The following is a 115,343-nucleotide window of genomic DNA, read 5'->3' as shown; positions in this document are numbered from 1 at the left end:
GTGTTAATATGACTATAATTTCTCTTCATCGTCGTCGTCTTTATCGGCTACTTTATCGAAATATTTTTTAATGAACAAGTTCACTAAAAGCTTCTCAATATATTTATCCTTTGTTAAATAAACAATAACAGATATGAACAAATAAATGAGGGCAGTACATCCAAAACCTTTAGCGTAACTACCTAAAACTTCAGATAAATAAAGAGCTAAGGTTAATGACGCAAATAAAAATGCCAATATAAATGAAACAACCACCGCAGCGTTGGTAATCAAATCTGCGAAAATTTTTGAACCTTTTTCTACAGCGGATAACTTTGCATACTCAATTCTAGTATCAATATATTCTTTAGCATCTAAAAAAATATCTTCTAAATCTTTCTCTTTATTTTCTTCCATTACTTAAATATTTGTTGGCACTAAATAGCTCAAACGTTTTCAACTTCTGAAGAATATTCTTCTTCTACGCTACGTAATTTACTTTTAATAGAATCTACAACTTTGTCTTTTAGTCCAGATAAATTGTTGATCTCATCTGCCGCTCTATCTTTGATAGAATCACCAAAATCTTTTAAAGATTGACCTAATTTATCTCTCGTTTCGCTACCTTTTTCAGGCGCAAATAATAAACCTAATGCCGCTCCTGCAGCTAAACCAGCTAATAATGCTACAACTACTTTTGAATTATCATTCATGATACTAAATTTTTATTGTTTAACAATCTTATTTTTTAATATAGGATTGAGCTCTTGTGCTTTCGTTAATTTATAACTCCTCATGTTCATGAATTGTTTTAATTCTTTCTAATCTTTCTGTAGCCTTTGAACTTGTTTCGTAAATTCTAATCAGCAAGAAAAAGTAAGACAATAACAACGGCCCAAACACCAACCCTAATATACCAAATAAAGGTATACCAATAACTACGCCAATTACGGTAATAATAGGGTGAATATTTCCAACTTTTTTGGCAATCATAAAACGCAGCACATTATCTATATTGATAATTACCACAAAACCAAAAATCAACATACCCCATGCTGCAAAATTATTACCATCTGCAAATTGCAAAAGTGCAGCGGGCACAAATACTACAGGTGGGCCTAATAATGGTACTAATGAAATAAATGTAGTTATCACCCCCCAAAACAAAGGATCTTTGTAACCTAATACATAAAAAGCCAAACTAACTAAAGAACCTTGTACCAAAGCAATAAAGCCTTGTCCAACCACATTTGCATAAGTTGTGTTTCGCATTTCCTCTGCAAAGCGATGTGCATTTTGTTCTCTAAAAGGTGCATATTTTACCAAAGCATTTTCGAAATGCTCTCGTTCTACTAACATAAAGTAGAGTAAAAAATACATTAGTAGTAATCCTAAAACTATATTAAAAACACCAGAGATAAGCGAGGGAAATAGACCCGTAGCCCACGTGCCTACACTATTTAATCCATCCTCTATATATTGTTGTACCCTTCCTTCTAGTGGTAAAAGATGCTGAAGTTTATATAACAAGTTTTTAAAATAAATTTGGTCGTTCTTAAGTTCAGTAATTTTCTCAATTACCATACTACTAAGTGCGTAAAAAGGAAGTATAAGTATGATAATTGATAGCAGCAAGAGTAGAATAGCTGCAAACCTTCTATTCCAATTTTTAACTTCGGTAAGGTAAATATAACCCGGACGAAGAATAGTGTATAATACTAGAGTACTTAATAAGGACCCAAAAATCCCCATCAACGAATATGCAATCAAACAGCCCAAAGCAATAATGATCACGAGGTTAATATTGTTTCGCTGTTTATAAGTAAAAATAGACATACAGAGCTTTAAGTTGTATCTATTAAATAACAAAAGCCTCTAAAATGTTTTAAGAAGCTTTTGTTTTATTACAAATTTTTAATGCACACTAATTATCTAAATCAATTGCTTTCATTTTATTATAAAGCGTTTTACGATCTATATTTAAAATTTTAGCTGCTTTTGTTTTGTTAAAATTAACTTCCCTCAAAACATTTAAAATTGCATCATACTCTGCCTCTAAAGCAGCGTTTTTTAGGTCTCTAGGTTTACTTGTTGTTGCAGAGCGAACAATTGCATTTTCTACAGCATTTTCTACAGCTGTAGCTTTTGCATATGTACTTATTTCTAGAGGCAAAGCTTTTAATTGAATTTGTTCAGTTTCTGTTAAAAGTGTTGCTCTTCTTACTACATTTTTTAACTCACGAACGTTACCTGGCCAATTATAGGTAAGAAAACATTCTTCCACCTCTTCAGAGAAACCTAGAACATTTTTATTTAATTCTTCATTAGCAAAGGATAAAAACGTGTTGGCAAAAACCATAATGTCTCTACCTCTATTGCTTATTGGGGGTAAGTGGATAGAAAACTCATTAAATCTGTGGAACAGATCTTCTCTAAACCTCCCCTTTTGAATTGAGTCGGCTAGATTTTCATTAGTTGCTACTATAATACGTACATCTAAATCAATTTCTTTAGTGCTACCAATTCTTTTGATCTTTCTTTCTTGTACTGTTCTTAATAATGCAGCTTGTATATCATAAGATAAATTACCAACCTCATCTAAAAACAATGTACCTCCATTAGCCATTTCAAAGTGACCAATCTTAGTATATAGCGCACCTGTAAATGATCCCTTTTCATGTCCAAAAAATTCACTTCCTGCCAATTCCTTTGTTAAAGACCCGCAATCCATTGCTACAAACGGCTTATCACTTCGTGAACTATTTAAATGGATGGTTTTTGCTACAGACTCCTTACCTGTTCCACTTTCGCCAGTTAAAATTACGCTGTAAGAAGTAGGGGCAACAAGCATAATTTGCTTCATTAAATCTTTAGATGCCGAGCTTTGACCAACCACAAATTCACCGGTTTCTGGCTTAGCTTGCTTATTAACTTTGTTTTTTCGTTCTGCGCTTTCTATTTTGTCGTTAGATAAGTTTAAAGCAATTTGCATATCAATTGCCTTATTTATGGTGTTTAAAATTTCATCAGGATATAATGGTTTGGTAATATAATCGTAAGCACCAAGTTTTATCAGTTCTACAGCTAACTTAATATCAGAATATCCGGTGATTATTATTACCCCAGTGCTTGGGTAATTCTCCTTAATTTTAATCAGCATCTCTTTACCATCCGTATCTTCTAAACGGTAATCACACAACACCAAATCAAAACTCTCTCTAGCAAGATAATCCATTGCCGCACTACCATTAGTTGTAGTTTCTACCTCAAAAGAATTTCTTGTTAAAAATTTTGATAACAGTAGACCGATATTCACCTCGTCATCAATAATTAAAATTTTCTTCATATAAAGCTATTTGCTTGTTAATTAATGGCTAAGATAAAGAAATATTTAGTTTGGGAAATATTTTCTACACACATTTTATGGTTTTTTCTGAGATAAATTTGATTAAAGAAAATATCTAGCCTTATAATTAAAATCATTTCTTTTGAAGAAAATTTTGTGCCTTATAATTAATTTTTAAACATCTTTTTTGTGGCATGATTAAATTGCTAAGCATAAAAAAACCCACTGAGTTTTTTATCAATGGGTTTTAAAAAATTTTCTATAAATATTTTCACTTCCCCTTAAATACGGCTTTTCTTTTTTCTAAAAATGCAGCTACACCTTCTTTAAAATCTTCGGTTTGAAAACAGTTGGCAAACTCATCAATTTCTACCTCAAATCCATTCAATTTTTTATCAGCTGATGCATTTACGGCTTTAATGGCACTAGCCATGGCCAAAGGCGCTCTCAATTTTATTCTATTCAAAATTTCTTCAGCTTTGCCAATTAATTCTCCTTGCGCAACAACATAATTAACTAAGCCAATTTGCGCAGCTTTTTCTGCAGTAATCATATCAGCAGTAGTAATCATTTCTATTGCTCTACCTTTACCAACCAATTGAGTTAAGCGCTGGGTGCCCCCGTAACCGGGTATCAATCCTAAAGTAACTTCTGGTAAACCTAATTTTGCGCTTTCACTCGCAACGCGGATATGACATGCCATGGCTAATTCTAATCCTCCGCCAAGGGCGAAACCATTTATAGCCGCTACAAAAGGTTTAGGGCAATTTTCTATAGCATTGAAAACATTGGCATGCCCATTTCTTGCTAATTCTTTCCCTTCTGCCAGATTATAATTCTGAAACTCAGAAATATCAGCGCCAGCTACAAACGCCTTATCGCCCGCTCCTGTTAGTAGAACCCCTTTAACTTCATCGTTATTTGTAGCAAAAGCAATTACATCGGCCAATTCTGCCAATACTTCTTTATTTAACGCATTTAGTTTTTGTTCTCTATTAATAGTGATGTAAAGTACATTTTCTTTTACTTCAGCTAAGATTTGATTGTAAGTCATGGCTTAAAAATTTCTATTTTCTGTAACCCAGTTTGTTATATACGCAACAATATGTGCCATAGGCGTTCCTGGCGGGAATAAGCCTCCTACACCCATTTCTTGTAGCTTTTCTATATCCGCATCCGGAATAATTCCTCCTCCAGTTAACAAAACATCAGTTAGTTGTTTCTCTTTCATGATATTGATGATTTTTGGGAAAACAGTCATGTGTGCGCCAGATAAAATAGACACACCAATGGCATCAACATCTTCTTGCAGAGCCGTGTTTACTACCATTTCTGGCGTTTGGCGCAAACCAGTATAAATTACTTCCATACCGGCATCTCTAAGTGAGGTTGCAATTACTTTTGCACCGCGATCATGCCCATCTAAACCCACTTTTGCCACTAAAACCCTAATAGGTCTGTTCAATGTTTTGTTCATATTTGATACTAAAGTAGCAGTAAATGTAAAATAATTTAGTCGTTTTATTAATCAAACCTTTAAAAACAACCTTAAAATGGCTGCAAATTATTAACTTTGATGCTCAAAATCTACAATTTATTATGAGCGAAGAAAAATCATTAAACTTTATTGAAGAGTTAATAGAGAATGATTTAAGTACTGGGAAATACGAAACTTTAGTTACACGATTTCCGCCAGAACCTAATGGATATTTACACATCGGCCATGCCAAAGCAATTTGCTTAAATTTTGGGTTAACTCAAAAATATGGTGGTTATACTAACTTACGTTTTGATGATACCAACCCGGTAACCGAAAAAACTGAATATGTAAATAGCCAGCAAGAAGATATACAATGGTTAGGTTTTGAATGGAAAAACGAGTTATATGCGTCAGATTATTTTGACCAATTGTATGCCTTTGCCGTAAAACTGATTGAAGATGGTTTGGCATATGTAGACCATAGCACAGCTGATGAAATTGCAGAGCAAAAAGGTACTCCAACTGAACCAGGTAAACCAAGTGCTTACAGAGATCGCAGCATAGCTGAGAACTTGGAATTGTTTGCTCAAATGAAAAGCGGTGTTTTGCCTGATGGTGCTTGTACTTTACGTGCAAAAATTGATTTGGCAAGCTCAAATATGTTAATGCGTGACCCGATTATTTATCGCATAAAACATGCTCATCATCACCGCACTGGCGATGCTTGGTGTATTTACCCAATGTATGATTTTGCACACGGACAAAGTGATAGCATCGAAAACATAACTCACTCTATTTGTACTTTAGAATATGTTTCGCACCGCGAATTGTACGATTGGTTTATTGAAAAATTAGGTATTTTTCCTTCTAAACAATACGAATTTGCACGTTTAAATCTTACTTACACGGTAATGAGTAAACGTAAATTAATGCAATTGGTAAACGATGGTTTAGTGAGTGGTTGGGACGATCCGAGGATGCCTACTATTTCTGGCTTGCGCAGAAGAGGTTACACACCAGAAAGTATCAGAGAGTTTTGCGAGCGCATCGGCATTGCCAAAAGAGAAAATTTAATTGAGTTAAGTTTATTAGAATTCTGTATTCGCGAAGATTTAAATAAAAGAGCCAATAGAGTGATGGCTGTGCTTGATCCGATTAAGTTAATCATTACCAATTATACCAAAGGTGAAGAAATTTTAATTGGCGAAAACAACCCTGAAGCCGAAGATAAAGGCGGTACTCGTGAAATTCCTTTCAGCAACGAATTGTGGATTGAACGTGAAGATTTTATGGAAGAACCTGCTAAAAAATGGTTCAGATTAGCTCCTGGAGCAACCGTAAGATTAAAATTTGCCTACATTGTACAATGTACAGATTACAAAAAGGATGAAAATGGAAATGTAACAGAAGTTTATTGTACTTACATTCCAGAATCGAAAAGTGGTGAAGATACCAGCGGAATTAACGTTAAAGGTACGATCCATTGGGTAAGTGCAGAACATGCCAAAACTGCCGAAGTACGTTTATATGATCGTTTATTTTCTGTAGAATCTCCAGATAGTGAAGAAGGTGATTTTAAGGATTACCTAAATCCGGATAGTATGCAAGTGATTGAAAAGGCTTACATCGAACCTTATTTAGCTAATGCTGAGCAAGGTGTAGGTTATCAGTTTATTCGTAAAGGATATTTCTCGGTAGATAAAGACTCTACTGCTAACAACTTAATATTTAACAGAACAGTTGGTTTAAAAGAAGCTTGGAAGCCTAAGCAAGGTTAAAAAATGCAGAGGTTTGGAAGGTTGAAGGTAGATACCAACGCTTAAACCTGCCTCTCGACAGGAACTAAAGTGAATATTAAAGCCTCAAATTTTTAGTTGTTATCTCGCATTGCGAAGGATCTCTAAAAATTTGAGGCTTTTCTTATCAATGTTGGGGTAAACAACTAATTTATCCTCATAGCTTCTTCAAAATATAAATCCCACTTCTTTTGATTTTCAAAGTCTTTGCTGTGGTTGGTTTCTGAATCGTATTTTAATTGTTCGGCGGTCATCTCTGCATAAAGTTTAGTCCATATATCTTTGATTTCTGCCTGATAACTCCTTTTCGAAAAATTAGTTGATTCAAAAAGTTTTTTCAGCTTCATTGCATAAATAAAGCAAATGTCGGCATGCCCCTGTTCATGTTTCAAAAGTCTTACATTATTTGATTTAACTAACTTGCTTTCAAAATAAGACTTTCCAGTATCTGGTTTATTGGTTACTGTAAATTCTATTTTCATCTGATCTTCTTCAACTTTAATCACCTTATATCTATAGGCTATAATACTCCAAGTAAAGGCTTGATGTTCAGCATTTGCCGGGCGATCATTTTTAAAAAAACTCCAATCTAATATTGCTCTTTCTTGTGCAAAAGTGAAGCAAGGAAAAGCTAATAACAAGTAAAGCAGCAAAAAACCTATTCGTTTTTTCATCCTACATATACTTCTTATACAAATTATACAAAATCAACTTATCTGGCTCTGTTAATTTTGGTGTTAAATCTGTACCTACAAAATGGCGTTTAAAAGCAGTAACTGCAGCTCCTAAATTTTTTACATCGTAGCCAATAATCCGCAAAGCAGTTGTAGTATCAAAATTTGCTGGTGGCATTTGCAAAACATCATCGTACCATAAGCCATAACCCTTTTTCGCTAAAGTTCTCCAAGGAAAATTATTAGGATCTGGTTTACGAGACGGCGCATAATCTGCATGACCAATAAAATTAGCTGTAGGGATATTGTATTTCTTTTTTAACGTACCTAATAAAGCACATAAGCTATTAATTTGTGCGTCTGTCCACACATCGGTTGTACCATTGTTATCCATTTCTATGCCAATGGAAGCAGAATTCATATCAGTTTCATTGCCCCATTTACCAGCTCCGGCATGTTGTGCTCTTAAATAATCGTTTACCATTTGCACCACTTTTCCGTCTCTACTTACTACATAATGAGAACTTACACTAGTTCTTTTAATGGTAAAAGTTCTTAAAGTTTGTTCTAAAGAATCTTGAGCAGTATGATGGATCATCACAAAATTTGGCTTTCTGATACCCATATTTACAGTACCTACAAAATATTGCTCGTTATTAAGCGAGTCTATAGTTTGCCCCACTGGCGGTGTAGCCTGAATAGTTTTGGCGAAATCTTTCGCCATGTTCTTATAAACTTTGTCTGTAGCGGAATACTTATTTGTACTGCAGTTGCTCAATAGCAAACCGCACATCACTATGGCTGAACTTTTAAATAATAACTTTTTCAATTTTATTGGATTTGAGATGATGCAGCGAATATAAAATTACGCTTGCTTATATTTTTTACTAATTTAGTGCATTGTAACTAATAGAAAAACAATTTCGAACACTAATGAAGAAATTAAATACAACTAGTCTGCTAATTTTAGGCTTATCGTTAACTGCAACTATGCTCTCATGTACTGGTAGCAGTCAAAAAACAGAAGAAACCACTAAAAAAAATGGAACAGACAGTTTGTTAGATTATGTAGATAACAGACTAAAAATATACGAGAAAGTAAAATTAACCACTAATTTAAATGCACTTAGTGTAAGCGAGAGAAAAGTGTTACCGCTACTTATCGAAGCTGCAAAAATTATGGATGATTTGTTTTGGAAACAAGCATATCCGCAACGCGATAGCCTTTTGAACACAATAAAAGATGAAAAAACCAAGCAGTTTGTAATGATTAACTATGGGCCTTGGGATAGATTAAATGGCGACAAACCTTTTGTTGCAGGCATTGGTACTAAAACTTTAAACGGTACATTTTATCCTGCCGGGATGACTAAAGAAGCCTTAGAGAAATCTGATGTTAAAGACAAATTTGGATTATATTCGGTAATTAGAACTGAGCAAGAAAAATTGATTTCGGTTCCATACCATGTAATTTATGCTACAGAATTGCAAAGAGCGAGTAGCTTATTAAAACAGGCCGCATTGCTAACAGATGATGCTGGATTTAAAAAATATTTGAACTTGCGTGCTGATGCTTTGGTTACTGATAATTACAAAGCAAGTGATTTGGCTTGGTTAGATATGAAAACTAATGGTTTAGATATTATCATTGGTCCGATAGAAAACTATGAAGACAAATTGTTTAATGCTCGTGCGGCTTACGAATCTTATGTATTAGTAAAGGACAAAGAATGGAGCAAACGTTTAGCGAAATATGTAGCCATGTTACCCGAATTGCAAAGGGGTTTACCTGTTGATGCAAAATACAAAAAAGAAGTTCCGGGTACTGATTCAGAACTAAATGCCTATGATGTGGTTTATTACGCCGGCGATTGCAATGCAGGATCTAAAACCATTGCCGTTAACTTACCAAACGACGAAGAAATTCAGCAGCAAAAAGGGACAAGAAGATCTCAGTTAAAAAATGCCATGCAGGCTAAATTTGATAAGATCTTAGTTCCAATTGCAAGAGAATTAATAGATGCAGATCAACAGAAATTCATCAAGTTTGATGCTTTTTTTGCCAATGTAATGTTTCATGAAGTGGCACATGGTTTGGGTATAAAAAACACAATTACCGGTAAAGGCACTGTTCGCTCTGCGCTAAAAGAACAATATTCGTGGTTAGAAGAAGGCAAAGCCGATATTTTGGGCTTGTACATGGTTACAGGTTTGCTAAAAAAAGGAGAGTTAACTGGAGATATAAAAGAATATTATACCACATTTATGGCTGGGCTTTTACGCTCTGTACGTTTTGGTGCATCAAGCGCACACGGTAAAGCAAATATGCAGTGCTTTAATTATTTTAAAGAACAAGGCGCTTTCCAAAGAACAGCAAAAGGAACCTACAAAGTAGATTTTGATAAGTTTGCCACTGCAATGAATGGCTTAGGCAATTTAATTATCACATTACAAGGAAACGGCGACAGATTAGCCGTAGAAAATGCACAAAAAGCAAAAGGAATTATTGCCGCAGAATTGCAAGCAGATTTAGATCGTTTAAGCAAGAAAGGTATCCCTGTTGATATTATTTTTGACCAAGGCGTTGATGTTTTAGGAATGAAATAAAACTAAAAAGAAAATGCTAAAAGCCTGTATGATAAATTTATATAGGCTTTTTTTATGCAGTTATTTTTAAGTTTCCTAAAAAAACTGAAAATTTCTTGTAACCTTTTGCATCTTCTTATCGTCTACTCAATACAAACTAAGCAAAAAGGCTTTCGGTCTTTTTAAACTAAAACAAAATTTACAGGTGTTAAAAAAAATTGGCGTGCAAACGCTGTGGAATTTTATTGCCTAAATTTTTAAACCAAACAAACACACAATATGAAATCTTTTTACATCATTTTACTAAGCATTTTTACAGCCACCACCAGCTTGGCAAGCCCACCAAAACAAAGCACTGTTAGCGGTATTATATTAGATGAACAAAATAAGCCAGTAGATTATGTTACAGTTGGGCTCTTTAAAACTTCAGACTCTGCTTTGGTTAAAACTGCATTAACCAATCCGGATGGTAAATTCGAATTTGTAAACATAACCAGTGGTAATTATTTTGTAAGAGCCAACATGATGGGTTATAGTAAATTTAAAAGCAATCCATTTAATTTAACCGAAAGCAATTTAGTTTTAGATAAAATTATCCTTAAAGCAGAAGGAAAAACATTAAATGCAGTTAGCATTACCGCTACAAAACCACTAATAGAACGTAAAGTTGATAAACTGGTAATGAATGTAGAGAATAGTAGCGTTGCTATTGGTTCTACCGCTTTAGAGGTTTTGCAAAAAGCACCAGGTGTTACTGTAGACCAAAATGATAATATTTCTATGCAGGGTAAACAAGGTGTTTTAGTAATGCTTGATGGTAAACAAACCTACATGAGCAACGCTGATGTAGCTAATTTGCTTAGAAACATGCAAAGTTCTGAGTTAGAAACCATCGAGCTCATTACAAATCCATCTTCAAAATATCCAGCTGCTGGTAACTCAGGGATTATCAACATTAAAACCAAAAAGAATAAAAATGGTGGTACTAATGGAAGCGTTACATTAACCGCAGCACAAGGCAAAAATTTTAGGGGTAATGCTGGTCTAAACCTAAACCATCGTACTAATAAAATTAATGTGTTTGGTAATTACAATTACGGAAATTTTAGAAATAGCAATATTTTGGAGATAGATCGTATCTCAAATGGCACACCAGATACTTACTTTAGTCAGATTGGTAATAGCTACAGAAAACGCCAAAACAATAATTTTAAAGCAGGTTTAGATTATTTCTTAAATAAGAAAAACACCTTGGGTTTTTTAGTAACTGGTTATTTAAACAATGGAAAAGAGAATACTGACAATAATACTTTAATCGGGCCATCATTTAGCCAGATAGATTCTACACTTATATCTAATTCTATATCTAGTAATAAGTATAACAACCTATCATATAACTTAAATTATAAATCAATTTTAGATACGGCTGGTTCAGAAATCTCAGCAGATGTAGACTATTCTCGTTTTAATGGAAAAGACATTGCCGATTATGAAAATGATTATCGCTTTGCAAACGGCAATAGAATTAGACCTTTAAATTTAATTAGAAACACTACGCCAACCATTATTGATATTAAAGCATTTAAAGTTGATTACAACACCTCGCTAAGCAAAACTGTAAAGTTAGAAGCTGGCGTAAAAAGCAGTTGGGTTAAAACAGACAACGATTTAAGGGCCGAAGAATTGATAAATAATGTTTGGCAAAACGATGTTAGAAGAAGTAACCAGTTTGTATATGATGAAAATGTAAACGCGGTTTATACCAATATAAATAAGCAGTTTAAAAGCACGAGTGTACAACTAGGATTAAGAGTAGAGCAAACCAACTCTACAGGAAATTTAATTACCAATAATGAAGTGGTTAAACGAAGCTATTTAGATTTTTTCCCAACGCTTTTTGTACAACAAACCTTATCAAAAAATAACCAAGTTGGCTTTTCTTACAGCCGCCGAATTGATAGACCAAGTTATGACGCTTTAAATCCTTTTGTTTATTATTTAGATGAATTTACATATAATAAAGGTAATCCGTTTTTAAACCCTCAATACACTAATAATTTTGAAGTATCATATACATTGATGCAAAAATACCTACTATCGGTTAATTATAGCCAAGTTAATGATGTAATTACAGAGGTTTTACTACCAGATGAAGAGAGAAAAGCTTTGTATCAAACAAATGCTAACTTGGCAAAAAATGTAAGTTATGGTGCCAATTTAAACATACCTATAAAGCCTTTTAAATGGTGGGATATGAACAATAATTTAAATGTATTCCACTTGATTTTTGAATCTGATAATTTAGCCGGACAAGATTTAAAAACCGGTAAAACATCTTTTCAGTTTAAAATGCAAAACACCTTCATTATTGTGCCCGGGCTAACTGCAGAATTGAGTGGAAGTTACGAATCGCCATTAGATTATGGAACCTTAAGCATTGGAAGCAGATATTTTGTAGATATGGGTTTAAGCAAATCGTTATTTAACAAAAAAGCCAGTTTAAAATTAGCCATGAGCGATGTATTTAATACTAACGAGAGTAATATTACCAGTGCATATCCGGGTTTAAAGTATGATTTGTATCAAAAGAACGATACACAATTGGGAAGAATTAGCTTTAGTTATCGCTTCGGTAAAAACGAAATTAAACCAGCACGCCGACGCTCTGTGGGTACAGAAAGCGAACAAGGAAGAATGAAAAATTAGGGTGATTTAGGCAGCTTTGTTAATTTAAAGACCAATATGCTGAACGCTCGTCATTCTCGTGAAACGGGGATAGTAATACTGTAGAAAAGATAAATTTGTTGCAGATTATGAATTACGATGCCCAGTTTAGCTGAGCATAAAGAAAAGTGAATGTATTAAATAAGTCATTCGATGAATATATACGGATCTACTAATATTCATCGGATGACTAAATAGTCAAACAAGTAAGTATTTTTGTTCAATCAGGTTTAATTAACTTGGTTTATACAGATTTGAGGGGTTTTTGTGCACAAGCTTAAGTTAAATAGCCCAAATTGCAGCGGTATACTTTTTGGCCTTTTTTTTAAGGCTAAAAAGATTTAGCGGAAAGTTGGACTAACGGTAACAGAAGCAGAAATTTGCGCTACAAAAATTTAAAGTTTTAGATACTAACCAATATAACTTTTTACCATGTCTTCTAGCGCATGGATATCAAAGGGTTTAGGTAAATAGCTATCAGCACCTGCTTTTTTTGCTAAAGCTTTAACATCATTGTTTGCCGAAAAATAGATTACGGGTATATGTTTTAAATCTGGATGATTTTTTAATTCTTGAGTGGCTTCTATACCGCCAACATCTGGCAGCCAATTGTCCATAAAAATAATATCTGGCATGTAAGCAGCAACCTGACCTGTTATATCATTAGATGTTGCTGATGTTTTAATATCATAGCCAGCATCTTCCAGTATTAAGGTACATAAATCCAAAATATCTGTATTGTCATCAAAAATAAATACTTTTTTATTCATTACTATGGTATGCGTTAACCTATAATTTATTTATGTATTCGGCCATTTCGTCTATAGCCAACACGTTATCAATTTTTGCTCTTAAAATTGCCTGAGCTGGCATATAATCTACTTGGGCGGTAAGCGGGTCTTGTACTAATGCTTTCCCTCCAAACTTTTTTACAGTTATTAATCCGTTTACACCATCGGCATTTGAGCCAGATAACAATAAACAAACTAATTTATCTTGATAAACTTCTGCGGCAGACTGAAAAGTTACATCAATTGATGGCCTAGAATAGTTTACCTTTTCTGAATAATCTAACGAAAAAGTTTTGTCTTTTTCTATTAACGAATGATAATCCGAGGGTACAATATAAACACTTCCTGCCAATACTTTTTCCTTTTCTTCAATTTCTTTAACTTTTAGTAAAGTTTTAGTAGCTAGAAGGTTAGATAAAAGTGAATCTGTGCCCTGCTTACGGTGCACTACTATGATGATTGGAAAATCAATAGTTGTATTGATAGCTGGAAGAATTTTAAAAAGCACATCTAAACTTCCTGCAGAACCTCCGATAATTAGTGCATCACAATTTTTCATTAGCTAATCTTTCTCCAAATTTTTTCGGTGTCTAATCTTTTATAACGTTTACTAATTGGCGAAAAGTCTGTAGTTTCTTTTGTACCTAATGCTAAATAACCCAAATTATCTAAGCTGCTATCAAACAGTTGTAGCACTTTAAATTGTAAATCTCTATCGAAATAAATTAAAACATTACGACATAAGATCAATTGAAATTCATTAAAAGAATGATCTGACACTAAATTATGTGTTGAAAAAATCATTTTCTCTTTAAGATCTTCATTAAATTTAGCTAGAGAATAATTTGCGTTATAATAGGTAGAAAACTCTTGGGTGCCACCAGATGCGATATAATTTTCTGAGTATTGTTTCATTTGGCTTAATGGAAAAATACCTTGACCAGCCTTTTCTAAAACCGTAGGATTAATATCTGTTGCATATATTAATGATTTGTGCAGCAAATTGAGTTCTTTTAAAACGATTGCAATAGAAAAAGCTTCCTCTCCGGTAGAACAACCAGCTAACCAAATTCTGATGAATGGATATGTACCTAAATTTGGCAATACTTTTTCTCTTAAAGCCTTATAAAAAGTAGGGTCTCGAAACATTTCGGTAACATTAACCGTAATTTGCTCTACAAATCTTTTAAAATAAATAGAATCGTTTGCAACTTTATACCTAAACTCTGCAAAACTTACCTGTCTGTCAAGACCATATAACCTTAGTAACCGTCGTTTTAATGATGCTCTAGAATATCCTGTAAAATCGTATCCATACTGCTCCAAAACATCGTTTATCAATATTTCTACCTGCTCGTCATTAATCCCGTCTACGTGTGGCACTATAAAAAATTATTAATTTGAATAAGTAATTCGTCAACATTTACAGGTTTAGATACATAACCTACTGCACCAGCAGCTAAACACCGTTCCTTATCTCCTACCATAGCTTGGGCTGTAACCGCAATAACTGGAATAGTTGCCATGTGAGGATGATTTTTCATTTTATGAATAGCTTCATATCCATCCATATCAGGCATCATCATATCCATTAACACAACGCCAATTTCTGCATCATTTTTTAAGATATCAAACCCTTGCTGAGCACTTATAGCAGATAAACAGTTGAATTTTTTTGCTTTTAAAACCGCAGTTAATGCAAAAATATTTCTGCTGTCATCATCTATAATCAATATTTTTTTTGTTTTAACTTCCATATTTTAAAACAATATTAAACTTTATCATACAACCAAACCCTTAACAAAGAAACCAACTGATCTACATCTACCGGTTTAGAAATATAGTCTGAAGCACCTGCAGCAATACATTTTTCTCTATCTCCCATCATTGCCTTTGCAGTAACAGCCAAAATTGGCAATTGTTTGTACATCGGGATTTTTCTTATTTCTTGTGTGGTTTGATAGCCATCTAACTCAGGCATCATCATATCCATCAACACAACATCAACTTTTGGATTTTCGGCTAATACCTTTAAAGCATCTTTACCATCAACAGCTGGCAAAATTTTCATTTGGTGTTGTTCTAATGCTTTGGTAAGCGAAAATATGTTCCTCACATCATCATCTGCAATAAGCACAACTTTATCTTTTAAAACATCATTTAAACCAGCCAGTGTTTTACGGATACTTGGCTTTTCTTGCTTTTCATTTTCTTCAATTAGGTGCAAAAACAAGCCTGCTTCATCTAAAATGCGTTGGTAGGAGTGTGCTGTTTTTAAAACAATAGAATCTGCATACTGCTTAATACGGCTCTCTTCTCCTTTTGATAAACTTTTGCCCGTAAAGATGATGATTGGTAGGTTTTCTAACCCGTCTTTTTTCTTGATGATTTCTAAAGTTTCGTATGCATTTTTATCTGGTACGCCCATATCTAAAATAACACAATCAACTTCTTTTTTACTTAATGCTTCAATACTTTCATTCACGTTTTTTACAACCCGTGTTTGAATATTTGAAGTTTCTAAAAAGTAGCTTAAAGCTTTGGCATGTTGTTCATTTTCTTCTACAATTAGCACTTGCTTAGGCGATCTGGTTAAGGCAACTTCTAGTTTCTCAAATATCTGTTTCATGTGCTCTAAAGCAACCGGCTTATCAATAAAGTCTACCGCACCTTTAAGTAAACTTTCTCTTTTTACTGAAAGTGACGACATAATATGGACAGGTATTGGCCTTGTTTTTGGATTACTTTTAAGTTCCTCCATCACCTGCCAACCATCTTTAATTGGCAATTGAATATCTAATAAAATAGCTAAAGGATTGTATTGGTTTGCCATTTCAATACCTACATCTCCACGTACAGCAACAATACCTTTGTAATTACGCTTACGGGTAAAATCTAAGAGCATTTTTGCGAATGCAGTATCATCTTCGATAATTAAAATTACCTTATCATTTTTTGTGATGCTTTCTCTATCGTCGGCCACATCTCCAGGAATATGTGTAACTGTAAACCTTTCTATTGCTTCTTGGAGTGCAACAAAATGTTGCTTTTCTTGAGTTTCGGCAAGTTGTTTTTGCTCTGCTAAAAATGCCTCTTTATCATGGTAATTTAAAGGAACTGTAAGCGTAAACTCGCTACCAACATTTTCTTCACTCTCTAGTTTAATATCGCCACCTAAAAGTTTAGCTAGCTCTCTACTTATAGATAAGCCCAAGCCTGTTCCACCAAATTTTCTTCTAGTTGAACCATCTGCTTGTTGAAAGGCTTCGAAAACCAATCCCATTTTCGATTTAGGAATACCAATACCCGTATCTTTTACTTTAAATGATATTGTTTTCTGCTTATTATTAATGGCCAAAATTAAACTAACAGTGCCTTCATTGGTAAACTTAAACGCATTTGACAATAGATTTTTCAAGATCTGCTCTAATCTCATTTTATCGGTTGCAATAAGATCAGGCAATTCGTCAGTTAATGAAACCTCTAAAGTTAATTTCTTGTCTTGAGCAATAGGCTTAAACAACGACTTCATATCGGTTAAAACTTCCTCAACCTTAACTTCATGAATTTCTAAATCCATTTTACCAGCTTCAATTTTAGAAAGATCTAAAATTTCGTCTATTAAACTCAGTAAACCTTGACCAGAGCTTTGAATAACCGCGGCATACTCCGTATATTCCTTATCTAAATCTTCATTATCAGCCATTAGTTTTGAAAGCAATAAGATTGAATTTAGTGGGGTTCTTAATTCATGAGACATATTGGCTAAAAACTCTGACTTGTATTTAGTGCTTTGCTCTAGTTGTTCTGCCTTTTGCTGGATATCAATATTTCGCTCTTGGATGAGTTGATTTTTTTCTTCTAATAAGCTTGTTCTCTCTTCTAACTCCTGATTGCTTTGCAACAACTCTTCTTGCTGCACTCTTAATTCTTCTTCAGAAGCCTGTATTTTTTGGGTTTGTGCTTCGAGCTCTGCGTTTAAACCTTCTAACTCGCTATGTTGTGCTTGTAATTCTTCAGCTTGTGCCTGTGTTTCTTCTAAAAACTCCTGTATGCGTTTTCGGCTTTGTGAAGTATAAATCGCAATACCAATGTTGGCTGATATGTTATTGAAAAATTCTATTTTCCTTGGGGTATAATGATTTAACGAAGCTAATTCTATAACGCCAATAACAACGCCGTTACGCCTAACCGGAAATGCCACCACATTTACAGGTTTGGTTTGGCCAGTTGCATAACTTATGGTGATATCCGTTTCTGGTATTTGATCTAATAAAATTAGTTTCTGAGATTTGAGACATTGCCCTACCAAGCCTTCGCCAATAGCTAGTTTAAAGCTTTTTTCGTTAGGCGTTAAAGCATATGCTCCAGTTAAATATAAATTTTTATCATCTTCTAAAATATAAAGCGCTGCAACATTACTTTTGGTATGTTCTACAATATGAATCAACATATCATTCGCCAAGGTTTTAACATCCTTTTCGCCCACCATCTGATCGTTTAACTTGGCGATACCGCTTTGCATCCACTCTTTATCTTCTAATAAACCGAAAGAATATTGTAATGATTCGGCCATTGCATTTAAAGATCCGGCCAAATTGCCCAAAGCATCTTTGGCAATATCATCTAACCTTATTTTATAATTTCCACTAGATATTTCAGAAGCTATACTTTGTATGGTTTGAATTCGTTTAGTAGTTACCTCATTTAGTTGCTCTAGTTTCTCTTGCAACACAACTCTCGCATTATAATCAGTTGATACCTTTCTGTAGAAAAATATAGTAATAATTAAAGCTAATAATGAAGCAAAAACAATTAGAATTGGCGTGTATTTAGAAAACGAATTTAGCTCTTCAGTACGAATAGATAATAGCCTTTTCTCTTCGCTTTGCATATCTCTGATGATCTGCCTAATCTTATCCATGTAAATTTTGCCTTCTAGCAAATCGGTCTCAGTAACCATGCCACCTCTACCCTTAGTGGTTATGGTTCTATCAATTACTTTAAATCTAGAATCTAAAATTTCTTTCAATTCTTCCAACTTTCTTTGTTGGTAAGGATTATCTGTTGTTTCTCTTTTTACCTCGTTGTACAGCGCATTTATTTTTTCGTTGGCGCCAACATATGGTTCTAAAAAAACTTTGTTGTTGGTAAGAATATATCCTCTCTGACCTGTCTCTGCATCTTTTAAGGTAGATATCACATTATCTAATCCATTCATTATACTGTTGCTATGAGCAACTAAGTCTGAACTTTTTATTAAATTATTGATACTAATGTAAGAAGCAAGTGAACTTAAAATTAAGATAATTAATGATAAGCCAAGGCCAAGGCGTAGGTTTGTTTTAAGCGATAATTTCATTAAATGGTAATGTTATAGTTCATCAAAATCTTGGTTATGTCTAAATGGGATAGAGAAATAAAATTCAGAACCTTCTCCATAAATGCTATTCACACCTATTTTGCCGCCATGTCTTTTTATAATTTCTGAAGCGATATAAAGTCCTATACCCAAGCCTTGGAAGCGCTGAGAAGTTTCTTCTACACGATAGAATTTTTCGAAAACGTTTTGCAGCTGATCTTCAGACATTCCGATACCGTAATCTTTCACACTCAAAAACACAGTATCGCCTTGTAAATTGCAGGTTAGCTTTATTTCTGAAGTACCTGGAGAATATTTGATTGCATTTGTTAAAAAATTGATCACAACTTGTTCAATGCGCATTTCATCGCCATAAACCTTACATCTAGTGCTTCCCTCTTTAATTATCTTAAACTCCGGATTAGATTGATGCATTACATCGATAACGTTATCGATCAACTCATCAATACAAAATTCTTGTTTATTAAACTTTAATTTTCCGCTTTCAATTTTTGATATATCTAGCAAATCGGCAATTAAACTGTTCAGTTTTTCTAGTTGCACTTGAGCTTTGCCTAAGTGCTTTTTAACCGTTATGTTGTCACCTTTATCAATACTTCTTTCCAGCAACTGTACATAACCTTTTACGCTTGTTAAAGGAGTTTTAAGTTCGTGACTAGCAATACTTATAAATTCATCTTTTTTTCGCTCTGCTTCCTTCCTAAATTCGATTTCTTCGAGCAGGCTTTTTTGCATTTCGTTAAGCTTTCTATTTTGCTCATATATGCGATAAAAAGTTTGCACTTTTAAAAGCAAAATATTCATATCAACTGGCTTAGTTATATAATCTAAACCACCAGAAGAATATCCTTTAGCAATAAATCTGAATTCGGTATTTGCGGCAGAAAGAAAAATGATGGCAGTCTCTTTAGCCTTGCTGTACCCAGAAATAGCTTCAGCAACTTCAAAGCCATCCATGCCTGGCATCTGTACGTCTAAAATGATTAAAACGTAAGAGTTTTTTAAAACCTTTTTAAGAGCTTCTTCGCCAGATGAGGCTGTATCGACCTCAAAATTATGTTTCTCGAGAACCTTTTTTAAAGAAATTAGGTTCTCGGGCGTGTCATCTACAATAAGGATCATTCAATAGTAATTACAGCTGTTTGTTTGGTTTAGCAATTGAAATATCATTGCAATAATCTAATCAAACAAATGTATCCCTATTTTGTTTTAAAAATTTAATTAAAAATTAATTTTTTTAATGAAATGCTTTTAATTTAAAAACCAGAGGCATTAAAAGTATCGCCTTTTTGAAAATCACCACTCTCATAACCTTTTTTAAACCAGAACATTCGTTGAGCCGATGTTCCATGTGTGAAAGCATCTGGCACCACTTCACCTTGAGCTTGCTTCTGCAATTTATCGTCGCCAATAGCGTTTGCAGCATTTAAGGCTTCATCAATATCGCCTGCATCTAACTTAAAATCTTTCAAGTTTTGAGCATGATGAGCCCACAAGCCAGCATAAAAATCTGCTTGTAATTCTAACTTAACTGATAGTTTATTATATTCTACTTCGCTTAATCTGCCACGGGCGGCTTGCACTTTAGCAGATGTACCTAAAAGGTTTTGAACGTGATGCCCAACTTCGTGTGCAATAACGTAGGCTTGAGCAAAATCTCCAGCTGCACCGAAGCGGTTTTTCAATTCATCATAAAATGATAAATCGATATAAACTTTATTATCTCCTGGACAGTAAAAAGGACCAACCGCTGAGCTTGCGCTACCGCATGCAGATTGAACACCATCGGTAAATAGTCTAAGTGTTGGATATTCATATTGCATGCCCATTTCGGCAAACTGTTTATCCCAAACTTGTTCTGTTGATTCTAAAACACCTGATATAAATTGAGCCTGAGGATCATTTTCTGGAACACCTTCTTTTACAGTCCCCTGTTCTGTAGTTGGAATTAAATTAGCAACGCCAGATAAATCTTTACCAAAAAACAAACCAACTAATACAATGATTATCCCAATACCACCGCCAAAAGCGACTTTGCCACCTCCGCCACCTCTACCGTCTTCTACATTGTTACTACCTTTACCAAACCACTGCATATTATAAAATTTAAGTTTAGAAACTGAGGGACAATTCTTATACCAATTTAATAATTATTTAAGAGTTAAATGCAGAAACTGCTTTTTCAATTCTAGATTTAGTTTCGTTTTCGCCTAACATTACTGCAATATCAAAAACACCTGGCCCAAATTTACCACCAACTAACATTATTCTAAATGGCAACATTAACTCTCCTGGCTTAAAACCTTTAGTTTCTGCTAATGCTTTAAATTGCTCTTCTAATTGCATAGCCGATGATTGATCATTAATTAAGGCTGCAAAATCTTTAAAAAATTCAGCCTTTTCAGCCGTCCATTTTGGTTTAACAGCAGCTTCATCATAACTAGTTGGAGAAGCAAAAAAGTATGCACTTTGACCAACAAAATCGCCTAATAAATTGCAACGATCCTTAACTGCACCAATAACTTGCAATAAATACGCTTCGCTCTTAACTTCAATATTTGCTTCGGTTAAAATGTTACTAACAGCTAACTGTAAATTGCTAGCCGACGATTGTTTAATCCACTCGTGGTTATACCATTTAGCTTTTTCAAAATCGAATTTTGCTCCTGCTTTGCTTATGCGATCAATAGAGAAAGATTCTATCAGCTCTGCTAAAGTAAAAATCTCTTTGTCTGTACCATCATTCCAACCTAACATGGCTAAAAGATTTACGAAAGCCTCAGGCATAAATCCTAATTCTTTAAATCCTTTGGTTAAGTCTCCAGTTTTTGGGTCAGTCCAGTTCATGGCATATACAGGAAAACCTAAACGATCACCATCACGTTTGCTTAATTTTCCGTTTCCATCTGGTTTTAAAATTAATGGCAGATGCGCCCATTGTGGCATCGAATCTTCCCATCCTAAATATTTCCAAAGCAAAATATGGATTGGAGCAGATGGTAGCCACTCTTCGCCTCTAAAAGCATGGCTAATTTCCATCGCTTTGTCATCTGCTACCACAGCCAAATGATATGTTGGCATTCCATCGGCTTTAAGCAAAACCTTATCATCAACTAAATTAGTATCAAAACTTACAATACCTCTAATCATATCGTTAAAAGAAACCTGCTCATCTTCTGGCATTTTAATTCTAACTACATAAGGAGTTTGGCCAGCTAATAATTCATCAACTTCGCTTTGCAATAGCGTTAATGAATTACGCATTTCCATACGCGTTTGCTGACCGTATAAAAAGTTAGGTTGTTCTGTTCTTTTGGCTGTTAATTCTTCTGGAGTATCAAAAGCATAATAAGCAAATCCATCTGCAATTAATTGCTCTGCATATTGCTTGTATCTCGCTTTGCGTTCACTTTGGCGGTATGGCCCAAAAGTGCCAGGCTGTTGCGGACTTTCATCGGGTGTAATTCCACACCAATTTAAACAGTCTACAATATATTCTTCGGCTCCTGCTACAAAACGCGTTTGATCTGTATCTTCAACACGTAAAATAAAGGTTCCTTTATGTTTTTTTGCAAATAAATAATTAAATAAAGCGGTACGTACGCCACCTAAGTGTAAGCCACCTGTTGGGCTTGGTGCAAATCTTACTCTAACTTTCTTTTCCATGAGGTTACAAAGATATAATTTAGACGGAAGATGTGAGGTGGAAAATGGAAGGAATACTTATTTGGGTTTTGTTGTGACACATTTTACATTTTTTCGTAATTTGCCATCATCTATTATGAACCCCTATCAAAAAAAGCGCCGCTGGAAGGTATTTTTACTGGTTTTTGCCATAGTAATTGGTACGGCATCGGTATTTTACTCAGACTTTTTCGTAAAAAAGATGGAGCGAGAAGAAGCTGCTCAATTTAAACTTTGGGTTACTGTTGCCGAACAACAAATGAAAATGTACGACAATGAGCAACTAACAGGTATTTACGATTTGCTTAAGAAAAATACGAAAGTGGATGTAATTGTAACTAAACCAGATGGTAGCATTTACCTTTGGGATGGATTAGACACTACAAAAACACTGTATCCAACAGACGAATCTAAAACTTACGATTCCCTCTATTTTGTGAGGCAATTGGATAAAATGAAAAAGCAGCACAAGCCCGCAAAAATGACTGGTAGTGAGGGTGAACCTTTAATTGCCTATTATAAAGATTCGTTTATTTTAACACAGTTGAGGTTTTTCCCTTACATACAATTAGGTGTAATTGGGCTTTTTATTTTGGCAGCTTATGTTGCATTTAGTTCGGCTCGTAGAGCAGAGCAAGACCAAGTTTGGGTTGGTATGGCAAAAGAAACTGCACACCAATTGGGTACTCCTATTTCATCATTAATGGCTTGGGTAGAGCTCATGAAATCGAAATTTGATGCAGAAGAAGACCCATTGATTGCCGAAATGCAAAACGACATTCACCGTTTAGAAATTATAACAGATCGTTTTTCTAAAATAGGCTCTAAACCAATACTCGAAGACCATGTGGTATTTTTAGTGGTTAAAAATTTTATCGATTATTTTAAAATAAGAACATCAGATAAAATCAACTTTGTGATAACTGGCGATAACCAAGTGAGGGCAATGTTAAGCATCCCTTTATTTGATTGGGTTATTGAAAATTTATTAAAAAACGCAGCTAATGCGATTGAAAATGAAGGCACTATTACAGTTAATATTATCGAGAATTTGACAAAAGAAGAGGTTTTTATAGACGTTAGTGATACTGGAAGAGGAATACCTAGATCTAAATTCGATACTGTTTTTCAACCAGGCTATACCACACGTAAACGCGGTTGGGGTTTAGGTTTATCTTTAACCAAAAGGATAATTGAAAATTACCACAGCGGGCAAATCTTCGTAAAGGAATCGGAATTGGGCAGCGGCACAACATTTAGAATTATCTTAAAGAGTAGCATAACTTATGAACCGACCACAAATACAGGAATACCCAGAGGCGTTTAGCAATTATATTAATTTGGTTGAAGGAGATGTGATAGAGATATTAACAAACCAAATTTCTGATTTCAGCAATTTTTTGAACAACTTGGTAGAAAAAGCAGATTACGCTTATGAACCCGGAAAATGGACCATAAAAGAATTAGTTGGCCATATGATTGATACCGAACGTATTATGATTTATCGTTTAACTTGTTTTGCTCGCAATGAAAAATCTCCATTGCCCGGTTTTGAAGAAGATGATTACGTAGCCAACGCAAATTTTGCCGCTAGAAGTTTATTTAGCTTATCAGAAGAATTTGCTCAACTGAGGAAATCGAATTTGTTTTTAATTAAATCGCTTAACGAAGAAGAATTAGGCAGAATAGGCACCGCTAGCAATAGACCAATGTCTGTAAGAGCCATTGTATTTATGATTGCTGGGCATGTGATCCATCATACTAAAATTATTAAGGAAAGATATTTATGATTTGGTTTAAAGAATTTACACCAGCAGTGCTTAATGATAGACCAAAAAACCATATTGGGGCAGTTTTGGGTATTGAATTTACAGAAATTGGTGAAGATTATATTTGTGCAACCATGCCTGTTGATGAACGCACACACCAACCCGCTGGCATTTTGCACGGCGGTGCATCGGTAGTGTTGGCCGAAACTTTAGGCAGCATTGCAAGCTACATGTGCATTAATCCTGATAAGTATATAGCTGTAGGCTTAGAGGTTAATGCCAATCATATAAGACCAGTAAGTTCTGGTTTGGTAAAAGGTATTTGTAAGCCATTACATATTGGTGGAAAAACACAGATTTGGGAAATTAAAATGTACAACGAAAAAGGAAAAATGAATTGCATTAGTAGATTAACCGTTGCCATTTTACCTAAGCCGTTGTAGCCCGAAGTGAGAATCAAAAAGTCCGATAGCCATGATGACTTCGGACTTCCTGACTTTACTGTCTTGCGGACTTCCCCAACTTTCTGACTTCTCTACCCCTGCTTATCCAACCATTTTTTCTCGATGATGTAAGAAACAATCAAACCTAAGCCTCCAAAAATACCAAGGCAACCGAAGTAAATTGCTACAGATTGACCTTCTTCCATATCAGTCATTTCTCGTCCGAAAACGCCTCTAACTGTAAATAACGCTACCATTAATCCAACGCCCAAACCAACTAAGAGCAAGCCAAATTTTAAGCTTAAAAACGGTTTTGGAGTAGATTTATGTAAGCCTGGATCTATACCACGCTCAATCATCGCCATTTTTTCTTTGTTAGATAAGTATCTTAAACCGAACACCATTGCGAACGTACAGATGAAAAATGTAATTGGTACTAATATTCCTTGCATGATTTCTATTTTTTTATGTTAAACATTCATTGTTTTTAGAACCGCAGTTCTGAATACTATGACAACAGCAAAAAAATTTAGGTTACAGTAGCAAGTTAAAAAAATCTTAAAATTTGAAGGTTTATTTTTTTCATATCCTTAAACTCAGATTGAATAGGTCAAAAGCCATTAGTAAGCTGATATTTATTTTTGAATATCAATGGTAGTTCCTGAAGCAATATATTTAAACAAAGTATCCATATCTCTATTTTGCAAAGCGATGCATCCTGCAGTCCAATCTTTTGCATTAACTTTTGAATAGGTTGTACCATGAATAGAAACACCAAATCCCACTTTTACACCCTTCTGCTTTGCGATGAGTTTATCATGTGCATTTGGGTAGGAAATTAAAAAACTCTTGTAAAATTTATCACTTCTAACATATTTTCTATCAATGTGATAAATTCCCTCTGGTGTTTTGCCATCACCCTCTTTAACTTTATTTCCCACAGGATTAAAACCTAAGTCAATATAGAAAGTTTTGATTACGCTATCTTTTCGAAAAATCATCATCTTCCGTTTTCCTTTTAAAACAGTAATCCTATCAGCTTGATTTAATGTATTTGCAATGTTATCTAACTTTATCTTCCAGTTTTGTATGGTATCTGGATTTCTCCAAGCGTCCCATCTTTCGCTACTGGCAACTGCGTAATCATCTCTTTTTAAAGAATCTTGTGACTCTTGAGTTAATCTATGTAACCTCCAAACATTTCTATCTCTAAAAATAAGGGCTTCGTGATTAAAAACCACTTTAATATACTGGGAGAAATGAAGGGATTTACCCTTACTATCATTAACTATAATAGTGGTATCGATGTCTTTTGGCAAATGTCTAAAAAGCGAATCATGCCATTTAATTGCAGTTGTTACTCTTGTATTAGCGATTTTATCAGTTTCTCTAACTTCCTTATTAGGTTTACTATTTTCCCATAATAAATACCCAGTGAAACCTAAGATCAAGAAAATTATAAAAATACTTTTCATATTAATGTTTTAACTAAAAATACAGTTATATATTTTGATATCAAAATTTACTACGCCTAGATTTAGAAGAAAATGAGTTTAAAACAAAAAAGACCGTCTCTTTCAAGACAGTCTTTCCATATAAGTTAATTGTTTACTTAAAACTTAACACCTAAACCAATTTGAAAAACTTGGTTTTTAAATTCAGGTGTAGTTCTAGATCCGTTTTCATTATTTTTCTGGAAATCTAATGCATAACGACCGTTGATACCAACTTGATTGTTAAAATCGTATCTAAAACCAATTACACCCCCTACTAAGCTCTTTTTAAAACGATCTGATTCGTCTTCAACAATTTGTTGCTCTACTGTACCAAATCCATTTTCGAATTTGTTATTGGTAGATAATAAAAATGAAACTTGTGGCCCAGCTACCAAATTTAAACCTTGAGCTAACTGGATACTTGCTAAAATTGGCACATCAATAAATGATGTTTTTTGCGTAAACTCACCAAAAGTAGATTGTAATTTGTAACCTTTAGTAGAGTAAAGTAATTCTGGTGTAAAAGCTAAATTTTCTAACAGTTTAATATCTAATGTTAAACCTGCATGAAAACCAGCTAAATAATCAGTTTCAAAGTCGTTGTTACCATCATCTTTAATAATGTTTGAATAGTTAAGACCCGCTTTTGCGCCAAGTCTAATTGCTTTGTCTGTACTTTGTGCATTTGCAACACCTGTAATGAACAAGCCCATTGCTAGGATAAGTATTTTTTTCATAATAAAATTTATTAAACAATATTGATTTGAAACCCTCATGGAATAAATGTGCCAAATGACTTTGTATATTTCGATATAGTTAAGAATTGTGCTTTTAAGAATTGATTTTTAATGTTTTAGAGATAAGTTTTAAGTAAGGAAAAATTCTAATGATTTAGTCAATTTGATGAAATGTGTATCAAATTTAATACAAAATGTGTTTAAAACGCTTTAAACACTATAGTTTACCCCAGTAAGCTTTGTTTTGATTTGTAAATCTAAACTTTTACTTAAATTCACCGTTTCATACAAATTGATATTTATACCATTCATGAAAAAATTCCTTTTTTGTAGCATAGCTGCAATAATTGGCTTCGGGGCTACATCGTTAAAAGCACAACAAGCATCATATACCGATTTATTAAAAAACGAACCTCTTTGGGTTGATTCTGTTTTTAGAAAATTAAGTAAAAAGCAGAAAATTGCACAAATGTTTTTTATTAGAGCTCAAACCAATACGAGCAAAAAACTTCAAGATTCGATTGGTAAAGTAATCAAAAAGGAAAAAATTGGAGGATTAGTGTTTTTTCAAGGTGGGCCCGGCCGACAAGCAATTTTAACTAACCAATATCAAAAATTAGCTAAAGTGCCATTATTAATTACCAGCGATGGAGAATGGGGCTTAGGTATGCGTTTAGACAGCACCATTTCTTATCCTTATCAAATGGCTTTGGGTGCAATACAAGACAAAGAACTGATTTATAAAATGGGATTAGAAGTTGCTAAAGATTATAAACGCCTGGGCATGCACATGAATTTAGCACCAGTTGTTGATGTAAATAACAATGCTAAAAACCCTGTTATTAATTATCGCTCTTTCGGAGAAAATAAATACAACGTTGCTCAAAAAGCTGCCGCCTATTTAAAAGGCATGCAAGATGGTGGTTTATTGGTAAGCATTAAACATTTTCCTGGCCATGGTGATACTGATGTAGATTCTCACTATGATTTACCACAGTTAAATTTCACTAAAGAACGTTTAGATAGTTTAGAGATTTATCCTTTTAAAGAGTTAATTGATAATGGCGCAGCAGGCGTTATGATTGCCCACATGAATATTCCATCATTAGATGCAACTCCAAATATGCCTTCTACATTATCAAAACCAATTGTTACTGGCCTGCTTAAGGAAAAATTGGGCTTTAAAGGCATTATTATTTCTGATGCCATGGAGATGAAAGGCGTAGTAAAATATTTTAAAGATGGCGAGGCCGATGTGATGGGCGTAATTGCTGGTAACGATATTTTAGAGTTATCAGAAAACAGTAAAAGAGCCGTTAAAATGGTTGCTCAAGCTATAAAAGATCAAAGGTTAACAATAGAAAGAATTGATGAAAGCGTTAAGAAAATATTAACTGCTAAATATTGGGCAGGTTTAAACATTAAAAAGCAAGTTAGCGAAACTAATGTTGCAGCAGAAGTAAACAGACCAGAAAGTTTGGTGCTACTACAACAGTTGGCCAACGCAAGTATGACCATGTTACGCGGCGCTGATTACATTAAAACTTTCGACCCTACTAAAAGAACAGTGATTATCAATTTAGGTACTAAAGATGTAACCACTTTTCAAAAAGAGTTAGAAGCTAGCTATAAAAACTCAGTGTATTATAGTTTAGATAAAAATGCCAATGCAAATGCAATTGCTCAAGTTGTAAACCAGCTTAAGCCAGAAGATCAATTAATTGTATCAATTGTTGATACCCGTTTAAGACCATCAAACAACATTCCACTAAGTGCTGATGTAAAAAATCTTATCGCAAGTTTAACCAACAGAAACGCTGTTTTTGCTTTATTTGCCAACCCATATAATTTAGCGAGTTTAGCAGGTTTGGAAAATGCTAAAGCATTATTAGTAGCGTATCAAAAAGAAGATTATATGCAAAAAGCTGCTGCTGCTGTATTTAAAAATCAATTGATTCCAACTGGCAAATTGCCTGTAACGGCTAATCAATATTTTAAATCTGGAGACGGGCTGTAATTATTGCCACACAGACGAAGGAAGAGTTTTATGATGAGACTCTTCCTTCGCTCTGAATTTAAAATTTACTTCTTAGCAGGATGTAATGCTCCATAATTCCAATTTTTTAAAAAATCGGTAATTTTCTTCACACTGTGACCTTGTCCATCTTCTAAATAAGCTGAGTTTTGTGTGTGCAACAATTTTCCATTTCCATCTAAAATTAAAAACACAGGAAATCCAAAGCGACCAGGGTTGCTCAATTTCTTAAGTACTTCCTCATTTTTGTTTTCTGGACTATAATTTACCAACACTGTTTCATAATTATTGGCTAGGTAATCCTTTAACGCCGGTGTTTCTTTAACCAAATCGTGGAAACGAATACACCAAACACACCAATTACCACCCACTTGTATAAAAACATGCTTATTTGCTTTCTTAGCTTTTGCAACAGCTGCATTTATATCTGCCTGAGCGTTAGCCTTGGGATTATAAATAGAAACTATTGATTTTTCTTGGGCGAAGCCAGTTGCGCTCAACAACAACAAAGCAACAACAACTATATATTTTTTCATAATTTTAATAGTGATTTCGGCAAAGATAATTAAACACTACCAGTCTTATAGACTATTTTAAATTATTTACAGAACAGCAACAATCATCAAAATCTTATCTTTGTTTTATAATGGATTTCTTAGATCTACATACACATAAAACTTCCGTCAAAACAGGAGAATTAACTATCCAAAGCCTGTCGTTAACCGAAGATGTTTTTTTGGCTATGCCTAAGAAAAAACTCATTTCTATTGGCCTTCATCCATGGTATGCAAGTATTGAAAAATTAGAATTGCACATGAAATACTTAACCGTTTTGGCCAAGCAAGAAAATGTTAAAATGATAGGAGAATGTGGCTTGGATAAGATTAAAGGAGAGAATTTTGAAAACCAAACAATTATTTTATGCCAACAAATCGCTTTGGCAGAACAGTTAAATAAACCAATAATTTTACATTGTGTTAAAAGTTTTGGAGAATTAATCACGATAAAAGAAAAGTTAAAAGTTAAAGTGCCGATGATTATCCATGGCTTTAATAAAGATGAAATATTAGGCAAGCAGTTGTTGCAAAAAGGATTTTTTCTTTCTTTTGGGGCAGCAATTTTAAACGACACCTCTTCTGCAGCAAAGCTGATTAAAGAATTAGATTTTTTCTTTTTAGAAACTGATGAATCACAAACCAATATAGAAGAAGTTTATCACGCCGCTGCAAAAATCAAAAACATTGGCATTGATGAACTTAAACAAGTTATTTTTGCCAACTGGAAAAAACTGAATTTAACCCCAAACCCATAGTGGGCTAAATGGGTTAAATATTAAATAATTTTTTAAACTTAAAATCTCCCCTTTCGGGATTGGGTGTAAATATGTCTGATATTAATTGGCTCTCTCGCTCTGCCTTAATTTTAGGAAATGATGGAATAGAAAAACTACAGCATAAACATGTTTTAGTGGTTGGTTTAGGCGGTGTTGGCTCTTTTGCTGCCGAATTTATTTGTCGCTCGGGCATTGGCGAGATGACAATAGTTGATGGCGACGTTGTAGACCCAACAAACCGAAATAGGCAATTACCTGCTTTAGCAACAAACCATGGTGTTAGCAAAGCAGAAATTATGAAAGAGCGTTTATTGGCTATAAATCCCAAACTAAAACTACATGTAATTGGCTCTTTTTTAACACCGGAAAAATGTGAAGAATTGCTTGAACAACATTTTGATTATGTAATGGATTGCATAGATAGCGTTAAACCAAAAATTACGCTGCTAAGTGCAGCCTTAAGAAAAAATATGCCAATTGTTAGTTCAATGGGCGCAGGTGGTAAACTTGATCCTACTTGCTTAAAAATCACTTATCTGCCTGATACCTACCAATGTGTTTTAGCAAGTTACATTCGTAAAAGGCTAAATAAAACCACTAATGCGAGCAAAATTAAGGCTGTTTTTTCTACAGAGGAAGTAAAAAAGGAATCGCTGATTTTAACCGATGGCAGCAATTTTAAAAAATCTGCATATGGTACAGTTTCTTATTTGCCGGCTGCTTTTGGCGGAGTTTGCGCATCTGTTGTAATTAGAGATTTGTTAGGTTATCCAATGGAAATGGCAGAACGACCAACTCGAATAAGCCACAAAACCCTAGCAAAGAAGAAAAGCAAAAAATCTTAAAATTTCCTTCACTTATTGTTGATATCTTGATTTTAGATGGGGTTTAAATTTTGTAAGTTTAAATTTCTGAAATGAAATCATTTTATGCCAATTAAACCACTCAAAATACTACAAGCTTCTGCCGGTTCGGGTAAAACTTTTAGCCTAGCCGCACATTATCTCACTTTGTTATTTAGTGGCGAAAATAAATATCGCGAAATATTAGCTGTAACTTTTACCAATAAGGCAACCGAGGAAATGAAAACACGTATTCTCGAAGTACTTAAAGGCTTTGCCATGGGCGATGATTCAAAGAAAATTGACGATTACCGTAAATTGGTCTTAGTCGCTCACCCAGATTTAAATGAAGAAACATTAAAATTAAAAGCCGATAAAATTTACCGTAAAATTTTACACGATTATAGTCGTTTTTCGGTTAGCACCATTGACGGTTTTGTACAGAAAGTAATTCGTGGTTTCGCTTTTGAGCTAGGTTTAGATAGTGGCTACAGTTTAGAAATGAACACCGAAAAGGTAAAAAAGGAGCTGACTACCAAATTAGAAAAATTGCTGGATGAAAAGGATAATCTTTTACAATGGGTGGTAGAGTTGGCATTAGATCGCATTAGCAACAATAAATCATGGAACTACAATGCCGAACTACTGAAATTGGTAGGTGAAGTTTTTAAAGATCAGTTTAAAGACTTTGAGCTAGCTATTGCTAGTTTCGGAACAGAAAATACAGATGAGGTATTTAAAAGATATATCGATTTCTCTAAAAACTACATCAAAAAGTTTGAGACAGATTTAATTGAACATGCAGAAAATGCTTTTGGCATTATAGAGGTAAGCGGTTTTAGTGCAGATGATTTTAAAGGTAAAAGTAGATCGCCATTACTGAAATTTAAAGGGATTATAAATGGCAATTTTGCTGATGTAGAAAAGGTGCTAAAGCTAATAGACGATGAAGAAAATTGGTTTCCGAAAGGAAAACCGAATGAGCTTTACGATGATATTAATCCTATTTTACATCAGCTTGCAAATGTTTACAACAATGGCATTGCCGATTATATTCTAGCTAAAGCATTCATTAAAAACGGTTATTTTTTAAGATTAATGCAAGAAATAGCCATTTTATTGGCTGAATATAGAGATGAAAATGAAACTTTACTCATCAGCGATGCGCAAAAGTTATTAAACGGAATTGCTGAAGATGCCGGAGAAAATCCCAGTTTTATCTGGGAGAAAATGGGCAATAAATACAGAAATTTTCTCTTTGATGAATTTCAAGATACATCGGCAAATCAATGGAATAGTTTTAAGGCTTTGGTAAGCAATGCAATTGCCACACATGATGGAAAATTACACGATCATTTAATAGTTGGAGATGCCAAACAATCTATTTATCGTTGGCGAGATGGAGATTATAAACTTTTACATCAAAAAGCCAAAGCTGATTTAGAAACTCACAATGTTTTTGATGATCAATTGGAAGAAAACTATCGCAGTACGGCGCAAGTAATAAACTTTAACAACAATTTATATCCTAAATTGGCTACACTACTGCAGCATAAAATCAATGGAGAAATCCCTGTTGATGATGACCAACTCAACGGATTTTGGAACGATCCACGCAATCAGTATGCTGATATCATTACCAAAATTTATGATGGCGTTACGCAAAATACCCATGCAAAAACCTTGCAAGGTGGCATAATCAAAATCAAGAAAATAGAGTTTGAAAAGCCAAAAAGTGTTGATGGTTTAGTAGAAAATATAGCTACTGATACTGAGCCTGAAAACAAAAAAGAGGCAACACTTAAAGAAATGCTGAAGGAAGTTAATTTATTGCTTAATGAAAAAGGGTATCAGCAACGCGAAATTGCAGTTTTAGTACGTTCTAACGCCGAAGCAACTGAAGTGGTTAATGCGCTAATGGAAGCTGGTTTGGATGTGATATCTGGCGAAGCCTTAAAAATTGCAAGCAGTACCGCTATAAAATTGATTGTGAATGTGCTTAAATTGTTGGTAGTTAGTCCGGCTAATTCGGCTTTGTACAAGGCAAATTGCATTGCATTATATGCACAATTGCACGAAAAAGCAATTAACGGCGATCATTATTTTGCGTTAAAAGAAACTCCAATAGAAAAATTAAGCCATGTTTTGCCAGCCGATTTTTGCAACAACTACAGAGCATGGTTAGGTTTGCCAGTATCAACTTTAATTGAAAATATCATTAGCGCTTTTGGTTTAGATAATTATAAAAAAAATAATATCAACCCATTTTTGCCCTATCTTTTAGCTTTTAGAGATTTAACCAATAAAGCATCCCGACAGGGCGAGAAAGGCATTTCATCTTTTCTAAATTGGTGGGAAGAAGAAGGACACAATAAAAATTTGCCATCGCCAGAAACGGCTAATGCTATACAAGTAATGACTATCCATAAATCTAAAGGTTTGGCATTTAGAGCTGTTTTTATTCCTTTTTGCGATTGGCCTTTGGGCGGCCGTGCAAACAGTACTTTTTGGGTGCCAATGGGGAATACTCCATATACAGATTTACAAAGCATTCCATTGCAATTCACCAGTCAGCTAAAAGGCTCTAGCGTAACCAAATATTACCTAGAAGAGTTATTAATGAACTATATGGATGCTCTAAATAGTTTGTACGTGGCAACCACAAGAGCTAAAGATTATATCTACATTTCTTTTCCTGGCAAGAAAAAACCATCATTAACACACGCTGGAGATGCCGTTTTTGATGCATTTGCAGAAGACTTTGAAAACGCAGACGAAATACAAATTGGCAGTTTTTCGGCGAAAGGCGATGGCTTAGAAAATTTTGACACCTTAAATTTAGCGGCTTATCCAACAACCAATCGTTTAGAAGAAGTTTACGAAGAAACCGAAAATAGACCTCAAAAATATATTGATAATATTGCTAAATCTGGTTTAAAAGGCAGTAATTTACATGCTGTTTTAGCAGAGGTAAACAAAGTTGACGAAGTAGATGGAGTGCTTGATCGTTTAATTTTAGAGGGACTAATTTTAGAAGAAGAACGAGCAGATTATTTGCAACAAGTTTCGGAAGTTTTATCACATCCAGAACTAAGCAAACTGCTTGATCAGAACGCCGACCAAATCAATGAAAAATCGATTATTGGTATTGATGGAAAAACCTACCGGCCAGATAAATTGGTTTTAAATGGTAAGCAAGTTTCTATCATCGACTATAAATTTACCTCCGAAGAAAGCCAAAATCATGTAGCTCAAATAGTGAATTACAAAAATTTGATAGAAGCCATGGGTTATGAAAATGTAAAACCCTATTTGTTTTACGCTTCTTTGAAGAAATTAAAAGCTGTATAAAGATTAATCCGTCATGCTGAACTCGTTTCAGCATCTGTTAGCAGACCCTGAAATAAACAGCGAAGCTCTCTTGAAGTCAAAAATCAATAAGAGCGGCTGAAAAATTCAGGGTGACGTTACAAAAAGATAATGAACCCATTTTTAAAAGACGTAGCCGAAGATTTAGTTGCCAAGTTTGATCAAAACTTGCAAGATTGCGCCATTGTGTTTAACAATAAACGGCCTGTTGCGTATTTACAAAAGCATTTGGCCAACATTTACCAAAAACCATTTTGGAGCCCAGCATTTTTTACCGTTCAAGAGTTTTTTGCTGAGGCAACTAGTTTGAAAATCGCCGACCATTATACCCAGTTTTTTACGCTCTACGATTGTTATATCGAACTGTTAAAAAACGAGGGTGTAGAGAAATTGCCATCTATTGCCAAGTTCCATAATATTGCTAAAATTATTTTGGGCGATTTTAGCCAAATTGACAATGATTTAGTTGATGCCGATCGACTTTTTACAGAGCTAGAAGATATTGCGGTTATCAATCAACAATTTGATTTCTTAACAGCAGAGCAAAAAGAATTTCTGTCGCAGTTTTGGCAATCATATTCAGAAGGCAAGTATAAAAAACAACAGGAACTTTTTATCAAAATGTGGCATCGGATGCCTGTATTGTATCATAACTTTCATGCAAAGTTAGCTGATAACGGTTTTACAACCATGGCAAGGCTGTATAAAAACATCGCCGATGGCAAAAACGATATCGATTTTACCTCAAAATATACCGGCGGAAAATTAATATTTATAGGTTTTAACGCTTTAAGCAAAGCCGAAGCAAAAGCTTTTAAACGTTGGCAAGAAGAAGAAAAAGCAATCTTCTATTTCGATACAGATAGTTATTATCTGGAAGATGAAATGCAAGAGGCAGGACTTTTTCTGCGCAGAAATTTGAAGCAAATTGGATTAAAAAATCAATTGCCTGCTGAATTAAGTGACATTAAATCTTCGCAACGCGATGTAAATGTTTATAAAGTGCAAGGGCAAACTGCGCAGGCCAAAATTGTAAACGAACTTTTAGCAAACGAAAAAAACCAAATTTTAGCAGAACAACCGGTAAATACCGCTATCATTTTGGCAGATGAAAGTTTGCTAATTCCGGTTTTACAAACCATCCCCTCAAAAATTGAGAATAAAAAACTAGAAGTTAATATTACGATGGGTTTTGGCTTAACCAATTCATCGTTATACGGATTGGCAGATTTATGGTTAACTGTGCAAGGTGAGGTTAATGCTAAAAAAACCGTTCAGCACCAAACAGCAGTTGCGTTTTTATCGCATCCTTTAATTGGTGTAAGCGATGTGATGAGGCCAAAAATCATAGATGCTTTAATTAAAGAACAACTGATAGAAATTCCTTATGGTCGTTTAACGAGACAAGGTGGTTTATTTGCCAGTTTTTTCGAGCCTATCACTTCATCCGCCGATGCGGTAAAAACATTAATTACACTTTTAGATTATGTTTTGCAGCGTGAATTAGCAGCCAGAAAGTTAAAAAAAATAGATGCAGAATTGTTTGGCAAAACCATGCAAGAGCTTAACAGATTGCAAGATACGCTCCAACACCATATTGATAAATACCAAAAAGATATTGAGTTAAGCTTTGTATTGTCTCTCATCCAGAAATCTCTTGGGGCAATTGCGGTTCCATTAGAAGGCGATCCGTTAAATGGCATCCAAATTATGGGTTTACTAGAAAGCAGAAATCTGAATTTTGATCGAATAATTATTCTTGGCCTAAATGAAGGTATTGTTCCGCAGGCATCAACTGGAACTACTTTTATTCCAGATAGCTTAAGACGGGCTTATGGTTTACCAGTACTCGAAAATCAAGATGCGATTTCTGCCTACATGTTTTACAGATTGATACAAAGATCAAAAAATATAGATTTTGTCTATAACTCTTTAACCGATGAGAGTAATAGTGGCGAACCTTCTCGCTTTATTAAGCAGCTTGAATATGAAAGTAGCTTTAATTTCCATCATAAAGAATTGCAGTTAACAGTTAAAACGGAATTAAAACGAGATGAAGTTGTTGTGAAATCTGAAAAAGTGCAGCAAGTTTTAAATCGATATTTAAGCGGTCAAAAATACCTTTCGGCTTCGGCATTAACAACTTACATCGCAAATCCGATAGACTTTTTTTACAAATACATTGCCGGAATAGAGGAACCAAAAGAAGTTGAAGAAACGGTTGAAGCTTACAAAGTTGGTTTGATATTGCATGATGTAATGGAGCAGTTTTATGCACAATTAAAAGCAATTGATCCAGAAATTACCGCAGAGCGGATTAAGGATAAAAGAGTTGATATCCCGAAATTAATTATGCAAGGTTTTGCTCAGGTAATGTATGAGAATAGAAACGCTCATGTGCAATTAAACGGAATGCAAAAAGTAATTTATGCAATAGTGCTTGAGTATGTAAATATTATTTTAAAGCAAGATGCTGAAGATGCACCTTTTACTTTGATTGGTTTAGAGCAGAAGGGAAATGTGAGTTTTAGCTTTGAGGCAAATGGGGCAACACAACAAATCAAACTTTTTGGTATTATAGACAGGGTTGATTTAAAAAACGGCATTTACAGAATTGTTGATTATAAAACTGGCGGCGATAAGTTAAAATATTCATCTATTGAAGAATGTTTTGATACCGATTGCGGCAACATCAATAAAGCTTTAGTTCAAACACTTTTTTACACTTACGTTTATGAACAAATCTCAAAAAATGAAAATGTAGAGCCTAATTTATACATCGTTAAAACCATGAGTAAAGAAGGAATTACATTTGCTGGCAAAAATGGAATATTAAAAGATGAGTTTTTGGCATCGGAAAAATTGGTTTTTTTAAATGCTTTAAGGCTAAAATTGAAAGAATTATTTGATTTTAATATTCCTTTTAGAGCTAGCCAACAACCTGGCAATTATGTGTATTCTATTTATACAACATTGTTTGGGAGGTAAGGAACAGCTTCGCCTCATCGTCATTGCGAGGAACGAAGCAATCTTAAAGCTTAATTCATGAAGGAGATTGCTTCGTGCCTCGCAATGACGAAACTTTTATAATTTATTTATTTTATGCCAACTCTAAACTTCACCACCTTCCCAACTCTAGAAACCGAAAGATTAATACTTAGGGCACATATAATTGCGGATGCCAAAGCTTTATTCGCTTTACGTTATAACGAAAAGGTAATGCGCTATATCGATAAAGAAAACCCAAAAAATATAGAAGAAACGGAAGCTAAAATTAAATTGACGCAAGACGGCTTCGAGAACAAAACCTCAATAGCTTGGGTAATTGCATTAAAAGAAAATGCTAATGAAATGATTGGCGAAATTGGTTATTACAGAACAGATTTTGCAAATTACAGAGCAGAGATTGGTTACATGTTACACCCAAACTTATGGCGAAAGGGATTAATTTCTGAAGCGTTAAAAGAGGTAATTAATTTTGGTTTTAAGGAGATAAAACTCCATAGTATTTCTGCCAATATTAATCCTGGTAATAATGCCTCTAGACAAATTTTGTTGAAACACGGTTTCGTAAAAGAAGCTTACTTTAAAGAAGACTATTATTTTAGAGGTAAATTTTTAGATAGCGAGATATATGGTTTGTTAGCTGAACAAAGTATAACCTAAAATCGTCTCTCTATCAATAACAATTATTATCTTTACATAATGTATCGTTTAGATAGAACCGCATTTAAAGCACAAACAGCAGAGCAAGCAACTAAATCTCATGCCGAGTATTACCGTACATTAACTTGGCAGGAAAGGCTACGCATATCAAATTATTTAAATAGTATTGCTTTTAATTTTCCAGAAAACAATCCTCCAAAACTTGATAGAACTAAATTTAGTGTTAGAGCCAGAAAATAATGGGAAACATTTTCAATGAAGATTTCAGAGATTTTATACAAGCGCTAAATCAAAGTAAGGTTAAGTATATTTTAGTCGGAGGTTTTTCTGTAATACTACACGGTTATTCTCGCACAACTGGTGATATAGATATTTGGGTAGAACGAACATTAGAAAACTATCAAAAAATTAAGTTAGCTTTTTTACATTTTGGAATGCCCGTTTTTGATATGACAGAGGAAAATTTCCTCAGACATAAGAACTGGGATGTATTTACTTTTGGAGTTCCCCCTTCTGCAATTGATTTAATGTTAGCTGTAAAAGGATTGGATTTTAACGAAAGTTATAAAAAAGCAGTAAAATTTGAAGATGATGGCCTAATGATAATTACAATTCATAAAGATGATTTAATTAATGCAAAGAAGGCAGCAGGCAGACCTAAAGATCTAGACGATTTAGAAAATTTATAACTATGCTTAAAACCGCCACACCCATCCTCGCATCTTTAGATGCAGAAGAAACCATAAAATTTTACACCGAAAAATTAGGCTTCACATTTCATAAAAACTGGGATGGCTATATTATTTTTAGTAAAGATGAAATTTCTATACACCATTGGCCCACAACAGATCCAGAAATACCAAAAGCAACCGGCTGCTATATTTATGTAACTGAAGTTGATGAATTATATAGCGCATATAAAGCACAGGGAGTTGTGCACCCAAATGGTGAGCTAAAAAATATGCCATGGGGCATGAGGCAATTTTCTATTTTAGATAATAATGGGAATATTATCCATTTTGGCGAAGATATTTCTGAAAAAACAACGTAGAAAGCACTGGTTTTTTGCGTTAACGATGTCAGCGGCATCCTTTTTGGTTTGAAAAACCCGAAAAGATACAGCGAACAGCGTGTTAAAACGCCCAAAAACTAAAATTTTATTTGGCAATAACTTGCTTTCTCCATATTGTAAAAACATTTGATATTGTAATTAAAACACTACTTTAAAATTACGATACAATAGTTATATTTGCCCTTGGTAATTTTTGAATAAACAATGAGAGAGATCCAATTTAGAGAAGCACTACGCGAAGCATTAAGTGAAGAAATGCGTAAAAACGAGAACATTTTTTTAATGGGCGAAGAAGTTGCGCAATACAACGGTGCATATAAGGTTAGTCAGGGTATGTTAGATGAGTTTGGCGACAAACGCGTTATCGACACACCAATTGCTGAATTAGGCTTTGCTGGTATCGGTATCGGTGCAGCAATGAATGGTTTAATTCCGGTAATTGAATTCATGACTTTCAACTTCTCATTAGTAGCTATTGATCAAATTATTAACGCTGCTGCAAAAATTTTATCAATGAGTGGCGGTCAGTTTTCGGTGCCAATCGTTTTCCGTGGCCCAACTGGTAATGCTGGTCAATTAGGTGCACAACACTCTCAAAATTTCGAGAACTGGTTTGCTAACTGTCCGGGTTTAAAAGTAGTTATTCCATCAACTCCTTACAACGCAAAGGGCTTATTAAAAGCTGCTATTAACGATCCAGATCCTGTAATTTTTATGGAATCTGAAGTAATGTACGGCGATAAAGGCGAAGTGCCAGAAGAAGAATATACTTTAGAAATTGGCAAAGCAAACGTAGTTAAAGAAGGTTCTGATGTAACTATCGTAACTTTTGGTAAAATGTTAACTCGCGTTGTTAATCCGGCGGTAGAAGAATTAACTAAAGAAGGAATTAACGTAGAAGTTGTAGATTTATTGACGGTTCGCCCGATTGATTATGCAACTATCATCAACTCTGTTAAAAAAACAAACCGTTTGGTAATTGTAGAAGAAGCTTGGCCATTGGCTTCAATTTCTTCAGAAATTACATTTAACGTTCAGAAAAATGCATTTGATCATTTAGATGCACCAATTTTACGTATCACTTGTGCAGATGTTCCACTTCCATACGCACCAACTTTAATTGCTGCTAGCTTACCAAACGCAGAAAAAGTTGTTAAAGCGGTTAAAGAAGTAATGTATGTTGCCAAATAACTGAAAAACTTTGTCATCCTGAGCTTGTCGAAGGATCTCAACTGCAAAATACAAATCCTCTAAGTTTACTTAGGGGATTTTTTATGTGATATTTTTTTGAAGCGCAGAGCTTGTGCATATCATCAAATTTGTTCCTTTGTTTCGCTTGTACGCCTCGCTGCGTCGTTGCTCTCCTTGCTACGGGGTACCACTTCACCAAGGGCTATAATTTAAGCCATAGCTATTTTGGAGCTCTGCTCTCGGCCTACAGCGCATTGTTATTAAACCCGGTGGCAGCGGCATCCCCCGATTTTTCATCGGGGATAAAGCGAACAACGAGACTCTTTATTACCATTGTATTCTGGCTTTCATTTTCTAATGTTTCTTTGAAATTATAAGGCATAAGCAATACAAAAGAATACTTACTGATAATGAGCGACAAACTAGCTCAATGTCATAAAGTTGAGATTATTAATTCGTTAGAGAGGAAGCCAACGCTAGAAATATCTGCAATTGGCCTGCCGCCAACGCTTTGCCTAAAAGGGCCCAAAGGCGAATAAATTAAAAAGCTCTACTCTTTTAAAAGAATACAGGTTCAAAAAAACAGACATAATGTTTTATTATCTTAAACCCAAAGTAAATGCTGTAACAGCAACATCCATGTCGCGGTATATTGTTGAACTACCAGTTGCCAAATCAATTCTATATATGCCGTTTTTGCTTGCTACAGTAAAAATACCATAAGCAATATTTGTGGTTGCGTTACTCATAACATCAAACCCATTTGCACTTTCTACATTTACTTTTAAATCGCCTATGGCAGTTAAAATACCTGTAGTAGGCACTAGACTGTATAATTTATCATCAGTATAGTCTATTGCATAAAATGCGGTTGCAGTTGCTCCTTTAAAGTTGTTGGTGTATGCTACAGCGCTTAATGTTGAAGTTGTAGTTGTAATATTTGCATCAATTGTTACCGCAGCGGTAGTTGGATTAACACTTAAATTTTGTCTGGTGTTGCTTACCACCCTAATTAAATCTGAAACAGGGTTGAAATCGAAACCGAAACTTGTACCAGCTATTGGCGTGGTTAACAAGCCAACTTCTGTAAATGCTCCAGTGCCAATATTCACAGTATATAACCTATTTGTACTTCCTAAAGCATACAATTGTCCGTTTGCTGGTCGCATGTCCATTCCCAAAATAGTTTCGCTACTTTGCAGGCCTGTAATGGTCTTATTTAGGGTATTAGGTTGGGTTAAATTTATAATTAAAAGGTTGTTTCCCGAAACAGCATAAGCCATTTGATTTACTGGCATTGCAATGCCTTGTATATTTAAATTACTCGGAAACCTGCCTACCAACTCGGCTGCACCAGTTGCTAAATTAATGGTGTATAAATTATGCTGAGTTGCAGTTTTGCCCACAGCTAATGCATTTTTTCCATCAGCAGAAATATCAAAACTTACATTTGTGCCCAAATCTAATTGCAAATCGCCAACTTTTACAAGTGTGCCATTATTTGGTGGATCTTGTTTGTATAATACTTTAGCTGCAAAATCTATATCGTATAAAGTGGTTGTTTCTGCACCTGCAAAATTATTGTTGTAAGCGATCCCGTTTATATTTGTATTAGTTATAGCACCATCTGTAGCTACAACTAGTCCGGTTTCGGGGTTTAAACGTAAATTTTGGCCCGTATTGGTAACTATTCTAATTCTATCAACCACCGGATTAAAATCTAAACTTACTACAGTACCAGTTAATGCAGGCGTAAATGCAGTGTTTGTTACTGCTCTGGCTTTTCCTGTTGTTGCATCGATTATGTAAATGATGCTTGCATTGCTTACCGCATAAAGTTCGCCTGTTGCTGGTCTAAAATCTATACTTAATAATTTTTCAGTTGAAGTATTTAAACCTGTAACTGCAACTTGAGAAACAGCTGTTTTAATGCTACCGGCGTTAAATTTTAACAGATTATTATCGGCCAAAGCATAAAAATCTTGGTTCGGACCAAACAATGGCAAGTTGAGTATTGGCTCTCCCTTTTTACAAGATGAAATTGTAAAAATTGCAACTATCAGTAAAATTAGAAATTTATATTTATGCATATTTTCTGTTACAGCCTACAAGATAAGTTAAATTTTAAAATTTTATGAATGCTTTCTGGGTTTGGCTCTCTCATATTGTGAAGGCCATTTTACCTCATCACCTAAATTAAGTGCCGCATCAATCGGGAAGTAAGGATTTCTTAATAATTCTCTTGCCATAAAGATTAAATCTGCCTCGCCCCTTTGCAAAATTTCTTCAGCTTGGTTTTCATCAGTTATAAGGCCAACTGCACCTGTTTTTATTTCTGCTTCTTTTTTAATTGCCGCAGCAAACTCAACCTGATAACCTGGTTTTAAAAGAATTTGTTGTGCTAAAGTTAAACCTCCACTAGAAGCGTCAATTAAATCAACACCTTTTTCTTTTAGCAAAGCTGATAAACGAATAGATTCTTCTAAATTCCAACCACCTTCTGCCCAATCGGTAGCAGATATTCTAACAAACAATGGATTTTCTGCTGGCCAAACATCTTGCACAGCAGCCACAGTTTCCATCAGTAAACGAATTCTATTTTCAAAGCTTCCACCATATTCGTCGGTTCTTTTATTACTAATTGGCGATAAAAATTGATGTTGCAAATAACCGTGAGCCGCATGAATTTCAACCACTTTAAAACCGGCTTTGATTGCTCTAACTGTGGCTGCTTTAAAATCAGCTTTCACTTTCTCTATCCCTGCTGTATCTAATGCAATTGGTGTTTTATCTGTCGGATTAAAAATTTCATTACTCGCAGAAACCGTATCCCAACCACCGTTTGCTGCATCTAGCTGTAAAGGGTTTTCCCATGGGATATCAAAACTAGCTTTTCTACCTGCATGCGCCAATTGGATACCTGCAATTGAGCCATTTGCATGAATAAAATCTACAATTTCTTTAAATTTTTCTATTTGTTCATCTTTCCATAAGCCTAAATCGCCTACAGAAATTCGAGCTTCGGGCGAAACGCCAGTTGCCTCCATGATAATTAAACCAGCACCACCAATTGCTCTGCTGCCTAAATGTACCAAATGCCAATTGTTAGGGAAACCATCTATAGCAGAATATTGGCACATTGGCGAAACCGCAATTCTATTTTTTAGTTCTATGTTTTTTATTTTGAGTGGAGAAAAAAGTAATGACATGATTTTGAATTTTTTCTCAAAGTAACATCAATGAAATTGAAATGTTTGTGCGTGGTAAATAACGCTACAATAGCATGACAAGTAAGCTCAATCGTCATCCTGAGCAAAGTCGAAGGGTATGCAAAAAGTCTTAGCCGAACTCAGATTGGCTTCCCATTCTTAATTCATCAAACTTTTGTCAAAACCTACAAATAACTAAAACAAATTCTCGTAAACTGTAAAAATCTCCGTCATCAGACGGAGATTTTTCTAATTGTTGCTAGTTTAAAGGATTGTTTAAATTATGATAATGACGCTAAGTATCACACAAAAGATAGTTTTAGCAACATGTTACTTTGCCGAAACAATATCTTTTACAATCTGCTTGCCATAAAAGGCTGCTTCTGCTGGGAGCCATTGCCCATTACTTTCATTATATAAATCAGTTACATCTGTATATATGGATACTGGTGTTTCAAATGCAATATACATTGTTTTGACCCTAATCTGTTTTTCCCATTTAGAATTAATGGATGCTTTATTTTCAAAATAAATTGATATGCCCTTAATTTCACCTAATTTTTTCCCTCTAATAGGAGTGTAGGACTTTACGCTTAATTTTAGCTTTGCTAGTAGGTGTTTTAGTTGTTTGTGCTGAAATTTTGCTTTATTGTTAACAAAATTATCTTTTAAGTATTTTGTTGTATCTTGAGTAGTTTGGTAGTTACTTTCGAGGTTGGATGAACCGTTTAGGCCTAAGCTGATGTAGATGCTAAGTATAGCAATAATAATAATTTTTGTCATGATTTTAATTACAATGTGTACATAATAATGGGTTATAGTATGCTAACTTTAGCTTGTAATTGGAAATTCTTATTGCATATTTGTATTTTAAACTTGAATTAAATTTCGTGACTTGAATTTTTAATAAAGGAGAAAGGTCGCTATTTTAATATTAACACCAAAACTTTTATCTCATGTGGTAATAAAACATTTAGTATTGATCAAGAACTCTTTCCAATAAAATGTTATTATGGAGAAAAAATCTAATTAATCTAAGTAAAAGAAAAAGGCTGTATCATTTTGACACAGCCTCTTAATTAGTTGATTTTTTCTAATTTTTATTATTCTTTACCGGGACCTTTAACTATTTAGTGGGTTTAATTAGCCTTCTATGTTGCTCAATAAAATTCTCAAATAACTTTTTCAGCACATCTGTATCTTCAAAATTTGACTTTTCAAACATCCAAAAAGATTCGCGTCTTTTTTTATCAGGAGCTTGTATTTTACTTTTTGGCGTTGAATACTGGATTATACCAATTTTGTATAACTTACTATTAGCTACTGAATCTAGTTTGCGATTGAAAGAAAAATCAACATCAAAAAGGTTTTTATCATAATATCGGTATAAAGAATCTGGTTCGCCTTTTCCTATTAATTTATTTTTAAACTTCTCAATTTTAACTCCTTTTTTTTGCATATTTATTTCCAATCGGTCTGGTTTTCCTAACTTTAAATCGAAGAAATCATAATTGCCAAAATCTAAACCTTGCATCTTCAAAAAATTTAAATAATTAAAATCCTTCCATTTATTTGATGGGGTGAGCATTAAACCTTTCTTCTCTCCTTTTTTTATAAAATAGTAGCTATATAATTTAGTTCCAGTTGTATCATTAAGATAAATATTTGTATTTTCAGAGATACCTTCTGCCTTGCTCATTAGAGTAATTGTTCTATATAAAACATAGTCTTTATAATAAGCAATTCCAATTGTATTTTTTACCTCAAATAATTTCCCCATTTCAAAAGAAAAGCTTTGCGAGGTAAAAATTATCTTGGAAACGTCATCAATATTAGTTGGGTGTATTTTTATACAGCCAACTAATATTAAAGATAAAATTAAGAGTTGTTTAATTTTCACTTTGATTTGGGCTAAAAGATCTTTCTTTTTGAAAGTCACTAGAGTAATATGGTATTGTTGTTCCGAAGCCAGTGCCAATTCTGTGGATTTTGTACCATAAGTTTACTGTACCACTACCTGGGCTAAAGTAAACATCTGAATCTATCATAACTATCTCTATTTCTCTACCTGCTACCATGCCTACGGGAGCTTGGGTTAAGTGCTGAAACGACCAAAATTGCCAAGAGCCTGCAGTACCTTGTTTTTTTACTCTTCCTTTTTCGTAGCTCTTAAGCCAAAAACCTTCATTTATTGCTCTATGAAAAGTCCATGAATATTTTCGTTTTTCGTACCTATATTCACTAGCGTCTTCTCCTGGAAAAGTACCACTGTTTAGATATTCAGTTTCACTTTCTATAGAGATATCTTCGTCAGTTGGATTACCCCAATCCATTTGTTCATTATTAGGAGGATTGCCATTACCACCACCTCCTGGCTCTTCTCCATTTCCGCCATCACCCCCACATTCAACTAGATAAGCATTTTGAGGGTCATTACAAGGGTCCGTTTCCCAACACATTTCATATTCACCAACCTGTTCTTTATATGGTGGATCACAAAAGTAGGGAACTTCATTGTCTCCTTCATAATAACAAACTTGAAACCACTCCCATAAAATAACGGTTTCACATTCTTGTTGTAAATATGATGTTTTTTTCACTTGCATTTTAGGCTTTTGCAAAGCTACTTTTTTTAACGTTTTGCCATCCTTTAAATATAGAGCAAAAAGAAAATTGCCATCCCATTTTCTATATACTAGAAGTCCCTCAAAATCTTTGTCAAGTTTGGTTGTACTATTGTGGCTAATGTCTCCCTTATGTCTGTCGAGATATGTTCGGGATGGAACAAAACTAACAATTCTTTGATCTACTTTTCCTTTTTTGTTTTTATATATAACCAATCGGTCAAAGCTTGCTTTTAAAATAGCATTGTCGGGCTGTGAAGAAAAATTGTCTTCTTTATTTACAGATATCATCGGTGTTACCTTTGTTGTATACTTTAAAGGAACTTCAACAATATCAAAAAGAGGTGTTTTTGCCTCTATAGCTCTTTGCCATATTGGAATTTTTAGATTATCCTTCCTGTTGGACATACGATTGGCCTGAACGAGATCTTGTATATACGCCCGCGGGTCAATAATATTACCTTCATCTGGCAGTAGTGTTTGGGTAAAATAGTCTTTTGCCCATGAAACTTTAGGGTTAAATTCTTCTGCAGGCATAAATTCCTTTCGGCAGGAATATATGAACAATGAGAGCATAAAGATTGCAACAGTTGCAATATAGGGGTTTTTAATTTTCATAGATTTTTTTTTTAAAAGGTTAATATTGATTATTGTTTTTTACGATTTGTTTAATATTTTCTACTCTTTTAGAATTTACTTTAATGGGCATTGAAAGGATGATTTTACGATAGTGAGCTGCTTTTTTGTACTGTTTATTCCTTAAATAAAAATTAAACAAGGCTTCTTTAGGAATAAACCTGTTTGGCACAATGTGAACGGATTTTAAATAGTTAAATTCTGCCTCATTATACATCCCGATTTCTTCGTAGATATAAGCGATTTTCAGATATGAAATGTTATCAGTATATCTGCTCATAATCTGTTTTAATAGAAAGATCTTTTTTCTATTGTTGTTATGGCCTGCAAGCGCATCATTGTAATTTTTAAGAAAACCAATATCATTTTTGAGTTTTGGGTAGAGTTCTGCAAAAATCTTTTGGCTTTGAATAACGTAACCTGTTGCAGAATGGTTATTTGCTAGTTCTAAGTTTCTATAATTACTGTAGTTCTTTATGTCAAAATAATAATGATACAAAATTGCTGCAATGGTAATTATAGTTAATGATATAGCTCTAAAATAACTGGAGGTAACTATCGGAATCTGTTGCAGGAAAATGTAGGAAATAGCAAAAACAATTATTATCCTTATTGCCTTATGCTCCATTACATGAGTGAATAAGGCAGTTGTACCAATAACAATTATTAGAGTAGTGAGCAATTTTAAAAAATGGTCTTCTGGATTATTGCTTATTGCCTTTAGAGTAATTCTGACAATAAAAAATATGAATAACAATAAACAGCTCGCTCCAATAATTCCTGTTTCAACCATGAACTGCCAGTAATCATTAAAAGCATAAAAAGTATTGCCCGCAAGTAGAAATTCTTTATCAGTGTAATTACCAGTCTCAAAAAAGAGTGCCTGTTGTAGCCCATAATCCCTTTGAAAATTGCCCCAACCAATGCCAATTAAAGGATGCTCAATAAACATATTCCAAGAAATTTTATAGATAAGCAACCTTCCCAAACTGGAGTCACTTTTAACAAATAGCGTGAGGAAAATAATCACTAAAAGCAGAGATAATCCACAAAAAATTAATACATTATTCCTCAGCTTAATTTTGCTATAAGAGAATAAAAGGTATAAAATCCCCACCAATGAGCCTATCATCAAAGCTCTATTTAATAACATAGTGGCAACAAAAAGAATGATACAGGCTATGCCAATATTAATAGTAAATGCTGAAGGTTTTTGAAGCGGCAGTACCATCTATTTTGTTTTGAGAGATTTTACAGGATCGAGATAGAACATTTTCATCCACCCAAGTAATTGTATGCTACTATAATTTTTTATGATAGGGAAAAGTGAAAAAATGGAGAAATGGAGATGGTAAGGCTTTCCAATAGCGTTACCAGAATTGCCAACTGAACCTAATCGCTGACCTTTTTTAATAAAAGAGAGGGACGCTTTCTCTTGTCTATTTAAATGTGCAAAATAATATGTTCGTAATTTTGGTCCAAGAATATATAAATAATTCCCACCATTTTCGCTGTAACCTGCGGAAAGTATAATACCACTAACAGGGCTTATTATTGGAGTTTTATGAGGGGCGAATATATCGATACCTTTGTGAACTTTAGATTTACCCCAAGGAGAATGCCAATAACTCTTGCTGTCCCAGTGGTTTTGGCTTGCACCCACTACAGGAATCAACAGTTCACTCTTTTCTCCAGAAAGGTTTGCATAAATACTACCAATAACCGAGAGTGCCAATAGATAACTTATTAAAGTTTTTGAAAATTTTTTAATTTTTTGAAGAGAATATGCTTTTCTGTACATAATCCTTAGATTGTGGATTTAGTAGATGATAATGCCCTTAAAAGGCTTGATTGTAGGATTTGTAGGAAAGCTAAGCGAATACTCCTGATTCAATCAGGTTCATTTTCTATATATTGGAGAGAGAGGTATAAACTGTTATTTATATCAGGGTTCGTTAATTTTTTTATCATATTTCTTAGGCTTTAAACTAAGATATATGATGAATATGAACATCTAAAATAAAATCGTGAAGAGCTTAAAAAGATACGTGAATGTCTATTTTAAGAACGTTAAATTAATTCGAACTAATAGTTTTGTGCTGAATTCTTTCTAGCATTGGTTTTTTGTAAACCTCGCCAATAGGTACTTTTGAATTATTTTTAAGGATGATCTGATTTGCATGTATTGATTGTATCATATCAAGGTTGATGATGAACGATCTATGAACTCTTGCGAATTTTGATTTGGGTAGCTTGGACAGTATTTCTGTGAGTTTGACCTTAGTTACAAACCTTTCTGCCATCAAATTTATGCATACAGAATGGTCAAGAGCTTCAATGTACAAGATCTTGGCTAGCGAAAGTTGCACCATTTCACCCTTAGTTCCGGGATTAATAAATATGCTTTGTATTTCATCTTTCTTAGTCGGTTTTTCAATTTTTTCAAATACTTTCATAACAGACTTGAAAAACATCGAATAGCTGTAAGGTTTTAAAAGGAAGTCAAGTGCGTCGAGTTGAAAAGCCTGTAACGCAAATTTGGAATGTGCCGTAGTGAAGATAATGGCGATGCCTTTTGGAAGAAGTTCAGCGACCTCAATTCCTGAAAGTTCAGGCATATCGACATCTAAGAAAACTATATCTGGTTTTGTGCCCTTTCGAACCTCTTCGAGTGCTACAAGAGGATTTGTATAACTTTCTATCAGTGTTAGCTCATGCATATTTTTTATGTATTCTTTTAGAGAGCTAATAGAACTTATTTCATCATCAATGATAATACATGAATGCATAGGTGCTAAATTAAATATTTGCGGACTACTAGGTGAAGATTCAGTAGACTTATTTTTATCATATCAAAACTTTATCTAAAATTTATTGCTTCTATAGTTTCAAGTTTTGTAATTATTCACTCAAAATACTATTTTCTGGACAAATCAAGTAATTGCTTCTAAAATAATTAGCTGGAATATAAATTCATTTACTAATTCATCAAAGCGTTATTAAAACCCACAAATAGTTTGAACAAATTCTCGTAAACTGTAAACGGCAAGGTTTCTGGCTTGTCAAAAACATCATGATATGCCGAAACTCCACCTTGGGTATACATAAAAAAAGCAGGCACTCCTTTCTCTGTAAAAAAATAATGGTCGCTATTTGCAGCTTTACCTCGAGGATTAATTTTGACTAAAAATTTTCCTGTTTCATTAAGCTCGGTTAACAATTTAAATTCTTTAGGGTATTGCGTTGCATTTACAACTGTTGCCCCTATTTCTCCAGTTCCAACCATATCTACATTAATCAAAAACCTAATTTTTTCTAATGGAATGAGCGGGTTCTCGGTAAAATATTTAGAACCTAAAATACCTGCCTCTTCTCCTGCAAAGCAGATAAATGCAATGGTATATTTTGGTGGATTTTTTGTGTAATACTTGGCTAAACTCAATAAAAATGAAACTCCACTCCCATTGTCATTTGCTCCCGGAAAAAACGTTTCATTTCCCATTCCACCTAAATGATCATAATGAGCTGTAATTGCGATAACTGAATCTGGTTTTGTAGTTCCTTTAACAAATCCGGCAACATTAGCCGCTCTAAAATCTGGGATAAATTGATTTTCAATATCAACCTCTATATCTTTTGGAACGGAGTTTAATGCAGATTTTTTTACCAAAATTTGCGTGTAATCTTCTACTTTTTGTGATACAGACCATGTTAATTTATCTTCAAGCGTAACTAATATCCTGCTTGATGCAGCTAAAAAATTAACGCTATCTTTTTGCTGTAAATCTGCCTTAGCTTTTACGCCAATACTTGCTTGCTGTACAATAAAATCTTTCCCAGGAATTAACTTTCTGCCATCAATTACAACCTCCATTTTACCCGGAAAGGTATTCACGGCAAACATAAAATCTTGTTTAAAGCTTTGCCCATTCATCGGCTGTAAGCCAAAAGATTTCAACTCCGATTGAATGAAATCTGCTGTTTTAGCCATGCCATTTTTGGTATAACCTCTGCCCCAAAAATCTTTTGATGTTAAGGTGTTTAAAGTTTTACGAGCATATTTTAAATCTTGAGCAAAACAGTTTGCAGTTATAAAAAACAAACAAATGATTAAAAGCTTTCTCATAGTAGATAATTTTGGTAAGCAAGTTAGTAAATGCTCCAAAAAGAAAGCCAAAGATTTAAGTATTTATTGGAAGAAACTCTTCAGCTTTTGATTGGTAAAATCACCCACTGAAAGCTACTTATTTTTCGGTCGGTGAGACACCGACCGATAGGACAATCGTTAGGCCAAATAATAGCTAACCTTGTAAATTTCTAATTTTACACTTAACTTTTTGGATGTAACAAGTTTTTCTTCTTTTTTCTGCCCAACCAAATAATTACACCAGTTACGGGCATGCTTGCGGCGATTAAGCTGGCAACAAATGCAATGATTTTTCCAGGCAAACCCGCAATTGCACCAATATGTATATCATAATTCATTCTTATAATTTTATCTGCAACTGTGGCGTTAGCAAATTTGCCAAACATATGTTTAACTTCAATTTCCTTCAGCGTATGCTGATCAAAATAGCGGTAATCAGCTTTCCAATAGGTTTTTGGATCTGGATTTTTGGCAACCTCTACTGCACCCTTTTCATCTTCGGGTACATGCACATCAATACTACCTTTAAAAGTTGGATCTTGTTTTAAAAATTTTGCCCATAAAACATCTGCTGCTTTAGCGTTTGGGTAAAGTTTAGTTACCGATGTAGTATCTGAATAAGTTTCTTCAAAAACGTTCATACTTTTACCCGCAGAACTTACCCAATAAACAGATTTCGCAAACCATTGAAAGCCCATAATCATACCAGTTAAGCCAACAAAAACCCCGATAAACATCATGTAAAACCCCAATACATTATGTAAATCGTAATTTAACCTGCGCCATTTAGATTTTATTTTTACGCTAAACCTTTGCTTACGGGCTGCCTTGCTTTTTGGCCACCAAAGTACTAAACCAGAGATGAGGAGAACTACAAACATCATGGTTGCGGTAGTTAAAATAGGTTGCCCAATTTCTGGAGGTAGCCATAAATAATAATGGCCCATGATGATGATCCTGAAGAAATCATCATCCATATTTTTAACCTTTAAAACCTCACCTGTGTATTGATTTACAAATACAATGTAATAGTAATCTGCCAGCAGATCATAATAAACTACTTGTGTGCTTCTTCCCGGTTGATAGGTTACACTGTGAGCGTGTTTGTTGGGCAATGCTTTATCGGCAATGGCTTTTAATTGGGTCGGCGCCAATAATGGTTTTTGCTGTACCTCTGTAAAACGATAGGTTTGTACAGCATCTTCAATTTCTCTTTCAAATGCTAAAATACATCCGGTAATACCTAAGAAGCATACAAAAATACCCGAAATTAAACCCAGCCAAAGATGTAATCTGCCGATCCAATATTTAAACTTGTTTTTCTTTTTTATTGGTTTTGTTAAACCCATTTGACGTTATTTAAAAATCAAAAACCAAGCAACCTTGCATTGCTTGGTTAAAAAAACTTGACTAATTAAAACTTATATGCTACGCTTAATCTGTAATTTCTTGGTGCTTCTGCTTGCCATGAGTAAACACCTAAATTGTAATCTGGTGCGTTCCAGTAACCCGTGTAATATGCTCCTGTATAAAGATATTTGTCTAGCAAGTTAAATGCGTTGGCTGTAATTCTTAGGTTTTTGTTCTCCCAAAATAAGCCTCCATCTAATTTAAAATAATTAGGAAGGTTTCGCTCTTCGTTTGTACCACTAAAAGTGCCCATAGCTCTTCCAGCCAAATGTGTAAAACCTGCGGAAATACCTGTTCCTTTTAAAAATCCCTCTTGTAAAGTATAACTTAACCAAGCATTAGAAACATGCTTAGCAAAACCAGGCACAACCTGACCAACAAATGTGCTGGTAACACCATCTGCAACTTCGGTAACTTTACCATCCGTATAAGCATAGTTGGCAATTAATTTTAAACCCGCTGTAATTTCTCCTCTTAAATCAAACTCAATACCTTGTGCTCTTTTTTCTCCTACAACAATGCTAAAGCTTTCGCCAGCTTGATTAAATGGATCGGCAGCTAACTCATTTTGTTTTACAATTCTATACGCAGCCAATGTTGTATTCCATTTGCCGCCAAACCAATCTTTTTTAATCCCTACTTCATAGTTTGTACCCGTAATCGGATCAACTTTGTTTCCATTGCGTAAAAAACCAGTTTGAGGGGTAAATGCTTCGTCGTAAACCGCATAAATAGATGTATTCTTATCAACAGAATAACTTAAACCAACACGAGGAGTAAGTCTTTTTGCCACATCTGCATTACCACCATATGCAGATTGGTTAACATAGGTATATCTTCCTGCTAAGGTTAATCTAAACTTGTTATTAAAAAATCCAAGCTCGTCTTGTAAGTAAGCGCTTAAATATTTTTGATCAATTAATCCGCCAGCAGCAATTGCTCTATCATTTAAACTTGTTTCTCTGTTAAAATTCGGGTTTCCATTTGATGGAAAACCATAATTTGGATTATTTACATTAAAGGGTGACGATTGTAAATCTAAATTATGAGACTGACCCCAATCTGCCATATAGTTTTTCTTACCTCCATCAAAACCTGCTAAAATTCTGTGTACTATACCTCCTGTATTTGCTTGCCCGTTGATAAAAAACTGAGCTAATTTCATAGTACTTTCTGCATCCCAAATCCCTACATTTCTAATGATGGTATTATTGGTAAAAACTGCCGATGGCCATGAACTTGTACCGGTTTGTAGGTATTTTGAATAAGCAACTTGAGCAGTAGCTTTCCATCTTTCATTAAAATTGTGTTGTATATTGATAAAAGCACTGTGGTCGTTAATCCTTGTAGGTTCTACGCCTGGTTGGGTAAATGTAAAATCTCTTGGCAGGGTTGCGTAACCATTCGGACTAAAGATATAAAATGAACCAACTTCAGTCATTTTTGCATTTTGCAAAGCATACTCTGCTGTAATTTTTGTTTTATTGGTAAGCTGATAACTTAAAGATGGCGCAAAAGTATATCGATCATTATTTTCATATGGTCTAAATGAGCCTTTTGTTTGTGCAGCAGCATTTAATCTGAAAAGCAATTTACCGTCGCTAGTTATTTTGTGATCAAAATCTACCGCCGTTCTATATAAGTCGTAACTGCCAACCGTAACAGATACTTCTCCTCTGTTTATCCCGGTAGGTTTTTTTGTTACTACGTTGTACAAACCACTCGGATCGCCATTGCCTAACATAAAACCAGCCGGCCCTTTTACAAACTCTACATGGTCTACAATACTCATGTCTTCTGTTAATGGACCCCAATAAGAAGAAACAAAGTTGAAACCATTGCGCATTGCTTGAATTTGAGAGCCACGCATTTTAATGTTGGTGTATAAATCTCCCCAATGTTCAGATCGGGCAGCTCCACTCACATTTCTAATCAAACCGTCACTCATACTTATAATTTGTTGATCTTTAATTACCTGATCACTCACAATCTGTATATTTTGAGGCGCTTCTAAAAGTGGTTCATTTAGTCTTAGCGAAGCTGATGGTAGACTTACTTTATACTTGTTTTTTTTACCTGCAATAGTTACTTCTTTTAATGCTTGATTATCTTCTTTTAAGGTAAAGTTTACGGTTATATTCTCTCCGTTTTTGATATTGATTTCTTTTTCTTGCGAGATAATGCCTACTGCACTCACTCTCAAGGTATAAATTCCGGCTTTAACTCTATTAATTATATAGTTTCCATTATCATCAGTTGTAGTGCTCTGATTTTTATCCTTTAAACCAACGCTAACATAGATGGCTGGCTGTCCATCAGAAGTGGTGATTTTACCTTTTATCGAACTTGGTTGTTGTGCCAATGAAGAGAAACTTATCAGTAGGGCTGTGATTAGTAATTGTATTCGCATCTTGCTATTCTTATTTAGATTAATTATAAACAGATGCAAATTAACAACAGAAATTATTAACATCCAAATTATTTTGAATAATTCTAAATAAGAAAATTTGGCATAAAAAAAGGGCTTAGTTAAACACTAAACCCCAATTAAAAAAAGATGTTATTTATTTGGTAATTATCAGTTGTGCTGCCAAAGGCAAATCTGATCCACTAATTGGAGTAACCAAGCCTCTTGCAATAACAGTGTAATAACCATTTGCAACTAAGTTTACGCCAGCAAGCGTAGCTTTAACTACCGAAGAATTATCTTTAAGCTCAAATGTTTGTGTACCTGGGGCAACTTGTACGAAAGCGCCAACACTTTTAAAAGCCTGACTAGTGCCAACAGCTGCTCCACCTGTAATACCCAAAGTTAATGCTGGTGCATCTGGCGAAAGGTTAACAAATCTAACAAAAGCTTGGGTTGTTGAAGTCGCTGTCAAATTATCAACTGCAAAAATACCATCAAAAGAATTAGTTGAACCCACTAAGAAAAAGGTATGGTAGTTATTTTGGCTAAGGTTTACAGATTTGGTATAAACACTTTCCCCTCTACCTGCAATCGTGAATTTTACATCGTAATTGCCAGCAATTTGTTGTGTGTAAGCAACGCCGCCACCCAAAGGCAAGGCTGCAGAGTTTAGTTTAGTGCTTCCTAAATATACATCGTAAGTTGCAGCAGTAGGCGATGAATTAACTACTGCTATAGCGCTATAAGCTGTGGTATCTACTTCTTGCTTCTTACAAGAGAAGAGAGTTATTATGGTTGCAAAAAATAAAATTGAGGTGTAAACTTTTCTCATTACTTTAGGAAATTAAATTTATAAATATTAGGCAAATATTGTTTTTTAAAATAAAAGGGCAATGTTAAACTTTGTTAAAAGACCTTTCGGAACGTAAATAACGTTAAAATGGGTCAGATTAGTTCAATAAAATAGTGTAAATCATAAAAAAAATATGATTCTTATTGCACAACTCATTTTTTATTTAAACCTTTGCGCCTCAAGTAATTTAACACAGTTAGACAAACTCATAATGAGCAAACAAATTATACATAAACTTTCTATTTTAGAAGCAAAAAATATTGCTGCTAATAGCTTGTTTATTGAGCGTTTGCATCCTGTATTTTACATCACTACAAGTCGGCAAAATTATACGCCGCGTATTTAGTACATCTTACTAATACCAACGAGGAATTGATCCTCTCTAAAAACCCAATTAACAAGAATACCTTAATTTTTCGTTAGAGAAACGAATGAATATTAACGAATTTATAGTACAAGTCGCTATCGCAGAGCATCATGTTTTTGCCGAAGAGATTGTAACAGAAATGGCTGAGTCTGCAAAAGCTAGAGGAACTGGTATTGCAAAACGCTCACCAGAATACATTGCCGGCAAAATGAAAGAAGGCAAAGCAGTAATTGCTTTTCATAAAGATGGCAGTTGGGCGGGCTTTTGCTACATTGAAACATGGAGCCATGGCCAATTTGTGGCTAACTCTGGTTTAATTGTTAGTCCGAAGTACCGTAAAGGTGGTTTGGCACACGCCATAAAGCAAGAAATTTTTAACCTGTCTAGAAAATTATATCCAAAAGCTAAAATATTTGGTTTAACTACCGGATTAGCAGTGATGAAAATCAATTCTGACTTAGGTTACGAACCTGTAACTTATTCTGAACTAACCCAAGATGAAGATTTCTGGAAAGGATGCCAAAGCTGTGTAAACTTTGAAATTTTGAAGATGAAGGAGCGGAAAAATTGCATGTGTACCGCAATGTTATATGATCCGGCAGAGAAAAAGCACGAAGAAGCAAAAAAGTTTGCCGAAGAGTTACAGAAAAAACCGGGCTTATATGAGCGCTTTATGCGCATAAAGCAGCGCTTAGTAGAAAAAAACAAAGGCAATAATGATCTTAAATCAGTGTTAATGTTTTTAACCTTATTAAATAAATAAAAACTAGAAATCGCCCAGAGAGCGCCCCTATAGGGGTTTGGGGTTAATAAAATATAAGATGAAAAAGAAAGTTGTTTTAGCATTTAGCGGAGGTTTAGATACCTCATTTTGTTGCATCCATTTAACTAAAGATAGAGGTTTAGAAGTGCATTCTGTTGTTGTAAATACAGGTGGATTTTCTGATGAGGAATTGAAAGAGATTGAAGCACGTGCTTATGCTTTGGGTGTAACATCGCATGCTGCGGTAGATGAAACCGAAAATTATTACAACGATAGCATCAAGTATTTAATTTATGGCAACGTTTTAAAAAACTCAACATATCCATTATCGGTAAGCGCAGAACGTGTTTGCCAAGCTACGGCAATTGCAAATTATGTTAAAAAAATTGGCGCAGATTATGTAGCTCACGGTAGTACAGGTGCAGGAAATGATCAAGTTCGTTTCGATATGATTTTCAACATCCTAATTCCTGGAGTAGAGATTATTACGCCAATAAGAGATTTGAAATTATCCCGCGAAGCGGAAATTGAATATTTAGCGAAAAATGGTGTTGAATATACTGCTGAGAAAGCAAAATACTCTATCAACAAGGGGTTATGGGGTACATCAGTAGGTGGTGCTGAAACTTTAACTAGCAACCAAACTTTACCAGAAAGCGCTTGGCCAACACAAGTAACCGAAACGGAGAGCAAAAAAGTAGAGTTAACTTTTGAAAAGGGTGAATTGGTTGCTGTAGATGGCGAAAGATTATCTCCGGTGAGAGCAATCCAAAAACTACAAGCAATAGCTGCTCCTTTTGGTGTAGGTAGGGATATTCACGTAGGCGATACCATTATTGGCATTAAAGGTCGTGTAGGTTTTGAGGCGGCAGGGCCGATGGTAATTATTAAAGCACACCATGCTTTAGAGAAGCATACTTTAACCAAATGGCAGTTGAGCTGGAAAGAAAACTTAGCTTCTTTTTATGGTAACTGGCTGCATGAAGGTCAATTTCACGATCCAATTATGAGAGACATGGAAGCTTTCTTGAATTCTACACAAAGCACCGTAAATGGTAAAGTATTTGTAGAGTTATTGCCTTATCGTTTCCATATTATTGGTATTGAAAGTGCTAATGATTTAATGAGCAACAAATTTGGCAGCTATGGCGAAATGAACAATGCTTGGAGCGGCGAAGATGTAAAAGGTTTCTCAAAAATTTTCGGTAACCAGGTAATGATTTGGCATAAAGTTAATAGCGAGGTAGAGGGTTAAAAGGTTTTTAGACCCATCGTTATTGAGAGGAAAGAAGCAATCATCTCAAAATTGTCATCCTGAACTTGTTTAAGGATAAAAAAGAGAAAAATGAATAAATTAGAGATAAAACGTATCGATTCAAAAGAAACTAACCTTGTTGTTAGCTTGTTCGATCAATACAGAATATTTTACGGAAAACTCTCGGATTTAGGGATGGCTAAAGCATTTATTGATGCCAGATTAGAAAACAACGAGTCTGTTATTTTTGTCGCATTAGCTGATGATAAATCTGTTGGATTTACGCAACTTTACCCTAAATATTCATCTGCTAGATTAACCAAGAGTTGGATTTTGAACGATTTGTTTGTCGATTTAGATTATCGTAAGCAAGGTATAGGAGAAATACTGATTAAAACAGCAATAGATTTTGCTAAAAACCAAGGTGCTGCTTTTGTGCAATTAGAAACAGCAATTGACAATTATAATGCGCAAAGTTTATATGAAACAATCGGTTTTAAGAAGCAAGAACCAGATAATAAGTTTTTTCTTTATAAGATTGATATAATTTAAAAAAATGAGCAAGATTAAAGCAGGAATTATTGGCGGAGCAGGTTATACAGGTGGTGAGATGTTACGTATCCTGATTAACCACCCGAACGTTGAGATTGCTTTCGTAAACAGTACGAGTAACGCTGGCAATTTAATTTCTGATGTACACACCGATTTAATTGGTGATACCGATTTAAAATTCACAAGTGAAGTCTCTCAGGATGTTGAAGTATTGTTTTTATGCGTGGGCCACGGCGATGCGAAGAAATTTTTGGAAGCTAATCCTATTGATGAGCGAGTAAAAATTGTTGATTTATCTCAGGACTTTAGATTAAATCGTAATTCTTCAATCGAAAATCGTCAATTCGTTTACGGCTTGCCAGAATTAAATAAAACGGAAATACATGCTGCAAACAACATCGCTAATCCTGGTTGTTTTGCAACTTGTATTCAGCTTGGATTATTGCCATTGGCTGCAAAAGGTTTGTTGCAAAGCGAAGTTCATATCAATGCCACAACAGGCTCAACCGGCGCCGGACAAAGTTTAGCTACAACTTCACATTTTAGCTGGAGAAATAATAATCTATCCATTTATAAAGCTTTCGAGCATCAACACCTAAATGAAATTGGCGAAAGTTTAGTTCAAGCAGGTTCTGTTTTAGGGGCGGAAGGATTAAATTTTATCCCACAACGTGGAGATTTTACTAGAGGTATTTTGGCAGCCATGTACACGGAAAGTGATTTAACGGAAGAGGAGGCCTATACATTATACGAGAATTATTATTCTGGTCATCCGTTTACACACGTAAGTCGGAAAAACATAGATTTAAAGCAGGTGGTAAATACAAATAAATGTCTTGTTCATTTAGAAAAACATGGCAATAAATTATTTATCATCAGCATTATTGACAACCTCTTAAAAGGAGCCAGCGGACAAGCGGTTCAGAATATGAATTTGATGTTTGGCTTGGAAGAAAATAGTGGTTTGCGCTTAAAAGCAGCCTATTTTTAAGACCAAAGCTGAAAGACTAAAGACCAAAGCGAAGGTAGCGAACTGCAAAAAAAACCGATTAGAGACAATTTTAAAAAATGAGAGATTATCAGAAACTAGATGTTTGGAAGAAATCACATTTGATGGTTTTGCATATTTATAGGGCTGTTTTACCGTGTTTTCCGGCTCACGAAAAGTATGATTTGCATAGTCAAGCCAAAAGAGCTGCTTATTCCGTTCCACTAAATATTGTTGAGGGAGCAGGGCGGCGGACTGAAAAGGATTTTGCTCATTTTTTGGATAATGCGTTAGGTTCGGTTCAAGAAATGGAATACGCTTGTTTGCTAGCGAAAGATTTAGAATATATCGATGAAAGCAAATATTTAGAAATATGTAAAATGGCTGGTGAAGTTAAAGCTATGTTGATAGGTTTAATTAAACATTTACGACCATAATTATGAATTGATTAAACGCTTTAGGTTTGGCCCTGCTATATAAAATATTACAGGAGCTTTGGTCTTTAGTCTTTGGTCTTTAACCTTTAAAAAATGAATTTATTCGACGTTTACCCTCTTAACGATATAGAAATAACAAAAGCATCGGGCAGCAATGTTTGGGATGCAAACAATCAAAAATATTTGGATTTATATGGTGGTCATGCGGTAATCAGTATTGGTCATACCAATCCGCATTATGTAACTCGTTTAACCGATCAGTTAAACAAAGTTGGATTTTACTCTAACTCTGTTAAAATTCCTTTACAAGTTCAATTGGCAGAGAAATTAGGAAAAGTATCTGGCAAAGCCGATTATCAGTTATTTCTGGTTAATTCTGGTGCTGAAGCAAACGAAAATGCTTTAAAATTGGCCTCTTTTTACAATGGCAGAAAAAAAGTTATCGCTTTTAGCGGAGCTTTCCATGGCCGTACTTCTTTAGCAGTAGCAGTTACTGATAATCCTAAAATTGTAGCGCCTGTAAATCAAACCGAAAATGTAATTTTCTTGCCTTTCAACAATGAAGTTGCTTTAGAAGAAACTTTTAAATCGCAGGGCGATGAAATTTCGGCAGTAATTATAGAAGGTATTCAAGGTGTTGGAGGCATTAAAGAAGCTTCAAAAAGTTTCTTGCAAAAAATACGTTCACTTTGTGATGAATACAATGCAGTTTACATCGCCGATAGTGTGCAGTGCGGTTATGGCAGAACAGGTTTGTTTTATGCACATGATTATGCAGGTGTAGAAGCCGATGTGTATACAATGGCCAAAGGAATGGGCAATGGATTTCCGGTTGCAGGTATTTCAATTTCGCCCAAATTTAAACCTTGGCATGGAGAATTAGGAACAACCTTCGGTGGCAATCACTTGGCTTGTGCTGCAGCTTTAGCTGTATTAGAAGTGATGGAAAGAGATAATTTAATGAAGAATGCCGAAGAAGTTGGAGCTTATTTAATCGAAAAACTCAAGCCATTTGAGCAAGTAAAAGAAGTGCGTGGAAGAGGCTTGATGATCGGAATAGAATTACCAGAAGAACTAGCTCACGTTAAAAAGGATTTGCTCTTTAAGCATTTTATTTTTACTGGCGAGGCAAAACCAAACGTAATTCGTTTATTGCCAGCGCTAAACTTAACCAAAGAGCACGTTGATGAGTTTTTAGCCGCATTTAGTAAACTAGTAAAATAATAATTTTGTAATCCTGACAAAGGAAGGATCTCATAATAAGATGCTTCGACAAGCTCAGCATGACAAACAAAAACATATAGACATGAAGTTATTCTCTTCTGTACACGATGTACCAAGCATTAAACAATTTGTAAATGATGCGTTGGCATTAAAGGCAAATCCTTATGCACACCAAAATTTGGGCAAAAACAAAACTTTAGGTTTAGTTTTTATGAACCCCAGTTTGCGTACCCGTTTAAGCACCCAAAAGGCGGCTTTAAATTTGGGCATGAATGTAATGGTGATGAATTTAGACAAAGAAGGTTGGGCTTTAGAAACTCAAGATGGTGTAGTAATGAATGGCACAACTGTAGAGCATATCCGTGAAGCTGCAGCTGTAATGGGTGAATACTGCGATATCTTAGGCTTACGTTCTTTTCCTAAATTGCAAAACAGAGATGAAGATTATAGTGAAGATTTCTTCAATAAATTTGTGAAATATTGTGCGGTTCCGGTGGTAAGTTTAGAGAGTGCTACTCGCCACCCATTACAAAGCTTTGCAGATTTAGTAACCATTCACGAAACATGGAATCAGCTCCACCCTAACCCTCCCCAGAAGGGAGGGAATGCAAAGCTGGCTACCATTGCGGAGGGGCAAACTCCTCACCCTCTGGGGGAGGCTGGGAGGGGGCTTCCAAAAGTTGTTTTAGCATGGGCTCCTCATATTAAACCATTGCCACAAGCAGTACCAAACTCTTTTGCCGAATGGATGTGTAAAGCACAAAGCGAAAGAATGTTAGATTTTACCATTGCACAGCCGGCAGGTTTTGAATTGGAGGAAAGCTTTACCACTGGTGCTAAAATTTCTCATAACTTGGATGAAGCAATTGCCAATGCCGATTATGTTTACGTAAAAAACTGGAGCAGTTACAAGGATTACGGTAAGTTGCTAGATTTCCCAGAGGGATGGATGATGAACAATGATAAGTTAAAGCTAACCAATGATGCGAAAGTAATGCATTGTTTACCTGTTCGCCGCGATTTAGAGCTTTCTTCAGAGATTTTAGACGGACCAAATTCATTGGTTATTCATGAAGCTGGCAACCGTTTATGGGCCGCACAGGCTGTAATCAAAGCAATGTTGGAGAAGTTGTAAGCCCTTTCGTCATTGCGAGGTAAGAAACACTCTAACAACGGCGGGTGGTTCCGCATCGGCTAGTGTGTTAACGAAAAGAAAGTTTGTAAATTGCTAACTGGTTCTTGGGGACACGAATCAAGGCATAGTAAATAACAATATGAAACAACTAACCATTATAAAAATAGGCGGAAATGTAATTGATAATTCCGAAAACCTACATCAATTTTTGTTAGATTTTACAGCCTTGCCAGGCGATAAAATTTTAGTTCATGGTGGCGGAAAAATTGCAACAGAACTGGGAGAAAGCTTGGGGGTTGAAGCAAAAATGGTTGATGGAAGAAGGATAACTGATATCCAAACGTTGCGAATTGTAACTATGGTTTATGCTGGATTGATTAATAAAAACATGGTTGCGCAGTTGCAGGCAAAAGGCAACAATGCTATTGGCTTAACCGGTGCAGATGGAAATATTATCAAAGCTAAAAAGCGGCCCCTTATAAAAGTCTCCCCAACTGGGGGAGATTTAGAGGGGGCTACTATCGATTACGGCTTTGTTGGTGATTTAGATGAAAATTCTGTTTCTTCAACTACGTTGGATAACTTATTAAAAGCTGGATTAACACCCGTTTTATGTGCCATTACGCATGATGGAGAAACGCAACTATTAAACACAAATGCTGATACCATTGCCTCGGCAGTTGCTGTTGCTATGTCATCGTTATATGAAACTCGTTTGGTATATTGCTTCGAGAAAAAAGGTGTGCTAAAAGATGTAAATGATGATGCTACGGTTGTTCGTGAAATTAGAGCAAATGAGTTTGAAGGTTTAACAGCTGATGGAACAGTAGCAGGTGGAATGATACCAAAACTACATAATGCTTTTGAGGCAATTAATAAAGGGGTATTAGCAGTTTATATTGGCAAAGCCGATGAGTTAACCGAAATTGAGAAAGGTAATTTCGGAACAAAGTTATTGAGCTAGCAGAATCTTAGCTTTGTCTTTCAAACACTTCTAATGGTAAATATATGATTGATAAATAATCCTATGAAATTATTTAAAAAACAAGAACCAGAAAACATTGAAGTAAGAGGAAATCAGTTGATTTGCCCTATTTGCTCAAATAATTATTTTTGGACACGTAGAGCTCAACTTAATACATCAGTTGCTACTTTTTTTAACCTCGATTGGGCGAATAGGTCAGCAACGTGTTTTGTTTGCTCGGAGTGTACACATATTACTTGGTTTTTAGGTTAACAACGTTTTGATAGCGGGCATTAGGGCAATAAGAATACAGGTTTTAATGGATTTACAAGGTTTAAGTACGATTTCATTGCCTTTCGTTTCTAAACCTGATAGCAGCGAAAATACTTTTTGTTGCGTCATTTAGAAGGAGGCACGACTGAGAAATCTGTTTGATAGAAGAATCACAAAATAAGATTTCTCTAGCGTTCGAGATGGAAACACAGAGCAAAAAGATTGAAGCGAATAGCAGGACGAACATTAAAAAGAGCTTCTGCAATTGCTTTTCAAATATTATTTAATTCGGTGAAATCACTCCAATCGGTGAAATCACTTTATCGGTGAAATCATTTAAAAATGAATAAAAAAATAACAATTATAGGCTCTGGAAACATTGGACTTTCTTTGGCAAAAGGTTTGGTTAAAAAGGCTTATTGCAAGGCAGATGATATTACCTTAACTCGCAGAAACGTTAAATTGATGAGCGAAGAAGTTACTGCTGGGTTTAAGGTAAGCGATGATAATTTGACGGCTATTGATGGTGCTTCAATTGTGGTTTTGGCAGTACTACCTCAACAATTGAAAAAGGTTTTAACGCAGTTGGCTCCGGCTGTAAACCCAGAAAAACAATTGTTCGTTTCTGTGATTTCGGGCGTGAGTTGTGCCGATGTAAGAAAGGAACTTGGCGAAAATGTACAGGTAATCAGGGCAATGCCTAACACTGCAATTTCTATTGGCCAAAGCATGACTTGTGTAGCCAGCGATAATGCAACCGATGAAAATTTAAACGAAGTTGTTACTTTATTTGAAACTGTTGGAGCAGTGGTAAATATTCAGGAAGATTTAATGACTTCGGCTACGGCTCTGTGTGCATGTGGTATCGCATTCTTTTTACGCAGTATAAGAGCAGCTAGCCAAGGCGGTGTAGAAATAGGTTTCCACGCTCATGATGCATTGAAAATGGCTGTGCAAACAGCAAAAGGTGCAGCAGATTTATTGTTGCTTAACCAAACACACCCAGAAACTGAAATTGATAAAGTTACTTCGCCAAAGGGTTGTACCATTGCCGGATTAAACGAAATGGAGCATAACGGTTTCAGCTCATCCCTAATTAAAGGAATTAAACTTTCGGCTTTAAAAGCTGGCGGATTATACACGAAGGAGAGCTAAAAGACTAAAGCTGAAAGACCAAAGCGAAAAGATTAAAGGATTGAAGGAGAAAGGTTTAAAGCGAAAACATAAAATATTAAAAAACTTTGCAAAGCCCTCCCTTCTGGGGAGGGTTGGGAGGGGCTTATGATTGAAAAACTAATACAAGAAAGCACTGAATTACTGCGTGATTTAATTCGCATACAGTCTTTTAGTAAAGAAGAAGATAGAACAGCGAACTTAATTGCGCAGTTTTTGGGTGAACATGGTATAAAAACGCAGCGCAAATTGAACAATGTTTGGGCTTATAATAAACATTTCGATTCCAGTAAACCTACAGTTTTGCTTAATTCTCATCACGACACGGTGAAACCGAATTCTGGTTATACCCGTGATCCTTATGATGCAGCAATTGAAGATAGCAAACTGTTTGGCCTGGGCAGCAATGACGCTGGAGGTTGTTTAGTATCGTTAATTGCTACCTTTTTATATTTCTACGAAGCAAAAAATTTAAAATACAATTTTTGTTTGGCGGCAACGGCCGAAGAAGAAATTTCTGGAAATAATGGCTTGGAATTTGTAATACCTGATTTGGGAGCCTTAGAATTTGCCATTGTGGGTGAACCAACTGAAATGCACTTGGCCATTGCAGAAAAAGGATTGTTAGTTATCGATTGCATTGCTCATGGAAAAGCTGGTCATGCGGCTAGAGAAGAAGGAGAAAATGCCATTTATAAAGCTTTGGCAGATATAGAATGGTTCCGTAGCTATCAATTCCCGAAAGTATCGGATGTTTTTGGACCAGTTAAAATGACTGTAACCATTATCAACGCAGGTTCGCAACATAATGTGGTGCCAGCTAATTGTACATTTACGGTTGATGTTCGCGTAACCGATGCTTACACCAATGAAGAAGTGGTTGAAATTATTAAGCAACATGTAAGCTGCGAAGTTAAACCTCGTTCGGTAAGGTTAAAACCATCATCAATTGATAAAAACCATCCAATCGTGGTTTCTGGTGTTGCTTTAGGCAAAAATACGTATGGCTCTCCTACAACCTCAGATCAGGCTTTATTGTCTATTCCTTCGTTAAAATGTGGGCCAGGTTTTTCTGGTCGTTCGCACATGGCCGATGAATTTTTATATGTAGACGAAATTAAACAAGGCATTGAAGGTTATATTGCGATGTTGAAACCAGTGGTTCAATTTTAGATTGACGAATTACGATTTAAGCTGAACAAACAATAGAAATTATAATCGCCTAAATGCAAAATCTATCACCAACCTTACAAAACCAAAAAGTAATCCTCCGTGCCTTGCAGCAAAGCGATGAAGAATTGCTTTGGCCTATAGCTCAAGAAAAAGAATTGTGGATTTACGGTTTGAAAGACCTCAGCATTAGAGAAAATTTAAATCAATACATTAACGCGGCTTTAGCAGATAGAGCCGATGGAAATTGTGCTGTTTGGACTATCATTGATCCAGCTTTTGGAAAAATAGCTGGCTGTACTCGCTTAGCTGAAATTAGTTGGAAAGACGAACGTGGGCAAATTGGCTGGACTTGGATTGGTAAAGAATTTCAAGGTTCTGGATTAAATAAATCTATGAAATATGAGGTTTTAAAATACGGCTTTGAAACTTTGGGTTTAAATAGAATTGAGCTCAAAGCAGATGAACGAAATATTCAATCTCGCAAAGCGATTTTAAAACTCGGCGCAACCGAAGAAGGAACATTAAGGCAACACCTAAAAATTGCTGATGGCTTTATTCGCAATACGGTATTTTATAGTATTTTGAAAAGCGAATGGCCAGAAATAAAACTTAAATTAGCGGCAGATTTATAGAATGGCTTTGGTCTTTCGTCATGCTGATCACGAAGTAGCTGCAAAGCAAATTTTTTTCAGGGTCTGTTTAGCTGATGCTGATATAAATTCAGCATGACGGAGGAGCACAATCGTAAATCGTAATTCTAAAATCGTAATTGTTATGAAGATTTGGCAAAAAAATATTGATGTAAACCAATTTGTAGAAAACTTTACCGTTGGTAAAGACCGAGAACTGGATTTACAAATGGCAAAGTTTGATGTTTTGGGCTCTTTAGCGCATACCCAAATGTTACAAACCATCAATTTACTAACTCCAGAAGAGTTAAAAACTGTTCAAGCAGAGCTTAAAAATATCTATAGAGCTATCGAGGCCGGCAATTTTACCATCGAAGATAGTGTAGAAGATGTACACTCGCAGGTAGAATGGTTACTTACTCAACGTGTTGGCGAAGCCGGCAAAAAAATACACAGCGGTCGCTCACGTAACGACCAAGTTTTGGTTGATTTAAAACTATATTTCCGTAGTTGTATTGAAGAAATGGTGGGCAATACCGAAATCTTGTTTAAACAACTCATTACATTAAGCGAACAACATAAAGACAAACTTTTACCTGGTTATACCCATTTACAAATCGCAATGCCTTCTTCTTTTGGTTTATGGTTTGGCGCTTATGCCGAAAGTTTGGCAGATGATATGGAACTAATGTTAGCCGCATGGAAAATCACCAACAAAAACCCATTGGGTTCGGCTGCAGGTTATGGTTCATCTTTTCCACTAAATAGAACTTTAACCGCACAATTGTTAGGCTTCGAAGGCTTAAATCATAATGTGGTTTATGCCCAAATGGGCCGTGGAAAAACCGAGCGTATTTTGGCACAAGCCATGTCGTCGGTAGCTGCAACTTTAGCCAAAATGGCCATGGATGTTTGTTTATTTATCAGTCAGAATTTTGGGTTTATCAGTTTCCCATCAGAACTTACAACCGGAAGCAGTATAATGCCGCACAAAAAAAATCCAGATGTTTTTGAATTAATTCGTTCTCGTTGCAATAAAATACAGGCTTTGCCAAATGAAATTGCAATGATGACTACCAATTTGCCATCTGGTTACCACAGAGATTTACAGTTGCTAAAAGAAAACCTTTTCCCAGCTTTTATCTCACTTAACGAATGCTTAGAAATTGCAACTTTCATGCTCCAAAACATTAGCATAAAAGATAATATTTTAAAAGATAAAATGTACGATTACCTTTTTAGCGTAGAAGTTGTAAACGAACTAGCGCTAAACGGAATGCCATTTAGAGATGCCTACAAAGTAGTTGGTGAGCAAATAGAGACAGGAACTTTTAAACCTCAATACGATTTAAAACACACTCACGAAGGTAGTATAGGCAATTTAATGAACCAAGAAATTACAGCCTCAATGGAGTTAACTTTAAATCAATTTGGCTTCGAAAAAGTAAATAAAGCTATTGCTAATTTAATCGCTTAAATAAATATGAAATCCCTTTTTGCTTTATTAATTCTACTAAATATTACTGCTTTTGGTCAAAAAACAGACACCCTGACTATCGTATGTTACAATATTCACCACGGTAATCCACCAGCAAAACCAGATGTAATAGATTTAGATGCAATTGCAAATGTAATAGCTAAGCAAAATCCAGATTTAGTTGCTTTACAAGAAGTTGATGTAAACATTAAACGATCTGGAAACGTAAATCAAGCGGCGTATTTGGCTAAAAAATTAAATATGTACTATTTCTTTGCGAAGGCAATAGATCATGATGGCGGCGATTATGGCGTTGCGGTTTTGTCTAAATATCCTATCGAAGAACAATATAAACTTACATTTTCTAGAATTGAAGGCCGCAAAGCTGAAGATAGAGTTTTGGCCACGGTAACTATAAAGCTCAATAGTGGTAAAAAAATCAAGTTCTCCTCAACGCATTTAGATCATGTTAAAAATGAAGATTTAAGGTTAATCCAAGTTGCAGAAATTATTAAACAAGCAGAAAAAGAAACTTTACCATTCATTGTAGCTGGCGATTTTAATGCTCAACCTAAATCAAAAACTATCCAATTATTAGATCAAACCTTTGCCAGAACTTGTTACGATTGCGGTTTTACTATCCCTGTAGTAAAGCCAAAAGAAACCATCGATTTTATTACTTATAAAAAGAATGAAAAATTGGAGGCAATTAAACACGAGGTAATTCAAGAACATGAAGCATCGGATCATTTGCCGATAACTGCTAAAATTGTGATCAAATAAGGTTTGAATAACTGGTGCTGAATTAAATTTAGCATGCCGATTATTTGCCTATGTGCGCCGTCACCCTGAATTTAGTTCAGGGTCTGTTTAAATTCTAAAACAAAAGATATTTTGAAAACGTCGGTTCAGTATTTTATCGGATACTGTAGCCCCACTGTTCGCTTATATCTTTTTGTTCACGTACTGTGGTATTCCAAATAATTTTGGCACAAAAAGTATAACCGCTACCATTGGGTTTAATTAACAAGGGCTACTTCTAAGTAGTTCAACAACTACTCAACTTTAGACCTAATATGAATATCGCGTTGCGGAAACGGGATTTCAATTCCTGCATTATCCAAAGCGGCCTTACAATCAATAATCAACTGTTCATTCATTGCCCAAAAATGTTCATTATCTGTAGTTACTCTAACCGATAAATTTACTGCACTATCACCCAACTCAGTTACCATAATTTGCGGGGCAGGTTCAGCGTGTGCAAATTCATTTTTTTGAATAACCTCGGCAATAATTTCCTTTGCTTGTCTTAAATCAGCATTGTAAGAAACGCCAATATTAAACCAGGTTCTTCTAACACCATGAACAGAAAAATTTGTAATATTACTATTAGATAAATTGCCATTTGGCACAATAACCACCTGGTTTTGAGGAGTTAATAAACGAGTATTAAATATATCAATTAATGTTACTGTACCAGACACATCATTGCTCGCACTTATAAAATCGCCAACTTTAAAAGGCTTTAAAGTTAAAATTAAAACTCCACCAGCAAAATTAGATAACGAACCCTGTAAAGCTAAGCCAATGGCTAGACCAGCAGCACCGATAATGGCAATAAAGGCCGAAGTTTGTATACCGAATTGCGTTGTTACAATAATGAAAAGCAGTATTTTAAGGCCCCAATCAATTAAATTACCTAAAAACCGGCGTAAAGAGATTTCTACATTTTGCTTCTCAAAAATCTTTTGAATTAACCTTTTTATAATTTTAATTACCCAAAGGCCGATAACTAGTATTAAGATGCCAGAAATAATAGATGTTACTATTGCAGGTGCCATGTCAATCGCTTTTGCGATTAGTTTATCCCAATTATCTTGTATTGTTGTTGCGTTGATGTCTGTAGTACTTTGCATGATCTAAAATTGACTTGATTTTAACGGAAGATATCCTGCAAAGTTAGGACTTTTGAATGGCTAGGCAAATTGGTTACATATATCAACCTAAATTCTACAAATCGAAAGCTATCAAAATTCAATTTAGAATAATTCAAAACGATACGAAACGTATATTTGAGTTAAGACCCTAAACTTAACCACATTATATGAATCGCAGAAATTTACTCAAAACCCTTTCTTTAGCAGCAGGAGCTTCAATTATTAGCACAGATGTATTGGCGAATATTGGAGAACAATCATTTTTATATAACATTCCAGAAAATCCTAACCATAAAAAGTTAGACAAGCCTGTAACGGCCATTACCATTGGTGCAGGAAATAGAGGTATGGTATATGGTGGTTTTGCCGAAAACTTTAAAGATCAGTTTAAAATTATTGGTGTTGCAGAACCAAATACTTTTAGAAATGATCGTTATGCGAAAATTCATCAAATAGAAACAGCTAACCGTTTCAATACTTGGGAAGATGTTTTTAAACGCCCAAAATTCGCTGATGCTGTGATAATTTCAACTCCTGATAATTTGCATTATGCGCCATGTATGAAAGCCTTAGAAATGGGTTATGATGTTCTTTTAGAAAAACCTATTTCACCATCAGAAAAAGAGTGTAGAGAAATTTTAGCATTGGCTAAAAAAAATCGAAGAATAGTAGCGGTTTGCCATGTGTTAAGATATGCACCATACTTTGTAAAAATGAAAGAGTTAATTGCAAAAGGCGCCATTGGTGAGGTAGTAAGCATCCAACATTTCGAGCCGATTGAGCATACGCATATGGCGCATTCGTATGTTCGAGGAAATTGGCATAACTCAAAAGCCACAACACCCATTATTTTGGCCAAATCTTGCCACGATTTAGATATTATTAAATGGGTAATCAATAAACCGAGCCAAAAAATATCCGCCATGGGCGATTTAAAATGGTTTAGAAAAGAAAATGCACCCGAAGGAAGTACGGTAAGATGTGCAGATGGTTGTAAAATTGAACGACAATGCCCCTACTCTGCAGTTAAAGAATATGTAGACTTAAATAAAAGAACATCGGTTTTTGATGTGCCAGAAAGTGCGAACAGAAAGCAATTTATTGCAGAGAAATTAAAAACAACCAATTATGGCCGTTGCGTTTACCGCATGGACAACGATCAGCCAGATCATTATGTTACCAATATTCAATTTGCCGATAGCGTTACTGCAAGTTTCTCGATGGAGGCCTTTACGTCTTACCACGGTCGTAGAACTAGGGTAATGGGTTCAATGGGCGATTTAGTTGGCGACATGACTGAATTGGTTCATCATGATTTCATCACCACTAAAGAAACTAAATTTATACCCAAAGCAGAAGATGTAGAAGGCTATAAAAATAGTGGTCATGGCGGTGGAGATTGGCTTTTAGTAAAAGATTTTGTACAGGCTGTAGCGCAAAAAAATCCAGCTTTGCTTACTTCCACCATAGATGAATCTATAGAAAGCCACGTAATGGGTTTTATGGCGGAAGAAAGTAGAATAAGAGGTAAAGTAATGGATATTAAGATGTAAAATAACCATCATATTCTCATAAAATGCCCACAGACAGCTAATGCCGATGGTTTTTAGTATCTTTGGGCATTTATTTTTAAAACCAAGAATATGAATGTATCAGTATTAGCAAACACACTTATCGGCTCAGAAATCATCAAAATCGGTAACGAAGTAAATGACATGAAGCGTAAGGGTGCACAAATTGCTAACCTAACTATCGGCGATTTTGATTCATCCATCTTCCCCATTCCTGCTCCATTAGAAGATGCAATTGTTCAAGCGTACCGCGATGGGCATACCAATTATCCGCCAGCAGATGGCATTTTACAATTACGCGAAACTGTAGTTGAGATTTTAAAAGACCGTTATGAGCTCGACTTTAAAATCAACGAAATTTTAGTTGCAGGTGGCTCTCGCCCATTAATTTATGCTACTTATTTGGCATTGATAGATCCAGGTGATACGGTAATTTATCCTGCACCATCTTGGAACAACAACCATTATTGCCACTTATCATCAGCTAATGGTATTGCGGTTGAAACTACAGTTGAGAATAATTTTATGCCAACTGCAGCACAACTTAAACCACATTTAAAAGGCGCTACATTATTGGCTTTATGCTCACCTTTAAATCCAACTGGCACTATGTTTACGCAACAACAGTTGGAAGAAATTTGCGATATCGTTATCGAAGAAAATAAATCACGCAAAGCGGATGAAAAACCTTTGTACATTATGTACGATCAGATTTACTCGTTGCTAACTTTCGATAAAGAGCATGTAAATCCGGTAAGTTTACGCCCAGAGTTAAAAGATTATGTAATTTATATTGATGGAATTTCTAAATGTTTAGCTGCTACAGGCGTACGCGTAGGCTGGGCATTCGGACCAGAAAATGTAATCGGTAAAATGAAATCTTTGTTAGGTCATATCGGTGCTTGGGCGCCAAAAGCAGAACAAGTTGCTGTTGCAGGCTATTTCAAAAACAAAACTTTGGTTAATGAATTTTTAAGCAGTTTTAAAGCGCAAGTTCAAGCCAGCTTAGATGAATTACACAATGGTTTTCAAGCTTTAAAAAACGAAGGCTTTAATGTAGATTCTGTTATCCCGATGGGCGCAATTTACCTAACATTAAAGATAGATTATATCGGTAAAACTACTCCGGCAGGAGATGTATTAAAGAACAGCGCTGATGTAAATTTCTACTTAATTAAAGAAGCGCAAACGGCTTTAGTTCCATTTTCTGCGTTTGGCAATGAAGAAAGCATGTCTTGGTTTAGAGCGTCAATAGGTGGTTGCTCTTTGCAGGATATTAAAGATATGTTGCCTAGAATTAAAACTGCTTTAAGCAAGTTGAAGTAAGATACAAAACCTCGTAGATTTTTGAAATCTACGAGGTTTTAATTCCCTTTAGAGGTTTTGGGTTACTTAAACTCACTCGTAGTATGGAACTCAATATCCGGATAATCTCTTTTGGTCATATCAATCATAAAATCGTTATCAGCTAAATAAACCGGGTTACTTTCTTTATCAACACCGATGTGCTGTTGTTTACGTTTTACAAACTCCTCTAATTTTTTGTTGTCTGTAGAAGTTACCCATCTCGAGCGACTGTAAGTTAACGTACGGAACCTACATTTTGCGCCATACTCATGCTCTAACCTAAAGCTAATTACCTCAAATTGTAACTCACCAACAGCACCAATTACTTTTCTATTTCCGGGTTGCATTACAAATAATTGCGCAACTCCTTCATCGGTTAATTGCTCAATACCTTTTTCTAATTGTTTGGTGCGCATTGGGTCCATATTCTCTACCTCTTTAAAAATAGCAGGAGAAAAACTCGGGATCCCTTTAAACTGCAATTTTTCACCTTCTGTTAGCGTGTCGCCAATTTTAAAGTTACCACTATCGTATAAACCAACCACATCACCTGGCCAAGCTTCTTCTACAATGCTTTTCTCATTTGCCATAAAATCCATCGGATTGCTAAATTTTAGCTTTTTATTTTGGCGGGTATGGTAATAAAACTTGTTACGCTCAAACTTGCCAGAGCAAATTCTTAAAAATGCAATTCTATCGCGGTGTTTAGGATCTAAATTGGCGTGTATTTTAAATACAAAACCACTAAAATTTTTCTCCTCTACCAACACGTCTCTCTCTTCGGCTTCGCGTAACCTTGGGCTTGGCGCTATTTCTATAAACGTATCTAAAATCTCTTTAATACCGAAGTTATTAATTGCCGAACCAAAAAACACTGGCGCCAACAATCCATCAGTATACAAGCTTTTGTCTAATTTGCCATAAACTTCATCAACCAATTCAGTATCGTCTTTTAAGCCTTGCACTTCAGTTTCTTTTAAATAATCAAGCAAAGCTTCATCATCTAAATCATTTACTGCTACCACAGAGTCAGTAACTTTAGTTTTATCAGAATTAAATAAATTTAAATGGTTATTGTAAATGCTATAAACCCCTTTAAAAGTATGTCCTTGTCCAATTGGCCACGAAAGCGGGCAAAGACTAATGTTCAATTTTTGCTCAATTTCGTCTAACAAATCGAAAGGTTCTTTACCCTCTCTATCCATTTTATTCACAAAAATAATTACCGGTGTATTTCTCATCCTACAAACCGACATCAGCTTTTCTGTTTGTTCCTCTACACCTTTTACACAATCTACCACCAAAATCACACTGTCAACTGCAGATAAAGTGCGATAAGTATCTTCGGCAAAATCTTTGTGCCCTGGCGTATCTAAAATGTTAATACGTTTACCGTTGTACTCAAAACCCATTACCGATGTTGCCACAGAAATACCACGTTGGCGCTCAATTTCCATAAAATCTGACGTGTTGCTTTGGTTAGCTTTATTACGTTTTACCGCACCAGCTGTATTAATTGCACCTCCAAAAAGTAAAAACTTCTCTGTTAAAGTGGTTTTACCAGCATCGGGGTGACTAATAATTGCAAACGTTTTTCTTTTTTCTATTTCGGGATTAACCATGGGTATTGAATTGATAAATAAAGGGGAAAACAAATAATTTAAACAGCAGGGCTTTATAAAAACCTTAAAGAGAATAATATGGCTGTACTTTGTTTCATTTGCTGCAAAGGTAATAATATTTTGCCTTTCGTTGTGCTATCTTTTATTTGAAGCGCAATTGCAGCAATCTAATGAATGGTTAGTCCGGCTTTGCGCTAAATCCCCGATAAATCGGGGGATACCGCTGCAATCCGGGCTAGGTAACTTAGGCTTGTGCAGGTAAAACCCCTCATAGTTGCAACAAACCTGCGTAAAATAAACCTGATAGTAATGTAAAGCCCGAAATGAGGCACGAATGAGGCTTGCAATGGATAGCAGGGCTAAACTTTAACAGCTGAACTTTAGTAGCTTTACAAACCTTTTTACATAAAAAAAGAGCCGATTATAAAACCGACTCTCTCATTACATATACTTATTTAACCTCTTCCTGGTCTACTACCTCTACTTTCAGAACCTCCAGAACTTCTTTGTGGCGCAGATTGTGCACGCTCGGTTCTTTGTGGTTGTGAACGCTCTACACGTTGTGGTTGAGATTGTGATCTTTCCATACGTTGTGGAGCTTGTTGCTGGCGCTCTACTTGTGGCTGAGGACGTTCCATTCTTTGTTGTGGCATTTCTCTGCTTCGCTCAACTCTTTGCGGAGTTTGGGCTTCACTTTGTCCTCTTTCTACTCTTGGCGATTGTACATTCCCCTCACTTCTTCTGTCGAAAACACTTGGTCTTTCTCCAACCGCACCTCTACCTTGGTTTGGCGTAACACCAACTCTGCTGTTATCTCTAACAGTATTATTGCTTTCGCCTCTTCTTTCAAAAGTACTAGGTCTTTGTCCCACCGCACCTCTATCTTGGTTTGGCGTAACGCCTACTCTACCGTTTTCTCTTCCCTCTATAGCGTTACCTTCTACTCTTGATGGACGGCTCGAAACATTTGCATCACCTCTACCGCTCATTCCATTTCTATCACCTTGGTTAAAGCCTCCATTCGTATTTCCTCTATCTCCTCTTGCCGAAGTTACACTTCCACCTCTACCTGCAATTTCTCCACGGTTAATACTGCCTTGTACTGCATTTCGTGGTGCAGCTTGTGCGTTGCTTACAGAACCTCTGCTCGGACGAGGGTTATAAATATTTACCGAATTGTTATCAATTCTAGATGCACCTGGTCTGCTGCTTCTATTTACATTGTAAACAGTTACATTTTGATTGGTGTGTCTTCTAATATCATCAACCCTTGGCCCGGTATAATAAGTTCTATTGTTGCGAACATAGGTATTATTAATAATTACCGTATTTTGGATATAAACTCTGTTTCTACCATAATTATAACGTGGGAAGTTATTGATATAGATGTTGTTATAAGGAATAAAATTCCAGCACATATCTGGTACTCTATATCCGCCTCTACCAATATTTATCCCGATGTTAATGCTAGGTCCTAAAGGTGCCCAACCGTATTGTCCACCTCCACTTCTCCAACTTACCCAAGCTGGTCCCCAAACGGTATCTGGTAACCAAACCCAGTTGTTGTAACGGTTGTAAACCCAACGACCGTAGTGAAATGGTGCCCAACCCCAGTCATAATTACTTACCCAAGTGTTACCGTACTCTGTCATTGCCCATCTACCATTGGTGTAATATGGCCTAAACTCATCTTGGTCTACATCTGGTCGCCAAACGTATCCATACTGCGGATCTTGAATCCAAGTTCCGTAGGGAGAAAGTTCATCGTAAAACGATTGAAGTGAAACGTCTTCTTGCTGTGCTTTTGCTGTTTGTGTGGTTCCAACGAAAAGGAGCATGAGACCTACCAGCAGTGCCGGCATTTTGATCATGGTTTTCATTTTGTATGTGTTTTAAATTTATAATTAACCTAACGCTTTGTGTATATCAATTTGAACACCATTTTTATAAAAGGATTAATCGTAAAACCTCAATGTTTGTCAATTATCGTTTTTAACGCATTTCTTGACAATTAAGTGTTTTAAACGGACTACTTTATCAATCTAATTGATGTGTGATAAATAAGTCGGACAGAACTAAATTTGCTACAATTTGCAAAACCCATTAAAACAATTTTGCCGAGCAACTGTTTTGCAAAACCTTTACTAAATTTTAAAAGTATTAGTTGTTACGTTAAAACCTTACTTTTGTAGCTTAATTTATTGCTATGCAAAGAGGCACCTTGTTTTTAATACCCGTACCATTGGCAGAAAATGCCGAGAATAAATCTTACACTCCATTTTTAATTGATACTATCAATGTAATTAAAACTTACATTGTTGAAAATGAAAAAACAGCTCGTAAGTTTTTAAAAGAAGCTGGATTAAAAACGCCCCAAAGTGAATTATTGATACATGATTTTGGCAAACACAAACGTGGAAACTCTTTAGTCCCTTATTTTACGCAATTAATGTCTGGCATTGATGTAGGCTTAATGAGTGAAGCAGGTTGCCCAGGTGTTGCAGATCCGGGTGCAGAAATTGTAGCTGAAGCACATAAACGTGGAATTAAAGTTGTGCCATTGGTTGGCCCTAATTCGATGATACAGGCTTTAATGGCGTCTGGTTTTAGCGGACAAAGCTTTACATTTCACGGTTATTTACCAATTGATAAAACTGATAGAGCAAAGCGAATTAAGGAACTAGAAGCGCTATCGCAAAAAAATAAGCAAACGCAATTGTTTATGGAAACGCCTTTTAGAAACAACCATTTGTTTGAAGATGTATTAAAAAATTGCAGTGGCAGCACTCAGCTTTGTGTAGCGTGTAACATTAATGGCGAAAACGAATTTATAAAAACTATGACTGTTGGCGCTTGGAAAGGTGAGAGAATAGATTTACACAAAAAGCCAACAGTATTTTTGATTTATAAAGTTTAACTGATATCCATTGCCGTTGGCGTCAGCAAACAGAATTAAGACTATCCATACATATTTTTTTTATCGATAAATTCTAAAACTTTATCTGGCGTAAAAAATTGAACATTCTTTTTCTCTTTAATCGCTTTGCGGATAAAGGTTGATGAGATTTCCATTTCTGGGGTATCTGTAAAGGTAATAGATGGATGATTTTGCCATTCGCCCACATCCGCACCTGGTCTGGGATATACGTAAATGTGATAATCTTGCAATAACAACTCGTAGTTTTTCCATTTTTTTAACGATACCAAATTATCCGCTCCCATTATTAAAACGAATTCTTTTTCTGGGTAACGCTCACGTAAATGTGTAAGTGTATCTATGGTATAAGATGGCTGTGGAAGTTTAAATTCTATATCACTAACTTTTATTTGCGGTGCATTTTCTGTCGCTAGCTTAGCCATCTCCAAACGATCATACATGTTGGCTAAGCCACTTTTAAGCTTTAATGGATTGTGGGGAGAAACAACTAGCCAAACTTCTTTTAGCTCACTAAATGATGCCATATAATTGGCAATTACCAAATGCCCAATATGTATAGGATTAAAAGAACCGAAAAAAAGGCCAGTTTTCGGTTTTCGGTTTTCGGTTTTCGGTATAGGCTGCTCAAAAGACATAACTATTTAATGTTTTCAGTTTTGGAGGATAAATTATAGAACGCCATATTTTTCAGGATTGTTCATCATGTGATTTAAAAGTTTGCCAACTGCATCACTTTGTAGAACAAGCTCATCGTATTTCGCTTGAGATAAATATTTACACTCGATCGCAAATTTAAGCCAACCTTTTGTTTCGCTATTTTCCATATCACTATCCGTTAGCTTACTTATGAAATGAGCTTTATATCTTCTTTTACGGTAGGCCTCAACTAAACATATATTTGTTGATCTCGAAGAACGTCTAATTTGATCTGTCAATGAGTACATTTCTTCTTTTGGAAAAAATTTACTGAGTTCAAAAATTGACATCGCCAATTCAAATGATTTTTTGTAAGCCAAAAGGTCATAAAAGTCTCCCATAAACAAATCAATGTTAGTTAAAGATATGGGTTATGAATCCAAAATTGAAAACTGGAAATCGAAAACTGCTATTTGCCTCCTGAAAGGAATTTACCGATTATTTGCTCGGCCTCTGCACAAGCGGTGCTTAAATCATGGTTTTTAAGAACAATATCAAACTTATCAGCGTACAAAAGTTCTTTTTCTGCTTTTATAAACCGTTCTTGTAATTTCTCTTTGCTATCAGTTCCTCTTCCTGTTAAGCGTTCTTTTAGCACTTCTAAAGATGGTGGCTGCACAAAAATTGCTAAAGCATCATCTTCATATTTTCTTTTTAAACGTAAGCCACCTTCTACATCAATATCAAAAATTACGTGCTTGCCCTCATCCCAAATGCGTTGTATTTCCGAACGTAATGTTCCATAAAAGGTGCCACTGTAAACCTCCTCAAATTCAACAAATTCTTGATGCGCAATTTTATGCAAAAAATCTTCTTTGCTAATAAAATAATAATCGTTTTCGTGGGTTTCACTTCCTCTTAATTCGCGAGTGGTGGCAGAAATAGAAAAGCTTAATTGCGGAAATTTCTTTAACAAATGTCTAACAATAGTGGTTTTACCAGCTCCTGATGGTGCAGAGAATATAATGAGTTTGCCTTCCTTCATATTTTTGAGACTAAAGACCAAAGCTGAAAGTCCAAAGCTTTAGTCTTTGAGCTTTAAGCTTTAAGCTTTTATAACACATTTAATAGTTGTTCTTTAATTTTTTCTAATTCTTCTTTCATACCAACAACCAATTGCTGTATGTGGGCATCATTTGCTTTAGCTCCCATCGTATTTATTTCTCTACCAATTTCTTGAGAGATAAAACCTAACTTTTTACCATTAGCATCCTTGCTTTTTAAAGTCTCCATAAAATAATCGCAGTGACTTTTTAAGCGGGTTTTTTCTTCAGTAATATCTAACTTATCGATGTAATAAATTAGCTCTTGCTCTAGTCTATTTTGATCGTAATTTACTTTACCTACGGTTTCTTCTAAAAATTGCAATAATCTAGCCTTAACCTGCGGCACTCTTAGAGGTGCAAGTTTGTCTATTTCTGCAAAAAAATCTAAAATATTCTGTATCCTGAGCTCTAAATCTGTTCTTAGAACTTTACCTTCATCCTCTCTAAACTGATTAAAGTTGGTTAGCGCTTTTAAAAATGTTTGGTGCAAAACATTCCATTCGTTTTCATCAGCCTGCTCCTCGGTATAAGTAATAACTTCAGGAAAGGTTAACACGGTTTGCAATAAATTTGCAGAGCTTGGTGCGCCTAATGAAGCATTAATTTCTTCTAGCTCTTTATAATATTTTGTTAAGAGTTTAGTGTTTATCGTAGCGCCTTTTTGGGTATCGTCGCTACGTTCAATATTAATAGCAACATTTACTTTACCACGCTCAATATCTTTACTGCATACATTACGCAATAAAAGTTCTTTATCTGAATATGCTCTAGGTAACTTTAAATTCAACTCTAAAAATTTAGAGTTTAGAGATTTGATCTCTACGGCAAACTTAACGTTTTCATAATCAGTAGCCGCCAAGCCAAAGCCTGTCATTGATTTTATCATGTGCAAAGATAGTAAAAAAGGTAGAGCGTTAAAAGGCAAAAGGTTAAAGGCTTGCCCATTTGGCATCAGCTATATTTTAAAATAGCTTCTTCCATCAAATCAAATACCTTTTGTTTTAAGTTAGGTAAATCTGCCAAAGTAAGGCCTTTAACATCCACAGGGGTGATAAAAACAGTTTTAATAATACCCGGATGTGCTTTTAAAGGATTTATACGTGGCAATAACTCTCTGTTATTGATCATAACAAAAGGCATTAAAGTGGTTTGCGTTTCAATAGCTATCCTAAAAGCGCCATCGTAAAACTCACTTAAATGCTGGTGTGTTTTATTCATTGTGCGTTCTGGGAAAATCAATATCGATTCGCCTTTGGCTAAATCTGCTTTTAAAGCATTAACAGATTGCTCTCTACTTTCTTTGCTGCTTCGATCAATTAAAACTACAATCCGCTTGTAAATTAACCCGAACACGGGGATTTTAGTCATTTCTATTTTACCAAGCGGACTAAAATATTGGGGTATACTTAAGCAAACTACAATTGCATCTAAATATGAACCATGATTGCCCACATAAATATGAGGTAATTTTTGATTGATGATATGCTGATTTATCGTTTTTACCCAAAAGAAAGATGGAATACTAAAAGCCCAAGCCCAGCATCTTAAAAAGAAAAGAATTAATTTTTTACTCTTACTGGCATTGAACACCGCCGAAGCAATTAAAACCAAGGGAAGTACAATAAGCATTAGTCCAACAAAAATTAACGCAGCATATAAAAGATACAATGCAGTTAAAACTTTCCTCATCAATTAACGTTTTTTAACTTAAATCAATAGTAAACAATCCTTAAGTTTACAAAATTAAAATCTAACTCTGTTACGAGATGGCTCGATTAACTCTTTTATTCATTTTTTTCGCTTCTATTTTTGCCGCTTCTCCAGTTATAGCGCAAGAATTTATGCTAAACGGTGCAATTTTAGAAAACGGAGCCAAAATTAGATTGGCATTGGCCGAAGTTTACAATACTCGTAATAAATACAGCGTTGGTAGCAACGATATGGGTTTGTTTCAAATTAGAGCCAAAGTTGGTGACACATTAATTATTTCGAAAAGGGGATTTAGAGATAAGACATTACCTATTTTAGATACCAAAGACATAATTGTAAATTTAAATAGAAGTGAAACTACTTTAAATGAGGTGGTAATTAATGGCCAAAGTAAAAAACAAACCTTAGACGCAATTAGACAAGATTTTAGAGATAAAGGATCCTATTATGCGGGCAAACCACCTTTGTTATCATATTTTTTTACGCCATTAACTGCACTTTATGAATTAGTTGGCCGCACGCCTAACAATGCTCGCCGATTTAATAAAATGTACGTAACCGAATTACAGAATAATGAGGTAGATCAACTTTTTAACAAAAGCACTATTAATAAAAATACGGGTTTAGAAGGAAAAGAATTAGAAAACTTTATGGTTAATTATCGCCCAGCTTACGATAAAGCCAAAAACTGGACAGTTTATGATGCCACAAAGTGGATTAAAGATTCTTATAAACAGTATACTGATACATTGAAGGAAAAATAAATCAATTATCGGTCAGCGGTTTATGGTTTATTAGTCTGCTTCTTTTAACTAAATAGCCAGCGACTCACAAGCTTTTTCTGCAGCTAACTTTTCTGCGTTTTTCTTGTTGTAATCTCTACCTATTCCATGATTTTCGTTATCAATTATGGCATGGATGGTAAATAGTTTAGCGCTTTCACCTTCACCGTTTTGCACCATATCAAAAGAAATATCTTTACCATGGCGTTGGCACCATTCTATCAATTTACTTTTGAAATTCGTTTCCGTCATCTCTAAAGTATGAATATCGATGTAAGGTTTTACAATACGTTTGAGCAGAAAATTTTTGGTAAAATTATAACCCTTGTCTAGATAAATCGCTCCAATTAACGCTTCAAAAGCATCACCCAACATAGAATGATGTTTGCTTTGCACACTAACTGTTTTTTGATCAAATACAATCAATTGATCGAAGCCCATTTTGCGGGCCAATTGATTAAGATTAGCTCTGTTTACAATTTTAGAGCGCATTTCTGTTAAAAAACCTTCCTCTTTATAAGGATAACTTTTAAACAACAGCTCTGCAATTACAGATCCTAAAATGGCATCTCCTAAAAATTCTAACCTTTCGTTGCTGCTTCTACTTCCGTTTTTTAAAACTTTTGCCACAGAACGATGTCTAAAAGCCATTCTGTACAGCACAACATTACCGGGCACAAATCCCAGTATATTCTTGAGTTTAACTACAAACTCTTTGTGCGGCGATAAATAAAGCTTATATAAATCGAAAAATGGCATTAATTTAATTTACAAAAAATAAAGGCATACAAGTATAATCTAATATACAATCAAATTATCAACAAAGATAGTTTTTTAGATTAACCTTCGTATTTTTTGAAAATTACAGATGCATTGTGACCACCGAAACCAAAAGTATTACTTTGAGCAGCACGAATTACACGTTTTTGAGCTTTGTTGAATGTAAAATTCAATTTCGGATCAAATTCAGGATCGTCTGTAAAGTGATTAATTGTTGGAGGAACGATGTCATTTTTAACTGCTAAAATTGTAGCAATAGCCTCAATAGCACCTGCTGCACCTAATAAGTGACCCGTCATCGATTTAGTAGAACTGATGTTTAATTTATAGGCATCTTCGCCAAATAAATCTACAATTGCTCTGCTTTCGCTAACATCACCCAATGGAGTAGAAGTACCATGAACATTGATATAATCAATATCAGCAGTAGTTAATTTTGCATCACGTAGGGCATTTGCCATTACTAATTTTGCACCTAAACCTTGTGGGTGTGGCGCAGTAATGTGATTTGCATCTGCACTCATACCGCCACCTACAATTTCTGCATAGATTTTGGCACCACGTGCTTTAGCGTGCTCTAACTCTTCTAAAATAATGGTTCCTGCACCTTCGCCGGCAACAAAACCTTCACGGTCTTTATCAAATGGTCTCGAAGCTGTTTTTGGATCATCATTTCTAGTAGAAAGTGCATGCATGGCGTTAAAACCGCCAATTCCTGCTTCGTTAATGATGGCTTCAGAACCACCGCTAATAATAATGTCAGCAATATCCAAACGGATATAGTTAAAAGCATCAATCATTGCGTTTGTTGCCGAGGCACACGCTGAAACAGTTGAAAAATTTGGCCCACGTAAACCATATTTCATTGAAATATGACCTGGAGCTATGTCAATAATTACTTTAGGAATAAAGAATGGGTTGATACGAGGAGTTCCATCACCTTGGAAGAAAGTTTTCATTTCTTCTTGGAAAGTTTTGAATCCACCTATACCAGAACCCCAAATTACACCAACTCTGTTGGTATCAATTTTCTCCCAATCATAGCCACCATCTTTTACAGCTTCTGCTGTAGCAACTAGCGCATATTGTACAAAAGGGTCTAACTTACGGGCTTCTTTTTTATCCAAATGATCTTCTGGATTGAAATTTTTAAGCTCGCATGCAAACTTGGTCTTGAACTTTTCAGTATCAAAACCAGTAATTGGCCCAGCGCCGCTCACACCATTGATTAATCCATCCCAAAATTCTTGGGTTGAATTACCAATTGGAGTGAGCGCACCTAAACCTGTAACTACTACTCTTTTTAGTTCCATTTATAAGTATTGTACGTAAAGCGTATTTACTACTTAACGTTTTTTTCTAAATAAGCAACTGCTTGACCTACAGTACCGATTGTTTCAGCCTGATCATCAGGGATTGCAACATTGAATTCTTTTTCGAATTCCATAATCAATTCTACAGTATCCAAAGAATCTGCACCTAAGTCGTTAGTGAAAGACGCTTCTGGCGTAACTTCGCTTTCATCAACACCTAGTTTTTCTACGATAATAGCCTTAACTCTTGAAGCAATATCAGACATAATTTTATAATTTAATGGTTAAATAATTCTGTGCAAAGAAAAATAAAATTTGAACAATTTCAAATGTTTTTATTTCTCAATCAATTTTAATGTTTTTATTTCAAACTTAATGTAAAATTAGTTTTATAATTTCGTATTTCTAAAAAAATATTTCGATTTGAATAAAACTTACCTAAAACTATCGTTAGACCTTGATTTTGTTTTAATAGCCATAACGGCTGCTGCAAAGGATTATATCCTCTGCCATAAAATAAACAAAGCCTTAGAATTTGATTTCGAAAAGACTGATGATCACGAGGTTTACTATAATATTGATGAGGATCCTTTAGCATTTTCTAAGTTTTATTATTTTGTTGAACAAGGTGAAATCGAATATTATTTAGTAAACAACAGAAATCCAGAAGGGTTTTTAATTCCTGAAATGAATAAGGTAGATTTTTTTATCATAATTCATCAATATATAGACAAAGAAGATCTCAATTTTATCCTAACAAGATTAAACAAACTACCTGATATACAGGTAGCTGCACAGATCGACCCACTCAAATTAAAGTCGAAAGAAAATTTAGTGATGTAAATTTTTTACCGTTAGTGTAGTAAATACACTATATTTGATTCTTATATCAAACTGAAAATAATTTAAACAAAAAGATAAAACAACGCTGTTTTATATAAATTCGAGCTTTTTGGTTTTATCTTCAATAAACAAATTAATAAATGAAACCTTTTCATTCAAGAACTAAAATTGTAGCCACATTAGGGCCTGCATCGGCTAAACCAGACGTTTTGTACAGTATGTTTAATGCAGGATTAGATGTTTGTAGATTAAATTTCTCTCATGGATCTCAGGCAGATCATCAAGAAGTTTTAGATACCATTAAAAGCATCAATAAAAAATATAATTATAACGTTGGTATATTAGCCGATTTACAAGGACCAAAAATTAGAATTGGGACTGTTAAAGATGGTGGTATTCACTTAGTTAATGGTGCTAGAACCGTTATTACCACCCAAGAATGCGTAGGTAATGAAGAGCGCATCTATATTACTTACGAAAACTTTCCACAAGATGTGAAAGCAGGAGAAATTATCCTTTTAGATGATGGCAAATTACAAATGCGTGTAATTGAAACCAATTACAAAGATGAAGTAGTTTGTGAAATTGTACATGGCGGTATTTTAACTTCTAGAAAAGGTGTAAACCTACCAAATACCAAAGTTTCTATTCCATCACTTACTCCAGAAGATAGAAATAACCTAGAGTTTGTTTTACAAAATGACGTGGAATGGATTGGATTATCTTTTGTGCGTAACGCTGAAGATATTATCGAATTAAAAGATATTATTAAGGCTAGAGGTAAAACTGCTAGAGTTGTTGCAAAAATTGAAAAGCCTGAGGCAATTGCGAATATCGACGAAATTATTGCAGTTTCTGATGCAATTATGGTTGCTCGTGGAGACCTTGGAGTTGAAATGCCAATGGAAGAAGTTCCGTTGTTGCAAAAAATGATTGTTAAAAAATGTAGAGCAGCTTCTAAACCTGTTATTATTGCTACGCAGATGCTTGAAAGTATGATTACTACTCCAAGACCAACCCGTGCAGAGGTTAATGATGTGGCTAACTCAGTTTTAGATGGTGCTGATGCAGTAATGCTAAGTGGAGAGACTTCTGTTGGAGAGTTTCCATTAATCGTTATTGAAACCATGCAGAAAATTATTTCGAACATTGAAGACAATAACTATTCTTTCCACGTAGAAAAGCATTTAAATAAAAATTCGAAAAGTTTTTTAAGTGATGCGGTTTGCGATTCGGCTTGTTTCTTATCTAAACAAACTAGTGCCGTAGGTATTGTTTCTATGACATCAAGTGGTTATACTGCTTTTGAATTATCAAGTCACAGACCACAAGCACCTATTTTTATTTTTACAAGTAACAAAAATATCTTAAACACTTTAAGCTTAATTTGGGGTGTTAGAGGATTTTTTTACGATAAGTTTGAAACTACTGATGACACCATCGCTGATGTAAATGATGTATTGAAGAAAAATAAATTAATCAAAAAAGGTGATATCATTATCAACTCTGCTTCAATTCCGTTGCAAGCAAAAGGTAAAACCAATATGATTAAAGTAACTGTTGTAGAATAATAAATACAATAATAGATTTGAAATGCCCTTGCGAAAGCTTGGGCATTTTTTTGTGGTGTCAGTTTTTTTAAGTATTTTACAACAAATCAAACTATCTAAATATGGATGAATTTATGAACATTACCGTACTTTGGTTCGTTGTAGGATTTATATTTTTCTTACTTGAGTTTATTGTTCCGGGTTTTATTTTATTCTTTTTTGGCATTGCGGCTTGGTTAGTTGCTTTACTAACTCTTTTTATAGACATAAGCTTAAATATGCAGCTAATTATTTTCCTAATAACTGCAATTGTTAGTGTTATTCTTTTAAGAAAAGTACTAAAAGACAAATTTGGTATGTACAGAGAAGGCCCACGTGTGCTCGAAGATGAATATATCGGCAAAATTGCTTTAGCCGAAACAGCCATTACTCCACAAGAAAACGGAAAAGTTGAATTTAAAGGCACCAGCTGGGACGCAAAATCTGATGATTATATCGTTCCGGGCCAAAAAGTACAAATTATCGAAACTAGAAGTATTTTATTAATTGTAAAACAAATCTAAAACTATGACGTCATCAACTATTATTTTAATCGTATTAATTCTATTTGTGTTAGTAGCCTTCCTATCTACTTTTAAGGTAGTACCACAAAGATCAGTTTTTATTGTAGAGAGATTGGGTAAATATAGCCGTTCGCTAGAAGCTGGTTTTCACATTCTTATCCCTTTTATTGATAAAATTGCCTATAAACAAAACCTTAAAGAGCAAGCTATAGATGTGGCACCACAAATTTGTATTACCAAAGACAACATTGCTGTAGAGGTTGATGGAGTATTGTATTTGCAAGTGATGGATCCGCAGAAAGCATCTTATGGGATAGATAATTATCGTTTCGCCGTTATTCAAATCTCACAAACCACGATGAGAAGTGTTATCGGTAAAATGGAACTAGATAAAACATTTGAAGAAAGAGAAACTGTTAACGGAACTATTGTTAATGCAGTAGATAAAGCCAGTGAGCCTTGGGGCATTAAAGTGTCTCGTTATGAGGTAAAAAACATCTCTCCGCCACAAACCATTAGAGATGCGATGGAAAAACAAATGCGTGCCGAAAGAGAGAAAAGAGCCGTAATTGCAGAATCGGAAGGTGATAAAATGGCAAAAATTAACCGTGCCGAAGGTGATAAACAAGAAGCAATAGCAAGATCTGAAGGTGAAAAACAACGTAAAATTAACGAAGCGAGTGGTACAGCATCAGAAATTGAAATGGTAGCTATTGCAACGGCAAAAGGTATTACCGAAATTGCTAAATCTATTAATGCAGAAGGCGGAATGAATGCCGTTAACTTACGTGTTGCAGAACAATATTTAAATGAGTTCGGTAAATTGGCTAAAACCAATAACACAATGATTGTACCTGCAGATTTATCTGATATTGCTGGTGTAATTTCGAGTATTACTTCGGTTTTGGGCAAAGCAAATACCAATCCTGATTTGACTACAACAACTCAAATTGTACCAAAAAAGACAATCACCAAGTTATAAACTTTACCTGTTCAAAATAATATTAGGCCCTTTATTGGGCCTTTTTAATGCCTAAAAAATCTAAAGCGCTTAATAACTCTGTATCATTACTAATACTTTAAAAACCGATTAGTTAAAAGATATTAATTTTAGGCTTGATGAAATTTAAAGTATATGAATAAATATTTACTTACCCTCGCTGGTTTCGCTATCGCGATATCAACAAATGCCCAAGTTAGCATAACTGCCAAAGATTACGAAAGAGCAGAAAGCTTTATGAGCTACAATACAGAGAAATACATTGATGGAACACCTGGGCGAATAAACTGGTTGGATAACGATCAATTTTGGTTCACAGTAAAAAATCAAAACGGAACAGAAACATATTTGGTTGACCCTGCAAAAAAGACCAAAACACTTACAACCGAGTATAAAGAAGCTGCGCCAACTGGCGGAAGGCGTTTTGGAAATAGAAATGAGGTTTTATCGCCCGATGGTAAAAAAGCAGTTTTTATTAAAGATTGGAATTTATGGGTGAGAGACATAGACAGCAAAAAAGAAACCCAATTAACTACAGATGGTGTTAAGGATAACGGATATGCTACCGACAATGCGGGCTGGAAAATGAGCGATGCGCCAATTGTAAGATGGTCGCCTGATTCTAAAAAAGTGGCTACATTTCAGCAAGATCAACGTGAAGTGAGCGATATGTATTTGGTTACCACCAATGTTGGTGCTCCAGTTTTAAAAGCTTGGAAATATCCTTTGCCGGGCGATAAAGTTATCCCGATGATTAGAAGGGTAATTATTGATGTAGAAAACCCAAAAGTAATTAGCTTAAACATTCCTGCAGATCCGCACCGTGCTAGTTTAAGTGATGATATTTCAAGTAGCGGAACTTTTGATGATATCGATTGGAAAGCCGACGGTACCGAAATGGCTTTTTTATCTACTTCTAGAGATCATAAAAATTCGAAATTCCGCATTGCGAATACATCAACTGGCGTAGTTAGAGAGGTTTTTGAAGAAACTGTTAAAACACAATTCGAATCTGGCAGAGGAGCTATCAATTGGCGCTATTTACCTGCATCGAAAGAAATTTTGTGGTATTCTGAACGTGACAACTGGGGACATATGTATTTATATGATTCGCAAACTGGTAAATTAAAAAATCAGATTACCAAAGGCGATTGGCTAGTAACTCGTTTGCTTAGAGTTGATGAAAAAAATCGTTTGCTTTATTTTATGGGCTGTGGTAAAGAAGCCGGAAATCCTTATTTCCAATATTTATACAAAATTGGTTTTGATGGAAAAGGTTTAACACTATTAACGCCTGAACAGGGCAACCATAGCATTGCATTTTCTCCATCAGGCAATAATTTTATCGATACTTATTCTCAACCAAATGTTCCGGCAGTAATGAATTATAGAACATTGGCAGGTAAATTATTAACCGAAGTTGGCAAAACAGACGTTTCGAGATTAGCTGCTACTGGATGGAAAGCACCAATTCCGGTAAGTATAAAAGCAAATGATGGCACTACAGCTATTTATGGCTTAGTTTTTACACCTACCAAAATGGAAACTGGCAAAAAATATCCTGTTATCGATTACATTTATCCTGGTCCGCAGGGCGGAAGTGTAGGTAGTTGGTCGTTTACAGCTTCAAGAGGAGATCATCAGGCTTTGGCAGAATTAGGCTTTATTGTAGTTGTAATTGAAGGAACAAGCAATCCATTTCGCTCAAAGAGTTTTCATGATATGGCTTATGGAAACATGGCTGAAAATACTTTACCAGATCAAATTGCGGCGATTAGACAGCTTTCGAAAACTTATCCGATAGATACCAATAAAGTTGGTATTTGGGGACATTCTGGTGGTGGTTTTGCAACCGCAGCTGCAATGTTTAGGTATCCAGATTTCTTTAAAGTTGGAATAGCCGAATCAGGAAATCACGACAATAGAAATTATGAGGATGATTGGGGAGAAAGATACAATGGCTTGGCCGAAAATGTTGACTATGAGAGACAGGCTAATCAAATTTATGCTAAAAATTTAAAAGGGAAATTGATGTTAGCTCATGGAATGATGGACAATAACGTACCACCATCTAACACCATGTTGGTAGCTGATGCATTAATTAAAGCTAATAAAACATTTGATTTATTGTTGTTTCCAAATAGCGCTCACGGATTTGGTCAGTTTTCATCATACATGATGCGTAGACGCTGGGATTATTTTGTACAACATTTATTAAATACACAACCCCCTTACGATTATCAATTGGGTCCGAAATAGAAATTAACCTTATTAAAAAATGCTATCAATTATTTGGTAGCATTTTTTTTATGAAGAAGTTTCCTCTTCTTTTGAATTTTTAACATGATCTGCTAGTTGATAGCTCTTTCCTTTCACTTTATCATCTTTATCTAAACACAAGAGAACAACTAAAGATATTACCGGAATAATAAAAGAGATAAAAAACCAAAACCAAAAGTTTTTGCCAATACTTTTTGCATATACTCCTGCTACCAATTGAGGGATTAATAGTATTGATAAAAGTATTAACTCTGGCATGCTGTAAAGATAATCAATTATGAAATTATGCAGCTAACACAGAAACTTCTTGTGTAATACTTTGTTAAATTAATAATTAGGTACTTTTAAACTATGTCAGAAAAAATAAGAACTATCATAACAGGATCAACGGGAATGGTAGGTGAAGGAGTGTTATATGAATGCTTAAATAACCCAAAAGTTGAAACTGTTTTAGTCATCAACCGCAAACCTTGTGGATACACCCACCCAAAGCTTAAAGAAATTATACATCAAGATTTTTTTGATCTTTCAGCAATAGAAAATCAACTTAAAAGTTACAATGCTTGCTACTTTTGTTTAGGTATTACATCGGTTGGTACCGCAAAAGATGTTTATTTTAAGATGACCTATACCTTAACTATGCATGTAGCAGAAACATTAAGTAGACTAAACGACAAAATGACTTTTTGCTACGTTTCTGGAGCTGGTACGAATAGCAGCGAAAAAGGTGGTATTAATTGGGCAATTGTAAAAGGCAAAACAGAAAACGATTTGATGAAATTGCCTTTTGAGCAGGTTTTTAATTTTAGACCCGGTATTATTAAACCTACAAGTGGGTTAAAACAAACTCATGGATTTTACAAAGTATTTGCATGGCTGTTTCCAATAATGAGTTTGATCAATAAAAACAGTTTCGTAACACTTAAAGAATTGGCATTAGCCATGATTAATACACGTAACCATTCTGATGAAAGAAAGGCTGTAGAAGCATCAGAAATAAAGGAAATGGCTAAAGAGAACCAGCCTATTTAAACATTGATTTTTATTCGTTACTATTGTTGTTCAAACAAACAACAACAATTATGGATTTTTATTTAGGCGGAATTATACTTTTCGCAGGCAATTTTGCTCCACAAGGCTGGGCCTTTTGTGATGGAAGTTTATTATCAGTTAACGAGAACATGGCATTGTTTTCTGTTTTAGGTACAACTTACGGAGGAGACGGTGTAACTAATTTTGCTTTACCTAACCTATCTGATCAAGCTGGGACTAAGCATATCATTGCACTAGTGGGCATATATCCATCAAGAGCTTAAAACAAAAAATCCGCTGAATTTAGTACTCAGCGGATTTTATTTTTTTATTGTCCTCGTTTTCTTTCGTTATCTTTATTAGAGGTTTGGTCAGATCTTTGTCCGCCAGCATTAGTAATTCCATTTTGTTTTTTATCTACCTTCACATCGTGATTTGCTCTATCGGCAATTGAACCACCTTGTACATGAGGATTGTTTTTTGGTGTGCTTGCATTTTTCATAATATCAAATTTTAAGTAAATGAATATGTAGAGCGATGTTTATGTAACCGAAAATTAACTCATTTGTTTTAAAGAAAGCATAAATGCACCATCACATTTTTTTAAATTGCTGTAACCTTATTACAAAACGCGTGGTCTTAGTTGTTATAAATGCAAGATAAAGAAACCGATTTAGAACTTATAAATGCTGTGCTAGCTGGCCATACTTCGCAATATGCGATACTGGTTAAGCGCCATCAGCGTTTTGTTTTTACATTGGCTTTTCGTTTCGCTAAAAACAGGGAAGATGCAGAAGAAATAGCACAAGATTGCTTTGTTAAGGCGTACAGAGCTTTAGGTACATTTAAGCACAGTGCTAAATTTACAACGTGGCTTTATACCATAACATACACCACGGCCATGACTTTTCTACGTAAAAAAAGATTAGATACGCAATCTATAAATGATGATGAAAATGTTTTACAGATAGCAAACAGCGGTAATGAATTTGATGCTGGCAACTTTGCTGAGAAAAGATCCAGCTATTTTTATTTAAACCAAGCTATTGATCTGCTTTTACCTGATGATGCTGCAATTATCACGCTATTTTACAAAGGCGAACAAAGTTTAGAAGAAATTGGTGCAACTTTAAATATGGCACCCAATACGGTTAAAGTAAAACTACATAGAGCAAGAACTCGTTTAAAAGAGAAATTGCAATATTTGTTAAATGATGAAGTAAAGGAATTGATATGAACACGATAGAAGATCAACTTTGGAACTATATAGATGGCAATTGCAATGCCGAAGAGCTAGCTCAAATTAAAGCCAGGTTAATAGCTGACGAACAATATCAGAAAGTTTACCAAGAGCTTTTGGCTGTAAATAAGGCTTTAAACCACTTAGAGTTTGAAGAGCCTTCAATGTCATTTAGCAGAAATGTAATGGAGCAGGTAAACTTAGAAATTAAGCCTGTTGCTTTAAAAACAAAAGTAGATAACCGCATTGTTTATAGCATAATGGCGTTCTTTCTGCTATCTATGCTGGCTATTGTGGGCTATGTTATTTCACAGAGCGATTATAATTTCTCTGCCACTTTAATCAAAATTACCTTCCAGTTTGATACTGAAAAAATATTAACACCAACTTTTCTTAAAGTGTTCTTTTTAATAGATGTGATACTGTTGTTACTATTCGTAGATAGCTATTTTAGAAAAGGATTGACACAAAAAAAGGGAGCTTAAGCTCCCTCTGTAATATTTATTTATACCTTATTTTTTGAAAAGAATTGGTAGCATTACTTGAGTTGTATCCCAAGCCATAAATAAATTTGCACCTTCTGTGTAATCAGCAAAAGTCATCGAAAAGTTTTCGATTACCTTTTCTGTTTTAGTAAGTGGCACAACTACACGTACAACATCTTTTGTTTGATCGTAACTAAAAGCACCCCATCTATCTGTTTGCTTATTTAAAATAATTGTCCAACTATCTTTAGTTGGTATAGCAAATAAACTATAAGTACCCGCTTTAATTTTTTTATCGCCAATGGTTACTGCTTTAGCAAAACTAATTTCGGTATTTTCATTTGCTCCTAAACGCCAAACTTTATCAAATTGCTCTAAAACACCAAATACTTCTCTTCCTTTTTTAGCCGGACGAGAATATACAACTTTAATAATCGGCATCGACTCATCTCCTTTTTTTACTTTTGCAGCATTTAAAGGATAGTATACAACGTCTAGTGGACTAGCATCTAAAATTGGATATTTTACAGGCGTTGCTGTAGTTTGTGCACTAGCCGAAAAACCAATAGCGGCCAAAAACAGACCAAAAATTATCTTTTTCATAGGTTTAGCATTTGTAAACGACTAGTAATGACGGCCTTTTACAACTTTATTTAAAAATACTGCACCGAATATTAAGCCAAAAATTCCGCCTAAAAGGATATATCCAACGTGAGTTGTAACTGCAAATACGGCTAGCATACCTGCAAACATGCCAATTACATACCAAACCCACTCAAAACTGTTGTTATTTTCTGTACTCATTTTTTTTTTGATTTACGCCAAAGGTAAATATTTATTTAAAAATATTTTACGTTTTAAGGCGCTGGTTTTAATAATTCGTTTATTTTGACAAGTTCATAACCAGAAGTTTTAAGAAATTTGATGAGCTGTGGCAATTTATAGTAAAACTTATCCTTACGTCTTGTATCAGTACCAATATGTAACAATAAAATAAAGCCATTTAAACCATCCTTTTGGTTTTTATGGTAAGAGGTAATCGAATTATAAATTTCATCACTACTGCGATAGCTTTTGCCTAGCTCTGGATAAGTATAATCGGCATTAGATCTTGTTCCGGTAGAAAAGTTAATCAGCTGTAAACTCATACTTGTTGTCCAATCTGCTATTTGTTGGTTATACCACTCATAAGGTGGCAAGAAGTATTTAGCATTATCCATTTTAATTCCAAACTTTTCCATTGCTCCATAATTCCAAATCAAATCTGTTTTAAATTGAAGTTCCGAAACTAACAAACTATCTCTTTTAGACCAGTCATTATATAACAGATGATCATTAGAGTGTGCTCCTAAATAATTTCCGTTTGCTTTTAAATCCTTAATCAGGCTTTTAAATTTTGGGTTATTATAAAATCTTCCTGTTAAGAAAAATGAAGCATTTATATTTTCCTTAACCAATGTTTCATTAATCAGTTTGCCGCCATCGGCAAATTCATCACCTGTAAAAACCAAAGCGACTTTCTTTTCTGATTTATTACCTCTAGTTATTGCGCCTAATTGTGTTTCAAATTCTTTTGGTAAAGTCTTTACCCTACTATCATAAGCTGCCAACAAATAAATAAGCGATGCTGTGCCATCCATTGTTGGTTCGTTGGTGCTGTAATCTCCATAATCATCATGGTAAACCGCTAAATCACTCTGAAAATCTGCATAAGCATCTGGTTTAGTTAATTGTATGCCGATTAAATTTTTGTAGATACTGGTATAAACTGGTCCATCAACCAAGCCACCATCTATCGGATAATTTTTTAAATGCGTGAAAGCAGAATGAGGGTCCGTCGGTGTATCGCCCCAACTTGGCAAACCATAAACCATGCTCGTACCCCAAGGATTACAACCAAAAAGCCAATCGAAATTTGCCTGTTCAAGTTCAGTGAAAGATTCATCGCCCGATAAATCTTTGTACCACCTACATTGCTGTGCAAAAGCAACCGTTAAATTATTACTGCACCAAATAAATGGCACACCACGATAAAATGCATTTTGTTTAGCTCTGGCCCAAACCTGCTCTATACCTTGTTTATAATAGTTTGTTAATTGTTTTCGCATCGGCGGATTGACCTTAGCCAACTCATAATGCCCAATATTTACAAAAGGATAATATTGATAATGGTTGGCTGTGTCTGTAGTTAACCAAGGCGTAATAGGCTCCTTCTTAGCATAGCTCATCGCCCATCTAGAATTCCTTTTTAAAGAACGAGCATCTAGCAAAGGCATTGATGCATAAGCGAGTTCCATATCATCAACCCAATTATCTTCTGCATAAATATAAGGCGACTTTACAGATGCAGTTTGCGTTACACCTAATTTTAGTTGAGTATAGCTCATTGCACTAAAAGCTTTCTGAGTTAACTTTTTTGAATATAATTCATCAGCTTTTGAAAAAATGCTTGCACCCAACGCAAAAGCACTTGCAAATTTTGCTGCTGTAGAACTTGTGCCTTTGGTATTGTTCATAAATTTTCCACGTTGTTGTGGTTCGCCATCAATAAAATACAATGGCCGCTCAAAACCTTTCCCATATTGGCTATCCTCTTTTGGTATCCGCATAGAAATATGGTCTCTATCATCCGCCAATTGATTAAACATGATATTGTCTTTTGGATGCATTTTTAACAGCCAATCCAATCCCCATTTAGCTTCATCTAATACATCGGCTATGCCATTTTTACCTTCCAATCCATTTGTTTGTTTGGTATCGGCAAATGCCTGAGGAAAATCTCGATACGCCATTAATAAATGATAGGTGGCATTGGCAGATGTTGTTGAATATTGTAAATAATCGCTTGCATCGTGCCATCCTCCACTTGCATCAAAATGTGTACTGTCTTTTATGCCCGCTTTTGCTCCATAAACTACAAATCCATCGTGTGTGTGGCAGCTATCTTGCAAAAAAGGATTAAAGCCGCTACGTTGTTGGCGCATATATCGCAGGGCGAAATCTGCTGTATTTCGGTAAACTTCATCACCAATAATTACTAACGGAGATTTTACTTCCGCAATGCGGATAAAATATTTGCCTGGTGTTTTAAAATCTGAGAAATTTAATCTGGCTGTTGCGGTAAATGGACCGTAGGTGCCAAAAGATTTAATTTTTGTTGAGGTGTAAACCACTTCCTCATTTTGGTCAATAAGCTCAAATTTTTGTGGAATGTGGTTAGTTTTATTTGCCCAAATAGCCACTTTACTGGCATTAGGCTGATAACCAAGTAGATTAATTCTTACCCAGCTGTTAGTGGAATCCATTGATGGTTTCGGAGCAAATGAAGTTAATAATAATATCAATAACAATGCTTTTAGATGTGCTATTCTTTTCATCAAGCTAAATTTAAGTTTTGATTAGCTAAAGATAGTTATTCTATTTTTTAGGAAGTTTCGAGATCTTGTGTGTAGAAGTTTTTATTATTGAGGGTTTCAAACCCAACTTTATCATCCATTTGTAAAACAGATCATCAATCATTTGGAAATTAATCAATCGATTGATTAACTTTGCTTCGTGAAAAAACAAATTGACAAAAGCGATAAGCGAGCCGACATCTTAAACGCAGCGTTAAAACTATTTGCTGAATTCGGTTTTGAAGGAACATCGACAAGGCAAATTGCCAAAGAATCTGGCGCTAATATGGCCATGATCAATTATTACTTCGGTAGCAAAGAAGGTGTTTTCCTAGAAATAATGGAAGATAAAATCTCTGGATTCAAGTTTCAGCTTAATCAAATAAACGAGGAAAACATTCCGGCAAAAGAAAAACTTTTGAAGGTATTAGATCAATATGCTACGCGAATATTTTCGAACATCACTTTTCATAAAATGATGCACAGGGAGCTTTCTTTAACCCAACGCCCAGAAATGTTTGGCAAAATTAAAGACGCCATGGCAAATAACCGGGCGATTATTGAAAAAATAATTGAAAATGGCATTGCCGATGGCACATTCAGAAAAGTTGATATCAGAATGTGTATTGCAACAATTATGGGAACCATCACCTTAATAGCTACATCGCCTTACAAAGTTGATGATCAAATTGATTTTAATGATGAAAAAGGAAGAGAAGAGCTTCGCAAAAGAATGGTTACACACTTACAAGACTTTATAATAACATACTTAGCTAAACCATAAAATGATCCCCAATAAAATAAAAACGCTATTTATTGCGCTACTGCTCCCAACTTTACTACATGCTCAATCCACAAAAAATTTAACCTTACAGCAGGCAATTGATTTAGGCATTGCTAACAGCAAAAACCTTAAATTATCACAGCGTAAAATAAACGAGTCTATTGCTCGCTTGGCCGTAGTAAAAGATAACGCTTTGCCCAGTGCAAGCGCAAGTTTTTTGTACAACCATGCCGAAATACCTACCAATACATTAACCATTGGTGGAGGTAATCCGATTTATTTACCAAACAGAGCCGATGCATTTGTAGGCACCGCTGCCGTTCAAGAAGTAATTTATGCGGGCGGCAAATACAAGTATGCGCAGGAATCAACCAAAATTTTAACTGATGTTGCAAAGTTAGATGCAGACAAAAATAAAGAGGAAGTTAGCTATGCTATCATCAACACTTATTTCTCTCTTTACAAAGTGATGCAGAGCAAAAAAGTAGTTGCTCAAAATTTAGAATCGATCGCTAGTCAGCTAAAACAAGCGCAACGCTTTTTTGAACAAGGCATTGTTACAAAAAATGATGTATTAAGGTTTCAATTGCAACAAGCTAATGTTACTTTAACAGAGCTAGAAATTGAGAATAACCGCAAAATTATTAATTACAATTTAGACATCCTTTTAGGCTTACCAGAAGAAACTGAAATTGCAATTGCCGAAAGCGAACTGCCTTTGCAAACTGTTCAGCCTTTAAATACTTACATGAGCTCTGCTTTTGTAAATCGCCAAGAATTACAACAATTAGACTTGCAAAACAAGGTTGCAGACTATAACATTAAAACTACTAAAGCAAACACCAGACCTACAGTTGGTGTAGGTGCAAATCTGTATTACATCAATCCGAGTGGAGGTTTCATTCCCTCTTCAGGGCAATTTATTTTACCCATAACTGTTGGCGCAAACATTTCATGGAATGTGGCATCCCTTTGGAATAACAAAAATAAAGTTGCAGAGGCCAAAATACAGCAGCAAGAAATTGGTCTGCAAAAAGAGGTTGTATCTGACAATGTAAAAACTGAACTGAATAAAAATTATCAGAACTATCAGTTGGCAATTAAAAAAATTAGTGTTTTAGAAACATCTATCGCACAAGCAACTGAGAATGATAGACTTTTAGAATCGAAATATAAAAACAACATTGCCTCTGTAACAGATAGAATTGATGCAGAGACGCTACTCTATCAAGCAAAAATCAATTTAGAATTGGCAAAGGCCGATGCTAGACTTGCTTACTATACATTATTAAAATCAACAGGAAAAATATCACTATAATAACCATACAAATGACAACTGAAGCAAAAAAGAAAAATAAAATTTTACCCATCGTACTTGGCCTGCTTATTATTGCTGGCGCAGCATTTGGCATAACCGAATACAGGTATGCAAGCAAACATGTAGATACCGATGACGCACAAATTGACGGAGATATTAGTCCGGTTGTGGCTCGTGTAGGCGGTTACGTTAAAGACATCAATTTTGAAGAAAATACTAAAGTAACACAAGATGAGGTTTTGGTAACACTTGATGACCGAGACTTTAAAATAAAATTAGAGCAAGCTCAAGCCGGACAAGTTGGAGCTAATGCGGGTGTAGGTGTTACGCAAGCACAAATTGTTGCAACTTCTGCCAACACGAGCACAGCAAAAGCGAATATTGATGCAGCAAGATCAAATGTGCAGGCGGCAAATGTTAAATTAAATTTAGCGCAAAAAGATTACAATCGTTTTGAAAACCTGATTAAAGATGGGGCGATAACCCAGCAAGCATTTGATCAAGCTAGAGCAAATAAAGAATCAGCCGAAGCTGCAAAATCAGCTGCGCAAGCAGCATATACTGCAGCGGTAGATCAGTATAATGCAGCGGTAAAACAAGTTGGCACCACACAATCTCAATTAGGTGTAAGCAATTCTGGCGTTTCGCAGCGCCAAGCAGATGTAGATTTTGCTAAACTACAACTTTCATATACAGCAATTAAAGCGCCTGCTACAGGCATTGTTTCAAAAAAGAATGTACAAAAAGGGCAATTGATACAAGCCGGACAAGCACTATTTGCTATTGTAAATGAAAACAGTTTGTTCGTTACTGCCAACTTTAAAGAAACGCAATTAGAGAAAATTAAAGTAGGCTCTAAGGTAAAAATTACGGTAGATGCATATGAAGATCAGCCGATAGATGGCGTTGTTTACAATTTTTCTCCAATAACTGGTGCAAAAGGCTCATTGTTGCCACCAGATAATGCAACAGGAAACTTTGTAAAAGTGGTACAACGTGTGCCAGTAAAAATTAAAATAGAATCTAAAGACAAAGAGTTACTTGAAAAACTACGCCCAGGAATGAGTGTAAAAGTTTCAGTTTCTGTAAATAATTAACAATGGCCGAAGTAGGTTTCAAAAAATGGATTATTACATTTACCGTTATCACGGCTTCGCTACTGGAGCTTATTGATACTACGATTGTAAATGTTGCTATCCCTCAAATACAGGGTAACTTAGGCGCAACTTTAGAGGATATTGCTTGGTTATCTACAGGTTATGCAGTTGCGAATGTTATCATTTTACCCATGTCTGGCTGGTTAGGCAGCAGATTTGGGCGTAAAAATTATTTCTTAACTTCTATTATTGTTTTTACGTTAGTTTCATTTTTATGTGGTAATGCCACCTCTCTTAACGAGCTTATTCTGTTTAGAATTTTGCAAGGTTTAGCGGGAGGCGGATTAATTTCTACTGCACAAGCGATTTTGATAGAAACCTGGCCACGTGAAGATGTTGGTATAGCAACGGCTCTATTTGGTTTAGGGGCTGTAGTTGGCCCAACCGTTGGTCCAACCATTGGCGGTTATATTTTAGAAATGGCAAATTGGCCGTGGATTTTTTACGTAAATATTCCCGTCGGTATTTTGGCAGCCTACTGTACCATTACTTTTATTCGAGAGACCCCAAAAGACGGTAAAGGAAAACCTGTTGACTGGTATGGAATTGGTTTATTAGCTGTTGCTGTGGGTAGTTTGCAAACGCTATTAGAAAAAGGAGAAAGTGAAGATTGGTTCGAAACACCATATATCGTGGTGCTTGCTGCAACCTCTTTGTTTGGCTTACTGCTTTTTATTTGGAGAGAATTAAGCACAGACCACCCTATTGTGAACCTAAGTATCATGAAAAAAAGAAGCTTTTCTATCGGGATGTTTACTTCATTTATATTGGGATTTGGCTTGTACGGATCAGTATTTGTTTTTCCGGTATTTGCGCAAAACTTACTAGGTTTTACTCCTTTACAAACGGGCAAACTTTTTATTGCAGGAGGAATTTGTACCATTGCAATGATGCCCTTTATCGGTATAATGCTAAAAAAGGGCGTACCAGCTCAATTTATGGCAACAGGCGGTATGTTCTTGTTTTTTGTTTTCTGTTGGATGTTAAGTAAATCTACATTAGCATCGGGTACTGAAGATTTCTTTTGGCCTTTGGTAATTAGAGGTTTTGGTATGGCGCTTTTATTTGTGCCGCTTACTACATTGGCTATGCAAGATTTAAAGGGTGCTGAAATTGGACAAGGATCTGGCTTAAACAACATGAGCAGGCAACTAGGAGGATCTTTTGGTATTGCAGCTTTAACAACACTAATTCACGTAAGGCAAGGTTTTCATAGAAGTAATTTATTGGTCAATGTAAATGATTACAATCCATCTTTTATACAAAAATTAAATGGTCTGATTAGCAATTTTATGGCAAAAGGAGCTTCTTATCTGGATGCCAAGTTAATGGCTATGAAAGCGATTGAAGGTTCAGTAATTAAGCAAACTATGCTGCTTACTTACAATGACGCATATTGGGTTGCCGGTTTGGTGATGCTTTTTTCAATCCCTTTGTTGTATTTACAAAAGTTTAAAAAGAATGCGAACATCGTAACAGATGCCCATTAAAATAAAACGATCCCGACGTAATGCCGGGATCGTTTTTCCCAAAAAATTAACAATTAGTTACAAAGTTATTCTTACACTTAACTTTGCGGATACTTTTAAAAGATTTGTTTAACCTTTAATAAGATACAAGGTATGAATATTTTTGAAATACTTCAAACTTTTTCATCGCAAAAATTTTGTTGTATTTTAAACTCATAAAATATTGATTGGCAAAATGCTTCATTTATACTGCATTATCTTCAAATCTGATATTTAAAAAATTGGTAGTGTTTTGCTAAAAAACCAACTGAATTGGTAATATTTTTGTCTATTTAATACAATTTTCTTATCTTTTGGGCATGCAATCATTACAACCTACTAGTCAAAGAGAATCTGTTTTTAATAACGAGGTTATTTCTCGTTTCGAATTATACAATAGTTTGTTTTTAACGCTACCATTTTATAAGGTTAAAGATACTGGCACACTTTTACCGCTTTTTATTAAAAGTTGCGAAGATGGTGTTAAAAATAATGAAACACCAGCAAAGCTGATTGAAGATTTTTTTGGCAAGTATACACCAAACACAGATGAACAAGAAATTATTGATTTGTTGTTTCGCTTCATACAATATATAGAACGTCAGGTTGTACTTTTTGATGCTGTTGAGGATGCTTCATTTAACAAACTAAATATAGCCGATGAACAAAGTTCGTTAAGAGCATTATTTTTAAAAGCTAATGATGATAAAACCTTGCATGCAAAGGTAGATCAACTGATTGAAGATTTTTCTTTGCGCTTGGTATTAACAGCACACCCTACGCAATTTTATCCAGGTAGTGTGTTAGCTATCATTAACGATTTAACTGCGGCAATTAAAATAAACGACATTACTACCATTAACCAGTTGTTACAGCAATTGGGCAAAACTCCATTTTTTAACAAAAAGGCGCCAACTCCGGTTGATGAAGCTTTAAGTTTATCTTGGTACTTAGAAAATGTTTTCTATTTCGCGGCAGCAAATATTCAATCTGGATTAAACAATCTGTTATCAGAATATCACATCGACCCTAAAAAAATTATAGAACTGGGTTTTTGGCCGGGCGGCGATAGAGATGGTAATCCTAACGTACATGCAGAAACAACTTTACAGGTTTCTAAAATGTTGCGCCAAATTTTGTTTAGATGTTACTATCGTGATTTTAGAAACATTAAGCGCCGTATCACTTTTAGAGGTGTTGAAGATGCAATGGGGCTTTTACAAGATGTGTTGTACAAAAATGCTTTTGATACCAATTTAGAACCTGAAGATATTTCTAGTTTCATTATTGAGAATCTTAATAAAATACAAGCAACCTTAATTGAAGAACATGATGGTTTATTTGTAGATTTAGTAAGCAATTTAACTCGAAAAGTTGAATTATACCGAAGCCATTTTGCTTCATTGGATATCAGACAAGATAGTCGGATTTTACGTGATGTACATGCTTATTGCCGCACACAAAAACCAATTAATTCGCTGTTTGCTGCAAATTACCAAGAGTTATCTGAAGAAGAAAAAATTAAAGCACTTTCTTTTAGAAATGCTAAAATTATTTATGCTGATGAACAAGATAGTTTAACCCAAGATACCTTACAAACCATTGCTCAAATTAAACAAATGCAACAAAGTAATGGCGAAATGGCTTGTCACCGTTTCATTATTAGCAATTGCCAACAGGCGAGTGATATTTTGCAGCTTATCGAATTATTTTTGTGGAACGGTTGGGAAACCGATGAATTAACAATTGATTTTGTTCCCCTTTTCGAAACGGTTAATGATTTATCTGGCGCAGCCGAAATTATGGAAACGTTGTACACACATCCATTTTACAAAAAGCATTTGGCGAGCCGTGGAGGTAAACAAGATATTATGCTTGGTTTTTCTGACAGTACGAAAGATGGCGGGTATTTAATGGCCAACTGGTCTATTTTTAAAGCTAAGGTAGAGCTAACAGAAACGGCAGAAAAACACAATATTAAGTTGGCGTTTTTTGATGGTCGTGGCGGACCGCCTTCTCGTGGTGGTGGCAAAACACACCGTTTTTATGCTTCAATGGGTAAAGAAATCGCTAATAAAAACATTCAATTAACTATACAAGGGCAAACCATCAGCTCGCAGTATGGCTCAATTGATAGTGCTGCTTTTAACATTGAGCAGTTAATTAACGCCGGAATTTCATCGGGTGTTAAAGAAAAACACAATGTTTTATTAGATAAGCCAAATTACGATACATTAGAGGTAATGGCAAAAGATAGTTATGATTCGTTTTTAGCACTTAGAAAGCATCCGCTATTTTTATCATACTTAGAGACTTTATCTCCTTTGAGCCTATTGTCTAAAATTACGATTAGCAGTCGTCCAGTTAAAAGAAATTCGGGAGAAGCATTAAAGTTAGAAGATTTGAGAGCGATTAGTTTCGTTACTTCTTGGAGCCAACTGAAACAGAACATCCCTGGTTTTTATGGTATCGGTACAGCATTAAAAAACCAAGAAAATGCTGGTAATTGGGCACAGGTAGAAAAAACTTACGAGCAATCGGGTTATTTTAAAACTATAATAGATAACTGTATGATGTCTATGAGTAAATCAGATTTTTCAATTACTGAATATTTGGCGACAGATAAAAAATTTGGCGAATTTTGGAAAATGTTACATGAAGAATTCGAGCTTTCTAAGGCTATGTTGCTAAAGTTAGCAGGTCATCAAAGCCTGATGGAAAATTATCCTGTAGAAAAGCGCTCAATTGCCGTGAGAGAGAAAATCATTTTACCATTGGTTTTGGTGCAACACTATGCCCTAGAAAAACTACAACATGATTTGACCGATGAAAAACGTCAGGCTTATGAAAAATTGGCTATACGTACGGTTTACGGTATTGTAAATGCTGGAAGAAATTTGGCTTAGTAAAAATGCGTCATTCCCGCAAATGCGGAAATCGTAACGCTGTATAAAGGATGAAAATTACTCGCTACACAATGCTTTACGATGCCCAGTCACTCGTTCCGAATTTACTTCGGAAAGCTGAGCATGACGAAACCACTAAATATAACATCTGTAATGCAACTAACTTGGGTTTATAAACATTTCGATCAGTTAACAACAACCGAACTCTACGCAATCTTACAGTTGCGAAGTGAAGTTTTCGTGGTTGAGCAAAACTGTATTTATCAGGATATTGATGGAAAAGATAAGAAATCTACTCATCTAATGGCTTGGCATAACGATAATTTAGTGGCTTACACTCGCTTAGTTCCACCTAGTGTCTCTTTTAATGAAGCGAGCATTGGCCGAGTAATTACATCTCCGTTTTATAGAGGTTTAGGCATTGGCATAACCTTACTAGTGAAAAGTATCGAACAAACATTATCAACTTACCAAACTAGTAAAATTAGAATTGGCGCACAGCTCTACCTTAAAAAGTTTTATGAAGGTTTTGGCTTTGTAGCCGAAGGCGATGAGTTTTTAGAGGATGGAATTCCGCATATTGAGATGGTGTTGGAAAAGTAATCATAATCGTCATTCCCGTGATAACGAGAATCGTAATACGATACACATTCACTCTTTCACATTATTAAGATTGCCAGTCAAGCTGGCAATGACAAGATCACGTAAAAAAGCCACGATAAATCGTGGCTTTTAAACTATATCTAGATGATAGTTATTATCGATCTATCGAACCCATTACTTTTTGTCCGAAAGCATTTAAAGCATCCTTTTCTGCAGCACCATCTTTTACCATTTCGTGAACTTCTAAAGCTCCACAAATATTGGTAATCAATTCTCCAGCTACATCAATTTCTGCTTCGTTTACGCCTCTAAATTCACAAAAAGCCTCTAACACTTCTAATGTAGATTCTAATTGCTCAGGAGTACTGTTTTGAAAAAATTGTCTAATTACCGGAATCTTCATTTTAGTTCTGGTTAATTTTAGTGAACAATTCTGTCAATCCTTCAACTTTGTTAGTTTGTACCTGATCTACCAAAGCACCACCTTCAAAAGCTGCAAAAGTTGGTAAATTATCAACGTTTGCAAATTTTCTTGAATTTGGATATTTTTCAGCATCAACAATTAAGAAGGCAACATCTTCATTTTCAGCAGCCATTTTCTTAAACTTTGGCTTCATAATTCTGCAGTTACCACACCACGATGCAGCGTATTGTACCATTACTTTTTTATTGTCAGTAAGGTATTGTTGCAAATTATCTTCAGTTAATTCTAAAAACATAATTTTAATTAGTTAGCGCTTAAATATTCAGCAACACCTGTTCTGTTTGCGTTCATTGCTTCTTTACCTTCTTCCCAGTTAGCCGGACAAACCTCACCATGTTTCTGTACGTGAGCATAAGCATCAATTAAGCGCAAATATTCTTTTACGTTACGTCCTAATGGCATATCATTTACACTTTCGTGGAAAACTTTACCAGTTTCGTCAATTAAATAAGTTGCACGGTAAGAAACGTTTGAGCCAGAGAAGGTTTCGTTTCCATCTTCATCATAAGCAACTTCTTGATCTAAAATATCTAAGATTGTTGATAAATGTCTGTGTGTATCAGCCAATAAAGGATAAGTAACACCTTCAATACCACCATTATCTTTTGCGGTATTTAACCATGCAAAGTGAACTTCGTTTGTATCACAAGATGCACCGATAACGATTGTATTTCTTTTTTCAAAATCAGGCAAAGCAGCTTGAAATGCGTGTAATTCTGTAGGACAAACAAAAGTGAAATCTTTTGGATACCAGAATAATAATACTTTTTTGTTTTTACTTGTCGCTTCTTCAAAGATATTGATTTTCAAATCATCGCCCATTTCGGACATTGCATCAATACTAACGCTTGGGAATTTTTTACCTACAAATGCCATAATTATTAATTTTTATTTCGTGCCGCAAAGGTACGGTTATTACGAGCCAAAAGCAATGCAGATAAACTTATAGTTTATATTTAATATTTATATCGACATAGACAAAAGCTATACTTATAGGATTATAATTAGTTTTTGTCTATTGGCAAAATTACCTCGGTGTCTAACATTTCGAAAAACAGTGTCAATGAACAATCGCAATTGCAGTCCCTCTTTTCACTACTGCCGATGAAAAATCGGCATTCGTTGCAATAGGGTTTATATTTTAGCGCTCTGAAGTACTTATGCTCGGTTGCAAACTGCCAAGGACTACTAGCTTTAAAATATAAACCCGACCTTAGCGAGATGCCGATTTTTCATCGGCAGAAGCGGGGGCGGGGCAGGTTTTGCCATAAGTACTAACAATCGTTTTCAAATCTCCTTATATATTAAAACAACCTACAAAATATGGATTGGCTGTAACATAAAACCTAGTAGATTTTAATTCCTACGAGGTTTTTTGATATTAATTGAAAACTGAAAATTACCTATTGACTATTTCTTCAACGTAGTTTCAAAAAGCTTAAAAATTCGTTTGTACTCGTCGGTCCAGCTGCTTGGCTCTACAAAGCCATGGTCTTCTACCGGATAAACAGCCAACTCCCAATTGTCCTTTCCCAATTCGATAAAACGTTGTGATAAACGAACAATATCCTGAAAGTGCACATTTACATCAACCATTCCGTGCAACATCACTAAATCTCCTTTCAACTTATCTGCAAAGTAAATCGGTGAGCTTTTTTTATAGGCTTCTGGATCGTTAAATGGCTCGTTTAAAATATTAGAAGTATAACCATGGTTATAATGTGCCCAATCTGTTACCGAACGTAACGCCGCCCCAGCTCTAAAAGTATCGGATGCGTTAAACAAACCCATTAATGTGATGAAACCGCCGTAAGAGCCTCCATACAATCCTACATTTTTTGGATTAACACCATATTTCTCTACCAACATTTTTACGCCATCAACTTGGTCTGTTAAATCCTTACCACCCATGTGGCGATAAATACCTGTACGATGGTTACGACCATAACCAGAACTTGCGGTATAGTCGATATCAATAACGGTATATCCATTATCAGCCAACATGTTGTTGAACATATATTCTCTAAAGTATTGACTCCACCAAAAGTGAACATTTTGCAAATAACCAGCGCCATGCACAAATACAACGGCAGGTTTATTTGGGTGCGGGTTGGCTGCTGGATAAACTCTAGCATAAACATCATCGCCGTAACGATTTTTGAATGAAACCAAATCTGGTTGGCGCCATTTGTAGCTATCAAATTCTGTGCTTGTAGACTTTGTGATTTGCACAGCCTTAGCACCAGCTTTGTTTGGCTGAATGTATAATTCCCATGGTTTATCCATGTAAGAATAATTAATAGCCAGCCATTTTTCATCTGGAGAAAGCGTAACTTCATTTCCCCCTTTCATCGAGGTAATTTGAACCAACTCACCGCCATTTACATTTAACTTGTAAAAATGAGTAATACCTGGATGTTCTTTGTTACCGCTGATATAAAAAGTAGTCTTATCTTTAGAAAGCTGCAAACGTTGTACTTCCCAATTACCAGAAGTTAATTGTTTTTTTTCGCCACTGGCAACATTATAAGTATACAAATGCGAGTAACCTGTTGCTTCGCTTTGAAAATAAAAACGGTTATTGTCTATCCAATTGATACCACGGCCAACACCTGGTCCGCCAATCCAAGCCTCATCACGTTGTCGATCCAAAATACTTACATTACCCGTTTTGGCATCTAACTTTAAAATCCAAAAATCTTTATTGTCTTGCGCATCTGCGGTAATAATGGCTGTTGTTCCGTTTTCATTCCAAACTAGAGCGCCAAAATTTACTTTGCGATTTTCGTTTTTCTTGGTGCGCTCTTCTAGTTGTTTTGGATAGTCTTTTACATAATCTGGCAAATCTTTTATACCTGGGATTTGTGCTGCTTTAACTGAATATACACTATCTTTTTCAGCATTTAGAATAAAGCTTTCTGATGTATTTAAGTATTCTCCAACCTTAGCACGACCAGGAATATCTTCGGTATAACCAGATGCTGTAACGTAGTTGGGTACAATTGTGTTGTGGTTGTTAGTGATTGGAGCAGTAAGGCGATAACTGATATACATCCCATCTGGACTAACCACTAAACCTGACAAAAACTTGTCATCTAAATAAATTGGCTTAATCGTTTTTTGATTTGCATCTGCTGCACCAAAACGCCTACCGCCAGCAACTTGTGGTCTGCCACCATTTTGATTTCTTTTTTTAATGATATCAAATAGCGCTGTCTGATCTGCTCTAAGCCATGCATCTTGTGTAGATGTTGCTGCTCGTTCTGCAAGCGCAGGTCGTTTTCCTTTAATAAAATTGGTGAGCTGTTTAGTTTCGCTGGTTTGTAGGTTTACTTGAAACAAATTATCGCCACGTTGGTAAATTACATCGTTATTGTATAAAAAATAAGCTCCATTTTCTCTATCAACAGTATTGGTTAATCGAGTTTCTTTTTTTGATTTAAAATTATACAGATAAACATCTCCACCTTTTTCGAATAAACCCAATGCTTTATCTTTACTGTAAACATAATTGGTAGCTGCAGCTTTCTCAGCCGCATTGTCTTCTGTTACTTCTGGCTTATTATTTACAATACTAACTTTGTACGCTTGATCTTTCTCCTTTCCTTCTGGATTCCAGCTAAAAAAAACAGTTTTACTATCAGCAGACCAACGGTAATTTGTGGGTGCTACACCCATCCATTTTGGGTCTCGCATTATTTTTTGGACTGTTAAAGGCGCCAATTGCTGCGCCTGAGCAATTGATGATAAAAAGAGAAAGTAGACTAGATATTTTTTCATGAGATACTATTTAGAGATCCTACGAATGAGTAACGATGAGAGGCCTACAGATTTAAAACTACAGATTTCTCGTCGTTGCGCTCAATCGAAATGACGATTTTTATTCGTTAATTAGATTTACTGGCTAACCCGCCTTTTTTACTGCTTACATTTACGGTGAATTTATTTCCGCCTTTTACAATCCACCGAACGGTTACAAAAGAATTACCAGGAATATTTTGAACTTTAATATTTGTTGGATCTAATTTTTGTTCAACAGTAAAATTCATATCTCTATTAGTAACTATCATGCCAGCAACAACCTGTCCACCATTTAATGAGATGATATCAGGTATTTCAATATTGTTCTTCACATCCTGACTAGAATGCGTCGGGATCATTCGTTCGTTGTTAACGATTGCAGTTACCTGATTTAATCCTCCGCCAATGTCTTTAACTTCAATTTCGCCAACAGAAAGCTTTGGCGTATTGTATGCATGATAAACACTGAAAGCCATGTTACGATGCGCATCGCTTTCTAGCAAAAACCCAGGGTGTAAGCGGGTATACGTTTTCTTAAACCCTCCTATTTCAATATCTCCATAGGTAGGATGTTTGTAAGAATGCCAATCGACAAAAGCATCTTTCATTAGCAAATCCTTATCAAATGTATATAATTGCGTTTGACTATCTTCGCCATCTGTTTTGTTATACATTGAATAGCCAGTCCACAATTCGTTAGAGAAGGTATAAATGCCTCTTCCGCCGTAAAACCAGTCTAACTCACCACCAAAAACAGAATATAAATCTTTGTAAACAACTAAGTATTTATAGCCCGGCAACATTTCTTCGCCTTTTTTACCTAATGCATCATAAACTCTAATGTCTAAAGCATTATAAGTATCCACATCTTCAATCGCACCGGGTCCACGTAAAATCATACCACCATTGTTGTGGTAAGATTGTGCTGCCGCGATGTTTGGGTGTTTCATTACAAAATCTACAATCGATCTGTTTTCTGGTAACGAAAACGGATATTTATAAGCACCGCCTTGAATATAATTTGGTTGCCAATTCCAACCCCAATCGCGGTTTGGATCATAAGCACCTTCGCCATCTTCATTAACAAAACCATCTCCATCATTATCTATCCCTTCTGAACCTAGCAATTCATATTCTCCTTTTTCTTCGCCACTCACCATGATCATTCTACGGTTATCTGTAGGGTCAACTTTAAAACGACCTGTCGAACTTTTACGACGCATCATTACAATTTGTCCATCTCCATCTAAATCGTCGAAACCATCTTCGTTTGTTGCGCCATCTCTATCATTATCTATCGGAATTAAACCCGTTCGAGGTGAGTGTGCGGTGTTTGCCTGATGGATAAAATTATCCCTCGCATCAGGATTAATTGTTGGGGCGATATAAAAAGTTTTATCCGCCAGTAAAGACATGATTGATTGGTTACCTGCAGCGTACATTTCTGCTAAATACCATGCAGTATACAAAGCAAATTCACTTCCTTGAATTTCATTAGAGTGAATGTTCCCATCAATATACATAGCTGGCTTTTTATCGGCACTGCCTACTTTGGTATCGGTAATTGTCATCACCCAAAGGTCTTTTCCTTGGAATGATTTGCCCATCGATTCGATTTTAACCAAGTTTGGATGAGCTGCCGCAAGTCTTTTGCAAATATCAGTTATTGCAGCATAATCATTGTAACGGTTCCAACTAACCTGCACTTTTGGATTTGGTGGCGTACCTACCGCAGCAAGTATATTTTCGGGTTTTTGGGCTTTTAGTGTTCCGACAAACAAAATCATTGCAGCCAGAAGAATTATATTTTTTCTCATTGTGTTTCTGATTTTATAGTATTACCTCAACTGATTTACTTCCGGTAGTTGTGCTGCCAGCTTGAATGGTAATTTTACCGCTGCCTTTTATCAACCATGTTAATTCTTTATAACCTTTACCTTCTATACTTTCTAAAACTTGTGTTTTACGACCGCTAACAAAAGTTTGATTAGCATTTGAATTAACTTTTACCACAATCTTTTTAAGGAAATAACTTCTATCGCCAATTTTGGTGTAGGTTGGCAAATCACCACCATTCATTACATTTAAAGTAATACGAGTTAAGCCATCGGCTACTTTTTCTGTTTTAACATTTATTAGCTCTAATTCAGGAGCCATTTTTGCTAAACCTAAAACAAAGTCTGTGTGTTTTGCTACTATACCATCAACCATTTTATAAGGGGGATTAATCAATACAAAAGGATCTAAACCGCCAACTTCTACGGTTTGACCTGGAAAATCTGGATGATTAATCGCTTTCCACGGTGTAAATGTATTAGTTATTCCTTGTGCAGCTGCCCAACGTAAATAATTAGCAACAGGATCTTCGTTAACAAATTTCTTTTCTTTACGAGCCGTGTCTGGAGCCACTTTTGGCACCCACCAACCTGGTGTACTGAAACTTAATCTTCCATAATGAAAATAACCCCATTGAGAAAAATCGCCACTTTCTGCGACTGTTTTAGGAGCGTCTTTAGTTTTAGTGATTTTGTTATATCTTTCAGAAACCAAAGCGTTCGCTTTTGCATCTGCTTCAAACCAGCCTGTAATTATCCTCTTGCTGATGGCTTGAGGATTAAAAGAAACTGGCGCTGATAGGTTATTTGTTGGGCCGAAAGTTACCACTGCATAAACATTAAAAGCATCAAAAAGCCAATCGAACAATGCTCTATTTTCCTTTTCAGAAACTGCATATTCGCCAGCACCAGCAACAAAAGGTTTAAAGTTGTAGCTCGAATTTTTGTTAAAAGCTACACCGCCATCGCCATCTTCATTAAACTCACCATCTTTGTCGTTGTCAATTCCTTCAGATAATAGAATATATTTTCCATTTTCGCCTTTGCTCGCATCGGCCATTAATAAAGATCTTGGATCATCTGTATTCAATTTATATTTTCCGGTCGGATTGGCAATTCTCATCCAAGTAATCTTACCATCACCATTTAAATCTTCTGTTCCATCCTCGTTTTCTTTTCCATCTCTATCATCATCTGTTTTTGTAGCATTAACACTTAGCTCTGCTTTTACTTTAGCAAAATATTGTTCAGTAGCATCTGGGCTCATGTTAGGAAAAACATAGAAAGTTTGCTTACTCAACAAGGTTTTAACACTATCAACAGTAGATGATGCCAATAATTTTTCGGCAAAGCCGATGGCCATTTCAACACCTAAAAGATGTTTACCATCAACACCACCAACTACAACAATAGCAGGTTTATCTTCGGTTTTACCGGTACCAATAGTTAGCATTAAAATTTCTTTGCCACCAACAGTTTGCGTTAAAGTTTTACTTTTTACCAATTGAGGGTATTTTGACGAAAGTGCTTTAACTCTTTGTGCTAGGGTTGCGTTATTGCTGTAATCTTGCTGATTTTGAGCCAAAACATTGCCCATCAAAAACAAGAAGAACAATTTAAAAAGGTATAGTTTCTTCATTTTGTTTAGGTTATGTGTGCAATTTATAGAAAAAAGCATTTACATAATCTAACGCCTTACAAGGTTTTACAAATGTTACATGGTTAAAGAATAGAAAGCAGAGAGTTTGAAGATGAATCATATTAAAAATTAAGCTCTACGGTTTTTAATTCAAAAACAAAGGCAAGTTTTTTTGAAGAGCTTATGTTAAGATTATCTGATTATCTTACCAGTTTTATCTATTGTAACGTTAAAAGGGGGCATATATTCTTGCAAAAGCACTGCAAATTCTCGTCTATTAATTTGCCTACCAGCATCAAACTCCGTTTTAAAATGGTAACTGGTTTTCCATTTTTTCGGAATATCCTTTTTCATGGCTTCTAATGCTTTGTTGCCAACATAACTGATCATTTCCATTGCAGCGCCAATAGTAATGATGTCACTTTTATAATCATCAAACCAAATTTGTGCTTTGTAATGTGCATCTTTTATCGGTTGTTTAATTTCTGCAGTTGTAATTAATTTTTCTGGAGCGAATAATAAATTGCCATTTGCAATTTTGGCTTTTAAAACACCTGTTATCCCAACAAACTGAATTGCTTTCCAGTTAGAATCTGTTTGTTTAACATCAGTAAAAGGCATGAGGTTTAATTTATAAGCAACCAACTCACCTTGTATTTTTTTTAAATTAGAGGCTGATGTTTTAAAACTATAAAATGCTGCATAAGCTGCAGTAGCACCTGCTGCCTGCCCAATTAACATGCTTTGTGGATCATTTATCCATACAAAATTATCCTTCTCTGCCAATAAAAGACTGTACAATGAGAAAGTATTGGCAGTTGTGCCATTTATATTCATTCCAGACACTACACTTGTTCTATAAATGGTATTTGCATAGTCAAGTTTTTCAGGGCTTTTATTATTGGCGGCAGTAATTTTAAGTGCTGCGTTTAATTTTGCATCTGCAGGATTAATTAAAACTCTGGGCTTAATTGTTCTACCATCACTTAGTTTAATAGTAGCGCTATTTGTGCCTCCATCAGCTTTAACCCACATAACATTGCCAATAACTGTTAGCTTTTTTATACTATCGGTCCATTTTTTAAGCACCTCATTGGCTAACATTTTATCAAAAGTTACCACTTGTGTACTGTCTTTTATATTTTTCGCATCGCGGATTTTCTGCAGAAACATGGCTTGCAAACCACTACTTAGGTCATTATTAATTGGTGAGATATCAAACCCTCCCGCTTGGAGTAAAAGTGTTGTTTCTACACCAGATATTGCAGATTGAATTGCGGCAGCAGCAGCAGCATTACCATTACCAATTACCAAAACACCTGGCCTTAATGTTTGCGAATTTGCTTCCCTAAAGATTAATAGAAATGCAAAAACAAAAAACAAAACTCTTTTCATTTGATTAGGTTATAGGATGATATACGCAATATGCTTTTTTTAGATGTTTTGTAAAAAAATACTTCACCAATTTAACTATATTTAACAATTATAGAATGTATTAGTTCTCCATACTATGGAACAAAAAATCAATGCTGCATTTAATGCTCAGCAAGCCTACAAATATACGCTAAGAAAAACTAACGCGGCAGACCGAATAGCTAAATTGAATGCATTAAAAGCCGAAATTAAAAAACAAGAAACTAGTATCTACGAAGCTTTGCAAAGCGATTTGCGTAAAAGTAATTTTGAAAGCGCTGTAACAGAATTAATTTTTACATATGGCGAAATTGATTATGCCATTAAAAATTTAAAGGGCTGGATGAGCCCAAAACGAATAGGAAAAACCTTAAGCAATCCATTTGCAAAAAACAGGATTTACTATGAGCCAAAAGGCGTTTGTTTAATTATTGCTCCTTGGAATTATCCTTTTCAGCTTACAATCGGACCTCTTGTTTCGGCAATTGCAGCAGGTAATTGTGTAATCGTTAAACCATCTGAGTTAAGCTCGGCAACAAGTAAAGTGGTACACAGCATTATAAACGAAGTTTTTGAAGAACAAGAAGTTGCTTGTTTTGAGGGCAATGCCGATGTTTCTACGGCTTTACTTAAATTACCATTTGATCATATCTTTTTTACTGGTAGCACTGCAATTGGTAAGGTAGTAATGGAAGCCGCTTCTAAAAATTTAACCTCAGTAACTTTAGAGTTAGGCGGCAAATCTCCAACAATTATAGATAGCGAAGCTGATTTGCAAAAGGCAGCTGAAAAAATAGCATGGGGGAAACTGGTTAATGCCGGGCAAACCTGTATTGCTCCCGATTATGTTTTTGTGCATGAGCAACAGCTTGATGAATTTATAGGGCTGTATAAAGCAGCAGCCTCAAAAATGTTCTTCAAATCAGCAGATAAAATTGATCCTCAGACCTATGGAAAAATCATTAGCGAAAAACATTACGAGAGATTAAAAGGCTTAGTTGATGAAGCTGTTGAAAAAGGGGCAAGAATTGATTTTGGTGGAGATTTTGATGAGAAAAATCACACCATTAACCCAGTTTTGCTAAGTAAAATACCAAAAGGTGTTAAAGTAATGGAGGAAGAAATTTTTGGACCAATTTTACCTTTAATTAGCTACAAAAATTTACAGGAAGTAATTGATCAAATTAATGCAAAAAGCAAGCCTTTGGCCTTATACATTTTTAGCAATAGCGATAAAAACGTCAAATTTATAATACAAAACACCAGCGCAGGCGGCACTTGTATAAACGATGTATTAATCCACATCAGTAACCCAAAATTACCTTTTGGCGGTGTTAATGGCAGCGGTATGGGTAGCAGTCATGGCATTTATGGTTTTAAAAACTTTTCGCATGAGCGAGCCATAATGTTTCAACGTGGCATAGATTTTAACGATATGGTTTATCCGCCTTATGTAGGTAAAGAATGGGTGCTTAAAATGTTGAAAAAGATTATGTAGAATGCAAGATTTAGAGCAATTAAAATATCCGATTGGAGTGTATCATCCTCCAAAAAATATAACCAAATTTCAACTTGATGAATGGATTGATCAACTCTCTATGCTTCCCAATGAATTAGCAACTGTTTCTTTGGGTTTAAGTGATGCTCAATTGGCAAACCATTACCGCCCA

107 protein-coding genes (2 of these 107 cut by a window edge) are annotated in these 115,343 nt (G+C 35.2%); 51 read left to right on the top strand and 56 right to left on the bottom strand.

Going from position 1 to position 115,343, the window contains the following annotated elements:
- The 7 genes from AC07XU_RS05795 to AC07XU_RS05765 all read right to left on the bottom strand — a co-directional run.
- Positions 1-29, bottom strand: partial view of a hypothetical protein gene (locus AC07XU_RS05795; protein WP_494942671.1) — the 5' end (the start) only. It extends 412 nt beyond the left edge of the window; the window shows 29 of its 441 coding nt (coding positions 1-29); the start codon lies at positions 27-29; the stop codon falls past the left edge of the window.
- Positions 13-396, bottom strand: a complete 384-nt coding sequence (locus AC07XU_RS05790) for a phage holin family protein (protein WP_494942670.1) — start codon at positions 394-396, stop codon at positions 13-15. The genes AC07XU_RS05795 and AC07XU_RS05790 overlap by 17 nt, the downstream gene beginning before the upstream one ends.
- Before the next feature lie 29 nt (positions 397-425).
- Complete coding sequence (locus AC07XU_RS05785) at positions 426-692, bottom strand: YtxH domain-containing protein (RefSeq protein WP_494942669.1); 267 nt, start codon at positions 690-692, stop codon at positions 426-428.
- 70 nt (positions 693-762) lie between these two features.
- A complete protein-coding gene (locus AC07XU_RS05780; protein ID WP_494942668.1) occupies positions 763-1,815 on the bottom strand; it encodes an AI-2E family transporter in 1,053 nt (350 codons plus the stop codon).
- An 88-nt stretch (positions 1,816-1,903) separates the two neighbouring features.
- The gene (locus tag AC07XU_RS05775; RefSeq protein WP_494942667.1) at positions 1,904-3,325 is read right to left on the bottom strand and encodes a sigma-54-dependent transcriptional regulator; all 1,422 of its coding nucleotides are present in this window, start codon (positions 3,323-3,325) and stop codon (positions 1,904-1,906) included.
- 271 nt (positions 3,326-3,596) lie between these two features.
- The gene (locus AC07XU_RS05770; RefSeq protein ID WP_494942666.1) at positions 3,597-4,379 is read right to left on the bottom strand and encodes an enoyl-CoA hydratase/isomerase family protein; all 783 of its coding nucleotides are present in this window, start codon (positions 4,377-4,379) and stop codon (positions 3,597-3,599) included.
- 3 nt (positions 4,380-4,382) lie between these two features.
- The gene (locus AC07XU_RS05765) at positions 4,383-4,802 is read right to left on the bottom strand and encodes a cobalamin B12-binding domain-containing protein (RefSeq protein ID WP_494942665.1); all 420 of its coding nucleotides are present in this window, start codon (positions 4,800-4,802) and stop codon (positions 4,383-4,385) included.
- Between the two features lie 122 nt (positions 4,803-4,924).
- On the opposite strand from AC07XU_RS05765, the gene AC07XU_RS05760 reads away from it, so the two are divergent.
- Positions 4,925-6,583: a glutamine--tRNA ligase/YqeY domain fusion protein gene (locus tag AC07XU_RS05760; RefSeq protein ID WP_494942664.1), complete on the top strand. Its 1,659-nt coding sequence runs from the start codon at positions 4,925-4,927 to the stop codon at positions 6,581-6,583.
- Between the two features lie 164 nt (positions 6,584-6,747).
- On the opposite strand, the gene AC07XU_RS05755 is transcribed toward AC07XU_RS05760, so the two are convergent.
- Positions 6,748-7,275, bottom strand: a complete 528-nt coding sequence (locus AC07XU_RS05755) for a DUF922 domain-containing protein (RefSeq protein ID WP_494942663.1) — start codon at positions 7,273-7,275, stop codon at positions 6,748-6,750.
- A gap of 1 nt (position 7,276) precedes the next feature.
- Entirely contained in the window at positions 7,277-8,068 is a 792-nt protein-coding gene (locus tag AC07XU_RS05750) for an N-acetylmuramoyl-L-alanine amidase (protein WP_494942997.1), read from the bottom strand.
- A 140-nt stretch (positions 8,069-8,208) separates the two neighbouring features.
- On the opposite strand from AC07XU_RS05750, the gene AC07XU_RS05745 reads away from it, so the two are divergent.
- Together AC07XU_RS05745 and AC07XU_RS05740 are read left to right on the top strand one after the other, a co-directional pair.
- Positions 8,209-9,882, top strand: a complete 1,674-nt coding sequence (locus AC07XU_RS05745) for a DUF8614 domain-containing protein (protein ID WP_494942662.1) — start codon at positions 8,209-8,211, stop codon at positions 9,880-9,882.
- A gap of 258 nt (positions 9,883-10,140) precedes the next feature.
- A complete protein-coding gene (locus AC07XU_RS05740) occupies positions 10,141-12,567 on the top strand; it encodes a TonB-dependent receptor domain-containing protein (protein WP_494942661.1) in 2,427 nt (808 codons plus the stop codon).
- 428 nt (positions 12,568-12,995) lie between these two features.
- Here the strand turns inward: AC07XU_RS05740 and AC07XU_RS05735 are convergent, their stop codons facing one another.
- The 8 genes from AC07XU_RS05735 to gltX form a co-directional block, all read right to left on the bottom strand.
- Positions 12,996-13,355: a response regulator gene (locus AC07XU_RS05735; RefSeq protein WP_494942660.1), complete on the bottom strand. Its 360-nt coding sequence runs from the start codon at positions 13,353-13,355 to the stop codon at positions 12,996-12,998.
- Positions 13,356-13,374: 19 nt separating this feature from the next.
- On the bottom strand, positions 13,375-13,935 hold the full coding sequence (locus AC07XU_RS05730; RefSeq protein ID WP_494942659.1) for a chemotaxis protein CheB: 561 nt from the start codon (positions 13,933-13,935) through the stop codon (positions 13,375-13,377).
- Positions 13,935-14,759, bottom strand: a complete 825-nt coding sequence (locus AC07XU_RS05725; RefSeq protein ID WP_494942658.1) for a CheR family methyltransferase — start codon at positions 14,757-14,759, stop codon at positions 13,935-13,937. The genes AC07XU_RS05730 and AC07XU_RS05725 overlap by 1 nt, the downstream gene beginning before the upstream one ends.
- Positions 14,759-15,133, bottom strand: coding sequence for a response regulator (locus tag AC07XU_RS05720; RefSeq protein WP_494942657.1), 375 nt, complete (start codon positions 15,131-15,133; stop codon positions 14,759-14,761). Before AC07XU_RS05720 ends, AC07XU_RS05725 begins: the two co-directional genes overlap by 1 nt.
- 14 nt (positions 15,134-15,147) lie before the next feature.
- Positions 15,148-18,738, bottom strand: coding sequence for a response regulator (locus AC07XU_RS05715; RefSeq protein ID WP_494942656.1), 3,591 nt, complete (start codon positions 18,736-18,738; stop codon positions 15,148-15,150).
- Positions 18,739-18,750: 12 nt separating this feature from the next.
- A complete protein-coding gene (locus tag AC07XU_RS05710) occupies positions 18,751-19,881 on the bottom strand; it encodes a hybrid sensor histidine kinase/response regulator (protein WP_494942655.1) in 1,131 nt (376 codons plus the stop codon).
- A 134-nt stretch (positions 19,882-20,015) separates the two neighbouring features.
- Positions 20,016-20,855, bottom strand: coding sequence for a KPN_02809 family neutral zinc metallopeptidase (gene ypfJ, locus AC07XU_RS05705; protein ID WP_494942654.1), 840 nt, complete (start codon positions 20,853-20,855; stop codon positions 20,016-20,018).
- Positions 20,856-20,913: 58 nt separating this feature from the next.
- Positions 20,914-22,425: a glutamate--tRNA ligase gene (gene gltX, locus AC07XU_RS05700; protein WP_494942653.1), complete on the bottom strand. Its 1,512-nt coding sequence runs from the start codon at positions 22,423-22,425 to the stop codon at positions 20,914-20,916.
- A 115-nt stretch (positions 22,426-22,540) separates the two neighbouring features.
- On the opposite strand from gltX, the gene AC07XU_RS05695 reads away from it, so the two are divergent.
- Genes AC07XU_RS05695 through AC07XU_RS05685 form a run of 3 tightly spaced genes read left to right on the top strand, consistent with a single transcriptional unit; the run spans position 22,541 to position 24,655 of the window.
- Positions 22,541-23,770: a sensor histidine kinase gene (locus AC07XU_RS05695; protein WP_494942996.1), complete on the top strand. Its 1,230-nt coding sequence runs from the start codon at positions 22,541-22,543 to the stop codon at positions 23,768-23,770.
- Positions 23,730-24,233, top strand: a complete 504-nt coding sequence (locus AC07XU_RS05690; protein ID WP_494942652.1) for a DinB family protein — start codon at positions 23,730-23,732, stop codon at positions 24,231-24,233. Before AC07XU_RS05695 ends, AC07XU_RS05690 begins: the two co-directional genes overlap by 41 nt.
- A complete protein-coding gene (locus tag AC07XU_RS05685) occupies positions 24,230-24,655 on the top strand; it encodes a hotdog fold thioesterase (RefSeq protein WP_494942651.1) in 426 nt (141 codons plus the stop codon). The genes AC07XU_RS05690 and AC07XU_RS05685 overlap by 4 nt, the downstream gene beginning before the upstream one ends.
- Before the next feature lie 92 nt (positions 24,656-24,747).
- Here AC07XU_RS05685 and AC07XU_RS05680 read toward each other — a convergent pair whose 3' ends face one another.
- The 3 genes from AC07XU_RS05680 to AC07XU_RS05670 all read right to left on the bottom strand — a co-directional run bounded on the left by AC07XU_RS05680 (position 24,748) and on the right by AC07XU_RS05670 (position 26,888).
- Entirely contained in the window at positions 24,748-25,107 is a 360-nt protein-coding gene (locus AC07XU_RS05680; protein WP_494942650.1) for a DUF6249 domain-containing protein, read from the bottom strand.
- 183 nt (positions 25,108-25,290) lie between these two features.
- Positions 25,291-26,130, bottom strand: coding sequence for a L,D-transpeptidase family protein (locus AC07XU_RS05675; protein ID WP_494942649.1), 840 nt, complete (start codon positions 26,128-26,130; stop codon positions 25,291-25,293).
- Positions 26,131-26,267: 137 nt separating this feature from the next.
- Positions 26,268-26,888, bottom strand: coding sequence for a porin family protein (locus AC07XU_RS05670; RefSeq protein WP_494942648.1), 621 nt, complete (start codon positions 26,886-26,888; stop codon positions 26,268-26,270).
- Positions 26,889-27,198: 310 nt separating this feature from the next.
- Between AC07XU_RS05670 and AC07XU_RS05665 the strand changes: the two genes are divergently transcribed.
- The gene (locus tag AC07XU_RS05665; RefSeq protein ID WP_494942647.1) at positions 27,199-28,905 is read left to right on the top strand and encodes a glycoside hydrolase family 3 protein; all 1,707 of its coding nucleotides are present in this window, start codon (positions 27,199-27,201) and stop codon (positions 28,903-28,905) included.
- A 65-nt stretch (positions 28,906-28,970) separates the two neighbouring features.
- Here the strand turns inward: AC07XU_RS05665 and AC07XU_RS05660 are convergent, their stop codons facing one another.
- Positions 28,971-29,459, bottom strand: a complete 489-nt coding sequence (locus tag AC07XU_RS05660) for a thioredoxin family protein (protein WP_494942646.1) — start codon at positions 29,457-29,459, stop codon at positions 28,971-28,973.
- Positions 29,460-29,569: 110 nt separating this feature from the next.
- On the opposite strand from AC07XU_RS05660, the gene AC07XU_RS05655 reads away from it, so the two are divergent.
- From AC07XU_RS05655 to AC07XU_RS05615, 9 genes are all read left to right on the top strand, one after another.
- Complete coding sequence (locus tag AC07XU_RS05655; protein WP_494942645.1) at positions 29,570-30,235, top strand: TatD family hydrolase; 666 nt, start codon at positions 29,570-29,572, stop codon at positions 30,233-30,235.
- A gap of 71 nt (positions 30,236-30,306) precedes the next feature.
- Positions 30,307-31,101 carry a tRNA threonylcarbamoyladenosine dehydratase gene (locus AC07XU_RS05650; RefSeq protein ID WP_494942644.1) on the top strand — a complete coding sequence of 265 codons (795 nt, stop codon included), beginning with the start codon at positions 30,307-30,309 and terminating at the stop codon, positions 31,099-31,101.
- A gap of 84 nt (positions 31,102-31,185) precedes the next feature.
- Positions 31,186-34,449 carry a UvrD-helicase domain-containing protein gene (locus AC07XU_RS05645; protein WP_494942643.1) on the top strand — a complete coding sequence of 1,088 codons (3,264 nt, stop codon included), beginning with the start codon at positions 31,186-31,188 and terminating at the stop codon, positions 34,447-34,449.
- A 129-nt stretch (positions 34,450-34,578) separates the two neighbouring features.
- The gene (locus AC07XU_RS05640) at positions 34,579-37,455 is read left to right on the top strand and encodes a PD-(D/E)XK nuclease family protein (protein WP_494942642.1); all 2,877 of its coding nucleotides are present in this window, start codon (positions 34,579-34,581) and stop codon (positions 37,453-37,455) included.
- A 114-nt stretch (positions 37,456-37,569) separates the two neighbouring features.
- Complete coding sequence (locus AC07XU_RS05635; protein ID WP_494942641.1) at positions 37,570-38,133, top strand: GNAT family N-acetyltransferase; 564 nt, start codon at positions 37,570-37,572, stop codon at positions 38,131-38,133.
- 39 nt (positions 38,134-38,172) lie between these two features.
- The gene (locus AC07XU_RS05630) at positions 38,173-38,373 is read left to right on the top strand and encodes a hypothetical protein (protein ID WP_494942640.1); all 201 of its coding nucleotides are present in this window, start codon (positions 38,173-38,175) and stop codon (positions 38,371-38,373) included.
- A complete protein-coding gene (locus AC07XU_RS05625) occupies positions 38,373-38,822 on the top strand; it encodes a DUF6036 family nucleotidyltransferase (protein ID WP_494942639.1) in 450 nt (149 codons plus the stop codon). Before AC07XU_RS05630 ends, AC07XU_RS05625 begins: the two co-directional genes overlap by 1 nt.
- 2 nt (positions 38,823-38,824) lie before the next feature.
- Positions 38,825-39,184, top strand: a complete 360-nt coding sequence (locus tag AC07XU_RS05620) for a bleomycin resistance protein (RefSeq protein WP_494942638.1) — start codon at positions 38,825-38,827, stop codon at positions 39,182-39,184.
- 225 nt (positions 39,185-39,409) lie between these two features.
- Positions 39,410-40,396, top strand: coding sequence for a pyruvate dehydrogenase complex E1 component subunit beta (locus AC07XU_RS05615; RefSeq protein WP_494942637.1), 987 nt, complete (start codon positions 39,410-39,412; stop codon positions 40,394-40,396).
- Between the two features lie 599 nt (positions 40,397-40,995).
- Here AC07XU_RS05615 and AC07XU_RS05610 read toward each other — a convergent pair.
- The 12 genes from AC07XU_RS05610 to AC07XU_RS05555 form a co-directional block, all read right to left on the bottom strand.
- Positions 40,996-42,486: a DUF4394 domain-containing protein gene (locus tag AC07XU_RS05610; RefSeq protein ID WP_494942636.1), complete on the bottom strand. Its 1,491-nt coding sequence runs from the start codon at positions 42,484-42,486 to the stop codon at positions 40,996-40,998.
- Positions 42,487-42,528: 42 nt separating this feature from the next.
- On the bottom strand, positions 42,529-43,605 hold the full coding sequence (locus AC07XU_RS05605; protein ID WP_494942635.1) for an NADH:flavin oxidoreductase/NADH oxidase: 1,077 nt from the start codon (positions 43,603-43,605) through the stop codon (positions 42,529-42,531).
- A 330-nt stretch (positions 43,606-43,935) separates the two neighbouring features.
- Entirely contained in the window at positions 43,936-44,388 is a 453-nt protein-coding gene (locus tag AC07XU_RS05600) for a hypothetical protein (protein WP_494942634.1), read from the bottom strand.
- Between the two features lie 343 nt (positions 44,389-44,731).
- Positions 44,732-45,505, bottom strand: a complete 774-nt coding sequence (locus AC07XU_RS05595; RefSeq protein ID WP_494942633.1) for a hypothetical protein — start codon at positions 45,503-45,505, stop codon at positions 44,732-44,734.
- Positions 45,495-46,847 (bottom strand): hypothetical protein, encoded by a 1,353-nt coding sequence (locus AC07XU_RS05590; protein WP_494942632.1) that lies wholly within the window; start codon positions 46,845-46,847, stop codon positions 45,495-45,497. Before AC07XU_RS05590 ends, AC07XU_RS05595 begins: the two co-directional genes overlap by 11 nt.
- Positions 46,848-46,866: 19 nt before the next feature.
- Complete coding sequence (locus AC07XU_RS05585) at positions 46,867-48,096, bottom strand: O-antigen ligase family protein (protein ID WP_494942631.1); 1,230 nt, start codon at positions 48,094-48,096, stop codon at positions 46,867-46,869.
- Entirely contained in the window at positions 48,097-48,666 is a 570-nt protein-coding gene (locus tag AC07XU_RS05580) for a M23 family metallopeptidase (protein WP_494942630.1), read from the bottom strand.
- Positions 48,667-48,940: 274 nt separating this feature from the next.
- Positions 48,941-49,654 (bottom strand): LytR/AlgR family response regulator transcription factor, encoded by a 714-nt coding sequence (locus AC07XU_RS05575; protein WP_494942629.1) that lies wholly within the window; start codon positions 49,652-49,654, stop codon positions 48,941-48,943.
- 191 nt (positions 49,655-49,845) lie between these two features.
- Positions 49,846-50,991, bottom strand: coding sequence for a M28 family metallopeptidase (locus tag AC07XU_RS05570; RefSeq protein WP_494942628.1), 1,146 nt, complete (start codon positions 50,989-50,991; stop codon positions 49,846-49,848).
- A gap of 203 nt (positions 50,992-51,194) precedes the next feature.
- A complete protein-coding gene (locus AC07XU_RS05565; RefSeq protein ID WP_494942627.1) occupies positions 51,195-52,361 on the bottom strand; it encodes a PepSY-associated TM helix domain-containing protein in 1,167 nt (388 codons plus the stop codon).
- 65 nt (positions 52,362-52,426) lie between these two features.
- The gene (locus tag AC07XU_RS05560; RefSeq protein ID WP_494942626.1) at positions 52,427-54,832 is read right to left on the bottom strand and encodes a TonB-dependent siderophore receptor; all 2,406 of its coding nucleotides are present in this window, start codon (positions 54,830-54,832) and stop codon (positions 52,427-52,429) included.
- Positions 54,833-54,986: 154 nt separating this feature from the next.
- Entirely contained in the window at positions 54,987-55,664 is a 678-nt protein-coding gene (locus AC07XU_RS05555; protein ID WP_494942625.1) for a DUF4397 domain-containing protein, read from the bottom strand.
- 452 nt (positions 55,665-56,116) lie between these two features.
- Here AC07XU_RS05555 and AC07XU_RS05550 point away from each other — a divergent pair, with 452 nt between their 5' ends.
- The 14 genes from AC07XU_RS05550 to AC07XU_RS05485 all read left to right on the top strand — a co-directional run bounded on the left by AC07XU_RS05550 (position 56,117) and on the right by AC07XU_RS05485 (position 68,878).
- Positions 56,117-56,815, top strand: a complete 699-nt coding sequence (locus AC07XU_RS05550) for a GNAT family N-acetyltransferase (protein ID WP_494942624.1) — start codon at positions 56,117-56,119, stop codon at positions 56,813-56,815.
- Positions 56,816-56,873: 58 nt separating this feature from the next.
- Positions 56,874-58,070, top strand: a complete 1,197-nt coding sequence (argG, locus tag AC07XU_RS05545) for an argininosuccinate synthase (RefSeq protein WP_494942623.1) — start codon at positions 56,874-56,876, stop codon at positions 58,068-58,070.
- A 90-nt stretch (positions 58,071-58,160) separates the two neighbouring features.
- On the top strand, positions 58,161-58,622 hold the full coding sequence (locus AC07XU_RS05540; RefSeq protein ID WP_494942622.1) for a GNAT family N-acetyltransferase: 462 nt from the start codon (positions 58,161-58,163) through the stop codon (positions 58,620-58,622).
- 4 nt (positions 58,623-58,626) lie between these two features.
- Positions 58,627-59,613, top strand: coding sequence for an N-acetyl-gamma-glutamyl-phosphate reductase (gene argC / locus AC07XU_RS05535; RefSeq protein WP_494942621.1), 987 nt, complete (start codon positions 58,627-58,629; stop codon positions 59,611-59,613).
- Between the two features lie 77 nt (positions 59,614-59,690).
- Entirely contained in the window at positions 59,691-60,047 is a 357-nt protein-coding gene (locus tag AC07XU_RS05530; RefSeq protein ID WP_494942620.1) for a four helix bundle protein, read from the top strand.
- 93 nt (positions 60,048-60,140) lie between these two features.
- Entirely contained in the window at positions 60,141-61,271 is a 1,131-nt protein-coding gene (locus AC07XU_RS05525; RefSeq protein WP_494942619.1) for an aspartate aminotransferase family protein, read from the top strand.
- An 82-nt stretch (positions 61,272-61,353) separates the two neighbouring features.
- Positions 61,354-62,406, top strand: a complete 1,053-nt coding sequence (locus AC07XU_RS05520) for a Rossmann-fold NAD(P)-binding domain-containing protein (RefSeq protein WP_494942618.1) — start codon at positions 61,354-61,356, stop codon at positions 62,404-62,406.
- 139 nt (positions 62,407-62,545) lie between these two features.
- Positions 62,546-63,370, top strand: coding sequence for an acetylglutamate kinase (gene argB / locus AC07XU_RS05515; RefSeq protein WP_494942617.1), 825 nt, complete (start codon positions 62,546-62,548; stop codon positions 63,368-63,370).
- A gap of 63 nt (positions 63,371-63,433) precedes the next feature.
- Positions 63,434-63,643 carry a hypothetical protein gene (locus AC07XU_RS05510; RefSeq protein ID WP_494942616.1) on the top strand — a complete coding sequence of 70 codons (210 nt, stop codon included), beginning with the start codon at positions 63,434-63,436 and terminating at the stop codon, positions 63,641-63,643.
- A 342-nt stretch (positions 63,644-63,985) separates the two neighbouring features.
- Positions 63,986-64,798: a pyrroline-5-carboxylate reductase gene (gene proC / locus AC07XU_RS05505; protein WP_494942615.1), complete on the top strand. Its 813-nt coding sequence runs from the start codon at positions 63,986-63,988 to the stop codon at positions 64,796-64,798.
- A 126-nt stretch (positions 64,799-64,924) separates the two neighbouring features.
- The gene (locus AC07XU_RS05500) at positions 64,925-65,989 is read left to right on the top strand and encodes a M20 family metallo-hydrolase (protein WP_494942614.1); all 1,065 of its coding nucleotides are present in this window, start codon (positions 64,925-64,927) and stop codon (positions 65,987-65,989) included.
- 53 nt (positions 65,990-66,042) lie between these two features.
- The gene (locus AC07XU_RS05495; protein WP_494942613.1) at positions 66,043-66,621 is read left to right on the top strand and encodes a GNAT family N-acetyltransferase; all 579 of its coding nucleotides are present in this window, start codon (positions 66,043-66,045) and stop codon (positions 66,619-66,621) included.
- Positions 66,622-66,763: 142 nt separating this feature from the next.
- Positions 66,764-68,095, top strand: a complete 1,332-nt coding sequence (argH, locus tag AC07XU_RS05490; protein ID WP_494942612.1) for an argininosuccinate lyase — start codon at positions 66,764-66,766, stop codon at positions 68,093-68,095.
- A 6-nt stretch (positions 68,096-68,101) separates the two neighbouring features.
- Complete coding sequence (locus tag AC07XU_RS05485) at positions 68,102-68,878, top strand: endonuclease/exonuclease/phosphatase family protein (RefSeq protein ID WP_494942611.1); 777 nt, start codon at positions 68,102-68,104, stop codon at positions 68,876-68,878.
- A gap of 272 nt (positions 68,879-69,150) precedes the next feature.
- On the opposite strand, the gene AC07XU_RS05480 is transcribed toward AC07XU_RS05485, so the two are convergent.
- Positions 69,151-70,011, bottom strand: a complete 861-nt coding sequence (locus AC07XU_RS05480) for a mechanosensitive ion channel family protein (protein WP_494942610.1) — start codon at positions 70,009-70,011, stop codon at positions 69,151-69,153.
- A 188-nt stretch (positions 70,012-70,199) separates the two neighbouring features.
- Between AC07XU_RS05480 and AC07XU_RS05475 the strand changes: the two genes are divergently transcribed.
- Together AC07XU_RS05475 and AC07XU_RS05470 are read left to right on the top strand one after the other, a co-directional pair.
- Entirely contained in the window at positions 70,200-71,585 is a 1,386-nt protein-coding gene (locus tag AC07XU_RS05475) for a Gfo/Idh/MocA family protein (protein WP_494942609.1), read from the top strand.
- A gap of 90 nt (positions 71,586-71,675) precedes the next feature.
- Positions 71,676-72,929 carry a pyridoxal phosphate-dependent aminotransferase gene (locus AC07XU_RS05470; RefSeq protein WP_494942608.1) on the top strand — a complete coding sequence of 418 codons (1,254 nt, stop codon included), beginning with the start codon at positions 71,676-71,678 and terminating at the stop codon, positions 72,927-72,929.
- Between the two features lie 62 nt (positions 72,930-72,991).
- On the opposite strand, the gene AC07XU_RS05465 is transcribed toward AC07XU_RS05470, so the two are convergent.
- Positions 72,992-74,572 carry a peptide chain release factor 3 gene (locus AC07XU_RS05465; RefSeq protein WP_494942607.1) on the bottom strand — a complete coding sequence of 527 codons (1,581 nt, stop codon included), beginning with the start codon at positions 74,570-74,572 and terminating at the stop codon, positions 72,992-72,994.
- A gap of 455 nt (positions 74,573-75,027) precedes the next feature.
- On the bottom strand, positions 75,028-76,452 hold the full coding sequence (locus AC07XU_RS05460; protein ID WP_494942606.1) for a DUF6600 domain-containing protein: 1,425 nt from the start codon (positions 76,450-76,452) through the stop codon (positions 75,028-75,030).
- A 326-nt stretch (positions 76,453-76,778) separates the two neighbouring features.
- On the opposite strand from AC07XU_RS05460, the gene AC07XU_RS05455 reads away from it, so the two are divergent.
- Entirely contained in the window at positions 76,779-77,489 is a 711-nt protein-coding gene (locus tag AC07XU_RS05455) for an SAM-dependent methyltransferase (protein WP_494942605.1), read from the top strand.
- Positions 77,490-77,530: 41 nt separating this feature from the next.
- On the opposite strand, the gene nadD is transcribed toward AC07XU_RS05455, so the two are convergent.
- The 5 genes from nadD to AC07XU_RS05430 all read right to left on the bottom strand — a co-directional run bounded on the left by nadD (position 77,531) and on the right by AC07XU_RS05430 (position 80,941).
- Entirely contained in the window at positions 77,531-78,145 is a 615-nt protein-coding gene (gene nadD, locus AC07XU_RS05450; RefSeq protein ID WP_494942604.1) for a nicotinate (nicotinamide) nucleotide adenylyltransferase, read from the bottom strand.
- Between the two features lie 33 nt (positions 78,146-78,178).
- Entirely contained in the window at positions 78,179-78,547 is a 369-nt protein-coding gene (locus AC07XU_RS05445; RefSeq protein WP_494942603.1) for a four helix bundle protein, read from the bottom strand.
- A 68-nt stretch (positions 78,548-78,615) separates the two neighbouring features.
- Positions 78,616-79,191 (bottom strand): guanylate kinase, encoded by a 576-nt coding sequence (gene gmk / locus AC07XU_RS05440; RefSeq protein WP_494942602.1) that lies wholly within the window; start codon positions 79,189-79,191, stop codon positions 78,616-78,618.
- Between the two features lie 68 nt (positions 79,192-79,259).
- A complete protein-coding gene (locus tag AC07XU_RS05435; RefSeq protein ID WP_494942995.1) occupies positions 79,260-80,126 on the bottom strand; it encodes a YicC/YloC family endoribonuclease in 867 nt (288 codons plus the stop codon).
- A gap of 77 nt (positions 80,127-80,203) precedes the next feature.
- Entirely contained in the window at positions 80,204-80,941 is a 738-nt protein-coding gene (locus AC07XU_RS05430; RefSeq protein WP_494942601.1) for a lysophospholipid acyltransferase family protein, read from the bottom strand.
- 77 nt (positions 80,942-81,018) lie between these two features.
- Here AC07XU_RS05430 and AC07XU_RS05425 point away from each other — a divergent pair, with 77 nt between their 5' ends.
- Positions 81,019-81,726, top strand: coding sequence for a hypothetical protein (locus AC07XU_RS05425; RefSeq protein ID WP_494942600.1), 708 nt, complete (start codon positions 81,019-81,021; stop codon positions 81,724-81,726).
- A 48-nt stretch (positions 81,727-81,774) separates the two neighbouring features.
- Here AC07XU_RS05425 and rnc read toward each other — a convergent pair whose 3' ends face one another.
- From rnc to AC07XU_RS05410, 3 genes are all read right to left on the bottom strand, one after another.
- Positions 81,775-82,503 (bottom strand): ribonuclease III, encoded by a 729-nt coding sequence (gene rnc, locus AC07XU_RS05420; RefSeq protein WP_494942599.1) that lies wholly within the window; start codon positions 82,501-82,503, stop codon positions 81,775-81,777.
- Between the two features lie 80 nt (positions 82,504-82,583).
- The gene (gene fabF, locus AC07XU_RS05415; RefSeq protein ID WP_494942598.1) at positions 82,584-83,837 is read right to left on the bottom strand and encodes a beta-ketoacyl-ACP synthase II; all 1,254 of its coding nucleotides are present in this window, start codon (positions 83,835-83,837) and stop codon (positions 82,584-82,586) included.
- Positions 83,838-83,866: 29 nt separating this feature from the next.
- Positions 83,867-84,103 carry an acyl carrier protein gene (locus AC07XU_RS05410; protein ID WP_031266521.1) on the bottom strand — a complete coding sequence of 79 codons (237 nt, stop codon included), beginning with the start codon at positions 84,101-84,103 and terminating at the stop codon, positions 83,867-83,869.
- A 157-nt stretch (positions 84,104-84,260) separates the two neighbouring features.
- Between AC07XU_RS05410 and AC07XU_RS05405 the strand changes: the two genes are divergently transcribed.
- The 5 genes from AC07XU_RS05405 to AC07XU_RS05385 all read left to right on the top strand — a co-directional run bounded on the left by AC07XU_RS05405 (position 84,261) and on the right by AC07XU_RS05385 (position 90,052).
- Positions 84,261-84,680 (top strand): IPExxxVDY family protein, encoded by a 420-nt coding sequence (locus AC07XU_RS05405; protein ID WP_494942597.1) that lies wholly within the window; start codon positions 84,261-84,263, stop codon positions 84,678-84,680.
- A 140-nt stretch (positions 84,681-84,820) separates the two neighbouring features.
- Positions 84,821-86,251 (top strand): pyruvate kinase, encoded by a 1,431-nt coding sequence (pyk, locus tag AC07XU_RS05400; protein WP_494942596.1) that lies wholly within the window; start codon positions 84,821-84,823, stop codon positions 86,249-86,251.
- A 113-nt stretch (positions 86,252-86,364) separates the two neighbouring features.
- Positions 86,365-86,793 (top strand): NfeD family protein, encoded by a 429-nt coding sequence (locus AC07XU_RS05395; protein ID WP_494942595.1) that lies wholly within the window; start codon positions 86,365-86,367, stop codon positions 86,791-86,793.
- Between the two features lie 4 nt (positions 86,794-86,797).
- Entirely contained in the window at positions 86,798-87,775 is a 978-nt protein-coding gene (locus AC07XU_RS05390) for an SPFH domain-containing protein (protein WP_494942594.1), read from the top strand.
- Between the two features lie 153 nt (positions 87,776-87,928).
- A complete protein-coding gene (locus AC07XU_RS05385; protein WP_494942593.1) occupies positions 87,929-90,052 on the top strand; it encodes a S9 family peptidase in 2,124 nt (707 codons plus the stop codon).
- Positions 90,053-90,100: 48 nt separating this feature from the next.
- On the opposite strand, the gene AC07XU_RS05380 is transcribed toward AC07XU_RS05385, so the two are convergent.
- Entirely contained in the window at positions 90,101-90,331 is a 231-nt protein-coding gene (locus tag AC07XU_RS05380) for a hypothetical protein (RefSeq protein WP_494942592.1), read from the bottom strand.
- A gap of 93 nt (positions 90,332-90,424) precedes the next feature.
- On the opposite strand from AC07XU_RS05380, the gene AC07XU_RS05375 reads away from it, so the two are divergent.
- Together AC07XU_RS05375 and AC07XU_RS05370 are read left to right on the top strand one after the other, a co-directional pair.
- The gene (locus AC07XU_RS05375; RefSeq protein WP_494942591.1) at positions 90,425-91,105 is read left to right on the top strand and encodes a Rossmann-fold NAD(P)-binding domain-containing protein; all 681 of its coding nucleotides are present in this window, start codon (positions 90,425-90,427) and stop codon (positions 91,103-91,105) included.
- A gap of 50 nt (positions 91,106-91,155) precedes the next feature.
- Positions 91,156-91,389: a phage tail protein gene (locus tag AC07XU_RS05370; RefSeq protein WP_494942590.1), complete on the top strand. Its 234-nt coding sequence runs from the start codon at positions 91,156-91,158 to the stop codon at positions 91,387-91,389.
- A gap of 44 nt (positions 91,390-91,433) precedes the next feature.
- Here AC07XU_RS05370 and AC07XU_RS05365 read toward each other — a convergent pair whose 3' ends face one another.
- Positions 91,434-91,607: a hypothetical protein gene (locus AC07XU_RS05365; protein ID WP_494942589.1), complete on the bottom strand. Its 174-nt coding sequence runs from the start codon at positions 91,605-91,607 to the stop codon at positions 91,434-91,436.
- A gap of 150 nt (positions 91,608-91,757) precedes the next feature.
- On the opposite strand from AC07XU_RS05365, the gene AC07XU_RS05360 reads away from it, so the two are divergent.
- Positions 91,758-92,342, top strand: a complete 585-nt coding sequence (locus AC07XU_RS05360) for an RNA polymerase sigma factor (protein WP_494942588.1) — start codon at positions 91,758-91,760, stop codon at positions 92,340-92,342.
- Complete coding sequence (locus AC07XU_RS05355; RefSeq protein WP_494942587.1) at positions 92,339-92,830, top strand: anti-sigma factor family protein; 492 nt, start codon at positions 92,339-92,341, stop codon at positions 92,828-92,830. The genes AC07XU_RS05360 and AC07XU_RS05355 overlap by 4 nt, the downstream gene beginning before the upstream one ends.
- Before the next feature lie 27 nt (positions 92,831-92,857).
- On the opposite strand, the gene AC07XU_RS05350 is transcribed toward AC07XU_RS05355, so the two are convergent.
- The 3 genes from AC07XU_RS05350 to AC07XU_RS05340 are packed head-to-tail and all read right to left on the bottom strand — an operon-like array spanning position 92,858 to position 96,207.
- Positions 92,858-93,433, bottom strand: a complete 576-nt coding sequence (locus tag AC07XU_RS05350) for a DUF2911 domain-containing protein (RefSeq protein ID WP_494942586.1) — start codon at positions 93,431-93,433, stop codon at positions 92,858-92,860.
- Between the two features lie 21 nt (positions 93,434-93,454).
- Positions 93,455-93,634 (bottom strand): hypothetical protein, encoded by a 180-nt coding sequence (locus AC07XU_RS05345; protein WP_494942585.1) that lies wholly within the window; start codon positions 93,632-93,634, stop codon positions 93,455-93,457.
- Between the two features lie 53 nt (positions 93,635-93,687).
- Positions 93,688-96,207, bottom strand: coding sequence for a bifunctional glycoside hydrolase family 9 protein/polysaccharide deacetylase (locus tag AC07XU_RS05340; RefSeq protein ID WP_494942584.1), 2,520 nt, complete (start codon positions 96,205-96,207; stop codon positions 93,688-93,690).
- A 178-nt stretch (positions 96,208-96,385) separates the two neighbouring features.
- On the opposite strand from AC07XU_RS05340, the gene AC07XU_RS05335 reads away from it, so the two are divergent.
- The 6 genes from AC07XU_RS05335 (at position 96,386) to AC07XU_RS05310 (ending at position 104,501) form a co-directional block, all read left to right on the top strand.
- A complete protein-coding gene (locus AC07XU_RS05335; RefSeq protein ID WP_494942583.1) occupies positions 96,386-97,009 on the top strand; it encodes a TetR/AcrR family transcriptional regulator in 624 nt (207 codons plus the stop codon).
- Position 97,010: 1 nt separating this feature from the next.
- Positions 97,011-98,327, top strand: coding sequence for a TolC family protein (locus AC07XU_RS05330; RefSeq protein WP_494942582.1), 1,317 nt, complete (start codon positions 97,011-97,013; stop codon positions 98,325-98,327).
- Between the two features lie 11 nt (positions 98,328-98,338).
- Positions 98,339-99,424, top strand: a complete 1,086-nt coding sequence (locus AC07XU_RS05325) for an HlyD family secretion protein (protein WP_494942581.1) — start codon at positions 98,339-98,341, stop codon at positions 99,422-99,424.
- 2 nt (positions 99,425-99,426) lie between these two features.
- Positions 99,427-100,974 (top strand): DHA2 family efflux MFS transporter permease subunit, encoded by a 1,548-nt coding sequence (locus AC07XU_RS05320; RefSeq protein WP_494942580.1) that lies wholly within the window; start codon positions 99,427-99,429, stop codon positions 100,972-100,974.
- A 338-nt stretch (positions 100,975-101,312) separates the two neighbouring features.
- Complete coding sequence (locus tag AC07XU_RS05315; protein WP_494942579.1) at positions 101,313-103,898, top strand: phosphoenolpyruvate carboxylase; 2,586 nt, start codon at positions 101,313-101,315, stop codon at positions 103,896-103,898.
- 123 nt (positions 103,899-104,021) lie between these two features.
- Positions 104,022-104,501, top strand: a complete 480-nt coding sequence (locus tag AC07XU_RS05310) for a GNAT family N-acetyltransferase (RefSeq protein ID WP_494942578.1) — start codon at positions 104,022-104,024, stop codon at positions 104,499-104,501.
- Between the two features lie 154 nt (positions 104,502-104,655).
- On the opposite strand, the gene AC07XU_RS05305 is transcribed toward AC07XU_RS05310, so the two are convergent.
- The 7 genes from AC07XU_RS05305 to AC07XU_RS05275 form a co-directional block, all read right to left on the bottom strand.
- A complete protein-coding gene (locus AC07XU_RS05305; protein WP_494942577.1) occupies positions 104,656-104,904 on the bottom strand; it encodes a DUF6952 family protein in 249 nt (82 codons plus the stop codon).
- Between the two features lies 1 nt (position 104,905).
- On the bottom strand, positions 104,906-105,220 hold the full coding sequence (locus AC07XU_RS05300) for a thioredoxin family protein (protein WP_494942576.1): 315 nt from the start codon (positions 105,218-105,220) through the stop codon (positions 104,906-104,908).
- An 8-nt stretch (positions 105,221-105,228) separates the two neighbouring features.
- Positions 105,229-105,861: a peroxiredoxin gene (locus tag AC07XU_RS05295; RefSeq protein ID WP_494942575.1), complete on the bottom strand. Its 633-nt coding sequence runs from the start codon at positions 105,859-105,861 to the stop codon at positions 105,229-105,231.
- A gap of 534 nt (positions 105,862-106,395) precedes the next feature.
- A complete protein-coding gene (locus AC07XU_RS05290; protein ID WP_494942574.1) occupies positions 106,396-108,765 on the bottom strand; it encodes a S9 family peptidase in 2,370 nt (789 codons plus the stop codon).
- A gap of 107 nt (positions 108,766-108,872) precedes the next feature.
- Positions 108,873-110,603: a M14 family zinc carboxypeptidase gene (locus tag AC07XU_RS05285; protein ID WP_494942573.1), complete on the bottom strand. Its 1,731-nt coding sequence runs from the start codon at positions 110,601-110,603 to the stop codon at positions 108,873-108,875.
- A 13-nt stretch (positions 110,604-110,616) separates the two neighbouring features.
- A complete protein-coding gene (locus AC07XU_RS05280) occupies positions 110,617-112,260 on the bottom strand; it encodes a M14 family metallopeptidase (protein WP_494942572.1) in 1,644 nt (547 codons plus the stop codon).
- A gap of 192 nt (positions 112,261-112,452) precedes the next feature.
- Positions 112,453-113,655, bottom strand: a complete 1,203-nt coding sequence (locus AC07XU_RS05275) for a hypothetical protein (RefSeq protein ID WP_494942571.1) — start codon at positions 113,653-113,655, stop codon at positions 112,453-112,455.
- Between the two features lie 115 nt (positions 113,656-113,770).
- On the opposite strand from AC07XU_RS05275, the gene AC07XU_RS05270 reads away from it, so the two are divergent.
- Positions 113,771-115,171, top strand: a complete 1,401-nt coding sequence (locus AC07XU_RS05270) for an aldehyde dehydrogenase family protein (RefSeq protein WP_494942570.1) — start codon at positions 113,771-113,773, stop codon at positions 115,169-115,171.
- A gap of 1 nt (position 115,172) precedes the next feature.
- On the top strand, positions 115,173-115,343 hold the 5' portion of the coding sequence (locus AC07XU_RS05265) for a YfiT family bacillithiol transferase (RefSeq protein ID WP_494942569.1). The gene runs 354 nt beyond the window's last position; 171 of the gene's 525 nt are visible here — the first part of the coding sequence; its start codon is at positions 115,173-115,175; its stop codon lies beyond the right edge, outside the window.

The sequence above is a fragment of the Pedobacter sp. GW456-11-11-14-TSB4 genome (genome assembly GCF_059424425.1).
The sequence above is the reverse complement of the archived record's forward strand: the minus strand, read 5'-3'. Positions and strand labels throughout refer to the sequence as shown.

What these genes read in the sequence shown, in the direction of transcription:
- AC07XU_RS05425 (WP_494942600.1), top strand. Translation starts at nt 81,019, where the DNA reads ATGGCTCGATTAACTCTTTTATTCATTTTTTTCGCTTCTATTTTTGCC.
- AC07XU_RS05690 (WP_494942652.1), top strand. Translation starts at nt 23,730, where the DNA reads ATGAACCGACCACAAATACAGGAATACCCAGAGGCGTTTAGCAATTAT.
- argH (WP_494942612.1), top strand. Translation starts at nt 66,764, where the DNA reads ATGAAGATTTGGCAAAAAAATATTGATGTAAACCAATTTGTAGAAAAC.
- AC07XU_RS05460 (WP_494942606.1), bottom strand. Translation starts at nt 76,452, where the DNA reads ATGAAAACCATGATCAAAATGCCGGCACTGCTGGTAGGTCTCATGCTC.
- AC07XU_RS05600 (WP_494942634.1), bottom strand. Translation starts at nt 44,388, where the DNA reads ATGACAAAAATTATTATTATTGCTATACTTAGCATCTACATCAGCTTA.
- argC (WP_494942621.1), top strand. Translation starts at nt 58,627, where the DNA reads ATGAGCAAGATTAAAGCAGGAATTATTGGCGGAGCAGGTTATACAGGT.
- AC07XU_RS05330 (WP_494942582.1), top strand. Translation starts at nt 97,011, where the DNA reads ATGATCCCCAATAAAATAAAAACGCTATTTATTGCGCTACTGCTCCCA.
- AC07XU_RS05785 (WP_494942669.1), bottom strand. Translation starts at nt 692, where the DNA reads ATGAATGATAATTCAAAAGTAGTTGTAGCATTATTAGCTGGTTTAGCT.
- AC07XU_RS05525 (WP_494942619.1), top strand. Translation starts at nt 60,141, where the DNA reads ATGAATTTATTCGACGTTTACCCTCTTAACGATATAGAAATAACAAAA.
- nadD (WP_494942604.1), bottom strand. Translation starts at nt 78,145, where the DNA reads ATGTCTTTTGAGCAGCCTATACCGAAAACCGAAAACCGAAAACCGAAA.
- AC07XU_RS05305 (WP_494942577.1), bottom strand. Translation starts at nt 104,904, where the DNA reads ATGAAGATTCCGGTAATTAGACAATTTTTTCAAAACAGTACTCCTGAG.
- AC07XU_RS05580 (WP_494942630.1), bottom strand. Translation starts at nt 48,666, where the DNA reads ATGTACAGAAAAGCATATTCTCTTCAAAAAATTAAAAAATTTTCAAAA.
- AC07XU_RS05410 (WP_031266521.1), bottom strand. Translation starts at nt 84,103, where the DNA reads ATGTCTGATATTGCTTCAAGAGTTAAGGCTATTATCGTAGAAAAACTA.
- AC07XU_RS05680 (WP_494942650.1), bottom strand. Translation starts at nt 25,107, where the DNA reads ATGCAAGGAATATTAGTACCAATTACATTTTTCATCTGTACGTTCGCA.
- AC07XU_RS05475 (WP_494942609.1), top strand. Translation starts at nt 70,200, where the DNA reads ATGAATCGCAGAAATTTACTCAAAACCCTTTCTTTAGCAGCAGGAGCT.
- AC07XU_RS05375 (WP_494942591.1), top strand. Translation starts at nt 90,425, where the DNA reads ATGTCAGAAAAAATAAGAACTATCATAACAGGATCAACGGGAATGGTA.
- AC07XU_RS05325 (WP_494942581.1), top strand. Translation starts at nt 98,339, where the DNA reads ATGACAACTGAAGCAAAAAAGAAAAATAAAATTTTACCCATCGTACTT.
- AC07XU_RS05285 (WP_494942573.1), bottom strand. Translation starts at nt 110,603, where the DNA reads ATGAGAAAAAATATAATTCTTCTGGCTGCAATGATTTTGTTTGTCGGA.
- AC07XU_RS05345 (WP_494942585.1), bottom strand. Translation starts at nt 93,634, where the DNA reads ATGAGTACAGAAAATAACAACAGTTTTGAGTGGGTTTGGTATGTAATT.
- AC07XU_RS05745 (WP_494942662.1), top strand. Translation starts at nt 8,209, where the DNA reads ATGAAGAAATTAAATACAACTAGTCTGCTAATTTTAGGCTTATCGTTA.
- AC07XU_RS05555 (WP_494942625.1), bottom strand. Translation starts at nt 55,664, where the DNA reads ATGAGAAAAGTTTACACCTCAATTTTATTTTTTGCAACCATAATAACT.
- AC07XU_RS05430 (WP_494942601.1), bottom strand. Translation starts at nt 80,941, where the DNA reads ATGAGGAAAGTTTTAACTGCATTGTATCTTTTATATGCTGCGTTAATT.
- AC07XU_RS05470 (WP_494942608.1), top strand. Translation starts at nt 71,676, where the DNA reads ATGAATGTATCAGTATTAGCAAACACACTTATCGGCTCAGAAATCATC.
- AC07XU_RS05435 (WP_494942995.1), bottom strand. Translation starts at nt 80,126, where the DNA reads ATGACAGGCTTTGGCTTGGCGGCTACTGATTATGAAAACGTTAAGTTT.
- AC07XU_RS05660 (WP_494942646.1), bottom strand. Translation starts at nt 29,459, where the DNA reads ATGAAAAAATATATAGTTGTTGTTGCTTTGTTGTTGTTGAGCGCAACT.
- AC07XU_RS05615 (WP_494942637.1), top strand. Translation starts at nt 39,410, where the DNA reads ATGAGAGAGATCCAATTTAGAGAAGCACTACGCGAAGCATTAAGTGAA.
- AC07XU_RS05625 (WP_494942639.1), top strand. Translation starts at nt 38,373, where the DNA reads ATGGGAAACATTTTCAATGAAGATTTCAGAGATTTTATACAAGCGCTA.
- AC07XU_RS05670 (WP_494942648.1), bottom strand. Translation starts at nt 26,888, where the DNA reads ATGAAAAAAATACTTATCCTAGCAATGGGCTTGTTCATTACAGGTGTT.
- AC07XU_RS05320 (WP_494942580.1), top strand. Translation starts at nt 99,427, where the DNA reads ATGGCCGAAGTAGGTTTCAAAAAATGGATTATTACATTTACCGTTATC.
- AC07XU_RS05565 (WP_494942627.1), bottom strand. Translation starts at nt 52,361, where the DNA reads ATGGGTTTAACAAAACCAATAAAAAAGAAAAACAAGTTTAAATATTGG.
- AC07XU_RS05485 (WP_494942611.1), top strand. Translation starts at nt 68,102, where the DNA reads ATGAAATCCCTTTTTGCTTTATTAATTCTACTAAATATTACTGCTTTT.
- argG (WP_494942623.1), top strand. Translation starts at nt 56,874, where the DNA reads ATGAAAAAGAAAGTTGTTTTAGCATTTAGCGGAGGTTTAGATACCTCA.
- AC07XU_RS05770 (WP_494942666.1), bottom strand. Translation starts at nt 4,379, where the DNA reads ATGACTTACAATCAAATCTTAGCTGAAGTAAAAGAAAATGTACTTTAC.
- AC07XU_RS05760 (WP_494942664.1), top strand. Translation starts at nt 4,925, where the DNA reads ATGAGCGAAGAAAAATCATTAAACTTTATTGAAGAGTTAATAGAGAAT.
- AC07XU_RS05585 (WP_494942631.1), bottom strand. Translation starts at nt 48,096, where the DNA reads ATGGTACTGCCGCTTCAAAAACCTTCAGCATTTACTATTAATATTGGC.
- AC07XU_RS05665 (WP_494942647.1), top strand. Translation starts at nt 27,199, where the DNA reads ATGAAAAAATTCCTTTTTTGTAGCATAGCTGCAATAATTGGCTTCGGG.
- AC07XU_RS05790 (WP_494942670.1), bottom strand. Translation starts at nt 396, where the DNA reads ATGGAAGAAAATAAAGAGAAAGATTTAGAAGATATTTTTTTAGATGCT.
- AC07XU_RS05675 (WP_494942649.1), bottom strand. Translation starts at nt 26,130, where the DNA reads ATGAAAAGTATTTTTATAATTTTCTTGATCTTAGGTTTCACTGGGTAT.
- AC07XU_RS05605 (WP_494942635.1), bottom strand. Translation starts at nt 43,605, where the DNA reads ATGTCATTACTTTTTTCTCCACTCAAAATAAAAAACATAGAACTAAAA.
- AC07XU_RS05550 (WP_494942624.1), top strand. Translation starts at nt 56,117, where the DNA reads ATGAATATTAACGAATTTATAGTACAAGTCGCTATCGCAGAGCATCAT.
- AC07XU_RS05575 (WP_494942629.1), bottom strand. Translation starts at nt 49,654, where the DNA reads ATGCATTCATGTATTATCATTGATGATGAAATAAGTTCTATTAGCTCT.
- AC07XU_RS05360 (WP_494942588.1), top strand. Translation starts at nt 91,758, where the DNA reads ATGCAAGATAAAGAAACCGATTTAGAACTTATAAATGCTGTGCTAGCT.
- AC07XU_RS05540 (WP_494942622.1), top strand. Translation starts at nt 58,161, where the DNA reads ATGAATAAATTAGAGATAAAACGTATCGATTCAAAAGAAACTAACCTT.
- AC07XU_RS05765 (WP_494942665.1), bottom strand. Translation starts at nt 4,802, where the DNA reads ATGAACAAAACATTGAACAGACCTATTAGGGTTTTAGTGGCAAAAGTG.
- AC07XU_RS05350 (WP_494942586.1), bottom strand. Translation starts at nt 93,433, where the DNA reads ATGAAAAAGATAATTTTTGGTCTGTTTTTGGCCGCTATTGGTTTTTCG.
- rnc (WP_494942599.1), bottom strand. Translation starts at nt 82,503, where the DNA reads ATGCCATTTTTCGATTTATATAAGCTTTATTTATCGCCGCACAAAGAG.
- AC07XU_RS05720 (WP_494942657.1), bottom strand. Translation starts at nt 15,133, where the DNA reads ATGGAAGTTAAAACAAAAAAAATATTGATTATAGATGATGACAGCAGA.
- AC07XU_RS05710 (WP_494942655.1), bottom strand. Translation starts at nt 19,881, where the DNA reads ATGATCCTTATTGTAGATGACACGCCCGAGAACCTAATTTCTTTAAAA.
- AC07XU_RS05465 (WP_494942607.1), bottom strand. Translation starts at nt 74,572, where the DNA reads ATGGTTAATCCCGAAATAGAAAAAAGAAAAACGTTTGCAATTATTAGT.
- AC07XU_RS05385 (WP_494942593.1), top strand. Translation starts at nt 87,929, where the DNA reads ATGAATAAATATTTACTTACCCTCGCTGGTTTCGCTATCGCGATATCA.
- AC07XU_RS05495 (WP_494942613.1), top strand. Translation starts at nt 66,043, where the DNA reads ATGCAAAATCTATCACCAACCTTACAAAACCAAAAAGTAATCCTCCGT.
- ypfJ (WP_494942654.1), bottom strand. Translation starts at nt 20,855, where the DNA reads ATGCAGTGGTTTGGTAAAGGTAGTAACAATGTAGAAGACGGTAGAGGT.
- AC07XU_RS05340 (WP_494942584.1), bottom strand. Translation starts at nt 96,207, where the DNA reads ATGAAAAGAATAGCACATCTAAAAGCATTGTTATTGATATTATTATTA.
- AC07XU_RS05395 (WP_494942595.1), top strand. Translation starts at nt 86,365, where the DNA reads ATGAACATTACCGTACTTTGGTTCGTTGTAGGATTTATATTTTTCTTA.
- AC07XU_RS05370 (WP_494942590.1), top strand. Translation starts at nt 91,156, where the DNA reads ATGGATTTTTATTTAGGCGGAATTATACTTTTCGCAGGCAATTTTGCT.
- AC07XU_RS05500 (WP_494942614.1), top strand. Translation starts at nt 64,925, where the DNA reads ATGATTGAAAAACTAATACAAGAAAGCACTGAATTACTGCGTGATTTA.
- AC07XU_RS05270 (WP_494942570.1), top strand. Translation starts at nt 113,771, where the DNA reads ATGGAACAAAAAATCAATGCTGCATTTAATGCTCAGCAAGCCTACAAA.
- AC07XU_RS05480 (WP_494942610.1), bottom strand. Translation starts at nt 70,011, where the DNA reads ATGCAAAGTACTACAGACATCAACGCAACAACAATACAAGATAATTGG.
- AC07XU_RS05730 (WP_494942659.1), bottom strand. Translation starts at nt 13,935, where the DNA reads ATGAAAAATTGTGATGCACTAATTATCGGAGGTTCTGCAGGAAGTTTA.
- AC07XU_RS05560 (WP_494942626.1), bottom strand. Translation starts at nt 54,832, where the DNA reads ATGCGAATACAATTACTAATCACAGCCCTACTGATAAGTTTCTCTTCA.
- AC07XU_RS05275 (WP_494942571.1), bottom strand. Translation starts at nt 113,655, where the DNA reads ATGAAAAGAGTTTTGTTTTTTGTTTTTGCATTTCTATTAATCTTTAGG.
- pyk (WP_494942596.1), top strand. Translation starts at nt 84,821, where the DNA reads ATGAAACCTTTTCATTCAAGAACTAAAATTGTAGCCACATTAGGGCCT.
- gmk (WP_494942602.1), bottom strand. Translation starts at nt 79,191, where the DNA reads ATGAAGGAAGGCAAACTCATTATATTCTCTGCACCATCAGGAGCTGGT.
- AC07XU_RS05650 (WP_494942644.1), top strand. Translation starts at nt 30,307, where the DNA reads ATGTCTGATATTAATTGGCTCTCTCGCTCTGCCTTAATTTTAGGAAAT.
- gltX (WP_494942653.1), bottom strand. Translation starts at nt 22,425, where the DNA reads ATGGAAAAGAAAGTTAGAGTAAGATTTGCACCAAGCCCAACAGGTGGC.
- AC07XU_RS05780 (WP_494942668.1), bottom strand. Translation starts at nt 1,815, where the DNA reads ATGTCTATTTTTACTTATAAACAGCGAAACAATATTAACCTCGTGATC.
- proC (WP_494942615.1), top strand. Translation starts at nt 63,986, where the DNA reads ATGAATAAAAAAATAACAATTATAGGCTCTGGAAACATTGGACTTTCT.
- AC07XU_RS05315 (WP_494942579.1), top strand. Translation starts at nt 101,313, where the DNA reads ATGCAATCATTACAACCTACTAGTCAAAGAGAATCTGTTTTTAATAAC.
- AC07XU_RS05445 (WP_494942603.1), bottom strand. Translation starts at nt 78,547, where the DNA reads ATGGGAGACTTTTATGACCTTTTGGCTTACAAAAAATCATTTGAATTG.
- AC07XU_RS05755 (WP_494942663.1), bottom strand. Translation starts at nt 7,275, where the DNA reads ATGAAAAAACGAATAGGTTTTTTGCTGCTTTACTTGTTATTAGCTTTT.
- AC07XU_RS05750 (WP_494942997.1), bottom strand. Translation starts at nt 8,068, where the DNA reads ATGTGCGGTTTGCTATTGAGCAACTGCAGTACAAATAAGTATTCCGCT.
- AC07XU_RS05355 (WP_494942587.1), top strand. Translation starts at nt 92,339, where the DNA reads ATGAACACGATAGAAGATCAACTTTGGAACTATATAGATGGCAATTGC.
- AC07XU_RS05640 (WP_494942642.1), top strand. Translation starts at nt 34,579, where the DNA reads ATGAACCCATTTTTAAAAGACGTAGCCGAAGATTTAGTTGCCAAGTTT.
- AC07XU_RS05630 (WP_494942640.1), top strand. Translation starts at nt 38,173, where the DNA reads ATGTATCGTTTAGATAGAACCGCATTTAAAGCACAAACAGCAGAGCAA.
- AC07XU_RS05390 (WP_494942594.1), top strand. Translation starts at nt 86,798, where the DNA reads ATGACGTCATCAACTATTATTTTAATCGTATTAATTCTATTTGTGTTA.
- AC07XU_RS05455 (WP_494942605.1), top strand. Translation starts at nt 76,779, where the DNA reads ATGCAAAGAGGCACCTTGTTTTTAATACCCGTACCATTGGCAGAAAAT.
- AC07XU_RS05365 (WP_494942589.1), bottom strand. Translation starts at nt 91,607, where the DNA reads ATGAAAAATGCAAGCACACCAAAAAACAATCCTCATGTACAAGGTGGT.
- AC07XU_RS05290 (WP_494942574.1), bottom strand. Translation starts at nt 108,765, where the DNA reads ATGAAAAAATATCTAGTCTACTTTCTCTTTTTATCATCAATTGCTCAG.
- argB (WP_494942617.1), top strand. Translation starts at nt 62,546, where the DNA reads ATGAAACAACTAACCATTATAAAAATAGGCGGAAATGTAATTGATAAT.
- AC07XU_RS05310 (WP_494942578.1), top strand. Translation starts at nt 104,022, where the DNA reads ATGACGAAACCACTAAATATAACATCTGTAATGCAACTAACTTGGGTT.
- AC07XU_RS05695 (WP_494942996.1), top strand. Translation starts at nt 22,541, where the DNA reads ATGAACCCCTATCAAAAAAAGCGCCGCTGGAAGGTATTTTTACTGGTT.
- AC07XU_RS05740 (WP_494942661.1), top strand. Translation starts at nt 10,141, where the DNA reads ATGAAATCTTTTTACATCATTTTACTAAGCATTTTTACAGCCACCACC.
- AC07XU_RS05530 (WP_494942620.1), top strand. Translation starts at nt 59,691, where the DNA reads ATGAGAGATTATCAGAAACTAGATGTTTGGAAGAAATCACATTTGATG.
- AC07XU_RS05685 (WP_494942651.1), top strand. Translation starts at nt 24,230, where the DNA reads ATGATTTGGTTTAAAGAATTTACACCAGCAGTGCTTAATGATAGACCA.
- AC07XU_RS05510 (WP_494942616.1), top strand. Translation starts at nt 63,434, where the DNA reads ATGAAATTATTTAAAAAACAAGAACCAGAAAACATTGAAGTAAGAGGA.
- AC07XU_RS05775 (WP_494942667.1), bottom strand. Translation starts at nt 3,325, where the DNA reads ATGAAGAAAATTTTAATTATTGATGACGAGGTGAATATCGGTCTACTG.
- AC07XU_RS05300 (WP_494942576.1), bottom strand. Translation starts at nt 105,220, where the DNA reads ATGTTTTTAGAATTAACTGAAGATAATTTGCAACAATACCTTACTGAC.
- AC07XU_RS05655 (WP_494942645.1), top strand. Translation starts at nt 29,570, where the DNA reads ATGGATTTCTTAGATCTACATACACATAAAACTTCCGTCAAAACAGGA.
- AC07XU_RS05610 (WP_494942636.1), bottom strand. Translation starts at nt 42,486, where the DNA reads ATGCATAAATATAAATTTCTAATTTTACTGATAGTTGCAATTTTTACA.
- fabF (WP_494942598.1), bottom strand. Translation starts at nt 83,837, where the DNA reads ATGGAACTAAAAAGAGTAGTAGTTACAGGTTTAGGTGCGCTCACTCCA.
- AC07XU_RS05590 (WP_494942632.1), bottom strand. Translation starts at nt 46,847, where the DNA reads ATGAAAATTAAAAACCCCTATATTGCAACTGTTGCAATCTTTATGCTC.
- AC07XU_RS05715 (WP_494942656.1), bottom strand. Translation starts at nt 18,738, where the DNA reads ATGAAATTATCGCTTAAAACAAACCTACGCCTTGGCCTTGGCTTATCA.
- AC07XU_RS05620 (WP_494942638.1), top strand. Translation starts at nt 38,825, where the DNA reads ATGCTTAAAACCGCCACACCCATCCTCGCATCTTTAGATGCAGAAGAA.
- AC07XU_RS05520 (WP_494942618.1), top strand. Translation starts at nt 61,354, where the DNA reads ATGAAGTTATTCTCTTCTGTACACGATGTACCAAGCATTAAACAATTT.
- AC07XU_RS05735 (WP_494942660.1), bottom strand. Translation starts at nt 13,355, where the DNA reads ATGAATAAAAAAGTATTTATTTTTGATGACAATACAGATATTTTGGAT.
- AC07XU_RS05570 (WP_494942628.1), bottom strand. Translation starts at nt 50,991, where the DNA reads ATGAGAAAGCTTTTAATCATTTGTTTGTTTTTTATAACTGCAAACTGT.
- AC07XU_RS05295 (WP_494942575.1), bottom strand. Translation starts at nt 105,861, where the DNA reads ATGGCATTTGTAGGTAAAAAATTCCCAAGCGTTAGTATTGATGCAATG.
- AC07XU_RS05645 (WP_494942643.1), top strand. Translation starts at nt 31,186, where the DNA reads ATGCCAATTAAACCACTCAAAATACTACAAGCTTCTGCCGGTTCGGGT.
- AC07XU_RS05280 (WP_494942572.1), bottom strand. Translation starts at nt 112,260, where the DNA reads ATGAAGAAACTATACCTTTTTAAATTGTTCTTCTTGTTTTTGATGGGC.
- AC07XU_RS05380 (WP_494942592.1), bottom strand. Translation starts at nt 90,331, where the DNA reads ATGCCAGAGTTAATACTTTTATCAATACTATTAATCCCTCAATTGGTA.
- AC07XU_RS05635 (WP_494942641.1), top strand. Translation starts at nt 37,570, where the DNA reads ATGCCAACTCTAAACTTCACCACCTTCCCAACTCTAGAAACCGAAAGA.